This is a genomic window from Acinetobacter baylyi DSM 14961 = CIP 107474, assembly GCF_000368685.1.
GTDB classification, from domain to species: domain Bacteria; phylum Pseudomonadota; class Gammaproteobacteria; order Pseudomonadales; family Moraxellaceae; genus Acinetobacter; species Acinetobacter baylyi.
The window spans coordinates 317784-433126 of the sequence record NZ_KB849628.1 but is presented as its reverse complement, the minus strand read 5'-3'; the positions used below and the strand labels follow the sequence as shown (position 1 = coordinate 433126).

The window sequence follows — 115343 nt, the reverse complement described above, 5'->3', positions numbered from 1 at the left end:
CGTTTCTGCTGCTCGACTGCAAAAGCTTTGGCAAGGTTTAGGCATACATTAATTTACCCGCATTCTCATGAAGGAGTTTTACATGGGCATTCGTATCACAGGTACAGGTTTGTACCATCCTGCAGAATCGATCAGTAATGAAGAGCTGGTTGAAAGCCTTAATGCTTATGTAGAATATTATAATGCTGAAAATGCAGAAAAAATTGCAGCGGGCGAATTACCTGAGCGCCTGGGTTCAAGTGCAGAATTTATCGAAAAAGCATCGGGTATAAAAAGTCGATATGTAATTGAAAAATCAGGTGTTCTTGATCCTCAAAGATTACGTCCTCGTTTACAGGAGCGAACAGACGATGAGCTTTCTATTCAAGCCGAATGGGGAGTATTGGCTGCGAAGCAGGCGATGGAAAATGCTAAAGTCACTGCTGAAGATATCGATGTCGTCATTTTAGCTTGCTCGAATATGCAGCGTCCTTATCCAGCGGTTGCGGTTGAAATTCAGTCTGCGCTTGGTATTCAGGGCTACGCCTACGATATGAATGTTGCATGCTCAGCCGCTACTTTTGGTTTAAAGCAAGCTTACGATGCCATTCAATCTGGTGCGCGCCGTGTTCTTTTGGTGAATGTCGAGATTACTTCGGGACATACCGATTATCGTTCCAGAGACTGCCATTTTATTTTTGGTGATGTGGCTACAGCTTCCATTATTGAGCAAACAGATACAAAAACTGGTTTTGAAATTTTGAATATACATTTGTTTACTCAGTTTTCCAACAACATCCGCAATAACTTTGGTTTCTTAAACCGTAGTGAGGATGCAACACGTGATGATAAACAGTTCAGGCAGGACGGACGAAAAGTATTTAAAGATGTGTGTCCACTGGTTGCAAAAATCATTACCGCCCAACTTGAAAAAAATCAGGTAAATCCACAAGACATAAAACGTTTCTGGTTACATCAGGCCAATTTAAATATGAATCAGCTCATTGCTAAATTAGTATTGGGTAAAGAAGCAGAAGCTGAACGTACTCCAATTATTCTGGATGAATTTGCCAATACCTCATCAGCAGGAGTCATTATTGCTTTACACAGAACAGGTGAAGAGGTGAGTGAAGGCGAATTTGGTGTGATTTGTTCGTTTGGTGCGGGTTATTCGGTCGGTTCTTTGTTAGTACAAAAAAGAGTCGCTTAGATTTTAAATATCGCTTGAACTAAAAAATACCTCCTTATTACAGGAGGTATTTTTTAATCTAATTTATTGGATAAAAGCTTTTACACTGATGAGTGTACGATAGATTCCCCAGAGTAAAGGAATTCCGATGGCAATCCATGCTAGAACCACCCAGAACGTTTGGCTGGGCGTTGTTTGCAAAGCAGGCGCGCTTGCCAGATTAGATTCTTTTACTTCTTGTTGAGGAGTGGCTGCTAAATTCTTTTGTTCAAATTCAAGCTCTTGTTGGGTCATAAAGTATTTGGGATTGATTGGTCGAATACACAAGTTACAAATTAAGCCAATAATGAGTAAACCTGCAAGAATAAACATGGTTTGATTATAGACCTGACTTGCGGGAAGACCGAGCCCAAGCTGGTAATCGCGCATGTTATTAACAATGACTGGCCCTAATATACCCGCAGTTGCCCATGCAGTGAGTAGTCTGCCATGAATTGCTCCGACCATTTGAGTACCAAAAAGATCAGCTAAATAAGCGGGTACGGTTGCAAAGCCACCACCATACATACTGATAATGACACACACTGCACCTACAAATAAAAGTTTACTGTCAATTTGAGCTGCGAAAGGTACGAGTGCGTAGAGCGCTGCACCTAAAATAAAGAAGACACTATAGGTTGCTTTACGTCCAATACGATCCGATAAACTCGCCCAAACAATACGCCCACCAATGTTAAATAAACTGAGTAAAGCTGTAAATCCAGCAGCAATCGCAGCAATTTGCTTGAGTTGATCTGTATTCAAATCTGAAAATTGAATGGGTAAACCAATGAGTTGACCTGCAAAGACCTCCTGTAGCATTGGCGATGCCATACCTATCACACCAATACCTGCAGAAACATTCATGCATAACACCATCCAAACCAGCCAAAACTGAGGAATACCCCAGATTTTTTTTACATGGACATGATTTTGTGTAATAAAGATATTGTTCTGCATTTTGACGGGTGGTTGCCAACCCTCAGGCTTCCAGTCTTTCGCTGGAATACGGTAGGTAAGTGCACCTGCAACCATAAAGACAAAGTACATCAATGCCATACATACAAAAGTTGAGGCTACTCCAACGTTATCTGGCGTTGAAAAATGAGCCATCAATTCGACGGCCAGTGGTGAACCAATCATAGCACCCCCACCAAAACCCATAATCGCGAGTCCTGTGGCTAAGCCGCGACGGTCAGGGAACCACTTGATCAGGGTACTCACGGGTGAAATATATCCCAAACCCAAACCAATTCCCCCAATAACACCAGACCCTAACAACATCAGCCAAAATTGATGTAAATGAATTCCTAAAGCGGATATGAGCATTCCGCCACACCAGCAGATTGCACTGATCAACCCAGCTTTACGAGGACCTACACGTTCTAACCATCCGCCCCAAATGGCTGCTGAGCTACCAAGTAATACAAAAAATAAGGTATACATCCAGCCAAGTGTAGAAATTTTCCAATCACAGGATGTGGTAAATAATTGTTGAAAAAAACCAATATCTGCCGCGCATTCAATAGGATGATCAATACCGATGGCTTTGGAAAGTGGCAACCAAAATACTGAAAACCCATAGGCCATACCAATACAAAGGTGAATGGCAAGTGCGGCAGGTGGAACAAGCCAGCGATTGAAATTTGGACGAGCAACAATCCGTTGTTTAGATAAAAATGGAGGTTTATTGAGAGCGTTAGACGTTGGAGTAGGCATATATAAGTACTCTTTTTATTTCCTTCGATATACTGGATTATTCAACAAAAGTCGATATTTATTTTGACGAATTATATATTCTACGCAACGAATGATTGAGCAATCGAATTCACTACTCATTTTTAGATGGCTATAAAATCTGTTGAGAGCAGTTTTTTATTTGATGATGAAATGTAGTTGCTGCTTGAATCATTCTATCTCGTCGCGCTAATCTATTGATAGAGCAATAAATAGATGGAAAACTTGATGATATTACATAGTCACATTGTTGAATCGGATCACGCAACAACTAACAAGCCAGTGGTCTTATTGCACGGTTTATTGGGTAGTTTATCTAATTTGGGCGTTATTGCACGGGCTCTAAATACAAATCATAAAATTATACAGCTCGATTTACGTAATCACGGTTTATCGTCACATAGTGATGAAATGAACTATGAAATTATGGCACAAGATGTAATTGATACCCTAGATGAACTCGGTATTGAGCAATTTTCTTTGATTGGACACTCGATGGGCGGAAAGGTTTGCATGAAAATTGCAGGTCTTTATCCGAATCGTGTGGATAAATTAATTGTATTGGATATTAGTCCAGTGGTTTATCAGGGACATCGACATCAGGACATTTTAAAAGCCATCAATGCTGTGCGCGCTGAACCTCATGAACTGAGTCGCAAGCAAGCCACTGAAATTATGAAGCAGTTTATTCCACAAGATGGCATCATTCTCTTCTTGCTTAAATCTTTTAATCAAGGGCATTGGCTATTTAATGTCGACGCAATTGAAAAACAGTATCCAAGTATTACAGGATGGAAGGATATTCAACCGTGGTTGAAACCATGTCTATTTATTAAAGGAGCAAATTCTGATTATATCGAAATGGAATATGAAAATAATATTCGTCAGCAGTTTCCATCAGCCGAAATTAAATCAATCGAAGGTGTAGGGCATTGGTTACATGCTGAAAAACCTCAGGAAGTGATCAAGTTGATTCAGCAATTTTTGCAAGAACAGGGCGAATCACGTGATTATTAATTACTCAATATGAGCAAGGACAGCACATTTTCTATGTGAGTATTGTCCAAAGCAGCAACCAGTGTTTTGGACAGATAGATTTATTTGATTTAATCAGGATCACTGGCAGAATAAAACTTTACACCTAGTTGAATTCGATCCCGTCCTTGACTCATACGCCAGCGATTTGTATCACGCAATGAGTAAACACAACCACAATATTCCTGTTGGTAAAATTCTTCACGTTTACTAATTTCGAGCATACGAGTTGCACCACCATTTTTGCGCCAGTTGTAATCCCAATAATGGATATCGGGATAATGTGATGCCGCACGAATGCCACAATCGTTAATTTGCTCCATATTTTTCCAGCGAGAAATGCCTAACGAACTACTAAATACTTTAAAGCCGTTTTCATATGCATAAAGAGCGGCACGTTCAAAGCGCATATCGAAACACATGGTGCAACGAATCCCTTTTTCTGGTTCATTTTCCATACCTTTCGCACGCTCAAACCAGTTATCAGTATCATAATCACAGTCGATAAAAGGAATATTGTGTTTTTCTGCAAAACGAATATTTTCTTCTTTACGAATCAGATATTCTTTAACAGGATGGATATTTGGATTATAAAAAAATATGGAATAATCGATTCCAGAATATAACAGCGTTTCCATCACCTCACCAGAGCATGGCGCACAGCAAGAATGAAGTAATAATTTATCAGCATTATCTGGAAGTTTAAGCTTGATTCTAGGTTTACTCATAAACAATAAAAACGAATGGAGAAACAATTAAATGTAACGCATTTAATCAGAATAATCCTGAAAAATATTCAGTTTATGGTTGAAATAGATTCAATTATTTGGAATTAAGCTCTTGATTGTAGAATTTTATCTACAAATGAAGATATTATCTTTCGTGAATTGAATATTATATTTGAAGGTTAGTTATGACAAAAAGCAGGTAAATCTTAACCTGCTTTTTTATAAAAAATAATTAAATTATTTTATTGAAAGCGAAATAATTGTATAAAACTGATCTTTAGGTTTCTGAGTTGGGTCTATGTGTTCAGTAACCTCAAGCAAATATTCGCCTGAATGATTAAATATAAGAGTGGCATTTCCATCTTGATCCGATTTGATGTGCCGAGCATCTTTATCACTTTCTCCTTTATACCTCACATGAATGTCAGCATTCTTAAGTGGTTGCTTATTTTTAAAGATGTTTACATGAACAGGATCATTTATTTTCAAGGTGGTGGGATTTGCTTGAAAATTGACTTGAATGGGTGCTGTACCATCTACAGCAAGAGAAGAGACTTGCTTTTTGGTGATATAACTTTGTAATGTCCATTCACGTGTAATTTTTTCAATTGAGTATCTCTTATTTTTAAAATCATCTGGAATGAGATAATCACGATCTGATTTTAGTCCAGCTTTATTGCTAGGCACCTCAAACAACATTTTCCACACTTTTTGATCTTTGACGTAATTTAAAGGAAAGCTGGCTTTAGTTTCCAGTAAATAAGTTCCAGAGTTTGGTAACGTCAGATCAATGAAACTCACAGATTTTAAGTCGGTGGAGGATTTAATTTTTGAGCTGTGCTGCTGGGGATCAGTCACTATGATTTCAAAGTTTTTTAAAGCATGTTCGCTATTTAATGCCTCTTCTGCATAACCCGCTAAAACTGCAACTTGAGAGTTATCTGTAAAGTGACTCAGGGGAGTCATGTAGGGTTCATGAGCATGTATAACAGTAGACATGAAAGCAGCAAGTAAACAGAATTTTTTCATAATGAGCAAAAATGTTATTAATAGATCGAGTATAATAGTTTAAATGAAAATAATTATCATTATTTTTTAAACTTGACTCATTCTTAAGGTCACATTTAGATTTGCAATTTGGTATTGATTTCGACCATTACTCTTTGCCATGTATAAAGCATGATCTGCGCGAGTAATAAATGCAGAAATCGTATCTGCTAAAGTTGGAATAATAGTGGCAACACCTACACTTAAGGTTACTTCGGAAGAGATATCACTTGAAGGATGTAAAATACCGACATTTTTGACCACATTCATCAGTCGTTTAACTTGAATGAGTGCATCAGATTCATTGGTCATTGGAAATAATAATAAAAATTCTTCACCCCCATATCGGGCAGCAAGATCGCCACTTCTTGAAGTGAGCGTACTTAAGGCAAGCGCGATTTCGCGTAAACACTCATCGCCTTTGATATGTCCTAATGAATCATTATAAGATTTAAAGTAATCGATATCGATCATCATGATGGTAATGGGGGTACTATGCCTGACCGCACGGCGCCATTCTTTTTCTAAAACTTCATCAAGATAACGTCGATTTGCTAAACCAGTCAGAGAGTCCTGTTGAGAGAGTGTTTCCAGAAGTTCTGCCTGTTTCACAAGTTCAAGGCGATTAAGTTCGATAATACAATCTCTTAAAAAATTTTCTCTGTGCTGACGGTCTGTAAAATAGGCAAGAGCCATACCCAAAAAACTACTGAAAGTGTAGGTTCGATTTAGGTAAGTCCAGTCAATCGAATTGTTGAAATTAAGACTAAAAATAATGCCTACCAGTCCACCGATCCATCCCGCGAATAGAGCATTATAGAATCGTAATCCAACAAAACCATAGATAATAATAACGGCATACATCATTGATGCATGCAAAAGAGCATTATTTTGGCCTCCTTCTATGACGTTGATGAGTGTAAATGTAATTGCAACCGCAGCAGTCGAGCCTAAACCGACGTAAACATCAAACCATTTATTAAATATCTTGATAAAAGATAATAACCAAGCAAAGGTAATGATAATCCCGACCCAAGCATAATAAATCAACCAAGTTTCTACTTGATTATGAGGAAGGATCTGATAAATACCAAAGCTTAATAAACCATATAATATAAGAATAATAGGCGCCCGAAATCGGAATTCATATGCAGCTGCTTGTTTATATTGTTCGCGATAAAGAGTCTCAAGTTGTTGGGGAAACCATACAAAATTAAGCCCACGAGATATCAATAAGTCGATTTGCTCTTGATTTAATATATTTGAGCCTTGTAACTTCATCGTTAGATCTCGCTATCCTTGGACATTCCGAAAATATTTATGAGATATAAATGTGCTTTAAAACAATATACGGCGATTTTCTATGGAATTAAAGTAATATCTTTCATTTATATAAATTTTATGAAAACAATGACTTATATTTTTGTCATTTTAAAATTAAATATGTTAATTGAATTGTTGTTTTATTAAAAAAAGATAACTAATAAGCGTTTTTTTATTTTTATGAATATTTTGATCGCTTTATTTGTGTCTTATCTCATATATTATTTTTAATAAACAAAGTAATTCGATTTTTTAATCAATAATTTTATAAAAATAAATTCATAAAATGTGATTTTCATCACATAAAAACATTGGTCATATCTAGAAAATTATTAAAAAATGAAGTATTTTTCAAGGAAATATGTATTGTATTATTAAGAATATTACATTGATCAATTGTTTGAATCAAACAGTTATAGGATTATTGCCATGAGTGCGTTATTAGAAGGAACAGACTTAAAGATTACGCCACACAGTCCCTGGGCACAACAATTTTGGGATGAGCTCATTCCTGCAAAAGATCGTGTAGGGCAGCATCCTTTATTTCAGGATATGGCGAATGGTCGCCTGAATCTCAAATGCTTCCGTAGTGCTTTACTCAATTTTTATCCATTGGTCGCACATTTTCCTTCATATATGGCCTTGGCTTTGTCAAAAGCAACTGACTTTACCGAAGCAGGTGTAACTGAAACACGAAACTGGTTAATACAAAATATAAAAGTTGAAGAAAGACATCTCAATTGGTACCGAGACTGGGCTGGTGGCTTTGGCTTAACAGTCGAGGAACTAGATCGTGTGAGGCCACCTGTAGCGATGGATGCAGTTAATCATTTTCTTTGGAATATCAATACCAAAGGCTCACTTGCCGAGTGTCTGGCTGCAACAAATCTGGCAATTGAATGGGCAACAGGCGACTGGTCTATTCAAGTTTATAAAGGTATCAATGCCTATATTGATCACCCTGAAGTCAGTATAAATAAACGCTCCCTTGCTTGGTTGCGTGCACATGCGCATTATGATGATATTCATCCTTATGAGGCAATGGAGTTGATCAAAAGGCTGGGAGAGGGCAAACCTGAAATTCAAGAAAAAGCATTTCAGGCTGCACAGGATGGTCTAGCTTATTATGAGTTAGCACTTGATGAGTGTTATAAACATCAATAACTTAATTTTTTACATGCGAATGTTAAAACGTTTACATTTATTGGATTTGATGTTCTTTTAAATGTAAACGTAGGATTCGGCGTAACTCTAAAACTGCCTGAGGTGTTTCCTGTATAGAGTGGCCTCCTTGAATGATCTTTTCAGAGGCAGAGCCTTCTAGGTGAGCACTTTTGTATGGCACGATGCCATCGGTAATCTTCTCTGGATCATCACTTTTGGTATTATTTCCGATAATTGAGTGAAAAACAAAGCCAGAAGGTGGATTAATATTTTTGGTTAATTCAATAAATTTTGATTTATAACTTAAATCACTCGGTCCATTTTGAATGAGACCCTGATCTATTCTAAGTAATAGATCTTTTGCATCGATGTTTTCATTAGTAACGGTATCGGTAATTGCACCTAAAAATGCACCAGGCAGCTTAATGATTTTGCGGGCTGCTCGTGTAAACCATAAATCAGCAAAATCTGTACCGTGATGAGGCGCAGACATAAATATTGCACGATCAAAATTAGGAATGGGTTGAATTTTCAGACGTTGATATACCATGGGCTGTTTCTTTAATTGAGCTTGCTGGTATGGACTTACAAGTGAAAAGGCTTTTTGTGAGATATCTGCCTGACTAACCAGTAAACGACTGATAATGCCTCCCATACTGTGACCAATGAGAACGGCATTATGATCTGCGGGATCATTTGGATTAAGTGAATCAAACGCTTGTTTTAGCAGTGCATAAATCTGAAAGCGACTCTCTAAAATTGGCATATTGGTCGAGTAAAATACCTGCCAGACCTGATAATGTTCACGTAATATATTGTCGCCCATAATATCATTGGTTAGCGCGATCCATGCTTCTGGACTGCTGGCTAAACCATGAACCAGAACGATGACTTTTTTCTGCGGATTATACGGTTCAAGCATATAAAGATGTGGCATCATGAGCCTCTGATCTCGATCAATGAGACTCAAATAAGCTGAAACCCCCAAATTATTTTCGGCAAGCCATAATCCATAAGGTGCAGAGTAGTTGGCTGCTAATGGATAGTTTTTTCCATCAACATCGATATTCTCGGTGCGATAGGGGTCGTATATTTTTATTTCAAATGGGGCACGACCCAATATATCTGCGAGTGAGGATGCTTGTTTGGGTTGTGCCACAATCGTTGCGGCTAAATATCTTGCTTTATGTATATTCGGATTTTGTCCATTTTTATAACTATAATTAAGCGGATCAAGAATATATTTTGTATTTTGTGGATATTTTGAAGCTGGAAAGACGGCAACAAACTCGGATCCGAAACCATCGCGGCGGTTAATGGTGCGTAATCCTGAAAAATTCAGATTATAACTTGAAATAAATTTCTCAAGTTTTTGATGAGCAAGCTGTTTGTAGTTATCTAAATTAACCTGATAGGTATTATCGCCCACCTGAATGGTTTCCTGAACCTGAGTATCTGGATTTCGTGCGGCATAGGTGGTGACAAGCTTTGCAATTGCTTGATTGTAAAAGTCACGAATTTGAACCTGTCGGTTATCAAAGATACGATCTTTAGGTTGACGTTTGGTTTCAAACAAATAGGCATAACTATAACGTATACTTTTATCGAGCATGTTCATCTGTTGATCTAAGCAGTCATTATATATTTGTTGAGATGCTTGTTGATGTTGCTCAGATTTATATTTAGCTAAACGGCTGATATTACATTCGGAGGATTTTTCGAGTAACATGGCTTTTGCAAGATACATTTCGCTTGCAGTAGATAAAAACTGTTCATCTCCAATTTGAGGAATGCTTTTAAGTTCTGCAATACACTGATCTGGATCTGACGTACAAACTTTTGCTTCACGTCCCGACATCGACAGAACATTTAAACTTGCTTCACTCAGCTGATCTTGCATCAAAACGCTATTACGTTCATTTGCAATTGTTACATTCAGTGCTTGCTGTTTTACGCTCACGACTTGGCAGCCAGTTAAGGATACAACTAAAACGACTGAACAAGCATAGATAATTTTCTTTGTTTTTCTGTTGTCTATCATAGTCATAGGTAAACGGGGTAATGAGCCATGATAATACGTGATTTGCAGTGATTTTCAATTTAGTTAAAATAAAACTAACAAAAAAATAGGCCGTCTAAACAGCCTATTTATTATTTTATATCGTACTCATTATTTCGGTGCAATTGCTGGATTATTCATCACTTGCCAAACATTCCAACGGCCTTGCTTTTCAACTTCCTGAATTAATCGATCTGCAACTTGTGCTTCATCAGGATACTTGATTTTGTAGTTTTTCAGCGTCTGAATTGCATTCTTTTTCTGTTCCATTGCAATGTAGTTATTTGCAGAAACCAGATACGCTTCTTGCACACCACCTTTCATTGCTTTTTCAAGGTAAGGCATTGCTTCACGCTGACCACCACCTTCAGATAAACCAAAACCGAACCAGAAATTTGCCTCTGCATCATTTGGATTCATTTTAAGCAGGCGTTGAGCATAAGTTAAAGATTTGGTGGTATAAGCAGAACCTAAATCAAGATTGCGGCCAAGTACACTGGCTTTGAATGCACGAATTAAAACATCGAAAGATGCATTTGGATTTGCAGCGAGCGTATCTAATTGTTGTGAAACTTGTTTTAGTTTGCCTTCAAAACCACGTCTTTCCTGACGATCTGTAAAGCGGGGTGGATAATGACGTGCTTTACCTTCAACCATGGTGAGAAAGTCATCTATTTCAGTCACATCAAGCTCATTATCCCCAGCAAGTACTGCATATTTCATTGCACGGGCATTATTGTTGATTGTTGGAATAATCAATTTATTGGTATCAAGTACCATGGTTTCATTTGGATTATCCTGACGCTTCACCACCATTTTGGTGACTGGCTGAGCCGCAGCTTCTTTTAAAGCCACTTCAAAAGCTGGAGGTGCATCGTAGTTAAATGGATTCAGTGCATAAAATGGTGGAGAAATATCAGGTTCTGTAAAAACAAAGGGTTGAACGGTCTGCTGCTTAGGGTGTTTGACAGGAAGTGGACTACATGCGGTCAAAATTGAAGCTGCTAACATGGTATATGCCAAAGGCTTAAGCATCATAGAGTCATCCGTAAATTGTTGTATGAATAAAAAAAGCATGTTTGTCGTGCCAGTCTAAAAAAACCGTGACAAACATGCAATGAGTAGCGTGTTACAGTATTAAACTAAATGTTCAGGCTTTGTCCGTATGCGTTTGTGCTTCGCATTCTCGGCGGACTTCTTCAATAATTTTGAGTTCTTCTTGACTAAAAGGTTGTTGATCGTAATTTTGCTTGTTAAAGCTAGGATCCAAAGAAGATAGTCTCTGGCATAAAGTGTTCATACGAACTTCATTTTGTTGTAATCGATCAAGTAAAACTTTCATGCCTTCCAGAATAGGATCTGCTTGGTCTCGTGTGGTGGCATAAGGCTGAAAACCAATGCTCTGAGCATAATTTTCTCTACGGATCTCATCTTCATTTTTTTCGATATTTTTATAAATGAATCGTGCTGCACTACCTACAGCCGTTACACCTGCAGGTACAGCTTTCGTCACCACTGCATTTGAACCAATTTTTGCACCTTTACCAATGGTAAAAGGACCTAAAATCTTTGCACCAGCACCGATGACGACACCATCTTCAAGCGTAGGATGGCGTTTACCTGTATTCCAGGTGGTCCCACCAAGCGTGACACCATGATACAGCGTGACGTCGTCCCCAATTTCAGCAGTTTCACCAATAACGACACCCATGCCATGATCAATAAAAAAGCGACGACCAATCTTTGCGCCAGGATGAATTTCAATACCCGTTGCAAAACGACTGAATGATGATAATGCTCGAGCAGTCCCTTTAAAGTCCTTATTCCATAGTTCATGGGCCATTCGGTGCATAATCAGCGCATGAATACCTGGATATGTTGTCAACACCTCCAGCGTATTGCGAGCAGCAGGATCACGAGCAAAAACGGCCTGAATATCTTCTTTTAACTGTTTAAACATCTGACTGTTCCTCCTTGTCCAGAGCTGTTTTTTTCCATTTTCCATGACTGAGTGCTTGAACTCGACTGAAAATGCCTCGCAGCAAATGGTATTCCATTCGATCTAATTGTGCACGACCAAATAGTCGACGAAGTCTTAATGGTAATAATCTTGGATTTTGAGGATCAAGAAACTCTATATCGACTAACATTTTTTCAAGATGTGGATAGAACTCTTCCATTTGCTGATGATTAACCAGAGGTTCATCCCAATCCATCTCGATTTTTTCAGTTACCTGCATTTTTTGAGAATCAGAAGATGCCTGATCATTTTGTACTTGGGCAAGAGTTGCCATTCTCATTTCATAACAAATGACTTGAATCGCTTGGGCGACATTGAGTACACCATAATCTGTATTGACAGGGATGGTCAGGTGATAATTAGCTAAGGCAAGTTCTTCGTTGGTCAGTCCACGATCTTCACGACCAAACACAATTGCAATTTCTTGCTGTCTAGTGATAACAGCATCCATTGAAAGTTCTGCTGCAGGCCGCGCATCGAGTAGTGGCCAGGGAATAGTACGGCTTCGAGCACTTGTACCAAATACAATATGACAATCCTGAATGGCTTGTTCTAGCGTATCTACAATTTTAATCTTTTCAACCAGGTCTTGCGCACCTGCGGCCAGCGCATCAATATCAGGATGAGGGTAAGTTTTAGGTGCAACCAGAACCAGTTGAGATAGTCCCATCGTTTTCATCGCACGTAATGCGCTACCGATATTTGCAGGCAGTGTCGTATTTACCATTACAATTCGTACATGCGTCAAATATTCATTGATTGACGCATTGTCAGCAGTATTCATAAATTATCCAAATCAAAACTTAAGAGTATTGTGAGACTTCGGCCTGATATAAATCCATAGCTTCATCCATCGAGATATCTTGCGGAGGTGGGCTTAACGGTGCGCTACGAACGGGTTCAGCCGCTTTGGCTGCTTTGGATTTGACTTGATATTCGATATAGATTGCATCTTTACCAAAGTAATCACGCAGCTTGATTAATAATTCGTCTAATGGCGCGACTTTCCAGTTTTGTCCAAGATGAACTTCTGCCGTTGCATAGGGCTGTTCGAGTGTCAGCATGACTGGAATATGTTGGCACATATCGACATTACAAAAGGGCAAAATAATATTTTGTAAATCATGAGCCAATGTTTTAGATATTTGTTCTTCGGCAGGTTGAATACGAATATGGTTTGCACGCTTTTGACGAATTTCATTTAAGCTAAAAGCTTTACTTAAACGAGCCATTGGACGATCAAAGCCTTCGCGTTCGTAGATTTCACCCTCAATAACGACGACCTGTTCTACCACCACGATGTCTTTGAATCGCTGAAAACGTTCGTGATTACAGCTTACTTCAATTCGCGCAGTACCATCATCCAGCGTTATTACCATACGATTTGGAAAGTTGGCAACATCTAAAACTAAGCCAGCAAACACAGTCGTGACACCACGGCGTGTTGGGGTCACTTCATTGAGTTTTGCTGGAATAAATGATTTCAGTTCAGGACGATAAACATCAATTGGATGACCTGTAAGGTAAAGTCCTAATGTGTCTTTTTCGCCTTTGAGTCGGACTTCATCTGACCAGGGTTTGACAGGCTTGGCAGGTTTACGTTGAACTTCTTCAACTTCACCAAACAGATCCATAATTCCTGTTTCACGATTTTGCCGCGCTTGTTCGGCCGCTTGTACCGCTTCGGGTAACTGTGCCATTAAGCTAGAGCGTTCGATTTGTAAACAATCAAGTGCTCCAGCGCGAATAAGCGCTTCAAGGGTTCGTTTGTTGATTTTTTTAAGATCGATACGATGACAAAAATCAAATAAGTCTGTGTAAGGGCCATTTTTGATCCGTGAATCGATCACAGATTGCATGGCTTGTTCTCCCACACCTTTAATTGCACCTAAGCCGTAAACAATTGTACGCTCGTCACTGGCATGGAAGTGGTACAACGACATATTGACAGAAGGTGGCAAAACCTCAAGTGCATTATTACGGCAGTCATCAATTAAAAAGACAATACTGTCCGTATTTTGCATTTCTGACGATAATACGGCGGCCATAAATTCGGCAGGATAGTGTGCTTTGAGCCATGCAGTATGATAGGCAACAAGTGCATAAGCAGCAGCATGCGATTTGTTAAAGCCATAGCCTGCAAATTTTTCCATATAGTCGAAGATATGATTGGCTGTTGCTTCGTCGATCTCTTTTTCTGCTGCACCCTTGATGAAGATTTGGCGCTGCTTGACCATTTCTTCAGGTTTCTTTTTACCCATTGCACGGCGAAGTAAGTCTGCACCACCGAGCGTATATCCCGCACAGAACTGCGCTGCCTGCATCACCTGTTCCTGATAAACCATAATCCCGTAGGTTGGTTCGAGCACACTTTCGAGCAATGGATGCAGATATTCAAACTCACCCCCATGCATACGATGAATAAAGTCTGGAATCAGATCCATTGGGCCAGGGCGGTATAAAGATACAAAGGCAATAATTTCTTCGAATTTACTTGGGCGTGCTTCTTTAAGCATCTTTTTCATACCCACGGATTCAAACTGGAATACCGCGGTAGTGTTGGCATCTGCAAAGACTAAATAGGCATCTTTGTCGTCAAGTGGAACATTGGCAATATCTAATGGTATTTCAGACTGAATTCTTTTATTAATATTTTGAACAGCATCTTCAATCACGGTTAAGTTTCGCAGACCCAAAAAGTCAAACTTAACCAGACCAGCAGCTTCTACGTCATCTTTATCATATTGAGCTACGCGGTTGGTACCATCTGCATCACACAGTACTGCCGAATAATCGGTAATTTTACCTGGCGCAATGACGACACCGCCCGCATGTTTACCCGTATTACGAGTAATTCCTTCAAGTTTGAGCGCCATTTCCCAGATTTCGGCCGCATCATCATTATCTGGATTGGATGGATTGGTTACGATATCCTTGAGCTGTGGCTCCATTTCAATCGCTTGCTTTAAATCGACACCCAGAGGTTTGGTTGGCACCATTTTGGAGATACGATCGGCAAGGCCGTAAGATTTACCCAATACCCGTGCTACATCTCGAATGGCACCTTTTGCTGCCATGGTACCAAAAGTCGCGATTTGTGATACTGCTTCGCGACCATATGTGCGCGACACATAGTCAATGACTCGGTCACGACCTGCAATACAGAAATCGACATCAAAATCGGGCATCGAAACACGTTCAGGATTCAGGAAACGTTCAAAAAGTAGATCGTAACGGAGTGGATCAAGGTCTGTAATCTTAAGGCTATAGGCAACCAATGAGCCTGCACCCGAACCACGTCCAGGACCAACAGGGACACCATTACTTTTGGCCCATTGAATAAAGTCCATGACGATTAAGAAATAGCCAGGAAATCCCATTTTAAGAATAATTCCGACTTCATACTCGATACGTTCGTCATAGGGTTTACGGATTTCAGGCCAGTCTTGATCACGTGTTTCAATTGGATATAAATGATTGAGACGTTCTTCTAAACCTTCTTTAGATAAATGTTCAAAATAGGTATCGATGGTGAAACCATCTGGAATTGGATAATCTGGTAAAAAGTAAGTCCCTAATTGCAGACTAACGTTACAACGCTGTGCAATATAATAGGTATTTTCTATGGCGCTCGGAATGTCAGAAAACAATTCTTCCATTTCAGATGCGGTTTTGAAGTATTGTTCAGAGCTATAAATGCGTGGGCGACGGTGATCTGCAAGTACATAACCATCTGCGATACACACGCGGGCTTCGTGAGCATCAAAATCATCACGTTCTATAAAATGTACATCGTTGTGCGCGACGACACCAATATTATATTTTGCTGCGAGTTTGACAGCTTCAACCATGTAATCTTCTTCACCCGCGCGTTGTGTGCGTGTGAGAGCAATATAAACCCGATTTCCAAATTTCTCTTGCCACGCTTGAAGCAATGGTTCTGCTTTTTGGGGGTTAGAAGAGCAGAGCATTTTGCCAACATCACTATGCTGGCCAAGTAATACAATAATGTCTTGATGTTGCTCCAGAATCCATTCTTTTTGCACACAAGGAATGCTCAGTTGTTGTCCTTCAATATGCCCACGTGACACAATTTCAGTCAGGCCTTTCCAACCATCATTGGTCATGGCAAGCAAAGTGATACGATGCTCAGGATCATTTAATCTGACCACACTCCCCAAAATTGGTTTAATCCCTTTTTTGAGACAAGAAGTGTAAAACTTCACGGCCGCATGTAAATTGGATAGATCTGTCAATGCCAAAGCTGGCATATCATCTTGAACAGCAGCTTTAATAAGATCAGGTATACGCACAATCGATTCTGTAATCGAAAACTCTGTATGAATACCAAGATGAACAAACTGCATAAATCAATCCTTAACACGACCGCCGATTATTCTAACATGCTCTGTCTAAGACCGTTGTCTAATATTTTTGCAACAAAACCTGATTCAGAGCAATAAAAACAAAAAGCCGATGTAAATACATCGGCTTTTTGTTTGGAACTTAAGAATTAATATTGCCAGAACATACGCTGGATTTCTTTGGCATCATTGGTTTTTGTCAGTGCTAAAGCAGCAAGCAGACGTGCTTTTTGTGGATTTAAATCATGTGCAACCACCCAGCCATATTGATCATCAGGCTGTTCGGCATTACGCAATACGAAACCTTGCGGTACACGTGATGAGCGGATGATTTGAATCCCTTGTTCATCATGTAATTTCTTTAATGTAGGCACAATATAGTTACCTACAGAGCCATTACCTGTACCAGCATTGATAATCGCTTTAGCGCCTGCCTTGGCATAGGCAAGATACGCATCAGGAATCATGGAGTCTGAACCATATACGATTTGAACGAGAGGAAGTTGGTCGCCTTTGATATTTTCAATATTAAACTCAGACGCATTGGTATGGCGTTTGACTGAGCTTCTAAACCAGTAAGGTTTACCTTCAACCAGCGTACCGAGTTCTCCCCATTGACTTACAAATGCATTGGTATGGATGTTGATTCCTTTGGTGACATCACGTGCTGCAAAGATTGAATCATTCATCAATACCATCACGCCTTTATTTTTTGCTTCATCTGAAGCAGCAAGCGCAACCGCACTATAAAGGTTAAGTGGGCCATCTGCTGAAAGTGCTGTTGATGGGCGCATAGAACCAACCAGAACAATTGGTTTATCCGTATGAATCACAAGATTTAAAAAGAAAGCTGTTTCTTCAAGCGTATCTGTACCATGTGTAATCACAACACCATTTACAGATGGTTTTTTAACAAGATCATTAACTTGGCGGGCAAGAGATAATAATTCTTTGTCAGTAATACTTTCAGACGCGATTTGTAAAGCTTGAATGCCGCTTACATTGGCCAAATCTTTGATTTGAGGTACTGCATTGATCAGTGCATCGACTGGTACTTTTGCTGCAGTATAGGTTGCACTGTTGGTCGAGCTGGCACCGGCACCGGCAATTGTTCCACCTGTTGCGACTACAACGACGTTATTTTTTGCATAGAGTGAAACTGAGGCAGCAAGTAGTGTTAACCCTAAACCGAATGATTTAACAGCTTTATGAATCATTTATGACAATCCTGTGTTTTAGTCTTCCATCGAAAAGCAATGTCTATGCCAGACATTTGATTTATTATTTGAATTTTGATCAGTTAAATCATTGGCAATTTATTTTTTAATTTTAATTAACGGACTCAGCCATCATTTTACTTATTTCGACCAAATTAAATAGGAGAAATTTTGAAGAGTTTGTTTAGTTAAATAGGTAAATAGAGGAGTTTTATAGGTAAAACGGTCTGAAATGAAACCATTATAAAAGTTTTGCTTTATCTTGGTGCGCTTTTATTTGTGGGGAGGGTATAACGAATAAAATGAAAAAAGCAATGTCTAAGCAGGACATTGCTTTAAATTTTCTTAATTAACGGCGCGTTGCGAGAAAGCGTGATAATCGTGTAATTGCTTCTCGAAGCTCATTCTCTGCTGGTAAGAAGACCAAGCGGAAGTGATCATGCGTTGGCCAGTTAAATCCTGTTCCTTGTACCAGAAGCACTTTCTCTGCACGTAAGAAATCCAGCATCAACTGTTCATCATCCTCGACCTGATAAATATTCGGATCTAGTTTTGGAAAGCAATACATGGCACCCTCAGGTTTTACACAACTGACGCCGTGTATTTCATTAAGCATTTCCCATGCAATATTGCGTTGCTCGTATAAACGTCCGCTTGGACGAATCAAGTCATTAATCGACTGATAACCGCCTAAAGCCGTTTGAATCGCATATTGTGCTTGATGGTTGGCACATAGGCGCATGGATGCCAGCATATCCAGACCTTCGATGTAATCTTTAGCACGTGATTTATCACCTGTAATCGCCATCCAGCCTGAACGATAACCTGCAACACGATAAGATTTTGATAAACCATTAAAGGAAATACAGAGTTGATCGCCTGCAAGAGAGGCAAGTGCTACGTGTTCAATTCCATCGTAAATAATCTTGTCATAGATTTCATCGGCAAATAAAATCAGATCGTGCTTTTTAGCTAAAGCTACAATTTGCTGGAGCACGTGTCTTGGATAAACCGAACCTGTTGGATTATTTGGATTAATCACCACAATACCACGAGTATTAGGCGTTATTTTGCTTTCCATATCGACAATATCTGGATACCAGCTATTTTCTTCATCACATTTATAGTGAATTGCTGTACCACCAGATAAATTTACTGCTGCTGTCCAGAGTGGATAATCTGGCATTGGAACCAGCATTTCATCGCCATCATTTAGCAAACCTTGCATGGCCATGACAATCAGTTCGGATACCCCGTTTCCAACATACACATCATTGACGTGCATATCGCGAATACCTTTTTGCTGATAATACTGGCAAATGGCTTTACGTGCAGGGAAGATACCTTTGGAGTCAGTGTAACCAATCGCGTTAGGTAGATTTAATGCGACATCATTAATAATTTCTTGAGGTGCTTCGAAACCAAATGGCGCAGGGTTGCCAATATTAAGTTTAATAATTTTATGACCTTGTTCTTCCATTTCATTGGCCGCTCGTAACACAGGTCCACGAATGTCGTAGCATACATGCTCGAGCTTAGAAGATTTTTTAATTTCTCGTGGGGTTTGAATTGTGTTCGTCATTTTGAGGCTCTCGGATGGAGTGGGGGTCACTTTTGCATAACGATATAAATAGCTTTTAAATGTTTCAGTTGTTACAAGATCAAGATCATGTTGGTCTTTGAGTAAAGCAACAATTTTTTCATGCGTGAATCCAGCCTGTTGATATTGTTTAATCACAGGGAGTAGGTTTTTAAAAATAACGCTTTTTTTCTGCGACATTTTTTAATCCTGAGCAAGAATAGCCAGAAGCATAACATTTTTTTTGCTTACGTAGAAGCATGCTAATAATAATTAATGCTTACCTGGTTTTGGTTTATTGCTTTCTTTTTGCTTTTTTATAAAGTATAAGTGTTTTTGTAAATTGTGAATGAAACACTAGAAATTTTAGATTGAATGACGTAAATATAGGATTATCCTATTTTAAACAGCAAAATAGACAGGGAAATCATTATGGGAAAGCTCAATAAAACAGAAAGAGAATGGCAAAGAGAGTTATCACCAGAAGAGTACCGAATCACTAGGCAGAAAGGTACTGAACCTGCATTTACAGGACAATACTGGAATACTAAGCAATCAGGAACCTATGTATGTCGCTGTTGTGGCACTGAGTTGTTCTCTTCAATCAGTAAATACGATAGTGGTTGCGGATGGCCAAGCTTTTACAAACCGATTAATACCACAGCAATAGAGGAACACGATGATTTTTCACATGGAATGGTGAGAACAGAAATTGTTTGTCATCACTGTGATGCTCATTTAGGGCATGTTTTTGAAGATGGACCGCAGCCGACGGGATTACGCTATTGTGTCAATTCGGCATCATTACAACTAAAAACCGATGAAAAGAATGATGAGGAAACTTATCCATGACTAACCTTTACCAATTTGAAGCTGAGCTATTAGAAGGTGATACAAAATCACTAGCCGATTATCAGGGGAAAGTACTTTTGATTGTCAATACAGCCAGCAAATGCGGGTTTACTCCCCAATTTGCGGGTCTGGAAAAAATATACGAAAAATATAAAGATCGTGGGTTTGAGGTTCTGGGCTTTCCGTGTAATCAATTTGGAGGACAAGACCCAGGAAGCAATAACGAAATCGGTGCTTTTTGCCAGCGTAATTATGGTGTGAGCTTTCCTATGTTTGCCAAAGTGGACGTAAAAGGTCCTGAAGCGCATGCGATATTTCGTTATTTGACTCGTGAAGCAAAGGGGATTTTGGGAAGTGAAAATATCAAATGGAATTTCACCAAGTTCTTGGTCGGACGCGACGGAAAAGTGTTGAATCGATATGCGCCAACCACCAAACCTGAGAGTCTGGAAGAAGATATCGAGAAAGCATTGGCATAACTGAGTCGCTATTTATACATCTAATTCTATAAGTACAATGACTCATTTATCAAATCAGTTTTGGACCGATCCTCGTATGCCTTATGTGGAAACACGTAGGGCATGTATGAGTCGTATTTGTTATAAAGCACATAGTCATCCAACATTCTCAATTGGTGCTGTAGATTCTGGTAAAAGCTATTTTAGTAGCTATTTGCATACAAATATGGAAATTAGTGCGGGTACAGTGGTAAGCATTCCTGCTTATCTTGAACATTCTTGTAATCCATTGCCTAACCAGACTTGGAGTTACCAGATGATGCATCTTGAATTAAACTGGGTAAAACAGTTTTTTGAGGAAACTGTTGCAGAAAGTTTTGGCAGCCAAATTCCAGAGTTAAAACCAGAAATTATTCATCATCCTAAAATTTATCAGCATTTTAGTCACTTAAATACAATGCTATTTGATAGTGAACGAACCATATTAGAAAAAGAACAGCTTTTGATAGAAACATTAAATCAGATTATTTTTCCATCCTTACAATTGAAGTATTTAAATGACAAAAAAAATTCGACGAATTTGCTCAGTAAACTGCTAGAAATTTTGCTCCAACATGACGATTTTATTTCTTTGGAGCAGCTTTCTCGATATGGTGGAATCAGTCGCTACGCTATTATCAGGCTTTTTAAGAAAAACTTCGGTCTTACGCCTCATGCTTTTCAGCTTAATATGCGAGTCAATCAAGCACGTGAGCTTTTAAAAAAAGGTAAAGCCATTATTCATATTGCCTATGATCTCGGTTTTGTTGATCAAAGTCATTTTTATCGTGTATTTAAAAGTTTGACGGGTATTTCACCGAAAGACTATCAACAGCATTTTTCGCGCAATTTTATACAAGAGTAATCATTCAGGTTTTCTTATGCTCATGCTTTCATTTATAAGGGACGCCGAGCATGGAACTATTTGTTGCGATTGCAGTTACTCATTTTATTGCCTTACTTTCGCCAGGCCCAGATTTTTTTCTGATTTTAACGACCTTGATCAAATCAGATAAGCATGCTGCCGTCAGAGTTTGTTGCGGAATAGCGTTTGGAAATGCAGCCATTATTGCTTTCGTATTTATTGGATTACAACTACTGATCAGCAGCGACAAAAATGTGCTAATAGTCATCAAGTGGATCGGTATTTTATATTTACTCTATCTTTCTTGTTTATGCATCCGTTATGCCAAATCACCATTGAATTTGACACATGCAAATGACTCAAACATCTGCAAAGGAAAATTGCATTTAATCAAAGGTGTTCAATCCAGTATTTTTAATCCAAAAAATATATTATTTTACAGTAGCTTGAGTGTTTTAATTGCTGAAAAATTTAATTGGTATGAAAAACTTTCAATTTCAATCTGGATGGTGATTCTGGGTTGGAATCTGTTTCTGGTTCGTATTCTGACATTCAATAAGTCAATGCAGTTTTTACAACGGAATTCTTGTAGATTATATTATGTCTCAGGTGGGGCATTTTGCATCTTTTCAATACTTTTAATTGGTTATGCATGATTCTATTTTTTCAGGTTGAGGGTTTGTGCTCCAACAATCACAATCATTAGCAGCATGGTTAGAGAATATGAGAATGTATTTTATTTAATAATCATTCTTTTAATTATTATTATTCTCATTTAGTATTTGTGTAATTTCTCTCCCTGAGTCAGCTATGCGAAAAATCAAACCTTTGGTCATGCTCATGGCCTGTGTATCTGGTACGCAAATTATTCATGCTGAAGCACAAGCTTCACTAGATGAATCTCAACAAAACTCCACAACTGTCACAGTACTTGAAACCATCCGCGTGGTCGCAAGTGCAGATGCATCGGCAGATGGTCTCATGGAGGCTTATGCAGGAGGTCAGGTTGCATCGGGAGGGCGAATTGGTATTTTTGGAAATCAAAAAAATTTGGATACATCATTTAATTTGAGTAGCTACACCAATCAATACATCCAAGAGCGTCAAGCAAAGAGTGTTGGTGATGTACTTAAAGCCGATCCAAGTGTACGGGTGGGGCGTGGCTTTGGAAATTTTCAAGAAAATTATTATATTCGTGGTTTTAATCTTGGCTCAGATGATACTGCTTACAATGGTTTGTATTCTATTTTACCTCGTCAGTACATACCGACTGAACTGTTCGAACGTGTGGAATTATTGAAAGGCGCTTCTTCATTTTTAAATGGGGCGATGCCAAGTAGTGGTGGTATTGGGGGTGCAATAAATCTGTTGCCTAAACGTGCTGGAAATGAGCCTTTAAATCGTGTCACGTTAGGAACCGATTTTAATGGAGGGTATGTTGCTAGCGATGTAGCCCGACGTTTTGGAGAGGATCAACAGTTTGGTGTGCGAGTCAATACGGCTTATCATGGTGGTCATACCGCGGTTGATCATGAAAAAAATACGTTAGGTTTGACTGCGATAGGGCTAGACTATCGAGGTGGGCGTTTGCGTCTATCGGGCGATATGGGATATAGCAATAATAGACTAGAGGCGACTAGACCCAATGTAACATTAGGTGCTGCTATAACGAGTGTGCCTTCTGCGGTTAAAGCATCAAGTAATTATGCGCAAAAATGGACTTATTCAAATGAAGAAAATTATTTTGGAAGTTACCGTGCAGAATATGATCTGACTGATGCTGTTACTGCCTATGCAGCCTATGGTTTTCGTCATGGTGAAGAGCGTAATAGCTTAGCTAATCTTACACTGAGTAATGCAAGTACGGGTGATAGCACATTTTATCGGTTTGACAATGCTCGGGTAGATATGGTCAATACAGGAGAAATCGGTCTGCGTACCAAACTGAATACTGGCGACATATCGCATCAATTCGTACTTGCAGCATCGGCATTTCAATTGAATTCCCGTAATGCCTACATTATGGATTTTGCGAATCAATATACCAACAACTTATATATGCCAGTGCAATACGATCAGCCACTTGCAACATCGCCTGTATATTCTGGAAATGAGTTGAATTCACCCAAACTGACGACACGTACACGGTTAAGAAGTATTGCAATTGGAGACAACCTAAAGGCACTTGATGATCGACTTAATCTAATGTTTGGTGGGCGATATCAAACGATTATGCAAGATAATTATGCGTATAATAATGGGGAAAAAACCGCCTATGATGAAAGCAAATTTACACCAGTATTAGGTGTTTCATACAAGTTAACACCAGAAATTTCGGTGTATGGTAATTACATTGAGTCGTTGGCCAAGGGTTTAAGTAATACCAATAATGGCACCACAACTACATTAAAGCCATTTGTTGCAAAACAAAAAGAAATTGGAACAAAGTATGAAAATGGAACTTTCGGTGCAAGTTTGAGTCTATTTGATATCAACAAACAGCGTGCTGTTATTCAAAATCAGGTATTTAGTGATGCAGGTGAATATGTTCATCGAGGTGTTGAACTTAATGCTTATGGCAAACTTACCGATGCAATTACTGTATTAGGCGGTGCAACATGGATGCATGCTAAACAAGAAAATACTGGGTCGATTGCTTATGATTCAAAGGATGAGGTGGGTGTACCTAAGTTTCAGGCTAACATTGGAGCGGACTGGAAACTACCCATTGCAGCAGATATTTCGCTTAATGCCCAACTGGTTTATACCGGATCAAGTTATGCAAGCCTAGACAACACATTTAAGGTGAAAGACTGGACTACGCTCGATTTAGGGGCAATTTACAAAACTCAATTAGGGCAAACGCCAACCACATTTAATTTCAAAATCAATAATGTCTTTGATCAAAACTATTGGGCATCGGTAGGTTTGTACGACAATATCAATAGCAGTTCCAATACCAATAATGGTTATTTGGTTGCCGGATTGCCACGTACATTTATGCTCAGTGCAAGTTTTGATTTTTAAATGAGAATAGGCGGACATTTAAATGTTATTTCTCTAACTTGTAATGTGTAAAAATGTGTGTTTAGACACAAACGATAAACAAAGCAAAAAGATAGTCTTCATTTTCTTTTATGGTCTGAGCAGTAAGATGAATATACAAAATTTGCGAGGTTTAATCATGTTAACTAAAAAAATAGCAATTGCGTTTATTACATCAAGTTTACTTTTAAGTAGTGTGGCAAGTTTTGCTGCTCCGCCTGATGATCGTGATCCTGAAATGCGACATGCTGTACAAGGACCACAAGGCCCGAATGATATGAAACAGCATAGAATGGATGATCGTCGTGATGGACCTCAGGGAGGGCCAGCCCACGATAATGGTCCTCGTCCTCATTTAGATTGGAAAAAAGGTGATCGTGTTCCACGTGATTATCGCAGTAATTCCAAACACTATGTAAGTGACTGGAAGCGTCATGATCTACCTGCGCCGCCGCGTGGACATCGTTGGCTTAAGATTAATGGCGACTATGTTTTAGTGGCTATTGCAACAGGGATTATTGGTTCAATTGTTGTAGCGAATTCTCGATAATCCACTTAAATAGAGGCTCAGTTGAAACTGAGCCTTTATTTTCTACAAAACCAATTTATATGGGCTGTTAAAGAACTTTCTTCAAGCGTTGAACTACCTGTTCACATTGCGCCAGATCTGCGACCAATGCCATGCGCACGTGATTTTCACCTGGATTGCCTTGTTCTGTTTCACGTGATAAGTAGCGACCTGGTAGCACCTTAATATGTGCTTTTTCCATGAGCATTTTTGCAAAGGCTTCGTCATTATCCACGTGTAACCAGTAATAAAATCCAGCATCTGGTTTTTTTAGAGGAATCAACTGACCCAGTTCGGACTGGAACAAATTAAATTTAGCACGGTATTGCTGACGATTTTCTTCAACATGTGCTTCATCATTCCATGCAGCAATCGAAGCAAGTTGATGTTGTACAGGCATTGCAGCACCATGATAAGTACGGAACTTTAAATAAGGTTTTAAAAGTTCAGCATCACCTGCAACAAAGCCAGAACGCATACCTGGTAAGTTAGAGCGCTTGGATAATGAATGAAAAACGATACAGTTTTTATAATTATCGCGTCCGATTTCAGCACACACTTCTAATAAACCAACAGGTGCTTGATCAAACCATAATTCCGAATAGCACTCATCTGATGCGATCACAAAATTATATTGATCAGACAATTGAATTAATTTTTTAAGCTTTTCTTTCGAAAGTACAGCACCCGTTGGGTTGCCTGGAGTACACACAAAAAGTAATGCAGTCTTTTCCCATACTTCCGAAGGCACTGCATCAAAGTCACCTAAATAGTCATTCTCTGCGGTGCAATTGATAAAATAAGGTTTTGCACCCGCAAGTAAAGTTGCACCTTCATAAATCTGGTAAAAGGGATTTGGCATGACGACATAAGGTGCTTCGTCACGATTAATCAGTGCCTGTACAAAAGAGAAAATTCCTTCACGTGTGCCTGTAACTGGCAAGATGTGATCTTCGGAACTAATATGATTAAGCTGAAAACGCTGAGTTAACCATCTTGCAATACTTTCACGGAGTTCAGGTAAGCCCTTACTATTTGGATAAGTCGATAAGTGATTAAAATTATCAATGATGGCCTGTTTTACAAATTCTGGCGCAGGGTGCTTAGGTTCGCCAATAGAAAGGGGAATTAATGGCAAATCTGCTGGCGTGACATCTTTGAAAAGTACATTCAATTTTTCAAAAGGATAGGGATGTAAAAGAGACAAGCTTGAGTTCATTAAACAGTTACCAGTAACGAAAAGTATTAATGTTGACTAACAATTTGATTAGATGCTTCATCTAAAGCTAGCTTTAATTGAGCAGAAAAAATATGTGCTTCATCGGTGGTCATCGGTTGACCATCTTTTTTGGTGACAAAGAAAATATCTTCTGCGCGTTCACCCAGTGTAGCAATTTTAGCTGAATGGATATCCAGACCTTGCATCATAAATAATCCTCCAACTCTGGCCAGAAGCCCTGGTTGATCCAGTGTGGAAATCTCTACCATGTTTTGTTGTAACACAGGGTTTAAGGTAATATCGACGGTATTTTCAATATCAAAATGACGCAATTGACGCGGGATACGTCGTTGCATCAGACCTGGATATTTATCAGATTGACTGAGAGCTTTAATCAGTGCTTCTTTGACGGTGTGTTCACGTTCTGGGTCGGTGAGAAGCGTACCAAAGCGATCTAGAACCACATAGGTATCCAAGCTAAATGCCTTGGTTGCAGTAATAATACGTGCATCCTGAACATCAAGGTTCATCCGGTCCAGTACTGCAACAGTTGTGGCAAATAAATTGGGTTTATCTTGTGTATAGATAAAGATCTGTACGGCATCTTGGGCAGACTGACGATGCGCGCGTAATAACACGATTGGTGCTGGATTATCACCATGCTGTAAAATAGCACGGGTATGCCATGCAATTTCATCGGCAGATTCTTTCAGAAAATATTCATCACCGAGTTCTTGCCAGACCTTTTCTACGGCATCTAATGAGAATTCATTCACTAGAGTTTCACTTGCCGAAAATTTTGTATCTTCAATCAGCATTTGATAGTCGACAGGGCGGCCAAGTCCAGAGCGAATCACATCTCTAGAATAGGTATAAAGCTGACGCATTAAAGAGGCGCGCCATGTATTCCAAAGCTTTGGATTGGTGGCATTAATATCGGCAACAGTAAGTGTATACAGATAATCTAAATGTTCCATGTCGCCTAGTTTTTCGGCAAATTCTTTAATGACATCTGGATCAGAAATATCTTTCTTTTGAGCAGTTAAAGACATCAGTAAGTGATTATGAATTAACCATGCAACCAGCTTACATTCACGTTCAGTAAAACCGTGTGCACGACAAAATTCGATTGCATCTTCGGCGCCAAGTTCGCTGTGATCTCCGCCACGACCTTTGGCAATATCATGAAAAATTGCGGCTAGATAAACGATGTCACGACGTGCAAGACGCTGGAAAACTGAACTAACCACAGGGAAGTGCTGTGCAAATTCGGGCTCTTTGAAGCGATTTAAATTACGAATCAGTAATAAGGTATGAGCATCGACAGTATAGATGTGAAATAAATCATATTGCATGAGGCCCATAATTTGACCAAATGCTGGAATATAATTACCCAGAATACCGTAACGTTTCATATCAACGAGCGTGTCATATAAACGGTATGGTGAACGAATAATGGCCATAAATAAGGCTTGATGCGCTGGGTTGTCGCGAAACTCCTGATCAATCCTTTTTGCTGCCATAATCAGCAAACGTAATGTTCGAGCACGAATCCCTTCAATTTCAGGGTGGTTCGCAAGTAAATAAAATAGCTCTAAAATCGCGCTTGGATTTTCTGAGAAAACTTTATGATGCTGTACTGCTAATTTGCCGTCGACAAGCTTAAAATTTTCATTGATTTCTTCAATTTTACGTTCGTAGTTTGGCAAACGTGGTGTAATAACCGATTCGTTAAAATAAGCCAAAAGCATTTCATTCAGTGTTGAAACTTGCTGAGCAGTGCGATAGTAACGCTTCATAAACTGTTCAACTGCAAAATTTACAGGCTGGCCTTCAGCGCGGGTATAGCCGAATTTTGCTGCAATTTCACGCTGATGATCAAATAAAAGTCTATTTTCATCGCGCTTGCTTAAAAGATGCAAATGATGCCGAATTTCCCATAAAAAGCTTTCAGCTTCTTCGAGTACTTTTAATTCGTATTCTGTAATAAAACCCAGATGCACAAGATCATAAATACGATTGACTCTAAAATGGCGTTTTGCAATCCAGCCAATTTGGTTCATATCACGAATGCCGCCAGGCGCATTTTTGATATCTGGTTCTAAATTACTTTCGGTATTATTATGTTGAGCATGACGTTTTGCCTGCTCTTCCATTTTTGCATCAAAAAAGGTCTTGTCTGTCCAGGTTTGTGAAACAATTCGTCTCGGCCACTTTGCCAAATCAGGATTACCGGTAATCAGCCGCGACTCAATCAGTGTTGTCGCTACTGTTAAATCATTGGTGGCTTGTTCGACACAGTTTTGAATACTGCGTACACTGGTTCCTGGTTTAAAATTACCAACATCCCAAAGTGATGAAATAAACCCAGAGATTTGTTTTTCATGCTCTGGGCTAATGTCATTTTCAGATAAAATCATGATATCTACATCTGAGTAAGGCAGCATCTCGCGACGGCCATACCCACCCACAGCAAATAGTCCAAGATCAGATTGATCCAAGCCTGCATGTTTCCAAAGAAAAGTTAAGGCTTCATCAATCAGATTTGAACGTGCTAGAACAATATCCCGTATGGAGTAACCATTTTCATAAAACTCCTGTAACTGCTGCTCAACATCGGCGCGCCATTGATTAATTGCTTTAATATCTTGATGACTGGTGACGTAGTCGAGCAATGGTGAAGTTATAATCATAAAAATGGTCTCATACTCAGTTTATTGATTACTTGCAACAATAACTTGGACGTGTTCAGCGGCTTGGGTTGCTAATTCTCTAGCTTGATCGGTAGTTTCAGCTCGTGCAGTGGCTACGCCCATACGACGTCTTTTAAAGCCTTCTGGTTTTCCAAATAAACGTAGATCAGTTTCTGGATGCGCTAATGCTTGATTGAGCTGACTGAAACTGAGGTTGTCCGCATCTACACCCGCATAAATAACAGCACTTGCTGCCACGCTATGACGAGTTGTATTGACTGGTAAGCCTAGAATTGCGCGTGCATGAAGTTCAAATTCACTTTGAAATTGAGATGCTAAAGTCACTAAACCTGTGTCATGTGGGCGTGGAGAAACCTCACTAAACCACACGTGATCACCTTTGATGAAGAGTTCGACACCAAAAATACCACAACCACCCAGTGCCACAGTAACCTTATGTGCGATACGCTTTGCTTCTGTAAGTGCTGCATCTGTCATCGCTTGCGGTTGCCAGCTTTCAACATAATCACCAGCGTCTTGACGGTGGCCAATCGGATCACAATACTGAGTTTCAATTGCACCTGTTTCTGGGTTTTTAGCACGTACAGTAAGTAAAGTAATTTCAAAATCAAAATCAATTTGTGATTCAACAATTACCTTGCCTTGCTTCACACGCCCGCCAGTTTGTGCATAATCCCAAGCAGCATCAACTTCTTCAAAACTTTTGACACGTGACTGACCTTTACCAGAAGAAGACATTACAGGTTTTACAAAGTTTGGGTAACCAATGTCATCACACGCAGCTCGGAAGCTTTCTAAAGAGTCGGCAAAACGATATGCCGATGTTGGTAAACCAAGTTCTTCTGCAGCTAAGCGACGAATACCTTCACGATTCATCGTGAGATTTACAGCTTTGGCAGAAGGAATGACTGTGGCAAGTTTATTATTTTCAACTTCAATTAAAACTTCTGTGGCAATTGCTTCAATTTCTGGAACAATTAAATCAGGTTGAATGCTTTCAATCAGTTTTTTCAGCTCAACAGGATCTGCCATATTAAGCGTATATGAATAATGTGCAACTTGCATTGCTGGCGCATGATCGTAGCGATCTGCCGCATGAACTTCGACCCCAAGGCGCTGTAATGAAATGACGACCTCTTTTCCAAGCTCTCCCGAACCTAATAATAAAACTTTAAATGCAGAAGATTGAAGGGGAGTACCAATCGTGACGCTCATGCGAATCATCCATGCAAGAAGTAAGGTTCTTAAGCATAACAGAACTCTTGCATGAATTAAGCTTACATTCACATAAAAAAATGACTTTTGTTGTTTAATAAATAGTCTAATAGATTGAATGATTTAAGCAATAAACCTTATCAAAAGCTTTAAACGTTAATTTGATAATTCAAAGTCAAGTCATCTGCATTTTTGCCTCTAATTCCCCAATTTTCTTTGGGCGTTTCAAAAATAGTGATTTCAATATCTTGCTGAGAAATGTCAGTTTTATCTTCAATATAGTCATATATTTTTTTAATCAGTAACTTTTTGCTCTGGGTACTTCGACCAGTAAACATTGAGATTTCAATAATGGTATAAAAATGACTTCGGTCATTTGGATAAATATAATTGTCTTGTTCCATTACGATAAAGCGCTGAAAACATTTTTCTACAGGGTAGTGTAGTGCTTCGACGAGTGCTTGATGAATCGCATTTGAAAGTTGAGCCCTGTATTTTTGAATGGTGAGCTGATGTGCATAAATTTTAATCTGAGACATATTAGGCCTGGATACGTAACTGTAATTATGAAAAATAAGTGCTTGATAAAGTCAATGAAGTTATCCCCACAAGATAAAGTCTATTCAATGATTTCAACCGTATGCAAAGATCAATTTCAAACAGGCATTGAGTATTGAATCGGAATTTACTAGCATAGTGCCGAAATATTCAGACGGATAACCGTGGATGATCAACTCAACACTAAAATCTTCTGGTTTAACTGCATGCCTTTTTGTAAGTATATTATTGGTAGGTTGCAGTCATGACAACCAGACAAATACTCAAGAAAAGGTTGAAATCAAAGCTGCGCCAAAACTGACCAATGATGCAACGACCTATGCAAATGAAGCCTGGAAATTAATTAACCAGATCGATCATTATGTATACCAGAATCAGAAAGCAGATTTGGATGATAAAGTCCGTAAACCACTGCGTAAATTAAGCACAGACTGGCGGATTAACGTGAAAATGACGGATTCAGTGACAGAAGGAAAATACGCTTTATGTCGTAAAGCATTGACTTCACTGGATAGCTGGGCGCGTGAAACTCTGGATGGTAATAAAACTGCTGTAGAAAGAAAACTGGATTACGAGCGCGATAAAGCACAATGTAAAGATGCGATTGCAAATCCTAATTTAGGAAATACTGATCCAAAACGTTAAAAGAGTGTATTCATCTAAATTAAAAGCGAGATTATAATCTCGCTTTTTTGTTCACTTAGAACTTTAAGAATGTGTTGCTGATTTGGCCTTCGCTGCTTCTTTATCTGTTTTCATGGTCATTTTTTCTTTAGCGGGAGCGGGTTTACCTGCTACAGCAACACATTTTCCACCTTTGTGGTGTGGACCTGTTCCGCCTTGTAACTGAGTGCCTTTTGGACAAGCAAAGGCTGTTGCACTTAATAAAGCAAAAGAACCTGCTACAACTGCCATAGTAAGTTTTTTCATAATCAATCTTCTTGATGAGGCATAAGTACCTAACCTTTAGATTAATCTTAAAATGAAGCTCATAGAGGTAAAAAGTGTTTAAATATTGTTGATATAATTTTAATTATTTTTGTAATAAATCCATTTTTAATTTGTTGTTAAGTTTAATCAAGTCTAATTTTTTAGTTTAAAGAGGGCATTTTCATCCTTTAAAAAACCCTCTACAAAGAAGAATATATATGCTCATTGATTCTAAAAGAAGTGATATATCATCACCATTAATCCTCCCATTAAAATCAATAAACCAAGAAAAAAACGGAATAGATGAAAGAGAGGCATCTCGTAAAAACCCATTGTTGTATTCAAATCAAAGCTCTCTTTATCGAATCGCACCCAGATAACGACGATTAACTTCATGCCAGTCGACAACATTATAAAATGCAGCAATATATTCAGGACGACGGTTTTGATACTTCAAATAGTAGGCATGTTCCCATACATCCAGACCTAAAATAGGTGTGTTACCATGCATTAAAGGGGAGTCCTGATTACCACTACTTTCAACGATCAATTTTTTCTCTGGCGTTACGCTAAGCCATGCCCATCCACTGCCAAATCGACTAATCGCTGCTTTGGTAAAAGCATCTTTAAATGCATCAAACCCACTCAGTTCATTATTAATGGCATGTGCAACTTCATTGACAGGTTCACCACCGCCTTTTGGACTCATCACAGTCCAGAACAATGAATGATTAGCATGACCACCACCGTTATTGATCACAATATTTTTGATGTCGGCGGGAACCTCATCCACTTTGCTCACCAGTTTTTCTATAGTCAATTTTTCCCATTCAGTTCCCTCAATCGCGGCATTAATATTGTTGATATAGGTTTGATGATGCTTCGTGTGATGAATTTCCATGGTCTTAGCATCAATGTTCGGTTCAAGCGCATCATAAGCATAAGGAAGGGCAGGTAAAGAGTATGCCATAATGAATTTATCCTTTTTAAAGTTTGCAATATGTAGATCAATTCGAGTTTAGGAGAAGTTATAGATTATGTAAATATATTGATAATCATTATTATTATCTTTTTTATTTAATTTTTTGTATTTCTAATAAAAAAGCCAGCTTTCGCTGGCCTTTTTATTAAATTTTTTAAACGTTAAAGCGGAAATGCAGCACATCACCATCTTGAACCACGTAAGTTTTGCCTTCTAAGCGCCATTTACCTGCTTCTTTTGCACCTGCCTCGCCGTTGTATTGAACAAAGTCATCATATGCAACACATTCAGCGCGAATAAAGCCTTTCTCAAAATCGGTATGAATCACACCAGCAGCTTGTGGGGCAGTTGCACCTACTTTTACTGTCCAAGCACGAACTTCTTGCACGCCTGCAGTAAAGTATGTTTGTAAGCCAAGTAGCGCATAACCAGCACGGATCACGACGTTTAGGCCTGGTTCTTCCATTCCCATTGCTTCAAGAAACTCTGCACGATCTTCATCTTCCAGCAATGAAATTTCAGCTTCAATTTGGTTACAGAGTGGAACGACAATCGCATTTTCTTCGGCAGCTAATTTTTTTACAGCATCTAAATGTGGATTGTTTTCAAAACCGTCTTCTGCCACATTTGCAATATACATGGTTGGTTTTAACGTCATTAAACCAAAGCCACGAATCAATTTACGTTCATCATCGCTCAGGTCTGCTGCTCGTGCTGGTTTGCCTTCATCCAGTAATGGCTGAATTTTTTCCAATACGGCTTTGGTTGCTAAAGCTTCCTTATCACCACTTTTTGCAACTTTGGTCAAACGGAGAAGAGCTTTTGCGACAGTATCTAAATCGGCCAATGCAAGCTCAGTGTTGATGGTTGCGATATCATCAAGTGGATCGATTTTGCCATTCACGTGAATGACATTTTCATCTTCAAAACAACGTACCACGTGGGCAATCGCATCGGTTTCACGAATATTGGCAAGAAACTGGTTACCAAGACCTTCACCTTTCGATGCACCAGCCACCAGACCCGCAATATCCACAAATTCCATTGTGGTAGGTAAGATTCGCTGAGGTTTTACAATTGCTGCAAGTTTGTCTAAGCGTGCATCAGGTACAGGAACAATCCCAGTATTTGGCTCAATGGTACAAAATGGAAAGTTTTCTGCTGCAATCGCTGCTTTGGTCAATGCATTAAACAGAGTTGATTTACCAACGTTTGGCAGACCGACAATACCGCAATTAAAACCCATGAAATGACTCACAAAAAATGTAAATTAAAAATTGAGGCTGATTTTACATGAAAGCCATGACAAAGTCAGGTCATGGCATGGTGTGAATCATAAAGAAGTTTAGATTTTACGTTTATCGAGCTGATTTGAAAGTGTATCGCCCGTGGCTTGAATCAGCATAACCAGTACAATGAGGACCAAAATGACGGCAAACATCACGGTTAAATCAAAGCGCTGATAACCATATCGGTAGGCAATGTCGCCCAGCCCCCCTGCACCAATGGCACCTGCAATTGCTGAAGAGTTAATCATGGTGACAATGGTGACAGTAAAACCTGCAACAATGCCTGGCAGTGCTTCTGGGAGTAACACATGCCAAATGATTTGTTTACGGTTACAGCCCATGGCTTGTGCTGCTTCAATTAAACCCTGATCGACCTCACGTAAACTCACTTCTGCAATACGAGCAAAAAAAGGCGTAGCAGCGAGCGTGAGGGGAACCACTGCGGCCCAAACACCATAACTTGTTCCCACAATCCAGCGTGTGATGGGAATCAAAGCTACCATTAAAATTAAAAATGGAATGGAGCGTGTGATATTGATGATCCAGCCAATTGGCTGATTAATTTTTAAAGAAGGGTAAATTCCGTGTTCTGAGGTGCAGACTAGAATGACTGCTAAAGGCAGACCCATTAGAAAGGCTAGAAAAGCAGAAACGCCGACCATCAAAAGCGTATCGATGGTTCCTGTAATCAGTAAGTCAATGAGTTGGTCGTGCATAACCGATCACCTCGATATGATGAATAAATGGCAGAAGCTTTTGTTGTAGCGTATTAATATTCAAATCTAGTTTTGGGATTCCAATAATAAGATTTCCAATCAGATGTTGCTGAATCGTATCGATATGGCTTTGATATAAATATACGGGTGTATCAAAGCTGGATAAGATATTGTTTAAATCTGGCGAACGATGTGCTTCGCTTTGATACTTGATTCTAAGAATGCTATGAGTTGAGTTAGCATTAATTTCACGATGAAGATCAAAGGGAAGTTCGAGTTGCTCAAGGCTCAGTAATTCTTGAGTAATGGGCTGTACTGGATTGGAAAATACCGACCAGACTTGTCCAGACTCTACAATTTCACCATGATCAATCACTACGACCTGATCACAAATTTCCCGTATGACCTGCATTTCGTGAGTAATCAGTACAATGGTGATACCCAGTTCCTGATTAATTTGTTTAAGTAGATTTAAAATCACTGAAGTGCTTTCAGGATCCAAAGCGGATGTCGCTTCATCACATAATAATATTTCTGGATGATGCACCAGTGCTCTGGCGATGCCAACACGTTGCTTTTGTCCACCAGAAAGTTGAGCAGGATATTGATCTGCTTTATGAGCAAGACCAACCAAAGAAAGTACTTCATCGACACGATTTTTGATTTCTGCTTTGTCATATCCAGAAACTTTTAGTGGAAGTGCGACATTTTCCCAGACGGTTTTAGCAGACATTAAATTGAAGTGCTGGAAAATCATGCCAATTCGCTGGCGTAATTTAATCAGGTGATCATGATCCAGTGTCGTTAGCTCATTTTGATAAATCTTGATGGATCCTGAACTCGGATGTTCAAGTCCATTCAGTGTGCGAATTAAAGAAGACTTTCCAGCACCGCTTTTTCCGATAATCCCTAAAATTTTACCTTCAGGAATATCTAGATCAATATCTTTAAGAGCATGAACATGCTGCCCTTGACTGGCATAGGTTTTATTTAATGCGCGGATCTGAATGTGCGGAACTGAAAAATCTGTGTGTGAACCAAAACTGACCATATGACTCTCCTTATTTTAGTGCTTACTTCCAGCCCTTAAACCAAAGTGTTGGTCCTAAGTCCTGATCAAGCGCAGCTTTTACCTGTGGTGAGTTCTGATAAATTTCGATAAATCTCTTTAGCTTATCGCCTTTATCTTCATAGTCATCACGCACGACAAATAAAATTGCGTATCGAGTATTGGTAGTATCGTCTAGTACTAAAGCACTTTCAGGATCTGCCGTTTTTGCAAGACGTAAATAATGGGGATATCCAAAAGCCAAATCGACATCGTCAATAGCACGGGCAGTTTGAGGACCTTCAACTTCTACAAATTTCAGGTTCTTTGGATTCGAAGAAATATCACTGAGTTTGGACAAATAGTTGTTTGGATCTTTTAGCTGGATCAATTTAGCCTGTTGTAATAGCAATAGGGCACGTCCTTGATTGACTGGATCATTTGGAACCACCACACGTGCATTTTGAGGTAAGTCATTTAAAGATTTATATTTTTTTGAATAAAGGCCCACGTGTGATGCCGCACCTACACCAAAAGCTTTGAGCTTATAACCACCTTCTTTAATTGCATTATTCAAAAAAGGTTGATGTTGAAAGAAGTTGGCATCAATATCGCCGTTATTTAACGTGATATTCGGTGTATTCCAGTCTGAAAACTCGACCAGTTTAACGTGGATCCCTTGCTTTTCTGCCTCTTTAGCAGCAGCTTGAAGCGGATGTGCGAAAGGTGGACTAATGCCAATCACTAACTCCTGATTCTGACTTTGTCTGTTCTTATTCCAGATAAACAAACCAACGATGAGAATGACAAATAAGGTTCCAAAAATAATCAGTTTTTTAGATGAAGATGACTGTGCCATCGAAGACTCCAAGAATTATGCTGTAATTTTTTTGTGTTTAAATGAATGCATTGAAGATGTAGAAGATGAACATCGATATTGTTCGACTGGATGTGTCAAAGGCAATAAGTCACCATATCCCGAAATTTTTTGACGAAAAGAACCAGTTTTGTAAGCTGTTTTGAAGCGTCCACGTTGTTGTAGCTCTGGAATCACAAAACGAATAAAATCATGATGAGATTCAGGCGCTACCGTACGCGTCAAGTTAAATCCATCAATTCCTGTGCTATCAATGAGCTGAATTAATTGTTCAGCAACGTCATGTCCACTTCCAACAATGAGTGGATAGCGACCACCAAGCACATGCTGGTTTTTTAAGTCATTTTTGCTGATTTGCTGTGCTCTGAATTTCTCATTCACTGAAGCAATACTGTTACTTTTTTGATAAGGGATGATTTCATCATCAGCAAACTTCGATAAATCAATACCGACTGAGCTGGCATAGTGGGCAAGTCCAGCTTCTGGACTGGCATAATGGCGATATTCCTCAAGCTTCTGTTGTGCGCGTTGTGTTGTTTCAGCAGTCACTACTGTAATACCAACAAAGATTTTAATATCTGAAGGATTACGACCTTGTTGAGCAGCTTGTTCACGAATTTTGATCACTTGCTGGCGAAGTTTTTCAGGAGTATCGCCGCCAATAAAGATACATTCAGCATGTGAGGTTGCGAACTTTATACCCCGCGTAGAGGCGCCTGCCTGAAAAAGGACAGGGGTGCGCTGTCGCGAAGGCGATACCTGAAAAACACCATGGCTCTGATAAAAACGTCCTTCATGATGTATTTCATGTACTTTGGATGGATTGGTAAAAATACGATGATGTTTGTCTTTCTCTACCGCATCATGTTCCCAGGAACCTTCCCAGTACTTATAGCAAAGCTGTAAAAATTCTTCTGCCTGTTCATAGCGTAAATCATGATCTTTAAGTCCAGATTGACCAATAAGACGCTCGGCACTATCAAGATAACCAGTCACGATATTCCAGCCAATACGTCCTTGAGTCAGATGATCCAAAGATGCAAAACGGCGTGCAAACTGATAGGGCGTTTCGTAACTTAAATTGACAGTAATGCCAAAACCTAAATGTTGTGTGACCGCCGCCATGGCAGAAACAAGAGTACTCGGATCATGACTAGGTAACTGAATAGATTCGCGTAAAGTCAGGTCGATATTGTTTTGATAGACATCATAAACACCTGTGATATCGGCAATAAATAAACCATCAAATAAACCTGCTTCGAGTGTCTTTGCGAGATCGGTCCAATAACTTAACTCACTAAAACGATGTGATTCATCACGTGGATGTGTCCAAAGGCCATGATTGATATGTCCCACACTATTCATATCAAAAGCATTGAGTAAAATGTGCTTTTGTGTGGTTTCTGTCATTACAATGTCCCTCTTCGTGGCGGAAATATATCGTTTAATACGTAGTTTCCAATAAAGTAATATTTCCAGCGTGCTGCATCATGCAGCGTATGTACTCGTGCGTTACGCCAGAATCTGTCTAGGCCATCTACACTTTGACTGCCACGACTTCCTGCCAGTTCAATCAGTTTTGATGATGCTTTAAGTGCGGTTTCTGTACTATGAGCACGTATTTTGGCGACTGCTATAGATGCCTTGGCAATCGTTTCTACATTTGTATTTAGGCGAACTTCATCGATAGTTAAAGCAGCATGTTTAAGTAAGGCTTCGCTGGCATGGACGTCTGCTGCTACACGGCCAATTTCATAGATTGTCAGTGGATCTTGAGCTGCTGCATCAACATTTGAGTCAATCCATGGCCGTGCTGCATGTACACGTTTTAAGGCTTCTTCAAATGCAGCACGAGCAATTCCAACTTCTATTGCAGCATGCATAAGTTGAGCAAATGGTCCGACCAAAGTTGGGTGTTGAAATGCACTGTCAAAAGGAATGACATCTTCGGCAGCAACGAATACCTGAGTGAACTTAACGCCTCCACTGCCTGTTACTCGTTGGCCAAAACCTGTCCAGTTATCGATCAAGCTAAGTCCTTCGCTATCACTTCTCACAAAGGCTAAATATTCACGACCTTCTTCATCGATGACTAAAGTCGGGATGCGATGCGCAAATAAACTGCCTGTACAGTAAAATTTCTCGCCATTAATAACATATCCTGTTTCGATAGCCTTGATCTGGGTTTGCTTCAAACTTGCATTTTTAGGTTTGAATTCTGCAAGTGCATTGCCTAAACGCAAACCTGATAATACCTCCTGATACAGACGTTGCTTTTGTTGTTCTGTACCCGTATTGCGTAGCACTTCTAAGGCATAAAAATGGTTTTGCGGAATCTGACCTATAGATCCGTCTACACCACTAAACAAGGCAATAATTTTTGCTAAAGTTAAACTTGAAACTTCTGCACCACCGTAGCGTTTAGGTACAGTAATTGCCCAAAGTCCAGACTGGCTAAACGCTTCAATTTCATCAAAGGGTAAAACTCGTTCAGCATCACGCTGAATACTTTTTTCTTTAAAGCTTTGACTCAGTTCTGTTGCAATTTGAAGTGCTTCAGCATCATTTTTTATGATGCGTTTTGCCGTATAGCGGGCAGGAGCGAGAGGCTGATGATTTTGTATAATGGTTTGATAAGATGTCATCATTTTCTCCTTAGATCCATGCATGGCGAGCAGGTAAGGTACCGTTCAGGTAATAGTTACCAATGGCATGTATTTTCCAGCGCACAGGGTCGTGCAAAGTATGTACGCGTGCATTACGCCAATGCTGATCAAGATTGAACTGGCTAAGGCTTGCGCGACTACCACCAAGTTCAAGCAATTTTTCAGAAATTTGTAACGCAGCATCATTGGCATAGACTTTGGCATGAGCGACTAAAATCGAAGCTTGGGCTGCCTGCTGTTCAGTGATCTGTTGAAGTTGGTCTAACTCATCTAAATAATCGGCGGCTTCATCAAGTAATAAAATTGCAGCGTCTAACAAAACATTAAGTTTGCCTGTTTCTTGTAAGGTAAATGGTTCTAAAGAAGCTTTCTCGACATGTGCATCTATAATTGGCCGTGCTTTTTTTACAGTTGAAATGAGATCTGAAAATGCTGCTTCAGCAATACCGACATCAATAGCAACTTGTAAAAGTTGTGAATAGGCACCTCGATAAGTAGGTACCTGTGACAGAATTCGCTCATCAAAAATCAGATTTGGATCGACTTTGACTTGATTGAGCTTCACGGTCCCGCTTGCCGTAGTACGTTGCCCAAAACCATTCCAGTCATTGATGATTTCGATCCCCGAGCTATCATGCTCAACCACCACCAACACCACATGACCTTTAGGATGAATTGCTTTAATTGCAAGCCAATGCGCAAAAATACTTCCTGTTGAGTAGAACTTTTCACCGTCCAGATAATATTCGCCATTTCTAAGCGTTAGTGTGGTCTGTAGTGTTTTAGAATCTTTGGTATTTTTTTCTGGTCCGCCGTTGGCAAGACGTTTCCCTGATAAGATTTCACTATAAATAAATTGCTTTTGAGATTCTGTCCCCATGAGATCAATCAGGTGAAGCAAACTAATTTGATTTTGAGGAATTTGTCCCAAACTCGAATCGGCTTTATTTAAAATCCGGAATACTTGAGCCAATGTTTTATTGGAAATAAAAGCACCACCGTAACGTTTCGGAATACGGATACCACCTAAACCTTTTAGGCTAAACTGTTCAATTTCCTCAAATGGTAAAATTCTTTGTTGATCTCGGACATTACGACCTTCTAATGCAAAATCTGCCACCTGATAGGCCGCATTAATTGCTTGCTGATCATTTTTGATAAGATGAGCGGTTTTAGATCTAGAAAAAATTAATTCAGACATAGTGATACCTACATTAGATATCAATACCTTAGAATATTTATATTCTTAGCTTAAATTATCGATTAAGCGAACGTTATGAAGAAAAATACTTAATTCTTTTTAATCTAAATTAATCATTTTTATATATAAAATAATTCTATCTAAATCAGTAACCTACTGTTTTTGTTAAATCATAAGCATTTTGAAAAATATGATTTATGCGCTGGTCTTCATAAGGTTGTTAGAAAAATCAATAAAACAATAGGCGATTTAGACATATGGTTGGCACAAAAAGTACATTGTTTTCAGTATCAGTTACTTCTAAAGTAATAAAATGATGTCTTACTTTTTGTTGAATAGAAAAATAATCTGGAGTGCATATGCGGGTTTTATACCAGTTTCCTTTATCCCATTACTGTGAAAAAGCTCGCTGGTTGCTGGATCATAAAGAGTTAGATTATATTGCACACAATCTTATTCCTGGATTTCATCGTGCTTTTGCCCAGTTAAAAACAGGACAAAACAAGCTTCCCATACTTAAAGATGACTCTCGTTGGGTCGCTCAATCTACACCCATTGCACTATATTTAGATGACACTTATCCTGAGCATTCTTTATTACGTAGAGATCAGTTGTTAAGAGACAATGCGCTCAAAATAGATGAAATTGCTGATGAACTAGGCATTCATGTACGTCGCTGGACATTGGCACAGGCATTGTCCTATAGCGATGAACCTATTGAAATCATGATGGGTGAGCAGGGTTATTTACGTCAATTTGAAAAGTTTTCCAAACCAATTTTAAAAACATTGGTGAAAAAAAGTTATGAGTTGGAGCAGGATAAGATTGCATTATCAAAGCAACGCATGGATGAATTGATCATCGAATTAAATGATAGACTGATTGAAAATTATGGGCGTTATTTTGTTGGAGACAGACTAGGTTTGGCAGATATCGCTGTATGTTCAATCGTTGCACCTCTTTTACATATCAAGGGAACACCTTGGGAAATTGAAAGTAGTGAGGTCATTTCTACCGAATTGGAAGAATACAAACAATATATTTTAAGTCTCCCGCTGGGTCAGTATGTACAAAGAATCTATGAGACCGAGCGTAATGCGCGTGTAGATTGGCGTGGTATGTAGTAATTCATAGATCTGATGTCTGAGTTGGCGTATGGTCAGAAATCAGATCTATTTTAAAATTAGATTATATGCAAGTAGATATTGAGCATTAGGTTTAATTGCTGTGATGCATTACGAAAATATATTTTTTACATCGAATGCCGAAAAAGCAATCATAATTTATAAAAATAACTTAATAATTTTTTAATATTATTTTCATCATTTATTTGCATGATAATTTGTTTTATTTATTAAGTATAAAAATAAGTATCTCGTTAACTAATGATCCAAAATAGAACTTGGATAAATTTTATGGCACTAAAAAGATGCAATAAAATAAAAAATATGAGACTTGGTTCATGTTTTTACGAAAAAAAAGCTTTTAAAAAAAGATTTTGGCGTTAAAATAAATTAAAGCAGTCAAGGATAAGACTAAAGTCTAGCCGAAAATGAATTTTAAGGCTTTTAATTTGTATGTAAAAGCATGTAAAAATACTCACATCGGTCAATGATAAGTAACAATTAAAAGTTGGCTTGATAATTGCTTTAAAGGAAATGAGAGCTATTTTTTAGTAAGTTTGAATAATCCTCAAATGTATAAATAATAGCTAAGTATAATCAAGGAGTTTTTATGAAACATTCTGCAACCTCACTACTTGTATCAGCATTCATGATTTGTACAGTTGGAGGAGCGACTCAGGTTCAAGCTGCGGATACTTTGGCTAAAATCAAAAGCAGTGGAAAAATCATTATTGGACATCGTGAATCATCTGATCCGATTTCTTATGTTGTCGCAGGTAAGCCAGTTGGTTATGCTGTAGATATTTGTAATAATTTTGCCAATGACATTAAGAAAGAGCTGAAAATGCCTAATCTTAAAGTCGAATACAAGGCGGTAACTTCATCTACACGTATTCCAGAATTGCTTTCTGGCAATATTGATATGGAATGTGGAACAACAACAAATTCTAAACAACGTCAGCAACAAGTAGGTTTCTCTACCAATTATTACGCAACAGAAGTTCGTATGGCGGTTAAGGCAAACTCAGGTATTAAGAGTCTTGCTGATTTGAATGGTAAAGCAGTTGTAACAACTCAAGGTACGACTTCAGATAAATACATTAAAATGAACGAAAAAGGTCAATCCATTAATGTACAAAACATTTATGGTAAGGATCACGCTGACTCATTTGCAATGATGGCTTCAGGACGTGCTGCTGCATTTGTAATGGATGATAATATTCTTGCTGGTTTGATTGCAAAATCATCTAACCCTAAAGAGTTTGCTATTGTTGGGCCAGTACTTTCATCTGAGCCATATGGCATCATGATTGCAAAAGATGATCCAAAGTTCAAAGCATTGGCTGATCGTACCGTAACTGGTATGTGGAAAACTGGTCAGATGGACAAACTTTATAAGAAATGGTTCCAGTCAGCAATTCCACCTAAAAACACCAACCTCAACATGGCTCAAAGCGCATCATTCAAAAAACTAAAAGCTCATCCGACAGATGAAGGTATCTAAGCTCTAAAAAAACTCTTTTGATTTGCAGCTCATAAAAAAATGTACAGTGAGGTTACTCACTGTACATAAGCTGTATTTTTAATCTTTTATAAGGGGCATCTATGTCAGTCGGCTCATTAAACTGGACTGTATTCTGTGCTGAATCGAATGAATTTAGTGTCGATAAAGCAGCTTGAGCGGAATCGGTCTGTAAAGCGATAGGCAGCTCAAGTTATTCTCAATATGCCGATGCACCAACTTGGTTGCAAATGCTAGGTTCTGGTGTGGTCACCATGATCTGGACGGCAGTAGCCGCATTTTTAATCGCTTTTTTCTTAGGCTCGTTATTAGGGATTATCCGCACTTTGCCAAATAAACCTTTGGCATTGATTGGCGATACCTATGTTGAAATTTTTCGTAATATTCCTTTAATTGTTCAATTATTCTTTTGGGCTTTTGTATTTCCTGAGTTATTACCCGCTTCACTGAGCTCTGGTAGTGGAGAGGTTGTCGCAGGAGGTTGGTGGAAAAATATCCTGAATAATCATCCTGCTGTGATTGGTGTGTTTGCATTGGGGCTATATACGGCTGCACGTGTCTCGGAACATATTCGCGCAGGTATTAATACCGTTTCAAGTGGTCAAAAATTTGCTGCTTCTGCAATGGGTTTCACCACAGGTCAAAGCTATCGTTATGTCATTCTCCCAGTCGCATACCGTACTGTGTGGCCGACAATTACGTCTGAAGCGATGAATGTGTTTAAAAACTCGGCTGTGTTATATGCATTAAGTGTATTAAACTTTTTTGCATATACCAAAACCATGCGTGAAGAAACCTCGCAAGACATCATCATCCTTATTCTCTCTACACCTGTCTATTTGGTGATCACCTATACCATTAAATTTATCATGGCATGGATTGAAAAGCGTATGGCTGTTCCTGGCCTCGGTTCAGGAGGGAAGTAATCATGGATTTTAGTCTATTACAGCATCCTGATGTAACACATGCGTTAAGTGAAGGATTTATCTTCACGCTGACCGTAACCGTACTTGCAATGATTGGTGGTATTGTCATTGGTACGCCTCTGGCGATGATGCGTTTATCAAATAACGTTGTTGCGAGTAATTTTGCAAAATTTTATGTGGATGTATTTCGCGGTATTCCTTTAATTCAGGTTATTTTTATTTTTTATTTCCTGTTGCCTAAAGTGTTTGAATTCCAATCTGACACTTATTGGGGGCCTTTATTTTCAAGTGTGATTACATTTGCAATTTTTGAAGCCGCATTCTTCTCAGAAATTGTACGTTCAGGTATCCAGTCGGTATCTCGTGGTCAAGTCAATGCAGGTTATGCGCTAGGTTTTACCTATGGCCAATCGATGAAATATGTTGTTTTGCCTCAGGCATTTAGAAACATGTTACCTGTATTACTCACTCAAACGATTATCCTGTTTCAAGACGTTTCTTTGGTTTATGTCATCAGTGCACCAGATTTCCTTGGTCGGGCAGATACGTTGGCCAATACATACGGTCCAGAAACTAAAGCAACCTTTTATTTAATTGTAGCTGTGGTTTATTTCTGTAGTTCGTTCCTGCTTTCACGCTTGGTTAAACGATTACAGCAAAAAATTGCCATTATTCGCTGATTGGAGATTTTTAAATGCCAATGATAGACATCCAACATATCTCTAAATGGTATGGTGATTTCCAAGTACTCACTGACTGTACAACAAGTATTGAAAAAGGCGATGTGGTTGTTGTCTGTGGACCATCTGGTTCGGGTAAGTCAACATTGATCAAAACTGTAAATGCATTAGAGCCTATACAGCAAGGCGATATTATGGTGGATGGGGTGTCTTTACGTGATCCCAAGACCAATCTTGCAAAATTTCGTTCTCGTGTGGGTATGGTATTCCAGCATTTTGAGTTATTTCCACATATGACAGTATTGGAAAATCTCACCATTGCTCAAATGAAAGTGTTGAACCGTTCCAAAGATGAAGCACGCAAAAAAGGTTTAGGGTATCTTGACCGTGTAGGCCTTTCGGCACACAAAGATAAATTTCCTGGTCAGCTTTCTGGTGGCCAGCAACAGCGTGTAGCAATCGCTCGTGGATTATCTATGGATCCGATCTGTATGCTGTTTGACGAACCAACATCTGCACTTGATCCAGAAATGGTAGGTGAGGTACTAGATGTCATGGTTCAGCTTGCAAACGAAGGCATGACCATGATGTGTGTAACTCACGAAATGGGCTTTGCAAAGAAAGTCTCTAATCGATTGATTTTCATGGATCAAGGCATGATTTTGGAAGATTGCCCAACGTCTGAGTTTTTTGGAAACCTTGATGCTCGTCATGAACGTGCCAAATTATTCTTAGATAAAATTCAAGCTATGCATTAATCTGCTTCAATAAATTATCTTAAAAAGCCCAGTCAAATGATTGGGCTTTTTATTTAGAGGATAATCTTGCCAGTTTATAGAAGGATCTAATTCGTAACTTTGACTTGATTTCAGTTTTAGATAGGCTATAGCCAAAACGCAAGTGCAATTAACCGATTTAACTTAATATTAAAGTATTTAGATCCCATACATTTGATCAATCAAAAGAGTAAATCAAGTTTGATAAATTGTCTTTAATAACAAGATATCATTTTATGAATTCGCTTTAAAACGTATTAAAAAACCCCGCATATGCGAGGTTTTTTTGATGTTAATTCAACTTAAATTAGAAGCTATATTTAGCCATTAAGTTTAAGCGTGAGTAGTCACCCTTGTTATCAGTTGTCGCTGTTTTATCAGCGAAAATTTCACGTTGACCATAAGTATATTCAACACCTAGATCTACATTTTTAGTCGGGGTATAGAAACTGTTTACAATAACGTTATAAAGTTGTTTGTTCAAATTAGGAGCTTTTTCTGCAAAATTATCGTTATCTTTATACCAGATTGCACCAGCAGCTAAAGTTGAACGCAATTTTGGTGACCATTTGTGTGAGTAGCCGACTAGACCTGAGTTAAATTCACTTTCATAAATACTAACATCTGTTGAATTAGCTACACTTGTACCGTTGATTGTTGCTACGTATGCAGAGTTGCCATATAGCAGGTAACGGTTGTCACCTTTCACATGGTAGTAGTTCGCAAATACAGTATCGGCTGGTGTTAAGCTATATTTACCGCCAACCCCTACGCCCCAACCGAGTTTAGTCTCATCAATGTTTGTACCTGTATTATTTGTTGCCGTAGCAATAGATACACGATTTTCATGTACTAAACCATGTACCTGTAACAGGCCTTTTTTGTCTGCTGTAGAAATATCATAACGAGCAGTCAAAGCTGGAAGACGGTTACCGCCAGAGGTTGTGGTATTTGTTGCAGTATTTGCCGTTGAGTTTGAACTGTTGAAATTATCAACATCACCGCCTTCTAATGCTAGCAACACTTTTTGGTTAGCATCAATTGGTTGCGTATATCGAACTTGTACTGTACGGGTTGAGCCATAACCCATAGGGCCGTTAAAGTCGACTGTTTCTGGTGCTGTATCAGTGTTAACAAAAGGAGAAGTTGTTTGACCAACTAACCATTTGCCAAGAGAGAAATACGCATGACGAACACGTAAAGAGCCATTACCGTTAGTTGTTCTAGAGCTACTATCTGCCGCAATGCCACCAGCAAAGTCTGCTTCGATTTTACCAGTAAGTTCACCTAAATCTGTTGGACGAGAAAAATCAAAACCAAAACGTGTAGTTGCCGCAGAAACGTTTAGATTGTTTTTGGTGGCATTCGCAGAGTTGAGTGGAACTGAGCTGGTATTGTTATTAATATTTGGTGAAGGGTTGCCTTTAAAATCATAAGTGGCATCAGTACGGATGCTACCATAAAATTTAACTTGTGTTTGACCATCTGGAAGTGTGAACCAACCTGGTTTTGCATTACTCGGTGCTGCTGGAGCAGGTGCCTGAGCCATTACAGGTGCTGGTGGAGGCGGAGCCATTACAACTGGAGCTGCTTTTTGCTGAGTTGATAATTGTTGGACAAGTTGTTTAAGCTCATTGACTTCTTTACGTAGAGCATCTACTTCTGTATTGCTTGCTGCATATGCAGGAAGAGCAAGTGTTGATAGCCCGATAGTACCCATGCTAAGTGCTAAAGTTTATTCACGACGACTCCGTTAATTATAAAAAAAGTAAAACTTACTTTTGGGATTTACATAACAAAAAGAATGCCAATTTCTTAAAAATTGTTAATAAACGTTCCCTTTTTGTCTAAAAAAACCACTTCAATGTAGTTTCGCTTCATAATCCTGTATTTTATTGTTACAAGTCAATATTACTAAGGTCTAAAATGAAGCAATAATTTGAAAGAATTTTTCTAAAGCACAAAAAAGATACGTAATTTATTGTTTCTGAGTCAAGTTGGTGCTTAGAAGAATTTTTTACATTGTAGTTCTTGATAAAGATAAGCGTACATATGATCGATAACTTTATGTTTTGTGAATGTGCCTCAACTACAATACAATGAGTTTTTAATTGGTAGAGAAGTAGGGATGTGATGGAGCTTGATCGTTACGATAAACAGATTCTCGAAATTTTGACTCACGAAGATCTCAATCTGAATGAGCTATCGGAAAGAATTAATCTATCGGTAAGCTCGGTACATCGTCGGATCAAGCACTTGATTGAATCTAATATCATGAGTCATTTAAAACGTGATATTAATTTCACTAAGCTTGGGTTTAGTTTGCATATTTTGCTTCAAGTGTCATTAAGCAAGCATGACACAGAGACCTTCGACAAATTTTTAGCTGAATTGGAAGACATTCCAGAAGTCACTAATGCTTTTTTGGTAACTGGGCAGAGTGCCGATTTTATTCTAGAGTTGGTAGCGCGAGACATGGATAATTACAGTGATATTTTGTTACGCAGAATAGGTAAGATTGATAATGTCGTCGCATTACATTCAAGCTTTGTTATTAAAGAATATAATGTGTTTAATTGCTATAAACTTTTAAATAAAGTATAAAAAACGCGCATCAAGCGCGTTTCTTATGTAACTTTTAGCAAATATTAGGCATCAAGCTGTGCCAATACTTCTTCTGAAAATTCGACGTTGGTATAAACGTTTTGCACATCATCAAGATCTTCAAGCATATCAATCATTTTCATGATTTGTTTGGCTTGTTCGATATCGGTAATTTCAGCTTTTGTCGATGGACTCATCACGACTTCTGCGTTATCAGATTTCAAACCTGCTGCAGTAAGTGCATCTTGTACATCACCAAAGCTTTCAGGCGAGGTAATTACTAAAATACCATCTTCTTCAATTTCAATATCATCTGCACCAGCCTCGAGTGCAACATCCATGATCTTATCTTCTAAAGAGACATCCTCAAAAGAAATCTCACCACGTTTGGTAAATAGATAAGACACAGAACCGTTTGTTCCCAAATTACCGTTTGTTTTACTAAAGCAATGACGAACATCCGGTACGGTACGGTTGAGATTGTCGGTCATGGTTTCGACCAGTACAGCGACACCACCAACACCATAACCTTCATAAGTGACTTCGTTTAAATCGTCGTTGTCTTCACCACCAGCACCACGCTGGATTGCACGGTTAATTGCATCACGGGTCATATTGACAGATAGGGCTTTTTCAACGACTGCACGTAGACGAGGATTGCTTGCTGCATCCGCACCACCTAATTTTGCAGCTGTTACAATTTCACGAATATATTTGGTGAAAACTTTAGCACGGCTAGCATCTTGTTTTGCTTTACGATGCTTTGTGTTTGCCCACTTAGAGTGACCTGCCATGTTGAAATATGCTCCTTACAGATTGGTACCATTACCAGATCAAATAATGTAATTCTATCACAAGCTCTTTTTTTGTAGAAAGTAGCAAGTGGTTAAGAAAATAATCGAATAGCGCCGCTCGGGATAATAAAATTAAATTTTAAATATCGTTCAGCAATTAGCGATTTATCCGATACAAATATCTAAGCCTACTTTTTCTTTATATAGTTTCTGAATAGTTTTCAGATCTTCATCAAGATTGTTCGGTTGAATTTTTCCAAGGATTCCACCTTGTTTGGTCTTTGCATTTGCATACATAAGCACAATAGGTACGTTAGCCGCAGCTGCGATATGCCAAAATCCAGTACGTATTGGTTTTCTTTGAGTGCCATCTTTTGCACGTGTTGCTTCAGGTGCAATGACTAAATTGAAGCTCTCATTTTGATCGAATAATCGAACCATCTGAGAAACGATGTCAGATTTAGACGCACGATCTACAGGAATTCCACCAAGCTTTTGAAGTAAAGGTTTTAAAGGGCCTTTGAAAAGTTCTTTTTTAATGAGTGTATGAATTTTTAAATCTAGAATTTCAAACAATGCAATTGAAAGGACCGCATCGAGATTGGAGGTATGCTCAAATCCGATGATGACTTGCTTATTTTCAACAATATTGGGTTCAATATGGTAGGTCCATCCAGAAAGTTTAAAAATGGATTTTGCAATTTGTTTTTTCATAAACGTGAGATCTAAAAAGATCGCAATATTCTAAATAGCTTGATTGAAAAGACAAGGCTTTTAACGTTGCATGCATTTAAAAGGTATAAGGTGAATTGAATGTATGGCACTATGGATAACAAGAAGAGGAAATATATAATAAATGAAATCTGGACTTATAGATGCGTACTAGTGAATTGATTTACACAAACTTAGGTTGGGTTATATATACGCGATATAAAAAGTTATGAATAAGCAAAATCAATAAAAGAATCAGTAGTCTGATCAACAGCGTTAGCAATATCAGGATCAGCAACAGAAAAATCCGAATCAACAGCAACGTTAGAATATTATTTTTAATACTCTTAAGATAAAGGAAAACTGGCGCAAATGATTGCGCCAGTTTTAAATTATTAGATTAATATTTAAACTTTACGGTGAAATTAATTTGACGTGGATCACCGAGAGTTACCATATTGGCATTGAGTAAACCTGCGTAGTAATCTTTATCAAACAGGTTTTTAATCGACAATTGTGCGCCCCAACGTGTCGCATCATACCCAGCTTCGGCATCGTAAAGTAAGTAAGATGGCGTGTGTACATCAAGCCCTTTATACGATTTCGAACTCTCACCACGAATGCCAGCACCGACAAACCATCCCGATGTTAAATCAGTCAAATAATAGCGCGATGACAGGCTGTAGCTATTTTGAGGCACATTATCCAGTGCTACACCCACATTGCTTGCAACCGAATCTTTGGTAATTTTAGAATCAAACATATGACTAAAACTTGCCGTTACGCGCATATGTTCAATGAGGGTGGCACTCAACTCTGCTTCTATGCCTCGAGTTAATTGCTCGCCATTAAGTACATATGCAGAAGTATTATTTGGATCACTGACCGCAACGTTTTGACGACGTAAATCGTATAAGGCCAGGCTACCCTGAATCAACTGATTCGGACTTTGCAGTTTAACTCCGATTTCTGTTTGTTGGCCTGTTTCAGGTGCGAGAATGTTACCATTGACATCACTACGGGTATTTGGAAGAAATGAGGTTGCATAACTGGCATAAGGGGCGATTACATCATTAATGCTATAAAGTAGGCCAACATTTCCAGTAAATTTGTTGTATGAGTTTTGGTCAGTCAATCCTTTAGCTGCAATGCCTGATTTTGAAACATTTTGCGTTGAAACCTCGGCCCAGTCCTGACGTCCTGCAAGGCTAAGCACCAGTTGATCGGTCAGGTTAATACGATCACGGACATACAAACCGCTATAGCGTAAACGGTTAATATCTTCGGTACTGTTGGCCGCTACATATTTGACTGCTTGCCCATAGACGGGATTGTAAATATTGAGACTGCCAGTAGTATAACGATCATTAACATAATCATCTTTTGATTGCATGGCATCGACACCAATGCTCAGATCATGCTGCATACCCAAAAAATTAAATGCACGCTGGAAGCTATTGTCTAATGAGTAGGTCAGTGTGTCGTGACTCTGGTAGCGACCATTATTAGTACGACTGAGTGTAGTGTAGGCTGGTGTTGTGCCTACCCAGAAATTGGTTCCAGTTTGCGTAAAGACGACTCGACCAGTCGATTTTAGTTGCTGAACTGCGGCATTTTGGTTGAATGTCCAGCCATTATCAAACTTGTATTTATAATTCCAGCCAGTACGGTAAACATCAGCCTCGTAGCCACCAAAAGTTGGTTCACCCAAATATAAGCTTCGATCTATTGCGCCATTTGGATTGGATTTTAAGGTACCAATGACAGGTAAGCCTTGCTGACGTAAATATTCTCGATGTTGATAGCTGGCGATGACCGAGAGTTCAGCTTTATCGCCTAAATCGAAATTGTAAGAAGGCGAGATATAAAAATTTTTAAAATATACGTAGTCGGTTGGATCGTCTTGATCGGAAATACGGCCTGTCAGTCTAAATGCGCCTTTTTCAGTTTGCTTTGGAGCATAATTCAGATCAAACGTCGCTTGCTTGAAGTTATAGCTTCCGTAGGTGAGAGCGGCATTTGCAAAATTCTCGGCTTGCGGGCGTTTGGTGACTAAATTGACCATGCCACCTGGCTGTACCAATCCAAAATTGACAGAGGCTGGTCCCTTAATGACCTGAACTTGATCCATACCAGACAAATCAACCGCAACACCATCTGCAGGTGATTGGCTTTGTCTGAGACCATCGATATAGACTTGATCAGACGAGTTTTGGCCACGGATAATAAAATCGTCCCATCCTCTGCGCCCTAAATAGCCAGCACTTACCCCAGCAACACCATTGATGGCTTGTGAAAGCGTGGTCGCTTGCTTTTGATCGAGTTGCTCTTTTGTAATTACACTGACAGATTGTGGTGTTTTAAATAATGGTGCATCCGACTTGAGTGCTGAACGTGCTTGCGTTGCAGCATATTTTTGTTGATTTGATTCTGCCTTTAGAGAAATTACAGGTAAAACATTGGAGGTTTGATTCTCTATATTTTTTTCTTCTTCCGCAGCCCAAACCGAAGTAGAAATTCCAAAAAATAAGATTAATGAAATAGAAGTGGAGAGTGGGTGCTTACGCATGGTTTACCCGAAAAAGAAAGAAATTAAAAGTGATTCTTATTATCTTTATTTACAATTTATATTCAAGATAAAACTAAAATATAATTCTAAGTTAAATGTAAGTCGAAAATTTCTTTCTCATTCGACTTTTTATTTTGTAAGACAGTAATATGTTTTTGTTCGTCAGATAATATTACCAAACAAGACTGAAAAATTGTATTGAATTCAATAGTTTCAGTCTGAATGGTATGTGTATTATTAATTGGATCAAGTCATTAAGCTGTTAAAAGATAATTTTATAGATCACTTAAAATATCTGCCATATCATCTGCATGTTCTTCCTCTTGAGCAAGGATATCTTCGAGTATTCTGCGGGTTGTAGGGTCTTTGTCACCAATGTATTGAATAATTTCTCGATAAGAGTCGATTGCAATACGCTCAGCAACCAAATCTTCGGTAACCATTTCTTTAAGTGTGTGACCTTCTACATATTCTGCATGTGATCGTTCTTCTAAACCTCTAGGATTAAAGTTCGGTTCACCTCCTAATTGAACGATTCGTTCGGCAATGTTGTCTGCATGCGTTGCTTCCTGATTTGCATGTTCAAGAAATTCAGCTGCAGCCACAGAGGCTTTAATACCTTGAGCCATAAAGTAGTGGCGTTTATAACGCAAAACACAAATGAGCTCGGTTGCAAGTGCTTCATTTAAAAGGTTAAGAATTTTTTCTCGATCTGCTTGATAACCTTCTGTTACAGCACCTTCTTCAACGTGCTGACGTGCTCTCTTTCTTAATGTTGCAATATCTGTAAATTCTACATTTGACATGGGTAGGTTCCTCAACTTATTTAATTAGGGTTACGTTATAAATCTGGCACATTAATTTTTTTAAACTAAAACTGATTAAATCTACCGCTCATTCCTTATTTGATATTTTTATAAAAATTAATTACAGATGAATAGGATAAATGATTTAAGATTTGTAAAAATTAGAAACACAAGTACATGATAATTATTATTATTCTCTTTATCAGTTGGTGTGCTGTTCTACTATACTTATATTCAATTATATTAATTATTAATCTAGAAAAATATAGATTTTAAGATTAGTCGGAGTTGAGAGAGAAGATTTGAATAAGGAATTTTTTGTGCATATATGTATACAATTTCCAAAAAATTATATAGTTTAAATTTATATTTATTTGGTTTTAAATTAATGATTATTTTTCTGGAAATAGTAGTAAAAGGGTATCTTGATTGGTGGGTGTATATTGATTTTATATTATTAGCTAATCTTCTGGATTGATAGATCAGTATTAAACCAATTTTTCATTTGCTAGTTTTGAATGTATTCTTAATAAATAAAATGTTAAAAATAAGCAAGAAATGTAGGATTGAATTTTTACATGATTTAGATTGTTTTGATAATTATATATATTCTATTAAACTATTTTTCTCATCATATTTCAGTTCGATTTTTCCCAATTAATAATATAATTATAAATTTATACATAATAACTATCTACTATGTTTGTTGAGTCTAGATATAGCTATGTAGGTAGTTATAGGTATTAGATAGGATAGATGGGTAATGTGTTTTAGTGGATTTAATAGATTTGTTACTTTTCTTTATTTGAATGGAAGTCCTAATAAATCACACTAAACAAATTCTCTTTTTATTTGTACTATGTGGGATAAATGTATTTCATCATGCAAGCTATCTTAATATAAAAATTAAAGTTACTAGATATTGATTACAAAAATTTCAAACATAAAAAAACCACTTAGGATTAGTACACCTAAGTGGATGTTTTGTATGGTGGGCCCACCGTGACTTGAACACGGGACCAACGGATTATGAGTCCGCTGCTCTAACCAACTGAGCTATAGGCCCTTTAAAGTTAAGTATAATTAATACAATACTTTAACTTGATGCCGATTCTACATAATATTTTTTTACATTGCAATATCTATTAAAGCTCATAAAAACAATTGATGATTATTCACGCTAAAGGCAAAATAAACATATGATTTTAAATGATTTAAAATTAATTAACTTTGCTTTAAATCTAAAAAATCTAACTATCTCTCTTATTGAGAGTAGATATAGGCAGATCATTTGTATAGGTCAGTAGCTTGATAGATTAAAAATAAATAATTGTCTGCTTATTTCCTAATAAATTCATCATTCTCAATAAGATTTTATTAATTGATTAAATTTTATAAAATAAGAATTTTATAATTAAAAAAAATTAATGGATATTTATTATTATAATAAATATCCAAATTATTTTATTTTGGAGTTGTTTGATTGGTAAATATTTATCTAATTTATTAAAGTGTAAAAGAATATGAATTTTTATTTATCTTTATCTTTTTTAAATATTAAAAAAGTCCGGTAAAATTCTTTTTTAAATAAAAAAAGACAAAATACAAGTAAGAAAAATATAATAAAAAAGAAAAGCTTACTTGTACAAAATATGGCAAGAATAAGAAAAATTATAGCTAAAATACACATTGAGAAAAATATAGCTAATACTATAATATCTAATGCATTCATTTTTTAGTCCCCTTAAGTATAAAAAGTAAAATAAATCACATTTTCTAAAGAGTATGTGACTTTTTGATAAAAAATAATTAAGTTTATGATATGTAATAACTATAATCTTAAAATTAAATTAATATCAATAAAATTGGATAATTTTTTAATGGGATATAAATACTTAAAAATTATTAAATGTAATAATTTTAAAATATAAAGAAGGTATAATAATAAAATTTAATTTTTATAAAACTTATTACTTAAAGTTATATAATTATTAGTTGAAATTTGTAGGAGTGTTGAGAAATGAAGGCGTTATCTGATCTAAACCACCATATTGTCCAAGAAGACTTTGCTCAAACTATTTTGTCGCTTCTAAAACATCAGGATATTTTTGATTCATTTCATTACGATACATCAACAGGCCAACTACGGGTATGTCACGCATTAGGTGAAGATCTGATTCGAGAAGGGATGTATTTAACTGCAAAATATGGAAATTTAGTGACATCGATATAAAACAGCCCTCAAATTATTTGAGGGCTATTTTATCGTCTGAACTTAAGCTGACATTGCATCGACAGCCATAGCGCGCACAGATACTTTTGGTTTTTCTGCAACAAGGCCTAATTTTGCAAACAAGACCTGATCTTTACCTTCACCTGCATTTGGTGTCGTCAGTAACTTATCGCCAGAGAATAATGAGTTAGCACCAGCCATAAAAGCAAGCGCTTGATCTGAATCGCTCAAAGATTCACGGCCAGCAGAAAGGCGAATATAGCTATACGGCATGATAATACGTGCAACTGCAATTGTGCGAATCCACTCAGTTACATCTAGTTTTTCTACGTCAGCCAATGGGGTGCCTTCAATTGGAACCAACATATTGATTGGTACAGACTCAGGATGAATTGGAAGCGTAGCAAGCTCATGTAACAAACCAATTCGGTCTTGTTTCTGTTCACCCAAGCCCACAATACCACCACTACATACTTTCATGCCTGCGCTGCGGACATGATCTAGCGTATTTAAACGATCATCAAAAGTACGAGTACTAATAATGTTATTGTAATATTCACGTGAAGTATCTAAATTATGATTGTAATAATCCAATCCAGCATCACTTAAACGCTCGGCTTGTGATTGATTCAGCATACCCAGTGTCATACATGTTTCCAAGCCTAACGCTTTTACTTCTCGTACCATTTCCAACACATAAGGCATATCGCGTTCATGAGGGTTACGCCACGCTGCACCCATACAGAAGCGAGATGAACCTGAATCTTTTGCAGCTTTTGCTTCAGAAATTACTTTATCTACAGCAATACGCTTTTCTGCTTCTAATTTGGAATCATAATGTGCAGATTGAGAACAATATTTACAATCTTCAGGGCATTTTCCTGTCTTGATTGATAATAACGTACTTACTTGAATCGTGTTGGCAGAAAAATGCTCACGATGCACTTGTTGTGCCTGAAATACCAAATCTAAAAAAGGTTGATCGTAGAGTGCTTGGATTTCGTCACGAGTCCAATCATTACGTAATGTCATTGTCATAGTCCATGATGATTGCATTTACTAATGCACAATCATACAGAAAACGTGCCAAAGCCGAAGGGCAAAAAACATCATTTTTTAATATCATAGCAATTGTTTATTTAATTGTTGTTGAATTGCCCAATCGATATGAACTTGCACGATTTCATCATGTTGATCGCGTGCTTTTTCAAGTGCTTCGATAATATCGATGGAATAAGGTGCATTTCCTAAACCAATTGCGATATTGCGTTTAAATGATTGAAAACCTGTGCGTCGAATCGGGCTACCTTCTGTGTTTGCCAAGAATGTAGCCTCATCCCATCTCCAGATCTCCAAAAGAGAAATGTTATCAAGTCCATGGCGTGGATTAAAATCTGGAATAGTCGCTATTTTAGCAAAACTATTCCAGGGACAAATGAGCTGACAGTCATCGCAGCCAAAAATGCGATTTCCAATTCCCTCGCGCAACTCTTCTGGGATAATCCCTTTATATTCAATTGTTAGGTAAGCAATGCACTTGCGTGCATCAAGCATATACGGCTCAACAATTGCTTGGGTTGGACAGATATCAATACAAGCACTACATGAGCCACAATGCGCGGTTGCGGGTTGATCAAAAGGGAGCTCTAGAGAAGTAAATAATTCACCCAATACAAAAAAAGAGCCTGACTTTTTATGAATGAGCAGGGTGTGTTTACCTGTCCAACCCATACCTGCACTTTCTGCTAAAGATTTTTCAAAAATAGGCGCAGAATCGGCAAAAGGTCGCGATTCAAACTCTCCAACTTTTTCACGAATTTTACTCGCCAACGTTTTTAATCGCCCACGCATCACCTTATGATAATCTCGTCCTCTTGCGTAACGAGCAATAATGGCGCTATTAGGTTGTTCGGGTATGTATCTGGGCTTTGGAGATTCAACCAGATAGTTCATCCTCACACAAATAATACTTTGTGTGCCAGGAACAAGCAGCTTGGGGTTAGCGCGTTTATCTAAATTTTCTTCCAGATAATGCATATCCGCATGATACCCGCGCTTTAAATATTCTTGAAAACGCGGCATTTGATCTTGAGCATCTGGCTTGGCAATGACACAATCAGAAAAGCCGAGCGACAGTGCCTGTTCTTTAATCCATTGTTTCAGTTCTAAAGAATCGTATTGTTGAACAGGAATGTTGTCATGTGGCTTGGACTGATAAAAAGACATAAACGAATAAATTATTGAGGGAATCAAATGCAGTTGCCAGTTTATCACAGCACACAAATTCAAGCATGGGAGCAGCGTTGGTTCGAGCAACAAAATTCTTCACTTGGTTTAATGCAGCAGGCAGCATGGGCGATTTCTCAAAAATTACATCATCATATTTTAAAAAATAGTCTAAGCATTAAAAAAATTGCAGTCTGGTGTGGCTCAGGAAAGAATGCTGGGGATGGTTATTATATTGCGATTTATCTTAAAAGCTTAGGATACAATATTTCGATATTTACAATGCCTGCTGGACAGTCGACAGATTTAAAACAGGCTGTGGCAGATGCCCATGCCAATCAGCTGCCTATTTCAAACCATTTCGATGTAAATAATGACTATGATTGTCATATTGATGCTTTGTTTGGAATCGGTTTAAATCGTGAGTTGGATCAAAACTGGCAATCTATTGTTCATCATTTTAATCGTTTATCAGGTTTTAAAGTTGCTGTTGATCTTCCGAGTGGCTTAAATGCCAATACGGGTGCCAGTTTACCTGTCGCTATCAAGGTAGATGTAACTTATACCATTCTCGCAGAAAAAATAGGGTTATTTACGGGTCAGGCGACAGAGTACGTAGGCCAATTAGAGCTTATTTCACTCATTCCTAAAGATAATATGTTGCAAGCATTTGCTTATTTAAGTACTCAGCAAGTGAAGCTTCCCATCAGACAATCTTTTGGACACAAAGGCACTTACGGACATGTATTGGTTGTGGGTGGTCATAAAAATATGGGAGGAGCTGTGATTATGGCTGCAGAGGCGGCTTTTCATGCAGGTGCAGGGAAGGTCACCGTGATTTGCGATGCTTTACATCATAGTGCGATTCTGGCACGTGCTCCTAATATCATGATCAAAGATATTAATCAGATTGATGCACAAGAGATTGAACAGATACTTAAAGAAATTGATGCAGTCTGTTTTGGAATGGGCTTAGGACGAGATCAATGGGCGAAGCAAACATTCGATGTCTGGTTTCAACAATTACATCAACAGCAAAAATTACATGTGGTATTAGATGCAGATGCACTTTGGTTTTTAAGTGATCAGTCCATTAAGCTGGGCCAAAATTTTTATATGACTCCGCATGCTGGGGAAGCAGCACGACTATTGGATATCAGTGTGGCGCAGATTGAACAAGATCGTTTTACTGCAATTAGGCAGCTACAGCAACGTTACAATGGTGCGTGGGTACTCAAAGGCGCAGGAAGTTTAAGTTTATTTCACGATAAAATCATGATTTGTACTGCTGGAAATGCGGGAATGGGGACGGGTGGAATGGGAGACGTGCTTGCAGGCATGATTGCTAGCCTGAAAGCACAGTTTGATGATCAAATTTGTTTGTCTGATGTTGTAACCTTACATGCGCAAGCGGGTGATTTACTTGCTCAGAATGGGCAACGAGGGATTCAGGCCTATGATATGGCCAAAGCGATTTATCATGTGGTGAATCACCCATAAAATGATTAGCGACGACGGGTACTGGATCGGCTTCGTCCACGTGCCATACCACCTAAAGCATTTAAAACAGCCATTTTACTCATACTGCCAGAAGCGTGTGCATGACAAATGGCGGCTGCAAGTGCATCTGCGGCATCGGATTGTGGTTTAATCGTTAAATTTAATATACGCATTACCATCATCTGCACCTGTTCTTTGTCGGCTGCACCATAACCCACAACCGATTGTTTAATTTGTCTTGCTGTATATTCGGCTACTTCCAGATCCAGATTGACCAAAGCTGCAATTGCAGCACCTCTGGCTTGGCCTAGCTTAAGTGCAGAGTCGGGGTTTTGTGCCATAAAGACTTGTTCCACCGCGGCTTGTGTTGGGCCATGAAATTTAACAATTCGTTCCACACCAGCAAAAATTCGTTTTAATCGTTCTGGCATGTCCTGACTTTCAGTACGAATTGTGCCTGCATCGATAAAACGCAGCTCATTACCATTTTTTTCAATGATTCCATAACCTGTTAAACGTGAACCTGGATCAATTCCAATAATTAATGGCATAAAAGACTTTAAAAATAAAATATTGCCCATATTTTTACATAAGCGTATGAAAAAAGCTTGATTCTATTTGAGTCGGTCTTGATACTGCGTAAAACCTTTAATTTTTGAGATAGACAAAGTTTCAAATGAATTTACTTCTTATTGTTGTTTTTGGTGCGATTCTGGAGATTGCTGTTTGGATTGGGATTGCTCAGTTCATTAGTGGCTGGTATGTATTTTTCTGGTTCATTATTGCTTTTTTCATCGGCTTGAGTATGCTTCGTTCAAGTACATCCAGTATCATGCCTCAATTACAACAGATGCAAATGTCTGGGCAAATGGGGAATGATCCTGCTGTCACTAAAAAACTTGCTGTCGCAATGGCCGGTTTTTTATTGATGTTACCTGGGGTTGTTTCAGACATTTTGGCATTATTAATTTTGATTCCAGGTGTTCAGACACTATTTCGCAACGCACTTATGAAAACGCTGGCTAAACGTCAACAAGCCATGATGAATAAAATGATGGGTGGCATGATGGGCGGTGACGTTGGTGGAAATGCTGGTCAAAATCCATTTGAAGACTTGATGCGTCAAATGCAGAACATGCAAAATCAACAAGGTGCTTCACCATACAACGACTCTAATGTGATTGATGGTGAAGCTCGCGAAGTTAAACCCGATCAAAAACAGATTGAGCACAAAGATAAATAGTAATCAATCTTTGCTTGTTATGAGCTGAATGATTTGTATCATTCAGCTTTTTTTAATTATTTGAAAGTCAAAAAATTAATGGAATAAAGATACATCAACTATTTTGTATTTACTGTTAATGCTTGATATTGCTGAATATCTATATTTGTAGATGGTTTTTCAGATGGTTGATATTTATTTGGTGTTAATTGAGTTTGTTGGTTTTCTGATTGTTTATAACCACGACTACGATTTGCACGTTCGCGAAATCCACCTTTACTGATGATTTTTGTCATGTGCGTGCCATCCACTTTATTTCAGAAACAATAATTTTAGCAATTTAGCTAAGATTTCTCTACATTTTGATCAAAACATGATACCAGAACAGAAATGTTACAGAGGCACAAATGTAGACTTTTACCGTTGAATTGTTGAACCGCTTAACATAATATAAAACTAGATGGATCGAGATGATCCAGATGCAGACGAAATTAAAAAAACAAATCAGCAAATAAGTAGGGAGAATACCTATGCTGTATCAATATCGTTGTGCTTGCTGTGAAAAGGTGGTTGAATCAACGGACAAAGAATGTCCTTATTGCGGCTCTCAGCATATACGTAGTCCATATGGATGGTGGATTTTTTGTTTGGTCGGTTGTTTAGCCGTAGTCATGGTTGTCAAAACTTTACACTTTTACGTTGAGGCTCAAGATGATACGCCTAGTCAGCATGTAATATTAGATATATTCAATCATGATAAAACCACAAAATCGAATAATTAAAACTAGAGGCTGTGCTAACTAAATTATATGTAAATAAAAAAGTCCGATAAATCGGACTTTTTTGAATTTAATCTTACAGACCTGCAGCGTCTTTAAGAACTTCGACCTTATCGGTCTTTTCCCAAGTAAAGGCAGTATCTGAACCTTCACGACCAAAATGGCCGTAAGCAGCGGTCTGCTTATACATCGGTTGAAGCAAATCAAGCATACGGGTAATACCATATGGACGTAAATCGAAATGCTCACGAACCAAGGCGATGATTAATTCTTCATCTACTTTTGCTGTGTTAAAGGTATTAATCGAGATGGATGTCGGTTCAGCAACACCAATGGCATAACTGACCTGAATTTCACATTTATCGGCCAAGCCAGCAGCAACAATATTTTTCGCAACATAACGGCCAGCATAAGCAGCAGAGCGATCAACTTTAGAAGGATCTTTACCTGAAAAAGCCCCACCACCGTGACGCGCCATACCACCATAAGTATCTACAATGATTTTACGACCAGTGAGACCGCAGTCACCTACAGGGCCGCCAATCACAAACATACCAGTTGGGTTGATATGAAACTTAGTACCCGCATGAAACATTTCGCTTGGAATAACAGGTTTCACAATTTCTTCAATCACAGCTTCTTTTAACTGTGCCTGAGAAATTTCTGGATCGTGTTGAGTGGAGAGTACAACTGCATCCAAACGTACAGGCATACCATTTTCATAAGCAAAGGTAACCTGGCTTTTAGCATCTGGACGTAACCAAGGTAAAGCACCTGAGCGACGAAGTTCAGCTTGACGTTCCATAAGGCGGTGAGCGTATGAAATTGGTGCAGGCATAAGCACATCAGTTTCACGACTTGCATAACCAAACATTAAGCCTTGGTCACCAGCGCCTTGATCTTCAGGTTTCTGACGATCTACACCTTGAGCAATTTCTGGAGATTGCTTACCAATCATGTTGATAATGGCACAGGTTGAACCATCAAATCCAAGATCTGAATGATGGTAGCCAATACCATTGACGGTTTGGCGTACAATTGCTTCAAAATCGACATTGGCCGTTGTAGTAATTTCACCCGCTAGAACCACAGCACCTGTTTTTACGAGTGTTTCACAAGCAACCCGTGCATATGGGTCTTCTTTTAAGATTGCATCCAAAATAGCGTCACTAATTTGATCTGCCATTTTATCGGGATGACCTTCGCTTACAGATTCCGAAGTAAAAACAGCGTACTCGCGCATGAAAGTCCTATTACAGTTAATTCAAAAGACGGAATATGTTACATCGACTTAGACGCTAGGACTAGCTTAAGCTGACTAAAATCCATGAATTTATTTCAATTCATATAAATTTTAATTGATATCAATAGAACTCATAACGCTTAATCTTGCACTTAAGTCTTGTAAAGCAAGATATTCTATTCAACATGAAATTTATGTGAAAATGATTGTGTTTGAATGATTCATCACTAAAAATAAATATTGAGTTGAGGTGATTTAAACTCACGCCTTTGATCTTAAAAGTGAATTATTTTCATCTATTGAGTATGAGTAAGTCTAAGACTAGCAAATTAGAAGTAGAGATAAACCGTTGGACGACCAAATTTAACGTCGCTGATCAGTTAATTTTTAATCATCTTGTTACCGAATTCAAAAAAACAAACACTAATCGTAACTCTAGGCTTTACCCATCACACTTTTTTTAAGACAATAGACGCTGTTTGAATTCTGATTCATTTTCTTCTTCCTAATCAGCTTTAATTTGGATACTGATCTATGACGACCCCTTTAAACGAACGTCGTATTGCAAACGCAATTCGTGTATTGGCTATGGATGCTGTGCAACAAGCAAACTCAGGGCATCCTGGTGCTCCAATGGGGATGGCAGATATTGCTGATGTGGTTTGGCGTGAATTTCTAAATCACAATCCAACAAATCCACAATGGGCGAATCGTGACCGTTTTGTGCTTTCTAATGGTCATGGTTCAATGCTGCATTATGCATTACTTCATTTAAGTGGTTATGATCTTTCCATTGAAGACCTTAAGCAGTTCCGTCAGCTGCATTCAAAAACACCAGGTCATCCAGAGCTAGGTTATGCGCCAGGTATTGAAACAACAACAGGTCCATTGGGTCAAGGGATCGCAAATGCTATAGGTTTTGCTTTGGCAGAAAGAACCTTGGCAGCTCAATTTAATAAAGATGATTTGAAAGTCGTTGATCATTATACTTACTGTTTCCTGGGCGATGGTTGCTTGATGGAAGGTATTTCTCACGAAGTATGTTCACTGGCAGGTACGTTAGGTCTAGGTAAGTTGATTGCTTATTATGATGATAATGGCATTTCAATTGATGGCGAAGTTGAAGGCTGGTTCAGTGATGACACTGAACAACGTTTTAAAGCATATGGCTGGCAAGTTCTGCGTGTAGATGGTCATGACACAGATGCGATTCGTCAGGCGACTGTTGAAGCAAAAGCACAAACTGCTCAGCCAACGATCATTATTTGTAAGACGATTATCGGTTTAGGTTCGCCAAACAAACAGGGTAAAGAAGATTGTCATGGTGCTCCATTGGGTACAGATGAAATCAAACTTACTCGTGAAGCACTAGGCTGGGAAGAAGAAGCATTTGTTATTCCAAAAGATGTTTATTCTGCTTGGAATGCAAAAGATAAGGGGCAAGCTGCAGAGTCTGCATGGAATGATGTATTTGCTCAGTATCAAGCGAAGTATCCGTCAGAAGCAGCAGAATTACTCCGCCGTGTTCAAGGCGACTTGCCTGCAGAATTTCTTGCGCAAGCAGATGCCTTTATTGCTGAAACCAATGCAAAAGCTGAAACAATTGCAACGCGTAAAGCAAGCCAAAATACTTTACAGGCATTTGGTCCTTTATTACCAGAATTGCTTGGTGGTTCGGCAGATCTTGCTGGTTCCAACCTAACACTTTGGAAAGGGTGTGAAGGCGTACAGGATAATCCAGCGGGTAACTATGTGTACTACGGTGTACGTGAGTTTGGTATGACTGCCATCGCCAATGGTGTTGCATTGCATGGCGGTTTTATTCCTTACGTTGCGACTTTCTTAATGTTTATGGAATATGCGCGTAATGCAGTACGTATGTCTGCCTTAATGAAACAGCGTGTAATTCACGTATATACGCATGATTCAATTGGTTTAGGCGAAGATGGCCCAACGCATCAACCCATTGAACAGATTGCTTCATTGCGTGGTACGCCAAACCTCAACACATGGCGTCCAGCCGATACGGTAGAAACAGCGATTGCATGGAAATCTGCGCTTGAGCGTAAAGATGGTCCAACAGCGCTGATCTTGTCTCGTCAGAATTTGCCATTCCAATCACGTTCTGAAGCTCAAATTCAGGATGCTGCAAAAGGTGGTTATGTTTTGGCTCAAGAAAAGGGTGAGTTAAAAGCAATTATTATCGCGACTGGATCTGAAATTTCAGTGGCAATGGATGCTTATGTACAGCTTGAAGGTGTACGTGTGGTATCGATGCCGTGTGCTGAAGAGTTTATGAAACAAGATGCAGCATATCGTGAGTCAGTATTGCCTTCACAGATTCGTGCTCGTGTTGCTGTAGAAGCTGCTCACGTCGATTACTGGTGGAAGTTTGTTGGTTTAGACGGTAAAGTCATTGGTATGACAACGTATGGCGAATCTGCCCCAGCGAAAGACTTGTTTAAGCATTTTGGTATTACCAGTGATGCAGTTGTAGAAGCAGTGAAGAGTCTAACAGCTTAATTGTTTTTATATAAAAAAGCCCTTTAAAGGGCTTTTTTATATTTTACCCTTTAGATTCGATGTTGAATAAATGTTGTTTTTTGTGGATTTCCTGTCTAAATCAAAAATAGACTATTAATTTAATATGTACTAATCCTGATGCTTACGATGAGAATTATTTGATAAATGCAGTGATTGTTAAGTTTTAATAAATATTTGTTGGTTGTTTCATCCATGCAACATATCGTTTTATAAATATGAATGTATTAAATTATTGATTGTATAGACTTATCAATATTATTTCACAGGATAACAAGCTCATGAATCTTAAAACATTATCTCTCGGTTTAGCAGTTGCAGTCTCAAGCTCTTTTGCATTGGCTGCGCCAGTAGATTATAAAATTGATCCAACTCACACAGCGACTGTATTTTCTTGGAACCACTTCGGTTTTTCTACCCCAAGTGCAAACTTTAGTGATATTCAGGGTGTAATTAAGGTAGACAACGCGAAACCTTCAAACTCATCTGTTGAAGTTACCATTCCTGTAAGCAGTGTAAATACTAACGTGACTGCTTTGGACAAAGAATTCCAGCAAGAAGCATGGTTCAATGCGGCTAAATATCCAAACATTACATTCAAAAGTACGAAAGTTGAAACCAAAGATAAAAAGCATTTCAAAATTACAGGTAACTTGACTGTAAAAGGTATTACTAAACCAGTGGTACTGAATGCTGTTTTGAACAAACAAGGCGAGCATCCAATGGCTAAAGTACCAGCGATTGGCTTCAATGCGACCACTTCATTTAATCGTTCAGAATTTGGTATCGGAAACTATGTACCAAACGTTGGCGACAAGATCACAGTCAACATTACAACAGAAGCTGAAGCTGCCAAAAAGTAAGCATCTAAAAGTGAGTTAAAAAAATGGCTTGGTGTATCGTTACCCAAGCCATTTTTTGTTGCATAAATATTGTGTATTACTTTAAGTGAGTATTTATGTTTCAAGCTTTGCATTAGATAATTGTTTGAGTGTAATAGTCAGGACATCCAACGCAGATTGAATATGATTGCTCCAGTCAAATGAGCAGTTGATCCGAATAAACTGTTGATGCTGCTGAGAGTAGTTAAATAATATGCTTGGTGCTACAGCAATATTTTGGTTTAGCAATGTTTTGTAGATTTCTTCACTACTGGCTTGTTCTGGAAGCATAATACATAAAAAATAACCACCTAATTCATAGTGAATACGGCATTGTGTTGGCAGATTCTGCTTAAGATAGTGATAAAAGCGTTTTTTATTTTTTTTAAGCTTCAATCTCAGACTTCTCAAATGTTTTTCATAATGATGGCTAGATAAAAATTCAACCAGTGCATTTTGAACAAGGGTATTCGCTGAAATGGTACTCATAAGTTGCAAGTGTTGAATATGTTCAGAGTATTTACCTGCATACACCCAGCCAACACGAAAGCCTGCACCCAGTGTTTTAGAGAATGAGGAACAATGCATAACCAGATTATTCTGATCATAATATTTCATGGGAAGTGGTTTATTTAAGCCATCAAAAAGTTCTTCGTATACATCGTCTTCAATAAGATGAATATGATGTTGATGCAGTAATTTTGCGATCTTAAATTTGATTTCTTCAGATACTGTAAATCCTAAAGGATTGTGTGCATTAAACATCATCCAGCATACTTTTACAGGGTAGTGCAAAATCAACTGTTCAAAAGCATCTACGTCTATACCGCAATGTGCATGTTCAGGCACCGTAATCACTTTTAATCCTAATCGCTCCGCTGCTTGCCAAGCGCCGTAAAAAGTTGTCTGCTGCAACACAATATAATCGCCAGGTTGAGTGAGTGCCTGTAATGAGAGGTTTAATGCATCTAAGCCCCCTGAAGTAATGACAATATCATCGGCTTGTGTCGGAATTCCTTGCATACAATAGCGCTGGGCAATAATTTTTCTTAAAGCCAAATTACCAGGTGGAAGATTGGTGGTCTGATCATAACTTTTTGGATACCGCGCAAGCTGGCTTACAATCTGACGTAATTTGATCGGCAATAATAATTCACTATCAGGAAAGGCAGAACCGAGTGAAACTAGATTAGGCGTCTGAATCGATTTGAGATATTTAAAAACAGACGAGTTAATTTCAATTTTTGGAGCGAGTGTGCTAGCAGAATCTAGAGCAGGTTTCGTTTGTTCTGCAACAAAATAACCTGATTTTTCTTTAGAATAGATGAGGCCCTGAGCTTCCAGCTTTTGATAAGCATTCATGACAGTCATTAAACTAAACCCAGAACTTTCAACCTGCTCACGAAGTGAAGGAAGTTTGGTATGTGCTTTCCAGATATTTTTTTCAATTAAAGATTTGAGTTGATGCGCTAATTGGTCTGACTTATACATGGGCAAAGCACAAAAATAAAATGATTGTATCGAGTTAATCTAATTGAAAAGTAAGGCCTCAACTAGCTATATCTATTAATAATTTATCAATTGAGATTAAGAAATACGCCTTATTTAATCTTAGTGCCTGATAATTAAAAAATTTTTTTGAGATGAAAATATAACAAATATCTGTGATTTATCTGAACTGTTATAGTTTTTAAAATTATGACTGTTTCTATTTTTTAGTCAATCTTTCCAGCATGATCATCATCATTAACGAGATAGTTGCTATGAAGATTGAAGGATTGAGATGTTTATTACTGAAGAGTTAAATGCAGTCATACAGATCTTTTTAGATCGAGAACCCTCAAAATTAATGCAAAATCAAGCCTTACAGACTTATGTAAATCTTGAAGCCACGCTATTACGTGCTAAAGTTTTAAGAAATCTTGCACAAAACAAACTTATTTATATTGCCCAATCATTGATCAAGGAAAATGAAATAGATCTAGGTTATCTCTTTGCACCATTTATCTTGGCAAATTTGAATCAACCTGTTATTTACAGTACCCCTAAAAGCAAACCCATCATCAATATATTAGGTCGATACTATGATGTCAATCAGCAGGTCAATATTAAAATACAAAGCATTTTAGAGAGTTTAAAACTCTATCTGGATTTGACCGAAAGCAATGATGATATTGATTTCTTATTTAAAGCATTGATTCAAGCATTATGCCAGACAGATTTGGATACCTTATTTTTGATTACAGATATTCGATTTGATGAAAAAAAGCTTCAATTATTACAAGATTTTTTGGATATCAAAATTTATGTGATTTCAACATCAAAACACACAGCGTTATTAAAAGACCATCCGCTTAGCCTGAAAAAATTATTATTTAAATCAAAAGATGATTTTCATAGGAATGTTTGTAAAAGTTTTTCAGAGATGAATGCTAATCTCGTGGTCTCAACAGATTTATTTACTCACCAGCAAGCGACGCATCTGGTTGAAGATATGTTTTATTCGGAGCATATTTTTGAAAAGCTATCTATATACGCTGAATATATTCAGACCCATATTCAAAATGATCAGGCTTTAGGTCTCTCCTTAATACAAAAGTCTCATTTAAGAAGGTTACAGGAGTCATAATCATGTCAAATCATAAAACTAAATTTCCATACTTGATTGTTGGAGTCAGTATTTTATTAGGTTGTTTATTTATTAGTTTCTTTTACTTGGCAGTAAGTAATGAACCCGATTATATGCCTTCTCAGGCAGCTAAAGAGGTTTCAATCTCTAAAAAAACTTCATGAGATGCTGTTTTGCAATGAGAAGATCATCTTATAAAGCAGCTCAAAACAAGGTATGATAATGGGTTTTGCATAACTACCTTTTGGAGACCCCTGAGTGGAGCGACCGACTATCAGCCCTGAACACTTACAGGAAGCATCAGAGAATTTAAGCACAATTCGTGATTTTATTCGTTTTGGTGTCACTGCATTACGTCAATATGATGCTCATTTGGGACAAGGCACAGAAGATTATTTCGCTGAAAGCTCAGCTTTGGTATTGCAAACTCTTTCACTGGAATGGGCAGCGGATGCGGAGATTCTGGATGCCAAACTATTACCAAGTGAAAAAGCAGAATTTTTAAGCTTATTGGAGCGTCGTATCAACGCGCGTATTCCAACGTCTTACTTACTCAATCTTGCCTATTTTGCAAATAAACCTTTTTACGTCGATGAACGGGTTTTAATTCCACGCTCTCCTGTAGCAGAACTCATTGAACAGCGTTTCGCACCCTATGCTTTAGATGAAAATGGTGAAATGCGGGAAGCTTTAAATAGCCTTCCAGAAAATGCCACACCAAAAACACCACAGCGTATTTTAGATATGTGTACAGGGTCTGGTTGTATTGCAGTTGCTTTGGCATATGCGTATCCAGATGCAGAAGTCGATGCAACGGATATTTCAAAAGATGCGCTTGAAGTTGCAGCGTTGAATGTTGAGCATCACAATAAACAGTATCAAATTGCCTTACTTGAATCTGACTTGTTTACAAAAATTCCAGCAGAAAATCAGTATGATCTTATCGTCAGTAATCCTCCTTATGTGGATGCCGAAGATATGGCAGATCTACCCGAAGAATTTTTACATGAGCCAGAGCTTGCATTGGCAGCAGGTCAAGATGGTCTAGATTTAGTACGTAAAATGCTCGCGCAAGCTGCTGACTACTTAAGCGAAAATGGTTTAATTGTGATTGAAGTTGGAAACTCTGAGTGGGCAATGCGCCAAAACTTTAATACAGTTGATTTCCACTGGTTAACTTTCCAGAAAGGTGGTTCAGGTATTTTTGCGTTAACGGCTGAGCAATGTCGTCGTTATCAACGTTTGTTTCAAGAATCTTTAGACGTATAAGGAGTTGTATACATGGCAGGGAATAGTATAGGACAACTCTTTCGTGTCACAACGTGTGGCGAATCACATGGTGTGGGCTTGATGGCGATTGTCGATGGCGTTCCACCTGGGCTTGAATTGTGTGAAGAAGATTTACAAAAAGATTTGGATCGACGTAAGCCTGGTACATCTAAGTTTGCAACGCAGCGTAAAGAACCTGATCAAGTAAAAATAATTTCGGGCGTGTTTGAAGGTAAGACGACAGGCACATCGATTGGTTTGTATATTGAAAATACAGATCAGAAGTCTAAAGATTACGGCAATATCGCGCAAACTTTCCGTCCTGGTCATGCCGATTATACTTATACGCAAAAGTATGGTTTCCGTGATTATCGAGGTGGTGGTCGTTCGAGTGCACGTGAAACGGCAATGCGTGTTGCAGCAGGGGCTATTGCTAAAAAATATTTGGCAGAAAAGTTTGGCCTTGTGGTTCGTGGCCATGTCATACAGATTGGCAATGAAGTCGCAGAAAAATTAGACTGGAATGAAGTTTCCCAGAATCCATTTTTCTGTGGCGATGTCGATGCTGTGCCTCGCTTTGAGGCTTTGGTGACCTCTTTACGCGAGCAGGGAACAAGCTGTGGTGCCAAACTCGAAATTTTGGCCGAGCAAGTTCCTGTGGGTTGGGGGGAGCCTGTTTTTGATCGTCTGGATGCAGATATTGCACATGCAATGATGAGCATTAATGCAGTTAAAGGTGTTGAAATAGGGGATGGTTTTGCCGTAGCAGGACAATTTGGACATGAAACACGTGACGAATTAAGCACACAAGGTTTTTTGGCGAATCATGCTGGTGGAATTTTAGGTGGAATTTCGAGTGGTCAAACCATTCGTGTTGCGATTGCACTTAAACCTACTGCAAGTATTACCACATCAGGAAAGACCATTAATTTGGATCGGGAAGATACAGATGTACTGACCAAAGGTCGCCATGATCCTTGTGTTGGCGTGCGCGCGACACCAATTGCAGAAGCAATGCTCGCCATTGTACTGATGGATCATTTTTTACGACATCGTGCTCAAAATGCGGATGTTGTTATGCCATTTGAACCCATAGCACCTTAAGCATTTTGCTTTACAATTAACTGCCTCACGCCATGAATGACGTGAGGCATTTTTTATGACTTGTTATACACGTCGATAAAGTTTTTATATGCGCTTGATTGTTGTCCATCTTTATACATGGCACGTTTGATTGGTCCATGATCAGTATTGATTTGTATATCAATCGATTTTGCATTTTTAAACTGTGTTAGAAAGCTGCTTGGTACCAAAATGTAATTGCTTGAACGTCTTGGTTCTAAGCGACTCACAGATCTTAACACGGTCGGCTGCGCTGGCTTATAGGCCAGATGCTTTCCATCTACGATAAATATTACTTTTTTAATGTCATAGTATAAATATGAACTATTTAAACGAACATTAATCCGAAGCTGGTCCTTGTTTTCAGGGTTCCAGCGTGCACTTAGAATCGGACACTGTTCATTTGGCTGACACAAGGGAATTCCTGCTGTCGCAATATCATCTGTTGGAGTGTTCGATTCTTGAGGAACAGTAGCACATCCATGTAAAAACAATATTGTAGTAAACAGACCAAATATTTTTCTCATTTCTTGTCCTCATGATTCTGATCGTTTGAGAGATGTGACTCGTTTAATCGTCTATACCTAAAAAATGAAAAGGTGTCGATGGTTTAAATTTTGCGGTAGCATCACCCGAATAAATATTTTCCTGATTTTTTCCTAAATCAAGCTTGCGAGTTATACCATCTTTAAAGTTAATCTGCTTTAAATCTACCCAAAAAATATTAGGAGAAAGTGCAGATTCAAAAAAATAAAGTTTTCGTTTGTGATCGACCACCGCTCTCCATCGGGTGGAGGAGATATTCGGCTCTTCTTCTGTATTTAATCCATAAGGAACAGAGACGTTGCGGATCACGCTAAATACAGATGCTAAAGTTGCCTTTGAGTCTGCATCTTTAGGAATGGCATTGATATAAAATGATGCACGTGCAAAGCGGTCGGCTGCTCGATTGGTTCCTGGTAAGAACGTTGTTCCTCCAATTTTTTTCCAATACTCATTTAATGCAAGTTGCTCTTCAAATATGGGAGAATTGGTCATCACCTGATAGTCAGGGTTATGATGAATGACTTGTTTACCGTTAATATATTCGATAATCGCACTGTCACCGGTTGCATCCGAGATTGATAGGTGCAGTGTGGTCAGACGTTGTTCACCAGGAACAGCATCACTCACAATGATAAATGGTTCTTTCTGTAAAGCTTTTACAGCCTCATCTACCGTAGCAAAATTATCTAGAACATATTGTGCCCATGCTGCAATAGTCAGTTTGGGTTTTTTAGATTGAGAGACATCAGGGTATTGTGATTCTACTAACCACAATAAATTTGCGTTGAGTCCTACTTCGTTGACACCATCGGTTGTGGAAATATCATACCCAGTTGCAACTACACTGCCGTATTTAGATGTCCAGTGAATTGAGTCTTTGCCTGCATTACCACTACGTTTGACTCCACTTGGCAAGATCCACAAATTGGTTCCAACATCAGATTTCCAATCCATCGATCTTGCAGTCATGATATTTTGATTGCTTCCTTTGTATACAACGCGTGTACAGGCTTGCACAGCAAAAGAAGCTGCAAGTGTTGATGAAAAAATCAAAGAACTGAGTAATAATTGTTTGAACATGATACCGTCCTGCAAAATATCGCATAATTGTTAGAATGATTTATAATTCAAGTTAATTGAACACAATGATCAGCTTTTCTGGTGCCCTGATACATATTTCAATGTAATAGATCTGACGTTTAAAAACGAGATTTATTACAAAAAAGTAAGAAAAACAAGGTGTCTGCAAGTAATCTTCAAATTTATTATTGACCAATTAGTAATGTGGCCGAGCGTTCGTCAAATTGTTGAATTATATTTAATATAGAAGGATTTGATGGGTAGCGTTGGCCATCGTATTTGAATCTTACGAATCCGCGTTTACGACTATAAACCGCTAAATCGCGCCATCCCTGATGATAGGTATTTAAGGCATAAATTGGTGCATCCGTTACAGTGCTTTGGCTGATTAATTTATATTTACGATGTTGTTTTTCAAAAATTAATAAAGTACAGCCACCTGAACCACACCAGTTTCGATCTCTTAGGAGCACAATGGCATCATTTTTATGATTTTCATTAAGATCAACAAAAGCCTTGCTGAAGTTGATATTGGGCTGTTTTGTAAACTGAATAATCGCTGTTTGTAAAGCTAGGTCTCGTTGTTCTTGTTGCGATACCGTTGTTGAGAGAGGGGCAGTTGTACAAGCGCTTAAAACAGAAATAGTTACTAAAGGAAGAAACAACTTTATTGTTTTTAACATACTAACCCTAATCATACTTGAGCCAAAATATTATCTTAAAGCAAATTTTGAATATACCCTACTTTATAATTTTTACTTTTGTAGGGTTTGATTCGTCATTCTGAATACAGATACTCAAAAGATATATCTAACTACAATCCATGACTGGATTAGATATATCTTACTCACACTCACTGCATGAGATATACCAGAATGTAAAAACTGCTCAAACTAATGAAAATGGTAAGTAATGTATGTCGAAATAGATATGCAGAAGCAATAGTGATTAGGGTCGCGATGAAGTATGGATTAAACATACTATGCCGATAAGATTCACCATCCATTAAAATGATAGGAATACAAATTGAAGAAAGAATACACGGCGCCGAATAATGTAATGCACGCTCAAACCAGTCTGGAATCTTAATCGGGAAACGAGGTTCTAGAAATATATAACGATTAAAAAATACGATACAGGCAAGTAGTAGTAGAAAGGGCCATGACATTAGGTGTTCTCCTGATACTCTGACCATGAGGCAAACGTCATTCCAATCAATGCTGCTAATAATCCGCCCATTAAAATGTCCAGATAAAGAAATAATGTGGTTAACAGAATGGTAATGCTCACGCCGAGCAAAACATGCCGATTTTTAACTAATGGAATAATGATGGCAATAAAGGTGGCAACGATCGAAAAATCAAGATGCAACTGATGCAGATTATCGAACGATGAAGTAAGCATAACGCCAAGATAGCTAAATAGCAGCCAGCAAATATAAAACCATAATCCTGCACCAAGCAATACACGGTATTGATAATGTGACTGAGTGCTACTAATCGCAAAAAGTTCATCGGTCAATACAAAGCCAAATATTAGACGCTTTCTTAAAGATTCAGCTTTGATCGAGTGACGTAAGCTAAGTGCATACAAATAGTGCTGTGATGTGATTAAAAAAACGGAAATGACAATACTCACCAAAGGCGCACCAGCCATAATCATACCTAATGAAACCAGTTGGGCTGCTCCAGCAAAAACAAAAGCAGACATGCCAATTGCTTGTAAAGGTGAAAGTCCTGCCTGAATTGCCATTGATCCCGCAAGTAAACCCCACGGTAAAACAGCTAGGCATAATGGCGTAATTTTTATTGCGCCGGTGAGAAAATCACGTAGGTAACTCAAAGTAAGATGGTTGGAAAATGAATGATTCATAATGACCGCATTAATTAATCACATTCTGGTATGTTGGCCATAATTGATAAAAAAATATTGAACAAAATTGCTTATTTAAGGCTTTAGACTACGAATATAACCTCCTGGTGTAATTCCAAAAGTATTTTTGAAGTGTCTCGTAAAATGACTCTGATCGGAAAAGCTGCATCGTTGGGACACCTCGGATATGCTAATACCTTGACGTAATAATTTCTGTGCTTTGAGAATGCGACATTGAATGAGCCAAGCATGAGGAGAGAAACCGACATGCTTCTTAAACTGTCTTAAAAAATGCCATTGGCTTAAATGTGCAGCAGCAAGCTCACTCAATGAAAAATCATGTTCTGGCAGGCTTGCGATCATGTCTTGGATATTTAAAATGCTGGATTTACTATCATTCAGGACTAAAGGAGAAGGTTTACTTTGACTGTAACGAGAAATAAGCCACGCAGTTGTTGAAAGAAACATCGTCTCTTTGAGCAGTAAGTTATTGGGTTGTTCAAGAAGATCAAACAACAGCCGTAATTGTTGTGCAAGACCTTGATCGTGAACTACAGCTTGAGTAAACCATGGAACAAAACCTTTATTTGAGAGGATATCACGGGTTAAAGCATCCAGAATCTCTGGTGTGGGATAAATAGCCCGATAACGCCAACCTGTTTCAACCGCAGATGAACCCGTATGTATTTCATCTGCATTGACCAAAATAATATCGCCTTTGGGAGCAATATGATCGCCACCAGTGCGATAAAAGCGCTGAGCTCCTTCCTCAATGACACCAATACAGAATCCCTCATGAACATGACGTGAAAACTCTTGCTGGTAGTACTGGGCGCTAAGCATTTCTAGCCCGCCAAGTTCTTTTAGATGAAGATAGTTGACCTGTTCACGCGGTCGTCGAGACATTGTTACCTTACCTGTAATACAATCTATTCAACATGACTTAAACCGTTCAATGCATATAGAATAAAATTGCTGTTTTTATCTTTAAATTTTTTGCATCAAAATATTTACTATTTTTATAAAATTTTCAAAGGTTAATCAAATTGTAAAAAATTTCACGTACTTTAACTTTATCGAGTTGCTTGATGAATAAAGCTCATGAAAAAAGCAAATGTTGCATATTTGGACGAAATGATTGATGAATTTAAAAAAAATGGTCAAAAGCCAAACAAGCTGCTGATTGGTTATAAAGTTTACTCTGAGCTGATGAATGATACCAAATTTTCAAATGAGGTCTTACATTCCGCTTTAGATGCCAATAAAAGAAAATATAAAAAATTGAAAATTAAAATTACTCAAGAAGAATATCAATTAAATATCGAATAAAAATGATAAATAGTAGTGGGATGATTATTGATGTAAGTGGTTATGAGAATTTAAGAGAATAAGTGTGATTGTATCGTTTGAGCATGATGCTATGAGTTGGGCATCGTGATTGTCATTCTTATGCTTTAAATATCTCAAAGTTAAGTTGCCAGACCACCTCTTAAATACTGAATTATTTAAGCTGCCTGATAATGCTCAGATCCATGTAGAGATATATGTAGATCATAAATCTCATGATGATCGATGTTTATCGCAATTTTGCCAAATCAATGAACAAGATATGATTGATCTTTTTGCCATACAGAATACGTAATTTATTTAAACAAAGTAAAACCGAATCTTAAATAAGATTCAGTTTTGTTAAATATTTCATCAAAATAATATGTGCTGCTTCTTCAAGCTGAGGCGTATAACGTTTATTGTCAGATCTAAGTTGAGGTATTGAAAAATGACCTTGTCGAAGTTCGCTTGTATGTCCAATCAACCAGCGTTCAAAATGCGCCTCTGAAACTTCTAAATGAAACTGTAATGCCAAAACTGCATCACCTACTGAAAATGCTTGATGGGGATATAGATCTGAACTTGCCAGCAATTTTGCATTTGTAGGTAAATCGAAGGTATCACCATGCCAATGTAACACAGGAATATTGTTTAAAGCTTCAAGAAGATTGTCCTGTAAAGATTGAAGCTGTAGAGTGCTCCAACCAATTTCTTTTTGATGTCCTGCATACACTTTTGCGCCAAGTGCTTTTGCAATCAGTTGCGCGCCAAGACATATTCCAATTGTGGGTTTATTATCGATTAATCGTTGTTTGAGAAGTTCAGTTTCTTGTTTTAAAAATGGATAATCTTCTTCTTCATAGACACCTATTGGGCCACCCAAAATAATGGTCAAACCATCGTGTTGCATTGCTGGAGTAAGATCATCTATACCAGCTTCAAAATAACGAATTCTAAAGTTAAGTTGATAGAATACATCTTCTAAAGAACCAAGATCTTCGAAAGCAAGATGCTGAATGACATAGATTGTTTTCATGGAAGTCGACGTAATATTTAATGGAGTCTAATACAGCATAATCTTTAATTGAAAACAGTCAAAATAAAAATAGAGGGTGGATAGTGATTCGACCTATAAAATAAAAGAGACCCCGAAGAGTCTCTTTTTAAACGTTATAAGCTTAGAAGAAGCCCATTGGTTTTGTTGAATAACTCACCAACAAGTTTTTGGTTTGTTGATAATGATCTAGCATCATTCTGTGGTTTTCACGACCAATACCTGACTGTTTGTAACCACCAAATGCAGCATGCGCTGGATAAAGGTGATAACAGTTTGTCCACACACGACCGGCTTCAATCGCACGACCAGCACGGTATGAGGTATGTGCAGAACGTGACCATACACCAGCACCCAAGCCATAAATCGTGTCGTTGGCAATACGCATTGCATCGTCAAAATCTTTAAATGTCGTTACTGAAAGTACTGGTCCAAAAATTTCTTCTTGGAAGATTTTCATACTGTTATTGCCTTTGAAAATCGTTGGTTCAATATAAAAACCACCATCTACATCGTGACGTGCATCACCACCAGTTAAAAGTTGTGCACCTTCATTACGACCTGTATCAATACAGCCTAAAATTTTATCAAACTGTTGCTTAGAGGCTTGTGCGCCAATCATGGTTTCTGTATCAAGTGGATGACCCGTCTTGATGCGTTTGACACGCTCTACAGCCATTTCAAGGAATTTGTCAGCAATACTTTCCTGAACAAGTGCACGTGAAGGGCAGGTACATACTTCACCCTGGTTCAAGGCAAACATGGCAAAACCTTCAAGTGTTTTTTCCAAATAATCATCTTCTTTATCTAAGATGTCTTCAAAAAAGATATTTGGAGATTTACCACCAAGTTCTAGCGTTACAGGAATGATATTTTCAGTGGCATATTGCATGATCATTTGTCCAACTTTGGTTGAACCAGTGAATGCAATTTTTGAAATTCTTGGATTTGTCGCTAAAGGACGACCAACCTCAGCACCGTATCCATTGACGATATTAAGTACGCCAGGTGGAAGGAGGTCCTGAATCAATTCAGCCAGAACTAGAATACTTGACGGTGTTTGCTCTGCTGGTTTAAGAACAATACAGTTACCTGCTGCCAGTGCTGGTGCCAATTTCCATGCAGCCATCAAAATTGGAAAGTTCCATGGAATGATCTGGCCTACAACACCAAGCGGTTCATGGAAATGATAAGCAATGGTATCCTCATCAATTTCTGAAATACCACCTTCTTGTGCACGTATACAGCCTGCGAAATAGCGGAAATGGTCAATTGCAAGTGGGATATCTGCTGCGAGTGTTTCGCGGATAGGTTTACCATTTTCCCATGTTTCTGCTACAGCAAGTAGCTCTAGGTTTTCTTCCAGACGATCTGCAATTTTAAGTAAAACATTTGAACGAACTGTAGGTGATGCTTTATTCCAATCAGCTTTCGCTTTGTGCGCTGCATCAAGTGCTAGTTCAATATCTTCGACGCTTGAGCGAGGAATTTGAGTAAATACTTTGCCATCGACAGGAGAGCTATTTCCGAAGTATTCTCCTTTTACAGGAGGAACCCACTGACCGCCAATAAAGTTTTCATATTGTGCTTTAAATTGAACCTTAGAGCCAGGTTGATTAGGATCGATATAACGCATATAAGTATTCCTTTGCTTATAATTGATCTAAGATTAAAGATCTAGATTGAAGCATATACAGCTTTGGTATAAGGTACTTTTGTACTCTATATAGTTAGGATATAAGAAATAAGGTTGGAGAAAGGTTGGAGATCATGAGAATTTGCAAGGGAACTACAAATGTTTACAAAACAAGATCTACTGCAACAACGGAACTCGATTGATCAACTTCGTCGACAAAATAGTCTTTCTCCGCAAAATGCGGAAAAACTAGGACAAAGTATTGCGAGCTCTTGGCAACGTTCAGCCACAGCAGAAATTCCGAAGGAACGGCTGGCTGCGCCTTTAACGACGCAGCAATCACGTAAAAATACGACAGCGCTTGATTTTGCGCTAGAACGGTGTGAAGAAGATTTACGCCACGTTGCCGAGCAATCTTCAATGGTGATTGCAGTAGGTGATGTGGGTAGTACCATTATCTGGACAGCACCAAGCCTGCAAATGCGAAGTGCTGCTGAAAGGGTTCATTTTATTGCTGGAGGGCAATGGAGAGAGGAGCTGGTGGGTACCAATGCCTTGGCACTTTCATTGAAAACACAAAAGTCGAGTTGTGTATTTTCGAATGAACATTATATGGAGTCTGTACATGATTGGGTATGTTATGCAGCCCCAATCATTGATCCATATTCGAAACAACCGATTGGTGTAGTCGATCTTTCGACTACATGGAAAAACCACAATTCTTTGGGTGTTCTCGCTGCGGAGCGCTGTGCTTCAATCATTCAAAGTGCGCTTTTAGAGCAGCAGCGTCAGCATTTGTATATTCGTGCATTTTCTGTGCCTCAAGTGGTTTTTAATGGAAAAAACTTGGTTTTGACGCCAAGACAAATTGAAATTTTGAGTATTCTGGCCTTATGTCCGCAAGGTCTTAATCTTGAAAAATTGCACCATGCATTGTATGGAGAGCGAAAAGTTAGTATTGGTACACTTAAAGCTGAAATGTCTCAGTTGCGAGATATCTTAGGTGGGCTTTTAGGGTCTCGGCCATATCGCCTTTTGGCGCATGTAGAAGCAGACTTTTTACAGGCAGAGCAAGCACTTGATGCAGGTTATGTATCATCTGCACTGCAATTGTATACAGGTGTATTCTTGTCAAAAACGGACAGCCCATTTTTATGTGCATGGCGTGATTGTCTGGAATCAAGATTGAGTGATGCTATTTTTAAAGCAAAAGAAACAGATATGTTATTAAAACATCTTGCAAGATTTCCAGAAGCAATTGACGCTGTAGAGCGTCTTATGGAGCTGTTACCTCTGGATCATCCTGCACATCAGTCTTTGATTAAATACCAAGAAAGCTAGACTGTACCTAGCTGATTTTAGTGTCAAGCCAGTCAAAGAGTTGTCGATAAACCTGATCTCGTACATCTGTTGCGGATAGTACGAGATCATGTAGTCCATTAGAGATGGTCTGAATGGTCACATCTCCCTGGATCTTTTTTGCATACTTTTTGATGTCTTTCACATCCAGAATGACATCACTTTGTGTGGCATCTTTATTCCACTTTTTCGGGTTTTTGGTTTGATGCGAGTGCATGACCAATAAAGGAATATTGAGCTTTATCCCTTTATGAATTTCTTTTTGAGCTTCATGAATAGCATGAATAAAACTTAATTGAACCGTAGAGGCTGTTTTAGGTTTCCAGTCAAGATTAAATGCCCATTCGCCTTTTAAGCTATGATGCAGACTGGTGACATACCAGCGATTAAGTTTACTCGGGAATTTGAATTTAGGTAAAACTCGACCAAACTGACTAAGCACAGGAATCCCCAGCTTTTTTTCAATAAAGTTGAGATTAAACTCATAAAATGGGCTATTCACCCATACCGCCCGAATGGAATGCTGCTCTGGATAATGTGCCGCATAAAGGGTTGCAATTAGACCGCCAGTAGAATGTCCAGCGAGCAAAATTTCCTGATGCTGCTCCTGTTGAATGATGTCAAGCGCTGCGCTAATCTCGGCATCGTATTCTTTTAAGTCTAAGACATTATAAAAAATCTGATGCGGTAGCTTTGAGCGTCCATATTTTCTTAAATCAAGCGCATAAAAATCATAGCCATGTTGGTTAAATTGCTCTGCCATTTGTGTTTGAAAGAAATAATCTAAAAAACCATGAATGTAGAGAACGGCACGAGAAGTGTTGATATTGGACTTTTTTCTGACCAGTGTTGCGACCACTTTGCCTTCATAATCATCTGGAAAGTTAAGCGTTATTTGTTGATAGCCATCACCTAAGATATCGGCAGTATATTGATTCATTGTTGTAGTTCTTTGATGAATAAAACTATACCATCGTTGTTCGAAATAAGATTTTTGTCAATATGATCATGAGAAAGAAAAAAAGGGAATATCACCGGACTGATATTCCCAAAACTGAGTAAGTCTGTTGGAGAGAAGACTTACTTAGAGAGGAAATTTGGAGCAGATAAGGGCTGGTTTACAATGCTGCTGTGAAAATATCTACAACTTGAGCGTGATTTGCTTTGCGTGGATTAGTCAACATACACGCGTCTTTTTGTGCATTTTCGGCCATTACTGCAAGATCTTCAGTTTTTACACCAAGCTCGGTCAAGCCAGATGGGATACCAATTGATTTTGATAATGTACGAATTGCATCGATTGCAGCATATGCAGCTTCAGTCACCGTAAGGCCGTGTGTATTTACGCCCATTAATTCTGCGATACGTGCATAACGCTCTGGGCAAGCAATCAGGTTGAACTCACAAACGTGTGGCAACAATACCGCATTACATACGCCGTGTGGCAGATTGTAGAAACCGCCAAGTTGGTGCGCCATGGCATGAACATAACCTAATGACGCATTGTTAAATGCCATACCTGCAAGATATTGGGCATAGCTCATTGCATCACGTGCTTCAAGGTTTTCACCATTGGCAACAGCTGGGCTGAGCCATTCACTGATCATGCTGATTGCTTTTTCGGCACAGGCGTCTGTGATTGGGTTCGCAGCAGTAGATACATAAGCTTCGACAGCATGTGTCAGCGCATCCATACCAGTCGCAGCAGTCAGGCTTGCAGGCTTAGCAATCATGAGCTTAGGGTCATCAATGGCAATCAGTGGGGTACAACGCCAATCTACAATCGCCATTTTTACATGTGTATCTGTATTGGTAATAATACAGAAACGTGTCATTTCAGATGCTGTGCCTGCAGTGGTATTGACTGCAATTAACGGCGTCATTGGAACAGTACTTTTATCAATTCCTTCGTAATCACGAATGTGACCACCGCCTGCGGTAACTAATCCAATACCTTTTGCACAGTCGTGAGATGATCCACCACCGAGCGATACAATAAAGTCACATCCATTGGTATTATATGCATCAACGCCATTATGTACGTTTTTATCTGTCGGATTGGGTTCAGCGCCTGGGAAAATATGACTGTCTACGCCAGCTTCTTTAAGGTATGCTGCGATAGTGTCAGCTACACCAAATTTAAATAAACCAGCATCAGTCACGATGAGTGCTTTTTTTGCACCTAAATTTTGTGCTTTGGTACCAATTTCTTTGGCACAACCAGGGCCAAAAAGGGAGACACAAGGGATATAAAAACCGTTTGTTTGGTCAGCAATATTTTTAAAAGCCATGGAGTGATTCCTTCTTCCATTAATCCATTGTTTGTTATCTAGGTGATCTTCACCATGAGCCTAGTATTCTCAGAACGCTTTTCTTTTCCTACCTACCAAAAACCTACCAATAATTAGATTGACTTTAAAGTATTGAATTTAAATAATAAAAAACCAATTTTTATGTATTGGGATTTAACTTTCTCATTAAAATCGTTAAGCTATGCGCACATTTATTAAAGTCATTAGGTTATGAAGCAAGAAACTGCACTGAAGTTGCTAAAAGCGGGTGAAAATGTTTTTTTAACTGGTTCGGCTGGTGCAGGAAAAACCTATACACTGAATCAGTACATCAACTATTTGAAAGTACGAAAAGTACCTGTGGCAGTTACAGCATCAACAGGAATTGCAGCGACACATATGAATGGGATGACCATTCATACTTGGGCAGGCATTGGTATTAAAGATCGCTTGTCGGATGATGATCTTAAACGCATGAAAGAGCGAAAATATTTAAAAGAACATCTTGAAAATGCTCAGGTTTTAATTATTGATGAAATTTCGATGCTGCACGCCAAACAGCTTAATCTAGTGAACCAAGTACTCAAATATTTTAAAGAAAGTGATGAGGCTTTTGGTGGTATTCAGGTGATTGTTGCAGGCGATTTTTTTCAGTTGCCGCCTGTAGGAAAAAATGACGAACGCAATCGCGACAAGTTTTGTTTTATGTCCGATGCCTGGGTCGAAGCTAAATTTCGGGTCTGCTATCTGACTGAACAGCATCGTCAGGACGATGAAATACTTAATCAAATTTTGAATGCGATTCGTGCACAGAATATTCAAAATGAGCATAAGCATGCTTTGCTTACATCACGGCAGCATAATATTGGCGAAACTTTTACGCGTTTATACACGCACAATATGGATGTTGATAACATTAATTTTCAGCATTTGAATGAAATTGAAAATGAAAGTCATCAATTTAATGCGGTTTTGGATGGTAACGACAAGCTTCTAGAAACTTTAAAGTCATCGGTACGTGCGCCTGAAGAGCTGACTTTAAAAAAACATGCCAAAGTAATGTTTGTAAAAAACAATTTTGATATGGGCTATATCAACGGTAGTTTAGGTGAAGTGATTGGGTTTGAAGAAGATGATGAACATGGCATTTTACCTAAAGTAAAAATGACTGACGGCACAACACTGTTGGTTGAGCCTGAAACTTGGTCGATTGAAAATGAAGCAGGAAAGAGTATTGCCAGCTTTCAGCAAATTCCCCTGCGTTTAGCATGGGCAATTACCATTCATAAAAGTCAGGGCATGACTTTAGAAGCTGCGGAAATTAATCTGACACATACTTTTGAAAAAGGTCAGGGTTACGTGGCTTTATCCCGACTTAAATCTTTAACTGGCCTACGCTTACTTGGTTTTAATGAACAAGCTTTGGAGCTTGATGCGCTGGCGCTTAAAGCGGACAAACGTTTTCAGGAATTATCACAAGAGGCAGAGGATCATTTTGCAGAAATTGATTTGGCAGATCAGCACAAAGCCTTTATTCGCCACTGCGGTGGTACGCTCAATGAAACTGAAATTTCACGTAATGAGAAAAAGTTGTTAAAAGGTGCGAAACAAAATTACGGATCAGCAACTTTAGATGAAACCCGTGCTTTGTTTGAAGAAGGTTATGAAATTCAGGATATTGCTGTTGAGCGTGGTTTGACTCCAGCTACAATTATCAATCATTTGGCACGTTTGCAAAAAGAGCAAGGTCTGGATATTTCTGTTGCTCACCCTGGCGAAGAGGTCGTCGAACAAATTCGTAAACTCTATAAGCGCGTACAAAAAAGCAAACGACCAGAAAACTTTAATGATGATGGTTCGATCAAACTCAAACCGATTGTTGAATTAACCAGTCCACGCATGGGCTATGATCAGGTGCGTCTAGCGCTGTTGTTTATTGAATAGTAGGGTCACCCGTATGCCACACGTTGTCATTGATTATTCTGCAAATTTAGAAAATTTTGAGCCTAAGCAACTTTTATTAAAAATTAACCATGCATTGGTAGAAACAGGTTACTGTCAAGCAATTGATATTAAATCCAGAGCGCATAAAGACGATGTTTTTGTGATTGGATTGGATACAGAGCAGCAGGCTTATGTGCATGTTAAAGTGTATCTATTGTCTGGACGTAACCAACAACAAAAAACAGAAATAGGTCAAAAAGTATTTGAGACTCTGGTTGCAGATCAGGTATTAAATCAGCAAAAAATTTCTGTACAAAGCTGCGTAGAGTTGATTGAAATGCCCAAACAGGATTATTTCAAACAAGTGATTAAATCGCAATTTTGATCAGGATCGGCATGTTTAATCATTTCATAATATGCCGATCAAATGAACATGTATTAAAGCTATGACGGCTTATGATCTGAAATTAAAGTGCGTGTGTGATTACATTCAACAACATTTGGATGAAACTTTAAGTTTACAACAACTGAGTGAAGTTGCTGGATTATCCAGATTTCATTTTCATCGTATTTTTTATGCACATCTGGGCATGAATATAATGAAATATACACAAATGTTGCGATTAAAACGCGCATCATTTCAGCTTGTATTTAAACCAGAAGTAAAAGTGATCGAGATTGCTTTAGATGCTGGTTTTGATAGTCCAGAAGCATTTGCAAGAGCGTTTAAACGTTCATTTGATCAAACACCCAGTGCCTTTAGAGTTGAGCCAAACTGGCAAAATTGGCACAGGAAGTTTGTCTATTTCACCCCTGAAAGTGAGCTGAAAATGAACGTGACCATTATTGAACGACCTGTTGAGAAGATTGCTTATATTTCTCATCAGGGTTCACCTGAAAAAGTATTTGAAACTGCAGCCAAGTTTATCGAATGGCGTAAAAGAACAGGGTTGTCTCCTGTTAAAACCTCGGCAACCTATGGCATTCCTTTTTCGGATCCTGAACAGACACCTGAAAAAGAATTTCGCTTCGATATTGCAGGATCAATCACTAAGTCGATTGATCAGAATAATGAAGGTATCGAAATGAGTGAAATTCCCGCGGGACGCTATGCTATGGTTCGGCATTGGGGAAGTCATGATTATATACGGGATAGCGTGTATTTTTTATTCAGAAACTGGTTACCAGCGCAACAAGAAGAAGCGGGCGATTATCCAGTATTCTTTCATTATCATAATTTTGTACATGAAGTAAAAGAAGCTGATTTGGTCACCGATATTTATTTGCTGCTAAAATAAACCGATTTAGAGACGATTAAAATCGTCTCTAAATATTTTAAAAATATAGAATTGAGATTTTCAATCATCTGAAATTAGCTCGATACAAGCATATTGTTCAATTAAATTGGCATCCATCATGTGGATATAATCCATAAACATGGTATTGAAACTACCAATGGTCTGTGCCTGATCATAAGCGAGCTTACCTGCAATGGCAAAGTGAATATGAGCTGCTATTGTAGCCAAATGCACAGGCGCGACTGCACAGTACGCTGCGATGAGTGTACCTAAAGCACAGCCAGTGGCGGTAATTTTAGGCTGTAAGTGACTACCACCGCGAACTTTTACAATGCAGGTCATTGCATTTGACAAGATGTAGTCAGTTTCACCCGAGATGGCGACACAGCTTGTCTTGGTGAGTAAGTTGTGTGCAAGCTGGAACATCTCATCACTTTTTAAAGTGCTATCAACGCCTTTACTTTGTACTAAACTGCCTGCCAGTGCACCAATTTCAGAAGCATTACCCCGAATCACAGAAGGATGATACTGTAATAGTTCATCCACCATATCACTACGCCACTTCAAAATAGGGCCGTAACCAACGGGGTCAAGCACCCAAGGAATATCATGCTCGTGTGCTGTTTTTGCAGAAATTTGCATTGCCTGGATTTGTTCAGTCGTCGGTGTGCCTACATTAATACTGAGCGCACCACTAATTTCAGTGAAACTTCGTGCTTCAAATGGGTTATCAATCATAGCAGGTGATGCGCCAGCGGCCAGCAATACATTAGCTGCATAATTGGCTGCAACACTATTGGTAATACATTGCACAAGGGGCGCTTGCTCCTGTAATTTTTCCCAAGCATCAATCACGTAATCAATAATATTAGATGAGTTATACATATCTTCCCTGCAAAGAATGAAAAATTATTGTGTAAAATAATGATCTTGATGTTTGCAATTGCGGCAAATTAAAGACACATAATCTGTTGCGTCATAATCAACCTCAAGGTCATTGGAGCCGCAGTACATACAGCGCTTAATAGAATAAAAATTTAAACGTGGCTCGATTTTTCGCCATGCCCGCCAGATCGGTTGCATGAAAATATTTTCATCATAAGATAAAAAATGAAACAAAAAAATCTGACTCATTTTACTCAAAGGCAAGTTCATGGGACGAGGTAATGTAGATGTTTCCCATTTTTCATTAACAGAACGTTCACGATATTGCTCAAGCGTCTTTTTAAGTAAATTGGTATTAATGAAATTTTCATTACGAGTTTGCAAGGCTTTTTGAGTGTATAAGTAGTCAAGTGCGGTCTGAATGAGATAGTAAATTTGTCCAATTGCTAAGCTATCCATCAAACGATAACAAAATTGCTGAAAATGGCGATTACCTGCAATCTGGATACCCCATGTACGACAATACATCTGCATAAACTGCACAACTTCCTGATAAAGAACCAGAAAAAGAGCATTCTTTACTTCTTCTGTGGTTTTATAAGGAATACCTAAACTGAGGTTTTCATAAAACCAATGACGAAGCTGTTGTGTAATACTAAATAAACTTGGGTCGGAATATCCGTCAAGACGAGTTCGAATCATATAGCTCTGGGGATTATCCTGATCATCTTGTGGCACTAAAATTCCGTATTTTATAAGTTCCTTGAATACTGCACTCTGAAAAAAATAATTGGGAGTAATTGCATGATACTTAATTCGATCCCAGTGAATATATTCATCATGTGGAACGTTATCCTGAACCTGATCATCAAGCAGAGAGAGCAAAAAAAGTTTATGAAGAAAGCTTAACTCATTCAGATTAAAAATTCTTTCATCTTTAATTTTGTATTTAAGTTGTTCTTGCTGGCGAGTTTGTTGGATCAGTTTTTTGCGCTGTTGAGTGCATGTCGCACAGTGACAGGTGCGATTTTCTTCATTAAATAAACGATGTTGGCAATGGCTACACTCGTAAAACTGAATCTCCTGATCAAATTCTTCTGCATCGACCAAAAACATGGCTGCTTGGCAAAGTGGACAGGTGATACTTTCATCAAGCTGTTTTCGCAGAATATTCAAAGTAGAACTCAAAATCCAAATACAATATTTGATTATATCGTGCTTAGAATGGTTATGGCAGTTTAGATTCGATATGAAAGATTTAAAAACCTGAAGGTGTTCTCAGAACTGCCAACCTTCAGGTTTTGTTGAAGTTGAAAATAAAATTTGATTCTTAAATACTATCGACTAGACAGGGCATGGAAGTGATTCATCATGCTGTCCCAGTTTTTTAGCAGCGATCAGGGCTTTAACTTTTCGGGTTGGTGCTTTCTCTTTACCCAGTGCATCGTAGGTATTTACAATAGTGCTAACATCTTGCTCGGTTAAGTGAATACCTTCTGCACTCATAAAGACAGCGATCACATTGTGGCATAGGCCAGCCTGATGTAGATCATGAATAGCTTTGATATTTTCTGCACGATGTATATGTTGTGTTAGTTCCATTTTATTCACCTCTTAGATGTGAAGTTTTTATAATGACCAAGATCGTCATAAATGACTAAGCAAAAAACGTGCACAAAATGTAATCAATACTTAAAAATGTAAATTGAAGTAACTATTGAAAATAAGAAAAAAAGCTTTCTCAAAGGAATTGTTGAAGATGATATTTGCAGAAACGCAACGTTTTTTGAGCATTTAAAACATTTAAGAATTGAAAAATCATGAAATCAGTCGCATCTTAATTCTAAATCGAAACGACGAAGACACATTGATGAAGTTGGCGTATGATCAAGAACATACACAATAAATACCAATGTCACGCATGATAAGGTAAAACAGGAAAATATATGAATATTGCGGCAAATCCACACGTGCAAGCTGATCAAACTGTTTATTTGAAAGACTATCAGAAACCTTCTTTTTTAGTTGAATCGATTAATCTTGATATTCAAGTTTATGATGATCATACAGTCGTAGAATCTACTTTGGTGATGAATCGTCAAACGGCAGGTGATTTAGTGCTTTTAGGCCGTGATCTTGAACTAAAATCTATTGTACTTAATGGCAAAAATCTTGAGGTAGGACAATATCAGCTTGATCATGAGCAATTGGTGATCACGCATGCACCAGATCAAGTCATTTTAAATACACAGGTTGTGATTCATCCTGAAAGTAATACACAGCTAGAAGGATTGTACAAAGCTGGTGGTGATCTGTTTGTCACTCAAAATGAGCCAGAAGGCTTTCGTAAAATTACTTTTTATCCAGATCGTCCAGATGTCTTGGCAGAATTCACCACACGTGTTGAAGCTGATAAAAAGTTTCCTGTATTACTGGCAAACGGTAATTTACTTGAAACCGGTACTGTGGGTGAAAACCGTCACTTTGCCATCTGGCAAGACCCAACTAAAAAACCAAGCTATCTATTTGCCTGCGTTATTGGTGATTTAGCGGTGTTGAAAGACCATTACACTACCTCTGAAGGTCGTGAGGTTGCACTTGAAATTTATGCCATCGAAAAGGATATTCCAAAATGCCATATTGCTATGGAAGCTCTAAAACATTCGATGCGCTGGGATGAAGAACATTATGGCCGTCCATACGACCTAGACAATTATATGATTGTTGCGGTCAGTCAGTTCAACATGGGAGCCATGGAAAATAAAGGTCTAAACATCTTCAATACTTCTTGCGTACTTGCTGATGAAGAATATACGACAGATGCTGCGATTATGCGTGTGCAATCGGTAATTGCACACGAATACTTTCATAACTGGACAGGCAACCGAATTACTTGCCGCGACTGGTTTCAACTCTGTTTAAAAGAGGGTTTAACGGTTTTTCGTGATCAATCTTTTTCAGAAGATTTACAATCGGCTGCGGTACAGCGTATCGATGATGTTGCGGTACTTAAAGCACATCAATTTCCAGAAGATGCTGGTCCGCTTTCGCATCCACCGCGTCCTGATCATTTTGTCGAGATTAATAATTTCTATACCGCCACTGTCTATGAAAAAGGTGCAGAAATTAATCGTATGATGTCGACTTTACTGGGTAAAGAAAAATTCCGTCAGGGAACAGATGAATACTTCCATCGTTATGATGGACAAGCGGTTACAGTTGAAGACTGGGTAAATGCATTATCAGCAGGTTCGGGTGTAGATTTATCTAACTTTCTAACTTGGTACAACCAACCTGGGACGCCTAAACTTGAAGCAAAGGGTGAGTATGATGAGCAAAATCATGTTTATCGCTTAAGCTTTAAACAGAGTTTGAAAGTACACCCTAAATATCCAAATCTAAAAGCTGTGCCCGTTCCTGTTGCACTGGCACTATTTAATGCCGAAACAGGCGAGCAATATACATTGCATTGTCAGGACTTATTTGTAAATGAAGTTCAGGATGGGGTGTATTTGTTTGATCAAGATACTGCGACCATAGAATTTAGTAATGTTACTCAGAAGCCCGTTGTTTCATTACTGAGAAACTTTTCTGCACCAGTCAATCTTGATTTTGACTATAGTGATGATGAACTTGCATTTTTAATTGAATATGAAACCAATGGTTTTAATCAATGGCAGGCTTCGCAAACCTTACTTGAGCGAATTTTGCTAAAAGATCATGCGGTCGAGCCTTATATTAAAGCGATCAAAAATACATTGCCAGACCTTGTAAAAAAAGATCCTTTACTTGCTTCGCGGTTATTTGACGTGCCAACTGAAGGTTATTTGGGCAGTCGTATCGATCATGACTACAAGCCTGAAGCGATTCAGGAAAAGCGTAATTCTGTCTTGGAAACTTTAGCAAGAGAACTGGGTGCTTTCTGGAAAGAAACCTATTTATCTCTTGATCCATCACTGCAGAACGATTTTTCTCAGGCAATGGGAGAGCGTGCACTCAAAAACATTATGCTGAGTATGATGGCACGTCAAGGTGATGACAGTGTTTTTGATTTGGCTTACACGCAATATTCTCAAACTAAAAATATGTCTGAGCGTTTGGGTGCATTACGTGTTTTAGTCTGGAATGATGCGCCACAGGCTCAAAATGCTTTGGATGATTTTTATCGTCGTTATAAAGACGAAGCACTGTCTCTGGATCAGTGGTTTATGGTTCAGGCAGCCAATCCAAATGCGACTGCAGAAACAATTAAAGCACTGACCGAACATCCAGACTATGATTTGGGTACACCAAACCGAGTACGTTCAGTCAGTGGCGGTTTAAGTAATAATCCTGTGAATGCATGGAGCTTTGGTGTAGAGCATTACATTGGTTTAGCCGAATACTTTGATGAAAAAAATCCAATTTTAGGATCTCGGTTATTGCAAGTATTGTCACGCTGGTACACGCTGGCCGAACCTCAGCGAGGCAACGTCCAAAATGCCTTAAAAGACTTACAACCTCATGTTAAGTCGAAAAATGTAAAAGAAACGCTGAATAGCATTTTAAGTGTTTAAAAAATTAGAAAATTTTTATTAAACTAATTTATGCTAGGACTCTCTTTAAACGGAGAGTCCTAGAAATAAATAGAAATTAGTAGTTAATAGAATCTATATCATTTAATAGGATATTAAAATATGAAAAAAATCACATTACTTTCGATATTGCTATTACCTCTAGCAGCGTGTTCATCCATTCAGCACCAAGATGATTCAAAACTTAAAGTTGGTATGGCAAATCCTGCCAGCGAGTTTTGTATTCAACAGAAAGGAAAATTAAATATCAAAAATGAAGCAAATGGACAAGTTGGATACTGTACTTTGCCAAATGGGCAAGTTGTGGAAGAGTGGGAGTTTTTTCATTCACAACAAAAGATATGTGCACCTGATGAAGCTCAAAAGCTGATTGGTCAATCAGGTTTAACAAATGATCAAATTAAAAAATTAACCAAAGCAGAACTCATTCGTAATATTGCGCCAGGACAACCAGTGACTATGGATTATCGTGAAAATCGTATTACCATTACGACTGATCCATTATCTAAAAAAATTATAGATGCATCTTGTGGGTAAGAAGATTGACTTTAGAAAGTCTCTTAATGAAACTGTATTTTAAAAAAATCGTTTGATTAAGAGCTTTTTTATATGGGTGTTTGAGAGGCTCAATCATTTTTAATCAGTAAAAATAAATAAAAATTTGTTTATAGAAAAAATATGCTTCACATGAATAATGTAATTAAATTCGCATTTTTGATAAGAAATAAAGTTTGTTAATTAAAAATTTTCTTAAGTACAGGTTAAGCGTCTTTAAATTTCACCACGCTAAGTATTTTATTTTGTATTTTTTTAATAGAGCAATCAAACAATAGCATTTTCAAATTCCACATTTTTTTCAATTAATAATTAATAAATGTTTCATAATATTTAATAATTTGACAACCATACCGTTAAAAATATTATATTTGTGATGGGGTCGTTATATTTCTTAAAAAATGAATATTTTAAGGTGTTTTAAGCTTTCTAAGAATATATTAGGTCATTACGACTATGCGACATGATTTAATGCTTTGTGGATGTATCTATGATTTAAACATAAATATTGATTAATAAAGTATTAAATTCTTAAAACCAAAAATCAAGGAAGGGATGCGTCTGAGAAAGGATGAACTCAACGAGATAGACATTTATTATTTGGAGGTATGATGAATCATTTACAATTCTTGTTGTTAAAGCTCTCAGAAGAGTGTAATGAAATTGGTAAGATTGCCTCAACATCCATCCAACTTGGTTTATTGAATTATAACCCTGAAATTGATGCAAGTAATAAAAAGTGCTTGCATTTAAAACTGGATATGTTAAATGCGATTGTACACATGCTGAATCAGCAGTATCAATTTGAGTATATTCCAGATTGTGGTGAGATGAATAAGGTTGAAGTAAAGATTAGGAAGGATCTAAATCATTCAATCGGATTAGGATTGGTGAGTATGAATGTTCCTGATAAACATTGGCATAAGAGGTTGTAAGCTAATAGCTTAAAATTTCTAATAGAATGATTACTGTGACTATTGATCAAGTCTGTACACCTGCACGACAAATAGATTAATCAAAAACCTATTTATCGTGCATTTTCCATGTATTTCTAAAAGATGCATTGCTGCAAATGAGCTTATAAAGCCTAAATGTATATCTTTTAGAAAATAAAAATTTATCTCTTAATGATCAATACAGGAATCGAACTCTCACTTGCTACTTTTTGAGCAACACTACCTAAAACGAACTTTTTAAGACCAGAGCGTCCATGTGATCCCATAATAATTAAATCAGCATTCACTTCATCTGCAATGTTTAAAATACCCGTTGGGGTGGGTTCTTCACGAATGATTTTAATATCAGCATCAATGCCTTGATCGATGAAAAGCTGTTTTAACTTTTCCAGATGTGCCTGTGCATGGGTTTCAGCTTCCATAATATGATGGGTGACTGCTGGCGCAACTTTATAAAAATCAACTCCAACAAATGGATCTATCGCAACTACACTCATAACTGTTACACGACTACCAAATACTTTTGCAAAATTAAGTGCATGTTGAGTAGCGACTGAGGAAATATCAGAATCGTCTACAGGCACCAAAATATGATTATAAGTCATGTTATTTATCCTCTTTTGTCATCTGTTATTGTAAAAAATAATATAATTGACTGAGCTTAGCATAAGATCAGTTTTGAGAGGATTTTAACTGTGTGATTTAGGAGTTATATTTCATATAATCAACAAATTAAAACGAATTAAAAACAAATGGATGGTTGTGATTTTTAAGATAGAAAAGCCCATATTTAAATACAGGCTGATTCAGTGCATAAATACAATTAGTTTTTAAGTGCAGGTGTAGCTGCTGCAATTGCATCTGCCACAGCATCATCTTCGCTACGCGATTGATTTGAATTTTGGCGGCTAGATTGGCTTGGGGTGTTTGCTGATTCTGCAGAAGCAGCAGAATCTACTTTAGGTTCCTCTTTTTTTGGTGTTGTAGGCTCAGTTTCACGAGGTGTATGGTGCTGCTCACGACGAATCTCTGTGGTGGTATTTGGTGTTTCCATACGTTCAATTACAACAGTCTGTTCTGCGGTAGAGCTAGGCTGATTGTTTTCGGTACTTTGTAACGGTTTAAACTCTGTTGGCTGTTGCTCTTGAGTCGTTGCATCTACCTGTTCTTGGTTTTCATCTTTAGGTGGTTCTTTTTTGACACATGCAGTAAGTATCAAACCAGTCGCAAGCAGACCACAGATTAAAAATTTCTTATTCATACTTGTACAAATTAAAGCTTTAAAAAGGTGAGGTCATTATAACAATAAAACTCATGATGAAAATCCTCCTTGTAGGTTCTAAATTTTCTTTAAAATTGCTGATAGAATAACCAATTGTTTATTGTTCTAAGATTTGATGCTGAATGACTTTGCTTTATAGGTGCAGAGTAAAGTAAAATTGCCCAGCATTGCATGCCGATTTAGGCTCGATTGTACGAGAAACCCAATGACCCATTTTATTTTCGTAACTGGTGGTGTTGTTTCATCACTAGGTAAAGGTATTTCAGCTGCTTCAGTTGCTGCACTTTTAGAAGCCCGTGGTTTAAAAGTAACCATGGTAAAAATGGATCCATATATTAATGTTGATCCGGGGACAATGAGTCCATTCCAACACGGTGAAGTTTTTGTTACTGAAGATGGTGCCGAAACAGATTTAGATTTGGGCTATTACGAACGTTTCTTACGTCGTGCGAAAATGACCAAATTGAATAACTTTACCAGTGGTCGTGTTTATCAAGACGTTTTAAATAAAGAACGTCGTGGCGATTACTTAGGCGGTACGGTTCAAGTTATTCCACATATTACCGATAACATCAAAGAGCGTGTTCTTGCAGCTGGTGAAGGCTACGATGTTGCGATTGTCGAAATCGGTGGTACGGTTGGTGATATCGAATCTTTACCATTTATGGAATCTGTACGTCAGTTAATGGTCGAACTTGGCCATAAGCGTACGATGTTGATGCATTTGACACTCCTCCCATATATTCGTTCAGCAGCAGAGTTGAAAACCAAACCAACTCAACATTCTGTGAAAGAATTATTGTCAATTGGTATTCAACCAGATATTTTGATCTGCCGTACAGAGCATGATGTTGACGCCGACACCAAACGTAAAATTGCATTGTTTACCAATGTTGAAGCACGTGCGGTTGTAGTGTGTAAAGATGCGAAAACCATCTATCAAATTCCGCGTAACTTCTACGAGCAAAAAGTAGACGACCTCATCTGTGAGCGTTTCGGCTACAACGATTTGCCACAAGCTGATCTTTCAGATTGGGATCAGGTATGCGAAGCGTTATTTAACCCTGAATACATTGTTCGTGTCGCAATGGTGGGTAAATACGTTGAACTTCCAGATGCGTATAAGTCTGTCAATGAAGCTTTGCTTCATGCGGGTATTCAAAATCGCGTAAAAGTTCAGATCGACTATGTCGATGCAGAAACACTTGAAACCCAAGATATCTCTATTTTGTCTACGGCTGATGCCATCCTTGTACCGGGTGGTTTTGGTGAGCGTGGAACAGAAGGCAAGATGTTGGCCATCAAGTATGCGCGTGAGCAAGGTATTCCATTTTTAGGAATCTGCTTGGGCATGCAGCTTGCGGTAATTGAATATGCGCGTAATGTTGCAGGTTTGGCAGAAGCAACATCGACTGAATTTAATCGTTCGACCAAGTTCCCAATCATTGGTCTGATCACAGAGTGGTTAGACGAGCGTGGTGAACTTCAACAGCGCAGCGTTGAGTCAGATCTTGGTGGAACCATGCGTTTAGGTGCACAAAAATCTGAACTGGTCGAAGGCACAAAAACACGTCAAGTTTATGGTAAAGCTGAGATTGTAGAGCGTCATCGTCACCGCTATGAAATGAACGACCGCTTTATTGAGCCAATTGAAAAAGCGGGTATGAAAATTTCGGGCTATTCAACTGCGCAACATTTGGTTGAAACAGTCGAAATTCCTGAACATCCTTGGTTTATTGCTGTACAATTCCATCCTGAATTTACAAGTTCGCCACGTGATGGACATCCATTATTTGCTAGCTTTATCGATGCTGCGAAAAAACAGCACCTTAAAACGAAATAATACGACGCATAAACTAGGACTGTTTAAATGTCACAATTAAAACCCCAAGAGATTGTACGTTTAGGCGATATACAAATGGCAAATCATTTGCCATTTGTATTATTTGGCGGAATGAATGTACTTGAGTCGAAAGATCTTGCATTTGAAATTGCAGAAACCTATGTAGATATCTGCAAACGCCTTGAAATCCCTTACGTTTTCAAAGCAAGTTTTGATAAAGCAAACCGTTCAAGCCTACATTCGTTTCGTGGTCCTGGCCTCGAAAAAGGCATTGAATGGCTCGGTGAAATTAAAAAACATTTTAATGTTCCAATTATTACCGATGTGCATGAACCGTATCAGGCTGCTCCTGTTGCAGAGGTTGCCGATATTATTCAATTGCCTGCATTTTTGAGCCGTCAAACGGATCTGGTTGAGGCAATGGCAAAAACTCAAGCCATTATTAATATTAAAAAAGCACAATTCTTGTCGCCGCGTGAAATGAATCATATCTTGAACAAGTGTCTTGAAGCGGGCAATGACAAGCTGATTTTATGTGAGCGTGGAACCTCTTTTGGCTACAACAATCTTGTGGTCGATATGCTTGGTTTTGACACCATGAAAGAGATGAATGTGCCGGTATTCTTTGATGTCACGCATGCACTTCAAACACCTGGTGGTCGAGCTGACTCGGCAGGTGGACGCCGTGCACAAATTACGACATTAGCTCGCGCAGGGATGGCGACTGGATTGGCTGGATTGTTCTTGGAAGCACATCCTGATCCTGAAAAAGCCAAATGTGATGGTCCTTGTGCGTTACGCCTATCACAGCTTGAGCCGTTCTTGGCACAATTAAAAGAATTGGATGCTTTAGTTAAAGGATTCAAAAAGTTAGATACTCATTGATGCAAATGATTGCATCTTATTTTTCATTCAATTGAGGAATTGTTCATGAGCCAAATCGTTGACATTCGTGCACGTGAAATTTTGGACTCTCGTGGTAACCCGACCATCGAAGCAGACGTAATCTTAGCATCTGGCGTAGTTGGCCGTGCATGTGCACCATCTGGTGCTTCAACTGGTTCTCGTGAAGCGTTAGAACTTCGTGATGGCGACAAAGCACGCTATTTGGGTAAAGGTGTTAAAACTGCGGTTAACAATGTCAACACCATTATCCGCGATGCTTTAGTGGGCAAATCAGTATTTGAACAAAAAGACATCGATAATACGATGATTGAGCTTGATGGTACTGAAAATAAAGAAAAATTAGGCGCAAATGCAACTTTAGCGGTATCGCTAGCTGCTGCACGCGCTGCTGCCGATGAAAAGAAAATTCCTCTTTTCCAATACATCGCAGACTTACGTGGTCAAACCATTTTGACGATGCCTGTACCTATGATGAACATCATCAATGGTGGTTCGCATGCAGATAATAACGTTGATATTCAAGAATTTATGATTGAGCCTGTTGGCTTCACTTCATTCTCTGAAGCATTGCGTGCAGGTGCTGAAATCTTCCATTCTCTAAAATCAGTTTTAAACAAAAAAGGTTTAAACACTGCTGTAGGTGATGAAGGTGGTTTTGCGCCAAACTTGCGTTCTAACGAAGAGGCAATCACTGTTATTCTTGAAGCGATTGGTCAAACTGGCTATAAGGCGGGTTCTGACATCATGCTTGCACTTGACTGTGCATCTTCAGAATTCTACAAAAATGGTCAGTACATCTTGGCAGGTGAAGGCAATAAAGCATTCACAAGCAATCAGTTCTCTGACTATTTAGCGGGTCTTGTAAACCAGTATCCAATTATCTCAATTGAAGATGGTTTAGATGAGTCTGATTGGGAAGGTTGGTCTTACTTGACATCTATTTTAGGTGACAAAATCCAGTTGGTGGGTGATGACTTGTTCGTTACCAACCCGAAAATCCTTCAACGTGGTATCAATGAGAAAGTAGGTAACTCTATCTTAATCAAGTACAATCAAATTGGTACCTTGACTGAAACGCTTGATGCAATCTATCTTGCTAAAGACAATGGTTACTCTACAGTGATTTCACACCGTTCAGGTGAAACTGAAGATTCAACCATCGCCGATCTTGCTGTGGGTACTGCTGCAGGTCAAATCAAAACAGGTTCACTTTGCCGTTCTGATCGTGTAGCAAAATATAACCAATTACTTCGTATTGAAGAATTGACTAAAGCAGCTTATCGCGGTAAAGCTGAATTCAAAGGCTTAAATTAATCTTTGGATACTATGTTAGAAGTCTTTAAATCAACTTCGAGCAAACTGATATTGGGGCTTGTGATTGTATTGGTCGCAGGTCTTCAATATAGCTTTTGGTGGGGTGAGGGTGGCTATTTCCCTCATCAAGCCTTAGCTCAACAAATTGCTCAACAAGCTGAAATCAATGAAGAGCTAAAAGAACGTAATCGAATTTTAGCTGCCGAAGTATTTGATCTCAAAAATGGAACAGAAGCCATTGAGGAACATGCACGTTTGGATTTAGGTTTAATTAAACCTCATGAAACCTTTGTGCAAATGAGTACCATCAGTACTCATTATAAGCCAATTTATATCGATCCAAATGCAAAAGTAGACACTCAAACTAATGAAACCCCACCTTCACCAGATATCCCAGATTAAATTATGGGCAATTATTCCTGCTGCTGGCTCTGGGAGTCGTTTCTCTAAAACAGCGTTAAAACAATATCAAACTATTGAAAACAAGACTGTGCTCGAACATACAGTTGAGCGATTAAATGGTCTAACACTTGAAGGGTATGTTCTCGCAATTAACGAGCATGATCATGTTGCCCAGAATTTGCCTCTTACCCAGAAGCATAAAGCACATTTTTGCAAGGGTGGATTAGAGAGGGTTGATTCTGTACTTAACGCTTTACAATATTTGTCGTCCATCGCATCAGATGAAGATTATGTGCTGGTACATGATGCTGCTCGACCATGTGTGAGTCTTTCTTGCCTGCAAGCTTTGGCTGAATATGCGATCAAATATACAACGAATGCAATTCTGGCCATTCCTGTAAGAGATACTCTTAAACAGGTCGTTGATCGTTCGCATATCTCTAAAACCATTGATAGAAATCATTTGTGGCAAGCTCAAACTCCACAAATCGCAAAAATTGGTGTGCTTAAACATGCTATTCAATTGGCTTTAGAAAATAATATTAAGATCACAGATGAAGCAAGTGCGCTGGAATATGCTGGTGCAGTGGTTGATGTGGTTCAAGGCCGTTCCGATAATATTAAAATTACCTATCAAGATGACCTCGAATTAGCTCGCCTGATTTTATTATCTCAAAAATCTTAGATGAAAACTTAATATGGCAATGTTTAAAAATTTTATAAGTTAATTAGAGTTATAAGATTTTATCCTACACATAAAACTACAAACCAATCACGATAAAAAATTGTTTATTAGAGAATTGGCATATACATTGCTTTTATAACAACAATGATTATTGCAGGAGAGATATTCTTGCAAAGGATACGCCGAAGGAGCAACGACCCCGGAAACTCTCAGGCAGAAGGACTGTAATAATCGATCTATAATCTGGAGAGAAGTATTTCAAAAATACTCACCGAAGGGGATGGTACGTAGATTTATGGAAATCTATAGCTACCGAAGCTCTCAGGTACCCTGACAGATGGGGCAACTTCTGAAATGTTTATACATTTCAAGCGAGTAGATATGTCTCATATTATTGTTATTGGCGCAGGAATTACGGGTGTAACCTCTGCGTATGAACTGATAAAACTCGGGTTTCAGGTGACTGTTATTGATCGCCATTTATTTCCAGCGATGGAAACATCTTTTGCGAATGGTGGACAGCTTTCAGCTTGTAATGCAGAAGTATGGAATCAGAGGTCGACAATATCCAAAGGAATTAAATGGATGTCGAAGAAAGATGCACCTCTATTGCTCAATCCTTCATTTAATCTACACAAATATAGCTGGCTATTTGAATTTTTATCGCATATTAAACATTACGAACAAAATACAATAGAGACTGTGCGTCTTGCATTACTTGCAAGAAAACGGCTATTTGAAATTGCAGAAATTGAAAATATCGATTTTAATCTGGAAAGAAGGGGAATTTTACATATTTATCACACCCCAAGTGATTATGAAATTGCAAAAAATGTGAATGACCTTTTAAACAAAGCCACATTGCATCGTTATCAGGTTAATCCTGACGAAATAAAAACAATAGAACCAGCATTATCTGGTGAATACTGTGGGGGGTATTACACACCTGATGATGCGACTGGTGATATTCATAAATTTTGTGTGGGGCTGGCAGATTCTTCCAAGCGGGATGGTGTAGATTATAAATTCGGCTGGGATGTAAATCAGATAGAGCTTTTGGAAAAAGGCGTGATTGTATCGTGTATTCCGAGTACAGAAAATATGACTGAGCCATCGAGTCAACACCTCAGGCTAGAAGCAGATGGGATAGTGGTTTGTGGTGGTGTCGGAAGTTATCAACTTGCACATATGTTGGGTGATCGCGTGAATGTGTATCCTGTAAAAGGCTACTCCATTACAGTTCATCTTAATGATGAACACAGCATCGAAAATGCGCCATGGGTAAGTTTATTAGATGAAAGCGCGAAAATTGTAACCTCTCGTTTAGGTAAAGACCGATTACGTGTAGCAGGAACTGCTGAATTTAATGGTTATAATCGCGATATACGTGCCGATAGGATTCAACCACTAATAAACTGGGTAAATGCAAATTTTGAGATCTCTACAGAGCACGTGGTACCGTGGTCTGGGTTAAGACCGATGATGCCCAATATGATGCCTGTTGTTAGACAAGGTAAGCATCCACGTGTTTTTTATAATACAGGGCATGGTCATCTGGGGTGGACTCTTTCGGCTGCTACAGCTGCAATTATTGGTCAGGAAATCCAGTCAAAAATACCAGTCTAAAACTTTAAGAAACGGCATATTTGTCAGAATATGCCGTTTAATCATATAAGCGATATATTCCCGAAAAGCGTTCACATCCTTTTTGCTGTGTTTTTACAACGAGCAAACTTTTCTGAAAATCAAATTGGTAATGACAGTCATGTTCATTGTCTGTAATCTCATTTTTTTTATCTGGTGATGTATATGCCAGAAATGAAAAGGTTTGGCGATCTGCTTTATTGTTAGGATTGCGATAAGCGATACCCTCAATTTTTATTTTGTCCTTACCTAACTGATGAATTTGCAGATGAACTGGCTGTGTCGCGATGATACCATTTTCAAATTTCAAAAAATGTTGCGTAAGACTCTGGTTGAGTGAAGTATAAAAATTAAGATCATCAAAACGCACTGAAAATTGTTGTTTAATACATTGATTGGTTTTGCATTGTTTGATCTGGCTAAGCCATAAAGCTTGAGTATCATTTAAAAGCTGTAATGGTGCATCTGTTACAAGATAAGCGGTTAAAGATTTTGAATTAAGCTCTTTTCGTAGCTCTTTAACATGATTGGCGCAAATTCTATGTATGGAAGATGGCTGTTGAATATCACAGTTTAAGGTGGGTGCTGCATAGGTTGCTGTGCTAAGCCCTCCCAATATGAGAACATAAGCTACGTTTTTTAAAGGAAATCTATGTGTATTAAACGGCATGATCGCTTATACTTTCACTTGTCTTTGCTTCACGTACTATAGCGAAACCTAAAGCCAGAATACAAGATTTGTTAATTATTTTATAGAGGAATGAATAGTGGTTGTACAAATTAGAATTGGTCAGGGAATGGATGTTCATGCTTTTGAAGAGGGTGATCATGTTACTTTGGCTGGCATAAAAATTCCTCATACTCATGGTTTAAAAGCGCATTCAGATGGAGATGTAGTGTTACACGCATTGTCGGATGCATTGCTTGGTGCCTTGGCACTGGGTGATATTGGTCAGCACTTTCCAGATACAGATGTACAGTTTAAAGGTGCTGATAGCCGTGTACTGCTTAAACACGTCTATCAACTCATTTTAGATCGTGGTTATGCTTTAAATAATGCTGATATTACAGTGGCATGTGAACGACCAAAATTGGCAAAATATAATCTGGAGATGCGTCAAAGCATAGCAGATGTGCTGGATGTTGATGTCACTCAAATTAGTGTCAAAGCCACAACCACTGAAAAACTAGGTTTTACAGGCAGACAAGAAGGTATTCTGGCAACCGCTACCGTATTGGTTTCCTATCAGGCAAAATGATCTGGATGAATCAGTGACTGTTCAATTTCTTGTGTTGCTTTACGGCCCTGAAGCTGTAAAGCAACACTATGAATGATGCCTGTCCATGTTTCGTTTGGTTCCCAAATTTGATGCAGCAATTCTTGCGCAGTTCCTATATCCATTCCCATGTAATACTGATGATAAAGATACATCAGACTACTTACTCTAAAATTTTTTGCGCAGTGTACCCAAACCATATCTGTTTGTACCAAATGATCAATGAGATCAAGCACTAAAATACATTGTTCGGCTGTTGGCATTTCCCACAAAATAGGAAGATGAATATAATTTAAGCCCAGCTCTAAACAAATTCGGTCTTCGTGCTCAAGATGAGGATCAGCATCACTTAAAGCAAGGTTTATTACGGTACTAAAACCATATGCTTTAATGTTTTGCAAGTCTTCTGCGCTAGGCTGTCCTGAAGTAAATAAATGATCATGAATAGTGGAGAAGGCGGGTATTTGAGATAAGGCATGTTCTAAAGAAGTCATAGAGTCATTGAATAAATGGATCATTCTTATGTTTACTTATAAACAATTACTTATCACAAATCCAGTACATTACACAAAGATGATTTCGAATCATTTCATTAATAACAATGTTAAAGCATGATATAGATCGAACATCTTGACATAAAAAAGAGAGCCTGAGCTCTCTTTTCTTGCTTGAACTTTTAAAGTTTTATACAGTTTGACTTTGTAATGCTGTCGTCTCACGACGTTTTAAAACAGCATAACTAATACCTGTAACCAAACTGCCTGCTGCAATTGCAATCAGATATAACCAAGCATGGTTAATCGCATTTGGAATGAGTAGTACAAATACCCCGCCATGTGGTGTTACCAGCTCACAATGGAATAGCGCAACCAAAGCACCAGTAACGGCGCCACCCGCAATACAAGTGGGGATAACACGCATTGGATCTTTTGCAGCAAAAGGAATTGCACCCTCGGAAATAAAGCAAAGACCTAATACAAATGCGGCTTTACCTGCATCGCGCTCACCTATATTAAATTTGTTTTTGGCAAAAAAGGTTGCTAAAGCCATACCAATTGCAGGAACCATACCGCCTGCCATTGTTGCTGCCATCGGCATATACGTGTTGGTGGTCAGTAGACCTACGGTAAACGCGTAGGCTGCTTTATTGATTGGACCACCAAGGTCGATACACATCATTGAGGCAAGTACAATGCCCATTAATACAGCATTGGTGGTACCCATGTTATTTAGGAAGTCTTTCATCATCTCAAAGATCTGAGCCACTGGATGACCAACGACATAATACATGATCAGACCGACAGAAAGTGTTCCGAGCAAAGGTACAATCAGAATTGGCTTTAATGATTCAAGGCTCGTTGGGAGCTTGATTTTTTTGGCAAGGAATAATGCAATGTATCCTGCCAGAAATCCAGAAACAATCCCACCAAGAAAGCCTGCTTGTAATTGAGTTGCGAGGAGTCCACCAATCAGGCCTGGGGTCAAACCTGGACGATCTGCAATTGAATACGCAATATATCCAGAAAGCATGGGAACCATTAGGGTAAATGCTGTAACCCCAATTTGTTTTAATACATAGGCCAAGCTACCGCTTTGTTCGGCAGCATTTAAACCAAAACAGAGTGAAAGTGCAATGAGCAAGCCACCTGCCACCACCATTGGAAGCATAAAAGAAACACCAGTCAATAAGTGTTTATAAATGCCTGTTTTTTCTTTGTTGGTAGAGCCTGTGGCATTGCTAGATGCTTGCTTGGATGATTCAAGTAGTTTTGCTTCGGCAATTGCCTGATCAAAAGCTTTATCTGTTTGTTTTAAAGCAAAACCTGTGCTGCAACGGTAAACCCGTTTACCTACAAAACGATCTGTATTGACTTCGATATCTGTTGCCAAAATGACAATATCTGCGGCTTCAATGGCTTCGGCAGATAGAATATTTTTTGCTCCAACAGAGCCTTGTGTTTCTACATCAATGATGTAACCGAGTCTATCCGCGCCTTGCTGTAAGGCTTCTGCGGCCATAAACGTGTGTGCTACACCTGTTGGACAGGCCGTAATCGCTACAAAACGTTGGGCTTTCTGAGCCGAATTGGACGTGGTAGCGTTGAGTTCATCTGGGCTTTTTGAATGCTGAAATGCCTGTTGAAGTACTTCATCCGCATTTTGATTGGCATTTCCAAGATCAATCTGAGAAAATTTTACAGCATTGAATGTTGAAAGATTCTTGGGTAGCTGACCAATAAAGATAACCAAATCAAATTCTTGATTTGGAACTGAATCTTTAATTGTTATTGTTTTACTTTCCAGCCCCGATTTAGCAGCAGCTTGCGTTAATTTCTTTGCCAAAATCGAAGCATTGACATACTGTTGCGTGCTATTGATCACAAATAAAAGAGATTTAAGTGTTTGCATCAGATTAACTCAATGATTTGATAGTGGTTTGTTGTTTGAGATGAGCAAGTTTATCTTGAGTCGGAATTCTAAATCCGACCTGACTTACTGCATGGCTTGCAATTGCGGTCGCAGTTGTGAGGGTTTCTTCGGGTGTAAAGTTACTCACTAGACCATGAAGCATGCCTGCTAATAAAGAATCACCAGCGCCTACGGTGCTTTTCACAGTCATTTTGGGTGGTTGAGCATGTAAAGCTTTGCCTGAATTTAACCAGTTCACGCCATTTTCTCCCATAGAGATAACAACATGTTCAATTTGGCTATCAAGCTGCTTGAATAATTCAGTTTGAGCGCTGAACTGTTCAACATTTTTACCAAAACTTTCTTCGAGTTCATCTGTATTGGGTTTGATTAACCAAGGGTTCATTGCTATGGCAGTAGCCAAAGCCTTGCCACTGGTGTCAATTGCGATTTTTTTATTTAGTTTTTTCAATAATGAAATTAAGCTTTTAAAATCATCAATTGAAAAGCCCTGAGGCAGGCTACCTGCAATTACCACATGATCAATATCAACAGAACATGCCTCAATCTGAGCAAAAAATGCTGTTTTATTCTGTTCGGAAATTATAAAGCCTTTGCCATTGATATCTGTCATGCGTCCAGAACTTTCTGCGACTTTGATGTTCTGACGTGTCTCTCCATCAATATAAATAAATTGATTATCAAACTGCATATGATGAAAATGTTTATCAAAAATCTCACGATTTTCCCGACCTAGGAAACCTGAAACGATAACCGTATGTCCTAGATCATGCAACACTTGAGCGACATTGAGACCTTTACCCGCCGCGTGTAACTGAACGTGTTCTTGGCGATTTACTTCTCCAAGACGAAGTTCATTCAGCTCAATAGTCACATCAATAGCTGGATTTAATGTAATGGTTAAAATCTTTGCCATGTTATTTATTCCACCAATGTCCGAACTGCTGTTGCACTATCGCAAAGAAGAGCTTTCTGTGCGAGTTCTTGGCACGCTGCATAATTTAGGGTGCGAATTTGAGCTTTAACCAGTGGAATGCTGGTAATCGACATACTAAGTTCATCTACGCCAAGCCCCATCAAAACAGGCACAGCTTTAGGATCGGCTGCTAGCTCGCCACAAATACCTACCCATTTATTGTTGGCATGTGCAGCACGTACAGTCTGATCAATTAAAAGCAAAATACTTGGATGCAAACCATCTGCCTCGGCAGATAGGATCGGATGACCACGGTCAATTGCCATTGTATACTGTGTAAGATCATTGGTTCCAATACTAAAGAAATCGACTTCTTTAGCAAGAATTGGAGCAAGAAGCGCAGCAGAAGGCACTTCAATCATAATGCCGACTTCAAGGTTTGAGCATGGATATTGTTGTAATACTTCATCCAAAATAGCGCGTGCTGCACGCCATTCTTCAACGCGCCCAACCATTGGAAACATAATACGTAATGGACGATTATCAGCTGCCTTAAGTAATGCAATTAGTTGTTGTCTTAAGAGGTTAGGTCTGCGTAATGTTAAGCGAATACCACGTAAGCCAAGAAAAGGATTTTCTTCTGTCGCTATGGGTAAATATGGCAAAGGTTTATCACCGCCGACATCCAGTGTTCGAACCACTAGCGGTCGACCTGCCAGTGCATCTAATACATGACGATAGTCCTTTTCCTGTACCTTCTCATCTGGTGCGCTATTATGTGACATAAACACAAGTTCTGTGCGCAATAAGCCAATCGCTTCAGCGCCATGGCTCACAGCTTTGGCAGTATCCAGAATTTTACCAACGTTGGCTGCAATCTCAATTTGATGTTGATCAACCGTGATAGCTGGTTCATGGGCATGACGTTCTGCTTCTTCACGACGCAGACGTTGATATTCGCGTTCACGAATGGCGTTTTCAATGAGTTCTGCTGAAGGGTTAACTTCAAACTCGCCATTATCCCCATTGATCAGCACTACAGCATGTGGATCAATGTTTAGAACACCATCACCTGCACCCACTACAGCAGGAATACCAAGTGCACGAGCGACAATTGCACTATGTGCGCTTGAACCGCCCACAGCAGTTAAAATACCTGCCACACGATCTTTATTGAGGCGCGCTACATCTCCAGGGCCAACATCATGCATGATTAAAATATAAGACTGTTCTGGCTCTTCAACTTCTGGTTCATTACATAAAACAGCCAGAACTTTATCACCAATATCACGTAAATCGGCCGCACGTTCTGCAAGAAGTTTATCTTTCAGACCTTCCTGCGCTTTTGCTGCTTTTTCAATATGTTCATGCCATGCAGCAGCCGCGCTCAGATTATGATTTAAGCCTTGATGAACTTGTTTAATCAGATCGGGGTCATCGAGCATTTCAAGATGCGCTAGAAAAATCTGTTTAATATCTTTAGAGGTAGATTTGGCAATAAATTGATGGATGGTATTCTTAACAGTATGAATCGCGATTTCGAGTTTTTCTTTTTCTGTTTTAAGACTCTGACCAAAACGATCATAATTAAATTTCTTTGGCTTGATGATATGAGCTGGACCAAATGCAAGTCCTGCAGATGCTGCAATACCACAATGGCTGATTTCAACTGAATCAGTTTCTTCAATCAATTGGGATCCATTTAATGAAGAGTTTGAAGTAAGTTGATCTTCAATCGCTTCAACTTCCTCACCAAGACCCTGTCTAACAGCTAAAATGATCTGTTCAAGAGCATCCGTTGCATCTGTATTTGGTTCAGCAATAAACGTAAGCATTTGTCCACGTTGACAACCTAGTGAAAGAAGCTTGGTTAAACTTTTTGCGGAAACAAAACTACCACCATCGACTGAAACCTGAATATCCCCATTAAATGTCTTGGTAAGATTGACCATTTGTGTAGCAGGACGGGCATGTAAACCATGCGCATTGGCAAGGACAATAGAACGGGAAGGCCAATCCGGAATGGTTTCTGCGCCTACAAGTTTCGCAATTTCATTACTTGATTGTTCAGTTTCAAGTTGCTGCTGTACTTGGGGTTGAAATAAAACGTCCATTAGACGATTAAACTGATCTGTGTCTAACTGCTCATTGGCAGCAATACAGATAAGAGTTTTAATTGTACTGCCTTGAAACGTTAACGGTTGCTGAGCTTTTACAATACTTACAGCAGGTTGTTTAACATAGCCTGTACCAGAAATAGACCAGAGATCATCTTGGATTTGAATTGTATTTTGAGGGTCAAGTTGACTGATGAAACCAGGATCTACGAGTTTTTGTTGTTTAAGAAGTTTACTTGCATTCCAGAAAAAATCTTCGATATCTTCTACAAAAGTATCTGTTTGAATTAGATTTTCATGTAGTACCAGAGAATGAGGTTGAGCTTGTAGAATTTCAATAATCTGTTCAGAAGACTGCGCAGACTTCACTTGTTCATTGACATCTTTACTCAGCGCGCGTGTCAAAATTTGTAGAACCTGAAGGTGTTCATCTGACTTTGCTGCAATTACAACTGCTAGATAAATCGTATTTTCACCATCCCAAACTACCCCTTCTGGAAAATGAGCAAGGCGTACCCCAGTTTTTAAAATATATTCACGAGATTGAGGGGTGCCGTGTGGGATCGCAATACCTTGACCTAAATATGTTGCACTTTGTTGTTCACGTGCTTCTAAACCAGACAAGTATTCAGGAGTCACTAATTGGTCTTCAACCAAGATATTAATTAAACATTGTAGTGCTTCTGCTTTATCACCAGCATGTTGATGCATGTGAACATGTTGGGGCTCAAGTACTAACATAAAGCTTCCTTTGATAATTTTAATGAAGACCTTGAAATGCTCAGGATATAAAAAAAGAAGCTAATAATTGCCATTGTCTTTAAGAATTAACTTAAAAGCATGACTTAGCTTCTTTTAAAACTTTAACAGAACTTCACAAAATTATCGATATGATAAAGTTACAACCTAACTATTTTTTAGTCAAAAAGCAGGTTTGAAAGTGAAAAAATTCAATTCAATACTCTTTAAATATCAAGCATTATAAAAAGTGATCGATTCGCTATTATGCTGGAAAACTTGTACTTATTTTGAATAATTTGAAAAGACTCTTTAGAAATATAAGTAAAAAATAGCCAATGTGTTAATTGTATTTTAATCAGTCAGTATCTTAAAATTATTGCAATTCATTTATTGTATTTTGAAGTAAATTGATAAGTTGGCTAAATAAATCATAAAAATACACAAGGAAAGAGCTACTACTAAAAGCAAGGTATAAAAAATGGATGATTACTCATCCATTCTCTCCAAATTGGCTTTAGCTCGTTCGGCTCCCATTTGTCTAAACTTATGGTCGACGTAAGCCCATACACAAAAGGCGACAGAAACAATCAAGGCATATCCAAAGTATTCGGGCTTTAAATTACCCTTAATCATACCTTGGAAGATAAGCGTAAGCATAAGAGCAACAGGTGTTACTGCATATACGATTAAATTAGAGGTCTTCAGAGTGCTAATGAAGACTTGCTTATTGAAATGTATTGATGACATCTCCATCCCTCCCATTATGTTTAACAACAAAACTAAGTATTTTAGTCTAGATTACATCTTCGTTTTACTGTGATTTTACTCACATTTCAATAGCTGATAACATTATTTTTTCAGATGATATACAAAATAAATCATAGTTTCTTTATTTACTATTGAAATATTTGTATTTATCTGATGAATCATTAAGCTTTTAAAAAGATAAGGTATCACCATAAAACAAAGAAATGCATGTTTCTATGCGACTAAAGCATACTTAATTTTGTTTTGTGTATTTTTATAAAAGCAAGAAGTGAGCCAAAGTCACATGATATAGAGATATAAGACAAAAAAAGAAAAATGCCAGTTTTGGGTAAAAACAACGGCATTTTTATTGTATAAAATCAGGCTTGGATAAAGCGCTCAACTTTATAAAAACGATAAGTTTTAAACGTTTGGTTTTCTAACTTTATCGATCACAATAGAAATGACTAAAACGACAAGTGATGGAATCAGCCAAGCTAAATTTTGTTCATTAAGCGGCAAATGCTGCACAAAATTTGGCAGAATCTGTGTAAAACCAGCGACTTTCAAGCCTTCAATCACACCAAACAACAATGCTATAGCGGTAACCGGGCCAACAACGCGAGATGGTACATTCCAAAATTTCCAGAAGAAACTGAGCATGATGACAACGATTGCAGGCGGATAGATTGCAGTCAATACAGGCACGGATACTGTAATGAGCTTGGTTAAACCTAGATTCGATATCAGTAATGAAAAAGCAACTAAAACAAATACAAATAATTTGTAAGGCAAGTTAGTTAACTGAGCAAAATATTCTGCACATGCGCAGGTCAAGCCAATAGCCGTGACCATACAAGCAAGGAAAATAAGGCCAGATAAAAATAAGGAACCTAAATTACCAAATGCATGTTGCACATAAGCGTGCAAAATTACGGCACCATTGCTCGCATTTGGTGCAACTTCATGACTGCCTAAACCTAACTTAAATAGGCTTAAATAAACCAAAGTAAGGCCAATACCCGAGATGATACTGGCAATGATTGCATATTTGGTTACCAGTTTTGGATCACGTACACCACGTGAGTAAATTGCCTGAATAATCACAATACCAAAAACCAATGCACCTAATGTATCCATCGTGAGGTAACCATTTACAAAACCTTCTGATACAGGGTTTTCTACATAGTTGTTAATTGCTGGTGGAATATAATTAGATGGGATGAGGACTGCTGCAATACCTAAGATTGCCAATGCAATAATCTTAAGGGGTGCAAGTACATGGCCAACAGTATCGAGTAATTTATTCGGATAAAGTGATACCAGTGTCACAATGGAAAAATAAATCAAGCTATAAACAAAGAGACTGCCACTTGATGTTCCAAAGTAAGAAGAAAAACCAATTTCATATGAAACGGTTGCAGTCCTTGGTGTTGCAAATAATGGCCCAACAGATAAGTAACAAACGATGGTGAGTAGCAGGCTAAAAAAACGACCTAAAGGAGAGCTGATCATTGCGATGGAACCTTCCATACGCGATAAAGCCATAATCGTAATTACAGGTAGTCCAACGGCTGTAATCAAGAAACCAGCAGCAGCTAACCATACGTGCTCGCCAGCTTGCTGAGCAACAATGGGTGGGAAAATAATGTTACCAGCCCCAATAAATAGAGCAAAGGTCATAAAACCCAATGCAATAATATCTGAAGTACGAAGACTAGTCATAAAAAGGGACAGACGCAATAAAGAAGCGCGAATTTTAGTTGAAATGATGACATTTTTGTGAAGTCTAGAGAGGTAAAAAAGTATTTTGCTTGGGATAAGATGTCTAACTGATGAGCAAAAAAACTTTAAGGTTAAATTATCTTTTTGAATATCAATATAAGATTTGAAAAAAAGCGAATATAAATCGTTGGAATTTTTATTTCAAATTTTGTTAAAATTTGCACTAAATGTGTATTATTTGTTCAGGTTTTAGGATTATTGCGCATTTTTTCGAATTCATCAAACCTATGAAAAAGGCTTGATTGATTGTACGTATGATTTTTAAAAATAGTATAATGTGATTTGGTCAATGAGGATAATTTCATGCGAGCATCAACCGTCACAATTAAAAATGAACAAGATATAGAACATTTACGTGTATCTGGACGTTTGGCGGCTCAGGTTTTGGAAATGATTATTCCATATGTAAAACCTGGTGTATCTACGGAATATTTAGATGATATTTGCCATGAATTTATTGTTGATACATTAAAAGTAATTCCTGCAAATGTTGGATATCATGGTTTTACAAAAACGACCTGTACTTCGGTGAATGAAGTGGTGTGTCATGGTATACCATCACCCAATAAAATTTTACAGGATGGCGATATACTCAATATTGATGTTGCGATTATCAAGGACGGTTATTTTGGTGATACTAGTCGAATGTATCTGGTTGGAGAGGTTGCTCCAGAAGCCAAAAAACTAGTTAAAACCACTTATGAGGCGATGCTTGCAGGCATTCAGGTGGTTAAACCAGGTGCAACATTGGGTGATATTGGTCATGCCATTCAAACCACAGCTCAGCGTGAAGGTTATAGCATTGTCAAGGAGTACTGTGGTCATGGTATTGGTAAAGTTTATCATGAGCAGCCAAACATTCTTCACTATGGTCAACCTGGGCATGGCATGGTGCTTGAAAAGGGAATGGTTTTTACCATTGAACCAATGGTGAATGCTGGAAAATCACAAGTAAAAGAGTTAAATGATGGCTGGACAGTGGTCACTACCGACAAATCTTTATCTGCGCAGTGGGAGCATATGGTCGCAGTAACAGAAACGGGTTTTGAATTACTCACGCCTTGGCCTACTGGTACAGGTGAATACCCAGAAATTATTTAATGTGTATGTGCTGCAACTATGTTTTGTTTAACTTAAATTGAGATATCATGAGTTGAATTTTTAATCATTTGTGTAGCCAGAATCATTAAGCTTCATAACAATAGAATATCTTATAAACTGAAATAATATAATGAGATAACTTTATGTCTTATAAATATGAATATGCAGGTTTTTGGGTACGAGTTGGTGCATCGGTAATTGATACGTTAATTATGACCCTGGCTATTATTCCATCGGCATGGATTTTTTATCAAGGAAATTACGATCTGATTTTTTCTACGGGGATGACTGATCAGGAACCAGCATTATGGTTTGATATTTTGGTCAATTATATTTTTCCGTTCTTCTATACGATTCTTTTTTGGTTGTATTTGGGTGGAACACCAGGTAAACGATTGATGCGTTTAAAAGTGCTAGATGAAAAAACAGGTAATAAACTCACGCTAGGACAATCGATTATTCGTTATATTGGATATATTCCGTCCACACTGGTTCTTCTATTGGGCTTTATCTGGATTGCCTTTGATGCCAAAAAACAGGGCTGGCATGACAAAATGGCTAAATCGGTCGTGGTACGTGAACTTTAAAAAAATAATTAATTAAATTTTTTAAATCGCTTGTAAATTAATATTGGCTACATATAATACTGGCAAATTTTATATGAGGAGACCCTAAGTGGGCAGTTGTTCGAGGTTATGCTGTAAAGCTGTTAAGCAACCTATTCATTGAGCAAGAAAGTCACGACTTAGGGGCGGCTATCTTGCAATGAGATAGTTTGTCATAACATTTACCATTATATCGATATTCTTATCACATCTTGAATACAGTTGTGAATGATTCATGCTGCTTGCTTGGACTCCCCTAAACTTGGGAGAAGCCAATGTGGTTACACGCTTCAATTTTAAAATTCTATAGCATTCAATGTATGTGCATCTGGATCTGCATTTTGTGTTCTCAATTTGCTAAAGCCAGCCCATTGCTCAATACTGATGATACAGAAATTACATCTTACGGACATTGTCAGCTTGAAAGCGCAATTGTACCTAGCAAGAATGCGGGGACAAGCTATCAGCTCAATCCTGCGTGTCAACTCGTTAAGGGGGTTGAGTCTGGAGTCGGTTATACCCAAAATAATTTAGATTCTAATAGCTATGGGGTGTCCGCACAGTTAAAAACAGTCATTAAAGCACTGGACACTTGGGGTGTTGCAGGTAGTCTTTCGGTGTCACAGAATAAAACTGCGATAGGAGATTCTGTTGACTGGTTTTTGAATATGCCATTTGCTTGGGTCTTGGCCGATACACCGATTCACTTATATACCAATGTGGGGTATCAATACTCAAAACAGCATGCAGACTTAGTAAAATGGAGTGCTGCGGCCAGTTATCAATTGAATAGTAAAGCGAGCATTACATTAGAGGCATTTAATCAGGATCAAAAATCTCCATTTTTTCAAAGCGTATTTCAGTATTCTATTATTCCAGATCTTCTCACATTTGAAGCTTCTTTTGGTCAGCGTATGGAAGCTTTCCGACAGCGATGGTTTGGCTTCGGTTTAAGTTTCACACCTTAGGTTTATTCCTGCCTTAAATTTCAAAACATCTATTTTTTAGTCAACTTTATTTTACCCAATAAGGTATGGACTTCGTATGCCTGAAAAAGGAGATCTCCCATGAAATATGATCTATGGCAACGTCTATTTACTCGATTCTTAGAAACATTTCATCTCAAACGTTTTTTTGAGCGTCATCGTTCTTTTAAAGAAATGCATCAATCTAGCTATGCCAAAGAGATTGGTCAGACTTTATCTCAACAGCTTAAAGTCCATGCTCAAATGGAAACTGGTGAGCTTTTAGAAAAATTACACACTGAACAAGATGGTTTAACAGAAGCGCAAGCCTACCTGCAACAACAAACATGTGGTTTAAATGAGGTTGCTCAGGAAAAACCGCTCACGTGGTGGCAGCATTTATGGTATTGCTATCGTAACCCGTTTAATGTGCTGCTGAGCCTTCTAGCACTTGTTGCATTTCTGACAGATGATTTGACAGGTGGAATGATCATCACGGTCATGGTTTTACTGTCAACTTTGCTTCGTTATTGGCAGGAGTCTAAATCGAATAAGGCTGCTGAGGCACTCAAAGCCATGGTCACCAATACGGCCATGGTGTTACGCCAAAAGGTCAGCACTCAAGATCAGATTTTATTCAAGCAACGCTATGGCGTCGAAGTTAAGCAGTTAAAGAGTACACAATTTGAAATGCCAATTCAGTATCTTGTGCCTGGCGATATCATCTTGCTTTCAGCTGGCGACATGATTCCAGCAGATTGTCGTATTTTAACTGCAAAAGATTTATTCGTTTCGCAGGCAGCAATGACAGGAGAGTCCATGCCTGTTGAGAAATTTGCGATTCCAAACACATCAGATATCGATTCGCCTTTAGAACTTGATAATTTACTGTTTATGGGAACTAACATTGTTTCTGGAACAGCACGTGCAGTTGTGATTAGTACCGGCATTCAAACCTATTTTGGTGCGCTGGCTCATCGCGTGACTGCAACAGATCATGCAGTCACTTCTTTCCAGTTGGGTGTCAATAAAGTCAGTTGGTTATTGATTCGCTTTATGTTGGTCATGGCACCAGTCGTCTTGTTGATCAATGGTTTTACCAAAGGTGATTGGGGTGAGGCGGTATTATTTGCTTTATCTGTTGCTGTAGGTTTAACGCCCGAAATGCTGCCAATGATTGTGACTTCAACACTGGCAAAAGGAGCAGTTTTTTTATCGCGTAAAAAAGTCATTGTGAAACGACTGGATGCAATCCAAAACTTTGGTGCGATGGATGTACTTTGTACAGATAAAACTGGAACATTGACGCAGGATAAAATTTTTCTATCACATCATGTCGATGTGTTAGGAAAAAAATCGCATGCAGTCTTGATGCAAGCCTTCTTAAACAGTTATTACCAGACAGGGCTTAAAAACTTGCTGGATGTTGCTGTGCTTGAAGCGGTTGATCAGGACATGAAGTTTGAAAAGCTACGCTTTAAAAAGCTGGATGAAGTGCCTTTTGATTTTGAACGCCGCAGGATGTCTGTCGTGGTACGCACTCCACAGTGCCAAGTACGCATGGTGACCAAAGGAGCAGTCGAAGAAATTTTAAAAGTATGTACTCGTGTCGAGTTGCAAGGCGAGATCAAAGCACTCACTGCTGATTTGCGCCGTGATATAGAAGCGATTACGCAGAATTATAACCGTGAAGGGTTGCGCGTTGTTGCGGTCGCATATGGTGACTTTAATACTGTACAAGAAAATTTTTCTGTGGCAGATGAAAATGATCTGATTCTCATTGGTTATCTTACTTTCTTAGATCCACCAAAAGAATCAGCTCGACCTGCCATCCAGCAACTGCATGCACATGGTGTATCTGTCAAAGTATTGACTGGCGATAATGAGTTCGTTACACAAAAAATATGTTATGAAATTGGTATTGCGCATGACAAGGTGTTGCTTGGTGGAGAAATCGAAAATTTGTCTGATGAACAACTTAAAGATGCGGTTGAACAGCACACTATTTTTGCAAAGCTGAGCCCTATTCATAAAGAACGTATTGTCGATCAGCTCAAAGCCAATGGTCATGTTGTCGGCTTTTTGGGTGATGGAATTAACGATGCTGCCGCAATACGTTCTGCAGATATTGGTATCTCTGTCGATTCGGCAGTTGATATTGCCAAAGAGTCTGCCGATCTGATTTTACTTGAAAAGAGTTTGATGGTACTTGAAAACGGTGTGCTTGAAGGACGTCGGACATTTGCCAATATGCTCAAATATATCAAAATGACCGCCAGTTCAAATTTTGGTAATGTTTTTTCAGTATTGGTAGCCAGTGCATTT

General features: G+C 38.4%; 100 protein-coding genes, 1 tRNA gene, 4 pseudogenes and 2 riboswitches (2 of these 107 cut by a window edge). Of the genes and pseudogenes, 46 read left to right on the top strand and 59 right to left on the bottom strand.

The genetic code is table 11. The features are described from left to right. Positions 1-52: the final stretch of an ATP-dependent RNA helicase HrpA gene (gene hrpA / locus F952_RS11400; RefSeq protein WP_370458634.1), read on the top strand. 3770 nt of this gene lie to the left of the window's left edge; only the last 52 of its 3822 coding nucleotides appear in the window; its start codon lies beyond the left edge, outside the window; its stop codon occupies positions 50-52. A 30-nt stretch (positions 53-82) separates the two neighbouring features. Further along, positions 83-1189, top strand: coding sequence for a beta-ketoacyl-ACP synthase III (locus F952_RS11395; RefSeq protein ID WP_004927566.1), 1107 nt, complete (start codon positions 83-85; stop codon positions 1187-1189). Positions 1190-1252: 63 nt separating this feature from the next. Here F952_RS11395 and F952_RS11390 read toward each other — a convergent pair whose 3' ends face one another. Further along, positions 1253-2926, bottom strand: coding sequence for an OFA family MFS transporter (locus F952_RS11390; protein ID WP_004927564.1), 1674 nt, complete (start codon positions 2924-2926; stop codon positions 1253-1255). A 246-nt stretch (positions 2927-3172) separates the two neighbouring features. On the opposite strand from F952_RS11390, the gene F952_RS11385 reads away from it, so the two are divergent. Further along, positions 3173-3961: an alpha/beta fold hydrolase gene (locus F952_RS11385; RefSeq protein WP_026056846.1), complete on the top strand. Its 789-nt coding sequence runs from the start codon at positions 3173-3175 to the stop codon at positions 3959-3961. Between the two features lie 89 nt (positions 3962-4050). Here F952_RS11385 and F952_RS11380 read toward each other — a convergent pair whose 3' ends face one another. The 3 genes from F952_RS11380 to F952_RS11370 all read right to left on the bottom strand — a co-directional run bounded on the left by F952_RS11380 (position 4051) and on the right by F952_RS11370 (position 7035). After that, a complete protein-coding gene (locus F952_RS11380) occupies positions 4051-4707 on the bottom strand; it encodes an epoxyqueuosine reductase QueH (protein WP_004927559.1) in 657 nt (218 codons plus the stop codon). A 237-nt stretch (positions 4708-4944) separates the two neighbouring features. Next, a complete protein-coding gene (locus F952_RS11375) occupies positions 4945-5706 on the bottom strand; it encodes a DUF4198 domain-containing protein (protein ID WP_228132645.1) in 762 nt (253 codons plus the stop codon). A gap of 96 nt (positions 5707-5802) precedes the next feature. Beyond that, positions 5803-7035 (bottom strand): GGDEF domain-containing protein, encoded by a 1233-nt coding sequence (locus F952_RS11370; RefSeq protein WP_004927553.1) that lies wholly within the window; start codon positions 7033-7035, stop codon positions 5803-5805. 471 nt (positions 7036-7506) lie between these two features. Here F952_RS11370 and F952_RS11365 point away from each other — a divergent pair, with 471 nt between their 5' ends. Further along, a complete protein-coding gene (locus F952_RS11365; protein ID WP_004927551.1) occupies positions 7507-8241 on the top strand; it encodes an iron-containing redox enzyme family protein in 735 nt (244 codons plus the stop codon). Between the two features lie 37 nt (positions 8242-8278). Here F952_RS11365 and F952_RS11360 read toward each other — a convergent pair whose 3' ends face one another. The 7 genes from F952_RS11360 to F952_RS11330 form a co-directional block, all read right to left on the bottom strand. Beyond that, positions 8279-10282: an esterase/lipase family protein gene (locus F952_RS11360; RefSeq protein WP_034709364.1), complete on the bottom strand. Its 2004-nt coding sequence runs from the start codon at positions 10280-10282 to the stop codon at positions 8279-8281. Positions 10283-10411: 129 nt separating this feature from the next. Beyond that, positions 10412-11338 carry an ABUW_2363 family tetratricopeptide repeat lipoprotein gene (locus F952_RS11355; RefSeq protein ID WP_004927548.1) on the bottom strand — a complete coding sequence of 309 codons (927 nt, stop codon included), beginning with the start codon at positions 11336-11338 and terminating at the stop codon, positions 10412-10414. Between the two features lie 112 nt (positions 11339-11450). After that, a complete protein-coding gene (gene cysE / locus F952_RS11350; protein WP_004927545.1) occupies positions 11451-12260 on the bottom strand; it encodes a serine O-acetyltransferase in 810 nt (269 codons plus the stop codon). Further along, positions 12253-13104, bottom strand: coding sequence for an RNA methyltransferase (locus F952_RS11345; RefSeq protein WP_004927543.1), 852 nt, complete (start codon positions 13102-13104; stop codon positions 12253-12255). Before F952_RS11345 ends, cysE begins: the two co-directional genes overlap by 8 nt. A 19-nt stretch (positions 13105-13123) precedes the next feature. Next, a complete protein-coding gene (gene dnaE, locus F952_RS11340; protein WP_004927539.1) occupies positions 13124-16687 on the bottom strand; it encodes a DNA polymerase III subunit alpha in 3564 nt (1187 codons plus the stop codon). A 146-nt stretch (positions 16688-16833) separates the two neighbouring features. Further along, entirely contained in the window at positions 16834-17901 is a 1068-nt protein-coding gene (locus F952_RS11335; protein WP_004927536.1) for a type II asparaginase, read from the bottom strand. A gap of 349 nt (positions 17902-18250) precedes the next feature. Next, positions 18251-19681 carry a pyridoxal phosphate-dependent aminotransferase gene (locus F952_RS11330; RefSeq protein ID WP_004927535.1) on the bottom strand — a complete coding sequence of 477 codons (1431 nt, stop codon included), beginning with the start codon at positions 19679-19681 and terminating at the stop codon, positions 18251-18253. A 231-nt stretch (positions 19682-19912) separates the two neighbouring features. Here F952_RS11330 and msrB point away from each other — a divergent pair, with 231 nt between their 5' ends. From msrB to F952_RS11300, 6 genes are all read left to right on the top strand, one after another. Next, positions 19913-20332, top strand: coding sequence for a peptide-methionine (R)-S-oxide reductase MsrB (msrB, locus tag F952_RS11325; protein ID WP_004927532.1), 420 nt, complete (start codon positions 19913-19915; stop codon positions 20330-20332). Beyond that, positions 20329-20811, top strand: a complete 483-nt coding sequence (locus F952_RS11320; protein ID WP_004927531.1) for a glutathione peroxidase — start codon at positions 20329-20331, stop codon at positions 20809-20811. Before msrB ends, F952_RS11320 begins: the two co-directional genes overlap by 4 nt. 37 nt (positions 20812-20848) lie before the next feature. After that, positions 20849-21694: an AraC family transcriptional regulator gene (locus F952_RS11315; RefSeq protein WP_004927529.1), complete on the top strand. Its 846-nt coding sequence runs from the start codon at positions 20849-20851 to the stop codon at positions 21692-21694. A 50-nt stretch (positions 21695-21744) separates the two neighbouring features. Further along, entirely contained in the window at positions 21745-22350 is a 606-nt protein-coding gene (locus F952_RS11310) for a LysE family translocator (protein ID WP_004927526.1), read from the top strand. Positions 22351-22504: 154 nt separating this feature from the next. Beyond that, the gene (locus F952_RS11305) at positions 22505-24721 is read left to right on the top strand and encodes a TonB-dependent receptor (protein WP_004927524.1); all 2217 of its coding nucleotides are present in this window, start codon (positions 22505-22507) and stop codon (positions 24719-24721) included. 157 nt (positions 24722-24878) lie between these two features. Then, entirely contained in the window at positions 24879-25289 is a 411-nt protein-coding gene (locus F952_RS11300; protein ID WP_004927521.1) for an RcnB family protein, read from the top strand. Between the two features lie 67 nt (positions 25290-25356). On the opposite strand, the gene dapC is transcribed toward F952_RS11300, so the two are convergent. The 4 genes from dapC to F952_RS11280 all read right to left on the bottom strand — a co-directional run bounded on the left by dapC (position 25357) and on the right by F952_RS11280 (position 30994). Then, a complete protein-coding gene (gene dapC / locus F952_RS11295) occupies positions 25357-26526 on the bottom strand; it encodes a succinyldiaminopimelate transaminase (protein WP_004927518.1) in 1170 nt (389 codons plus the stop codon). Positions 26527-26552: 26 nt separating this feature from the next. Beyond that, complete coding sequence (gene glnD, locus F952_RS11290; protein WP_004927516.1) at positions 26553-29219, bottom strand: [protein-PII] uridylyltransferase; 2667 nt, start codon at positions 29217-29219, stop codon at positions 26553-26555. Positions 29220-29240: 21 nt separating this feature from the next. Beyond that, positions 29241-30464, bottom strand: a complete 1224-nt coding sequence (purT, locus tag F952_RS11285; RefSeq protein ID WP_162937228.1) for a formate-dependent phosphoribosylglycinamide formyltransferase — start codon at positions 30462-30464, stop codon at positions 29241-29243. 140 nt (positions 30465-30604) lie between these two features. Continuing rightward, on the bottom strand, positions 30605-30994 hold the full coding sequence (locus F952_RS11280) for a tautomerase family protein (RefSeq protein ID WP_004927512.1): 390 nt from the start codon (positions 30992-30994) through the stop codon (positions 30605-30607). A 187-nt stretch (positions 30995-31181) separates the two neighbouring features. On the opposite strand from F952_RS11280, the gene F952_RS11275 reads away from it, so the two are divergent. Continuing rightward, on the top strand, positions 31182-31658 hold the full coding sequence (locus F952_RS11275) for a hypothetical protein (RefSeq protein ID WP_004927510.1): 477 nt from the start codon (positions 31182-31184) through the stop codon (positions 31656-31658). Between the two features lie 87 nt (positions 31659-31745). Here F952_RS11275 and F952_RS17050 read toward each other — a convergent pair. The 9 genes and pseudogenes from F952_RS17050 to F952_RS11230 form a co-directional block, all read right to left on the bottom strand. Further along, positions 31746-31943: pseudogene (locus F952_RS17050) on the bottom strand (hypothetical protein); the annotation flags it as partial. A gap of 358 nt (positions 31944-32301) precedes the next feature. Continuing rightward, the gene (locus F952_RS11265) at positions 32302-32913 is read right to left on the bottom strand and encodes a superoxide dismutase (RefSeq protein ID WP_004927507.1); all 612 of its coding nucleotides are present in this window, start codon (positions 32911-32913) and stop codon (positions 32302-32304) included. A gap of 166 nt (positions 32914-33079) precedes the next feature. Then, positions 33080-34171: a redox-regulated ATPase YchF gene (ychF, locus tag F952_RS11260; RefSeq protein ID WP_004927506.1), complete on the bottom strand. Its 1092-nt coding sequence runs from the start codon at positions 34169-34171 to the stop codon at positions 33080-33082. A gap of 99 nt (positions 34172-34270) precedes the next feature. Continuing rightward, positions 34271-34930, bottom strand: coding sequence for a methionine ABC transporter permease (locus F952_RS11255; RefSeq protein ID WP_004927502.1), 660 nt, complete (start codon positions 34928-34930; stop codon positions 34271-34273). Continuing rightward, positions 34911-35981 (bottom strand): methionine ABC transporter ATP-binding protein, encoded by a 1071-nt coding sequence (locus tag F952_RS11250; RefSeq protein WP_004927501.1) that lies wholly within the window; start codon positions 35979-35981, stop codon positions 34911-34913. Before F952_RS11250 ends, F952_RS11255 begins: the two co-directional genes overlap by 20 nt. Before the next feature lie 22 nt (positions 35982-36003). Continuing rightward, positions 36004-36837: a MetQ/NlpA family ABC transporter substrate-binding protein gene (locus F952_RS11245; protein ID WP_004927498.1), complete on the bottom strand. Its 834-nt coding sequence runs from the start codon at positions 36835-36837 to the stop codon at positions 36004-36006. A 15-nt stretch (positions 36838-36852) separates the two neighbouring features. Beyond that, positions 36853-38265 carry an LLM class flavin-dependent oxidoreductase gene (locus F952_RS11240; protein ID WP_004927496.1) on the bottom strand — a complete coding sequence of 471 codons (1413 nt, stop codon included), beginning with the start codon at positions 38263-38265 and terminating at the stop codon, positions 36853-36855. Continuing rightward, a complete protein-coding gene (locus F952_RS11235) occupies positions 38265-39500 on the bottom strand; it encodes an SfnB family sulfur acquisition oxidoreductase (protein WP_004927494.1) in 1236 nt (411 codons plus the stop codon). Before F952_RS11235 ends, F952_RS11240 begins: the two co-directional genes overlap by 1 nt. 10 nt (positions 39501-39510) lie before the next feature. Beyond that, a complete protein-coding gene (locus F952_RS11230) occupies positions 39511-40722 on the bottom strand; it encodes an SfnB family sulfur acquisition oxidoreductase (protein ID WP_004927492.1) in 1212 nt (403 codons plus the stop codon). Positions 40723-41081: 359 nt separating this feature from the next. On the opposite strand from F952_RS11230, the gene F952_RS11225 reads away from it, so the two are divergent. The 5 genes and pseudogenes from F952_RS11225 to F952_RS11205 all read left to right on the top strand — a co-directional run bounded on the left by F952_RS11225 (position 41082) and on the right by F952_RS11205 (position 45732). Beyond that, complete coding sequence (locus tag F952_RS11225) at positions 41082-41846, top strand: glutathione S-transferase family protein (protein WP_004927491.1); 765 nt, start codon at positions 41082-41084, stop codon at positions 41844-41846. Positions 41847-42456: 610 nt separating this feature from the next. Next, positions 42457-43350 (top strand): amino acid ABC transporter substrate-binding protein, encoded by an 894-nt coding sequence (locus tag F952_RS11220; protein ID WP_004927489.1) that lies wholly within the window; start codon positions 42457-42459, stop codon positions 43348-43350. Between the two features lie 101 nt (positions 43351-43451). Beyond that, positions 43452-44294 (top strand): annotated as a pseudogene (locus F952_RS11215) (amino acid ABC transporter permease). 2 nt (positions 44295-44296) lie between these two features. Beyond that, positions 44297-44974 (top strand): amino acid ABC transporter permease, encoded by a 678-nt coding sequence (locus tag F952_RS11210; protein WP_004927485.1) that lies wholly within the window; start codon positions 44297-44299, stop codon positions 44972-44974. 14 nt (positions 44975-44988) lie between these two features. Then, positions 44989-45732 carry an amino acid ABC transporter ATP-binding protein gene (locus tag F952_RS11205; RefSeq protein ID WP_004927482.1) on the top strand — a complete coding sequence of 248 codons (744 nt, stop codon included), beginning with the start codon at positions 44989-44991 and terminating at the stop codon, positions 45730-45732. 325 nt (positions 45733-46057) lie between these two features. On the opposite strand, the gene F952_RS11200 is transcribed toward F952_RS11205, so the two are convergent. Then, positions 46058-47470, bottom strand: a complete 1413-nt coding sequence (locus F952_RS11200) for a DcaP family trimeric outer membrane transporter (RefSeq protein WP_004927481.1) — start codon at positions 47468-47470, stop codon at positions 46058-46060. 413 nt (positions 47471-47883) lie between these two features. Between F952_RS11200 and F952_RS11195 the strand changes: the two genes are divergently transcribed. Further along, a complete protein-coding gene (locus F952_RS11195) occupies positions 47884-48354 on the top strand; it encodes an Lrp/AsnC family transcriptional regulator (RefSeq protein WP_004927479.1) in 471 nt (156 codons plus the stop codon). Positions 48355-48398: 44 nt separating this feature from the next. Here the strand turns inward: F952_RS11195 and F952_RS11190 are convergent, their stop codons facing one another. From F952_RS11190 to F952_RS11170, 5 genes are all read right to left on the bottom strand, one after another. After that, positions 48399-49148 (bottom strand): YebC/PmpR family DNA-binding transcriptional regulator, encoded by a 750-nt coding sequence (locus F952_RS11190; protein WP_004927476.1) that lies wholly within the window; start codon positions 49146-49148, stop codon positions 48399-48401. Positions 49149-49313: 165 nt separating this feature from the next. After that, positions 49314-49862, bottom strand: coding sequence for a 1-acyl-sn-glycerol-3-phosphate acyltransferase (locus F952_RS11185; RefSeq protein WP_004927474.1), 549 nt, complete (start codon positions 49860-49862; stop codon positions 49314-49316). A 397-nt stretch (positions 49863-50259) separates the two neighbouring features. After that, complete coding sequence (locus F952_RS11180) at positions 50260-52428, bottom strand: TonB-dependent siderophore receptor (protein ID WP_004927472.1); 2169 nt, start codon at positions 52426-52428, stop codon at positions 50260-50262. A gap of 275 nt (positions 52429-52703) precedes the next feature. Beyond that, complete coding sequence (locus tag F952_RS11175; RefSeq protein WP_004927470.1) at positions 52704-53234, bottom strand: ferritin-like domain-containing protein; 531 nt, start codon at positions 53232-53234, stop codon at positions 52704-52706. Positions 53235-54223: 989 nt separating this feature from the next. Then, a tRNA-Ile gene (locus F952_RS11170) sits at positions 54224-54300 on the bottom strand. Positions 54301-55254: 954 nt separating this feature from the next. On the opposite strand from F952_RS11170, the gene F952_RS11160 reads away from it, so the two are divergent. After that, complete coding sequence (locus tag F952_RS11160) at positions 55255-55467, top strand: hypothetical protein (RefSeq protein ID WP_004927467.1); 213 nt, start codon at positions 55255-55257, stop codon at positions 55465-55467. 42 nt (positions 55468-55509) lie between these two features. Here F952_RS11160 and bioB read toward each other — a convergent pair whose 3' ends face one another. Continuing rightward, on the bottom strand, positions 55510-56499 hold the full coding sequence (gene bioB, locus F952_RS11155; protein WP_004927463.1) for a biotin synthase BioB: 990 nt from the start codon (positions 56497-56499) through the stop codon (positions 55510-55512). 90 nt (positions 56500-56589) lie between these two features. Further along, complete coding sequence (gene queG / locus F952_RS11150; protein WP_004927460.1) at positions 56590-57693, bottom strand: tRNA epoxyqueuosine(34) reductase QueG; 1104 nt, start codon at positions 57691-57693, stop codon at positions 56590-56592. A gap of 27 nt (positions 57694-57720) precedes the next feature. On the opposite strand from queG, the gene F952_RS11145 reads away from it, so the two are divergent. Continuing rightward, positions 57721-59193: a bifunctional ADP-dependent NAD(P)H-hydrate dehydratase/NAD(P)H-hydrate epimerase gene (locus F952_RS11145; RefSeq protein ID WP_004927457.1), complete on the top strand. Its 1473-nt coding sequence runs from the start codon at positions 57721-57723 to the stop codon at positions 59191-59193. 5 nt (positions 59194-59198) lie between these two features. Here the strand turns inward: F952_RS11145 and ruvC are convergent, their stop codons facing one another. Further along, positions 59199-59744 carry a crossover junction endodeoxyribonuclease RuvC gene (ruvC, locus tag F952_RS11140; RefSeq protein ID WP_026056842.1) on the bottom strand — a complete coding sequence of 182 codons (546 nt, stop codon included), beginning with the start codon at positions 59742-59744 and terminating at the stop codon, positions 59199-59201. A gap of 125 nt (positions 59745-59869) precedes the next feature. On the opposite strand from ruvC, the gene F952_RS11135 reads away from it, so the two are divergent. After that, on the top strand, positions 59870-60436 hold the full coding sequence (locus F952_RS11135) for an FxsA family protein (protein WP_004927452.1): 567 nt from the start codon (positions 59870-59872) through the stop codon (positions 60434-60436). A gap of 98 nt (positions 60437-60534) precedes the next feature. Here the strand turns inward: F952_RS11135 and F952_RS16950 are convergent, their stop codons facing one another. Beyond that, the gene (locus F952_RS16950) at positions 60535-60711 is read right to left on the bottom strand and encodes a hypothetical protein (RefSeq protein WP_004927447.1); all 177 of its coding nucleotides are present in this window, start codon (positions 60709-60711) and stop codon (positions 60535-60537) included. Positions 60712-60945: 234 nt separating this feature from the next. Here F952_RS16950 and F952_RS16730 point away from each other — a divergent pair, with 234 nt between their 5' ends. Next, the gene (locus F952_RS16730) at positions 60946-61197 is read left to right on the top strand and encodes a hypothetical protein (protein WP_004927444.1); all 252 of its coding nucleotides are present in this window, start codon (positions 60946-60948) and stop codon (positions 61195-61197) included. Between the two features lie 73 nt (positions 61198-61270). On the opposite strand, the gene metK is transcribed toward F952_RS16730, so the two are convergent. Then, positions 61271-62437, bottom strand: a complete 1167-nt coding sequence (gene metK / locus F952_RS11130) for a methionine adenosyltransferase (protein ID WP_004927441.1) — start codon at positions 62435-62437, stop codon at positions 61271-61273. A gap of 534 nt (positions 62438-62971) precedes the next feature. Here metK and tkt point away from each other — a divergent pair. After that, complete coding sequence (gene tkt / locus F952_RS11125) at positions 62972-64960, top strand: transketolase (RefSeq protein ID WP_004927438.1); 1989 nt, start codon at positions 62972-62974, stop codon at positions 64958-64960. Positions 64961-65259: 299 nt separating this feature from the next. Next, a complete protein-coding gene (locus F952_RS11120) occupies positions 65260-65841 on the top strand; it encodes a YceI family protein (RefSeq protein WP_004927435.1) in 582 nt (193 codons plus the stop codon). Between the two features lie 93 nt (positions 65842-65934). Here the strand turns inward: F952_RS11120 and F952_RS11115 are convergent, their stop codons facing one another. Then, positions 65935-67350 (bottom strand): aminotransferase-like domain-containing protein, encoded by a 1416-nt coding sequence (locus F952_RS11115; protein ID WP_004927432.1) that lies wholly within the window; start codon positions 67348-67350, stop codon positions 65935-65937. A 292-nt stretch (positions 67351-67642) separates the two neighbouring features. On the opposite strand from F952_RS11115, the gene F952_RS11110 reads away from it, so the two are divergent. From F952_RS11110 to aroC, 4 genes are all read left to right on the top strand, one after another. After that, positions 67643-68488 (top strand): hypothetical protein, encoded by an 846-nt coding sequence (locus F952_RS11110; protein WP_004927429.1) that lies wholly within the window; start codon positions 67643-67645, stop codon positions 68486-68488. Positions 68489-68490: 2 nt separating this feature from the next. Continuing rightward, complete coding sequence (locus tag F952_RS16945) at positions 68491-68652, top strand: hypothetical protein (protein WP_004927428.1); 162 nt, start codon at positions 68491-68493, stop codon at positions 68650-68652. A 94-nt stretch (positions 68653-68746) separates the two neighbouring features. Further along, positions 68747-69757 carry a 50S ribosomal protein L3 N(5)-glutamine methyltransferase gene (gene prmB, locus F952_RS11105; protein ID WP_004927425.1) on the top strand — a complete coding sequence of 337 codons (1011 nt, stop codon included), beginning with the start codon at positions 68747-68749 and terminating at the stop codon, positions 69755-69757. 12 nt (positions 69758-69769) lie between these two features. Continuing rightward, complete coding sequence (aroC, locus tag F952_RS11100; protein WP_004927424.1) at positions 69770-70861, top strand: chorismate synthase; 1092 nt, start codon at positions 69770-69772, stop codon at positions 70859-70861. A 53-nt stretch (positions 70862-70914) separates the two neighbouring features. Here aroC and F952_RS11095 read toward each other — a convergent pair whose 3' ends face one another. From F952_RS11095 to F952_RS11070, 6 genes are all read right to left on the bottom strand, one after another. After that, positions 70915-71406, bottom strand: coding sequence for a hypothetical protein (locus tag F952_RS11095; RefSeq protein ID WP_004927422.1), 492 nt, complete (start codon positions 71404-71406; stop codon positions 70915-70917). Between the two features lie 43 nt (positions 71407-71449). Beyond that, positions 71450-72505: a linear amide C-N hydrolase gene (locus F952_RS11090; RefSeq protein WP_004927419.1), complete on the bottom strand. Its 1056-nt coding sequence runs from the start codon at positions 72503-72505 to the stop codon at positions 71450-71452. 185 nt (positions 72506-72690) lie between these two features. Next, complete coding sequence (locus tag F952_RS11085; RefSeq protein ID WP_004927417.1) at positions 72691-73188, bottom strand: hypothetical protein; 498 nt, start codon at positions 73186-73188, stop codon at positions 72691-72693. A gap of 170 nt (positions 73189-73358) precedes the next feature. Next, positions 73359-73673 (bottom strand): AzlD domain-containing protein, encoded by a 315-nt coding sequence (locus tag F952_RS11080; protein ID WP_004927412.1) that lies wholly within the window; start codon positions 73671-73673, stop codon positions 73359-73361. Beyond that, positions 73673-74377: an AzlC family ABC transporter permease gene (locus F952_RS11075; protein WP_004927408.1), complete on the bottom strand. Its 705-nt coding sequence runs from the start codon at positions 74375-74377 to the stop codon at positions 73673-73675. Before F952_RS11075 ends, F952_RS11080 begins: the two co-directional genes overlap by 1 nt. Positions 74378-74452: 75 nt before the next feature. Next, on the bottom strand, positions 74453-75283 hold the full coding sequence (locus F952_RS11070; protein WP_004927406.1) for an AraC family transcriptional regulator: 831 nt from the start codon (positions 75281-75283) through the stop codon (positions 74453-74455). Between the two features lie 195 nt (positions 75284-75478). On the opposite strand from F952_RS11070, the gene F952_RS11065 reads away from it, so the two are divergent. Then, positions 75479-75706, top strand: a complete 228-nt coding sequence (locus F952_RS11065) for a hypothetical protein (RefSeq protein ID WP_004927403.1) — start codon at positions 75479-75481, stop codon at positions 75704-75706. A 340-nt stretch (positions 75707-76046) separates the two neighbouring features. Here the strand turns inward: F952_RS11065 and F952_RS11060 are convergent, their stop codons facing one another. Beyond that, the gene (locus tag F952_RS11060) at positions 76047-76742 is read right to left on the bottom strand and encodes a glutamine amidotransferase (RefSeq protein ID WP_004927401.1); all 696 of its coding nucleotides are present in this window, start codon (positions 76740-76742) and stop codon (positions 76047-76049) included. A 142-nt stretch (positions 76743-76884) separates the two neighbouring features. Further along, the gene (gene exaC / locus F952_RS11055) at positions 76885-78396 is read right to left on the bottom strand and encodes an acetaldehyde dehydrogenase ExaC (protein ID WP_004927398.1); all 1512 of its coding nucleotides are present in this window, start codon (positions 78394-78396) and stop codon (positions 76885-76887) included. Between the two features lie 159 nt (positions 78397-78555). Here exaC and F952_RS11050 point away from each other — a divergent pair, with 159 nt between their 5' ends. Next, a complete protein-coding gene (locus tag F952_RS11050) occupies positions 78556-79737 on the top strand; it encodes a hypothetical protein (protein WP_004927395.1) in 1182 nt (393 codons plus the stop codon). A 7-nt stretch (positions 79738-79744) separates the two neighbouring features. On the opposite strand, the gene F952_RS11045 is transcribed toward F952_RS11050, so the two are convergent. Together F952_RS11045 and mdh are read right to left on the bottom strand one after the other, a co-directional pair. Continuing rightward, positions 79745-80695, bottom strand: a complete 951-nt coding sequence (locus F952_RS11045; protein WP_004927392.1) for an alpha/beta hydrolase — start codon at positions 80693-80695, stop codon at positions 79745-79747. A 178-nt stretch (positions 80696-80873) separates the two neighbouring features. Continuing rightward, the gene (mdh, locus tag F952_RS11040; RefSeq protein ID WP_004927390.1) at positions 80874-82046 is read right to left on the bottom strand and encodes an iron-dependent methanol dehydrogenase; all 1173 of its coding nucleotides are present in this window, start codon (positions 82044-82046) and stop codon (positions 80874-80876) included. A 231-nt stretch (positions 82047-82277) separates the two neighbouring features. Here mdh and F952_RS11035 point away from each other — a divergent pair, with 231 nt between their 5' ends. From F952_RS11035 to F952_RS11025, 3 genes are all read left to right on the top strand, one after another. Then, the gene (locus F952_RS11035) at positions 82278-83990 is read left to right on the top strand and encodes an AAA family ATPase (protein ID WP_004927388.1); all 1713 of its coding nucleotides are present in this window, start codon (positions 82278-82280) and stop codon (positions 83988-83990) included. A gap of 13 nt (positions 83991-84003) precedes the next feature. Continuing rightward, positions 84004-84375 (top strand): 5-carboxymethyl-2-hydroxymuconate Delta-isomerase, encoded by a 372-nt coding sequence (locus F952_RS11030; RefSeq protein WP_004927387.1) that lies wholly within the window; start codon positions 84004-84006, stop codon positions 84373-84375. A gap of 61 nt (positions 84376-84436) precedes the next feature. Further along, the gene (locus F952_RS11025; RefSeq protein WP_004927384.1) at positions 84437-85288 is read left to right on the top strand and encodes an AraC family transcriptional regulator; all 852 of its coding nucleotides are present in this window, start codon (positions 84437-84439) and stop codon (positions 85286-85288) included. Between the two features lie 60 nt (positions 85289-85348). Here F952_RS11025 and thiM read toward each other — a convergent pair whose 3' ends face one another. From thiM to F952_RS11010, 3 genes are all read right to left on the bottom strand, one after another. After that, positions 85349-86173, bottom strand: coding sequence for a hydroxyethylthiazole kinase (gene thiM, locus F952_RS11020; protein ID WP_004927382.1), 825 nt, complete (start codon positions 86171-86173; stop codon positions 85349-85351). Between the two features lie 24 nt (positions 86174-86197). Continuing rightward, positions 86198-87289 (bottom strand): hypothetical protein, encoded by a 1092-nt coding sequence (locus F952_RS11015; RefSeq protein WP_370458610.1) that lies wholly within the window; start codon positions 87287-87289, stop codon positions 86198-86200. A 228-nt stretch (positions 87290-87517) separates the two neighbouring features. Further along, positions 87518-87775 (bottom strand): hypothetical protein, encoded by a 258-nt coding sequence (locus F952_RS11010; protein WP_004927379.1) that lies wholly within the window; start codon positions 87773-87775, stop codon positions 87518-87520. 344 nt (positions 87776-88119) lie between these two features. Here F952_RS11010 and pepN point away from each other — a divergent pair, with 344 nt between their 5' ends. The 3 genes from pepN to F952_RS10995 all read left to right on the top strand — a co-directional run bounded on the left by pepN (position 88120) and on the right by F952_RS10995 (position 92237). Continuing rightward, positions 88120-90729 (top strand): aminopeptidase N, encoded by a 2610-nt coding sequence (gene pepN / locus F952_RS11005; protein WP_004927376.1) that lies wholly within the window; start codon positions 88120-88122, stop codon positions 90727-90729. Between the two features lie 120 nt (positions 90730-90849). Continuing rightward, positions 90850-91284 carry an I78 family peptidase inhibitor gene (locus F952_RS11000; RefSeq protein WP_004927373.1) on the top strand — a complete coding sequence of 145 codons (435 nt, stop codon included), beginning with the start codon at positions 90850-90852 and terminating at the stop codon, positions 91282-91284. Between the two features lie 629 nt (positions 91285-91913). Further along, positions 91914-92237 carry a hypothetical protein gene (locus F952_RS10995; RefSeq protein ID WP_004927369.1) on the top strand — a complete coding sequence of 108 codons (324 nt, stop codon included), beginning with the start codon at positions 91914-91916 and terminating at the stop codon, positions 92235-92237. A 182-nt stretch (positions 92238-92419) separates the two neighbouring features. Here the strand turns inward: F952_RS10995 and F952_RS10990 are convergent, their stop codons facing one another. Both F952_RS10990 and F952_RS10985 read right to left on the bottom strand, forming a co-directional pair. Further along, the gene (locus F952_RS10990) at positions 92420-92863 is read right to left on the bottom strand and encodes a universal stress protein (protein ID WP_004927366.1); all 444 of its coding nucleotides are present in this window, start codon (positions 92861-92863) and stop codon (positions 92420-92422) included. A gap of 218 nt (positions 92864-93081) precedes the next feature. Further along, on the bottom strand, positions 93082-93519 hold the full coding sequence (locus tag F952_RS10985) for a hypothetical protein (RefSeq protein WP_004927361.1): 438 nt from the start codon (positions 93517-93519) through the stop codon (positions 93082-93084). 226 nt (positions 93520-93745) lie between these two features. Here F952_RS10985 and F952_RS10980 point away from each other — a divergent pair, with 226 nt between their 5' ends. From F952_RS10980 to F952_RS10955, 6 genes are all read left to right on the top strand, one after another. Continuing rightward, positions 93746-95383 carry a CTP synthase gene (locus F952_RS10980; RefSeq protein WP_004927357.1) on the top strand — a complete coding sequence of 546 codons (1638 nt, stop codon included), beginning with the start codon at positions 93746-93748 and terminating at the stop codon, positions 95381-95383. A gap of 27 nt (positions 95384-95410) precedes the next feature. Then, entirely contained in the window at positions 95411-96268 is an 858-nt protein-coding gene (kdsA, locus tag F952_RS10975) for a 3-deoxy-8-phosphooctulonate synthase (RefSeq protein WP_004927353.1), read from the top strand. Between the two features lie 45 nt (positions 96269-96313). Further along, positions 96314-97603: a phosphopyruvate hydratase gene (eno, locus tag F952_RS10970; protein ID WP_004927349.1), complete on the top strand. Its 1290-nt coding sequence runs from the start codon at positions 96314-96316 to the stop codon at positions 97601-97603. Between the two features lie 12 nt (positions 97604-97615). Beyond that, a complete protein-coding gene (gene ftsB / locus F952_RS10965; protein WP_017385035.1) occupies positions 97616-98005 on the top strand; it encodes a cell division protein FtsB in 390 nt (129 codons plus the stop codon). Continuing rightward, positions 97971-98690 carry a 2-C-methyl-D-erythritol 4-phosphate cytidylyltransferase gene (gene ispD / locus F952_RS10960; protein WP_004927344.1) on the top strand — a complete coding sequence of 240 codons (720 nt, stop codon included), beginning with the start codon at positions 97971-97973 and terminating at the stop codon, positions 98688-98690. The genes ftsB and ispD overlap by 35 nt, the downstream gene beginning before the upstream one ends. 144 nt (positions 98691-98834) lie before the next feature. Further along, positions 98835-98925, top strand: a riboswitch (glycine riboswitch). 1 nt (position 98926) lies between these two features. Beyond that, a riboswitch (glycine riboswitch) is annotated at positions 98927-99037 on the top strand. A 34-nt stretch (positions 99038-99071) separates the two neighbouring features. Further along, on the top strand, positions 99072-100316 hold the full coding sequence (locus F952_RS10955; RefSeq protein ID WP_004927341.1) for a D-amino acid dehydrogenase: 1245 nt from the start codon (positions 99072-99074) through the stop codon (positions 100314-100316). Positions 100317-100353: 37 nt separating this feature from the next. Here the strand turns inward: F952_RS10955 and F952_RS10950 are convergent, their stop codons facing one another. Next, positions 100354-101004 (bottom strand): A1S_1983 family putative colistin resistance protein, encoded by a 651-nt coding sequence (locus tag F952_RS10950; RefSeq protein WP_004927340.1) that lies wholly within the window; start codon positions 101002-101004, stop codon positions 100354-100356. A gap of 97 nt (positions 101005-101101) precedes the next feature. On the opposite strand from F952_RS10950, the gene ispF reads away from it, so the two are divergent. After that, a complete protein-coding gene (gene ispF / locus F952_RS10945; RefSeq protein ID WP_004927337.1) occupies positions 101102-101593 on the top strand; it encodes a 2-C-methyl-D-erythritol 2,4-cyclodiphosphate synthase in 492 nt (163 codons plus the stop codon). Here the strand turns inward: ispF and F952_RS10940 are convergent. The 7 genes and pseudogenes from F952_RS10940 to brnQ all read right to left on the bottom strand — a co-directional run bounded on the left by F952_RS10940 (position 101581) and on the right by brnQ (position 110287). Beyond that, on the bottom strand, positions 101581-102105 hold the full coding sequence (locus F952_RS10940) for a protein tyrosine phosphatase family protein (protein WP_004927335.1): 525 nt from the start codon (positions 102103-102105) through the stop codon (positions 101581-101583). The two genes, ispF and F952_RS10940, sit on opposite strands and share 13 nt — an antisense overlap. A 190-nt stretch (positions 102106-102295) precedes the next feature. Beyond that, positions 102296-104020, bottom strand: a complete 1725-nt coding sequence (locus F952_RS10935) for a fructose-specific PTS transporter subunit EIIC (protein WP_004927333.1) — start codon at positions 104018-104020, stop codon at positions 102296-102298. 4 nt (positions 104021-104024) lie between these two features. Next, positions 104025-104957, bottom strand: a complete 933-nt coding sequence (gene pfkB / locus F952_RS10930; protein WP_004927330.1) for a 1-phosphofructokinase — start codon at positions 104955-104957, stop codon at positions 104025-104027. A gap of 5 nt (positions 104958-104962) precedes the next feature. Further along, positions 104963-106612, bottom strand: a pseudogene (gene ptsP, locus F952_RS17185) (phosphoenolpyruvate--protein phosphotransferase); the annotation flags it as partial. A 78-nt stretch (positions 106613-106690) separates the two neighbouring features. Continuing rightward, positions 106691-107815 (bottom strand): annotated as a pseudogene (locus F952_RS17180) (HPr family phosphocarrier protein); the annotation flags it as partial. 486 nt (positions 107816-108301) lie between these two features. After that, positions 108302-108562 carry a hypothetical protein gene (locus F952_RS17045; RefSeq protein WP_004927321.1) on the bottom strand — a complete coding sequence of 87 codons (261 nt, stop codon included), beginning with the start codon at positions 108560-108562 and terminating at the stop codon, positions 108302-108304. Between the two features lie 423 nt (positions 108563-108985). After that, positions 108986-110287, bottom strand: a complete 1302-nt coding sequence (gene brnQ, locus F952_RS10915; RefSeq protein WP_004927319.1) for a branched-chain amino acid transport system II carrier protein — start codon at positions 110285-110287, stop codon at positions 108986-108988. A gap of 363 nt (positions 110288-110650) precedes the next feature. Between brnQ and map the strand changes: the two genes are divergently transcribed. From map to mgtA, 4 genes are all read left to right on the top strand, one after another. Next, positions 110651-111448: a type I methionyl aminopeptidase gene (map, locus tag F952_RS10910; protein WP_004927316.1), complete on the top strand. Its 798-nt coding sequence runs from the start codon at positions 110651-110653 to the stop codon at positions 111446-111448. A 143-nt stretch (positions 111449-111591) separates the two neighbouring features. Further along, positions 111592-112035 (top strand): RDD family protein, encoded by a 444-nt coding sequence (locus tag F952_RS10905; protein WP_004927314.1) that lies wholly within the window; start codon positions 111592-111594, stop codon positions 112033-112035. Positions 112036-112328: 293 nt separating this feature from the next. Then, the gene (locus F952_RS10900) at positions 112329-113021 is read left to right on the top strand and encodes a hypothetical protein (protein WP_004927313.1); all 693 of its coding nucleotides are present in this window, start codon (positions 112329-112331) and stop codon (positions 113019-113021) included. A 99-nt stretch (positions 113022-113120) separates the two neighbouring features. Continuing rightward, positions 113121-115343, top strand: the 5' portion of a protein-coding gene (mgtA, locus tag F952_RS10895; protein WP_004927310.1) for a magnesium-translocating P-type ATPase. Its footprint extends 540 nt past the window's final position; the window shows 2223 of its 2763 coding nt (coding positions 1-2223); the start codon lies at positions 113121-113123; the stop codon falls past the right edge of the window.

What these genes read in the sequence shown, in the direction of transcription:
- F952_RS11395 (WP_004927566.1), top strand. Translation starts at nt 83, where the DNA reads ATGGGCATTCGTATCACAGGTACAGGTTTGTACCATCCTGCAGAATCG.
- F952_RS11390 (WP_004927564.1), bottom strand. Translation starts at nt 2,926, where the DNA reads ATGCCTACTCCAACGTCTAACGCTCTCAATAAACCTCCATTTTTATCT.
- F952_RS11385 (WP_026056846.1), top strand. Translation starts at nt 3,173, where the DNA reads ATGATATTACATAGTCACATTGTTGAATCGGATCACGCAACAACTAAC.
- F952_RS11380 (WP_004927559.1), bottom strand. Translation starts at nt 4,707, where the DNA reads ATGAGTAAACCTAGAATCAAGCTTAAACTTCCAGATAATGCTGATAAA.
- F952_RS11375 (WP_228132645.1), bottom strand. Translation starts at nt 5,706, where the DNA reads ATGTCTACTGTTATACATGCTCATGAACCCTACATGACTCCCCTGAGT.
- F952_RS11370 (WP_004927553.1), bottom strand. Translation starts at nt 7,035, where the DNA reads ATGAAGTTACAAGGCTCAAATATATTAAATCAAGAGCAAATCGACTTA.
- F952_RS11365 (WP_004927551.1), top strand. Translation starts at nt 7,507, where the DNA reads ATGAGTGCGTTATTAGAAGGAACAGACTTAAAGATTACGCCACACAGT.
- F952_RS11360 (WP_034709364.1), bottom strand. Translation starts at nt 10,282, where the DNA reads ATGATAGACAACAGAAAAACAAAGAAAATTATCTATGCTTGTTCAGTC.
- F952_RS11355 (WP_004927548.1), bottom strand. Translation starts at nt 11,338, where the DNA reads ATGATGCTTAAGCCTTTGGCATATACCATGTTAGCAGCTTCAATTTTG.
- cysE (WP_004927545.1), bottom strand. Translation starts at nt 12,260, where the DNA reads ATGTTTAAACAGTTAAAAGAAGATATTCAGGCCGTTTTTGCTCGTGAT.
- F952_RS11345 (WP_004927543.1), bottom strand. Translation starts at nt 13,104, where the DNA reads ATGAATACTGCTGACAATGCGTCAATCAATGAATATTTGACGCATGTA.
- dnaE (WP_004927539.1), bottom strand. Translation starts at nt 16,687, where the DNA reads ATGCAGTTTGTTCATCTTGGTATTCATACAGAGTTTTCGATTACAGAA.
- F952_RS11335 (WP_004927536.1), bottom strand. Translation starts at nt 17,901, where the DNA reads ATGATTCATAAAGCTGTTAAATCATTCGGTTTAGGGTTAACACTACTT.
- F952_RS11330 (WP_004927535.1), bottom strand. Translation starts at nt 19,681, where the DNA reads ATGTCGCAGAAAAAAAGCGTTATTTTTAAAAACCTACTCCCTGTGATT.
- msrB (WP_004927532.1), top strand. Translation starts at nt 19,913, where the DNA reads ATGGGAAAGCTCAATAAAACAGAAAGAGAATGGCAAAGAGAGTTATCA.
- F952_RS11320 (WP_004927531.1), top strand. Translation starts at nt 20,329, where the DNA reads ATGACTAACCTTTACCAATTTGAAGCTGAGCTATTAGAAGGTGATACA.
- F952_RS11315 (WP_004927529.1), top strand. Translation starts at nt 20,849, where the DNA reads ATGACTCATTTATCAAATCAGTTTTGGACCGATCCTCGTATGCCTTAT.
- F952_RS11310 (WP_004927526.1), top strand. Translation starts at nt 21,745, where the DNA reads ATGGAACTATTTGTTGCGATTGCAGTTACTCATTTTATTGCCTTACTT.
- F952_RS11305 (WP_004927524.1), top strand. Translation starts at nt 22,505, where the DNA reads ATGCGAAAAATCAAACCTTTGGTCATGCTCATGGCCTGTGTATCTGGT.
- F952_RS11300 (WP_004927521.1), top strand. Translation starts at nt 24,879, where the DNA reads ATGTTAACTAAAAAAATAGCAATTGCGTTTATTACATCAAGTTTACTT.
- dapC (WP_004927518.1), bottom strand. Translation starts at nt 26,526, where the DNA reads ATGAACTCAAGCTTGTCTCTTTTACATCCCTATCCTTTTGAAAAATTG.
- glnD (WP_004927516.1), bottom strand. Translation starts at nt 29,219, where the DNA reads ATGATTATAACTTCACCATTGCTCGACTACGTCACCAGTCATCAAGAT.
- purT (WP_162937228.1), bottom strand. Translation starts at nt 30,464, where the DNA reads ATGATTCGCATGAGCGTCACGATTGGTACTCCCCTTCAATCTTCTGCA.
- F952_RS11280 (WP_004927512.1), bottom strand. Translation starts at nt 30,994, where the DNA reads ATGTCTCAGATTAAAATTTATGCACATCAGCTCACCATTCAAAAATAC.
- F952_RS11275 (WP_004927510.1), top strand. Translation starts at nt 31,182, where the DNA reads ATGATCAACTCAACACTAAAATCTTCTGGTTTAACTGCATGCCTTTTT.
- F952_RS11265 (WP_004927507.1), bottom strand. Translation starts at nt 32,913, where the DNA reads ATGGCATACTCTTTACCTGCCCTTCCTTATGCTTATGATGCGCTTGAA.
- ychF (WP_004927506.1), bottom strand. Translation starts at nt 34,171, where the DNA reads ATGGGTTTTAATTGCGGTATTGTCGGTCTGCCAAACGTTGGTAAATCA.
- F952_RS11255 (WP_004927502.1), bottom strand. Translation starts at nt 34,930, where the DNA reads ATGCACGACCAACTCATTGACTTACTGATTACAGGAACCATCGATACG.
- F952_RS11250 (WP_004927501.1), bottom strand. Translation starts at nt 35,981, where the DNA reads ATGGTCAGTTTTGGTTCACACACAGATTTTTCAGTTCCGCACATTCAG.
- F952_RS11245 (WP_004927498.1), bottom strand. Translation starts at nt 36,837, where the DNA reads ATGGCACAGTCATCTTCATCTAAAAAACTGATTATTTTTGGAACCTTA.
- F952_RS11240 (WP_004927496.1), bottom strand. Translation starts at nt 38,265, where the DNA reads ATGACAGAAACCACACAAAAGCACATTTTACTCAATGCTTTTGATATG.
- F952_RS11235 (WP_004927494.1), bottom strand. Translation starts at nt 39,500, where the DNA reads ATGACATCTTATCAAACCATTATACAAAATCATCAGCCTCTCGCTCCT.
- F952_RS11230 (WP_004927492.1), bottom strand. Translation starts at nt 40,722, where the DNA reads ATGTCTGAATTAATTTTTTCTAGATCTAAAACCGCTCATCTTATCAAA.
- F952_RS11225 (WP_004927491.1), top strand. Translation starts at nt 41,082, where the DNA reads ATGCGGGTTTTATACCAGTTTCCTTTATCCCATTACTGTGAAAAAGCT.
- F952_RS11220 (WP_004927489.1), top strand. Translation starts at nt 42,457, where the DNA reads ATGAAACATTCTGCAACCTCACTACTTGTATCAGCATTCATGATTTGT.
- F952_RS11210 (WP_004927485.1), top strand. Translation starts at nt 44,297, where the DNA reads ATGGATTTTAGTCTATTACAGCATCCTGATGTAACACATGCGTTAAGT.
- F952_RS11205 (WP_004927482.1), top strand. Translation starts at nt 44,989, where the DNA reads ATGCCAATGATAGACATCCAACATATCTCTAAATGGTATGGTGATTTC.
- F952_RS11200 (WP_004927481.1), bottom strand. Translation starts at nt 47,470, where the DNA reads ATGGGTACTATCGGGCTATCAACACTTGCTCTTCCTGCATATGCAGCA.
- F952_RS11195 (WP_004927479.1), top strand. Translation starts at nt 47,884, where the DNA reads ATGGAGCTTGATCGTTACGATAAACAGATTCTCGAAATTTTGACTCAC.
- F952_RS11190 (WP_004927476.1), bottom strand. Translation starts at nt 49,148, where the DNA reads ATGGCAGGTCACTCTAAGTGGGCAAACACAAAGCATCGTAAAGCAAAA.
- F952_RS11185 (WP_004927474.1), bottom strand. Translation starts at nt 49,862, where the DNA reads ATGAAAAAACAAATTGCAAAATCCATTTTTAAACTTTCTGGATGGACC.
- F952_RS11180 (WP_004927472.1), bottom strand. Translation starts at nt 52,428, where the DNA reads ATGCGTAAGCACCCACTCTCCACTTCTATTTCATTAATCTTATTTTTT.
- F952_RS11175 (WP_004927470.1), bottom strand. Translation starts at nt 53,234, where the DNA reads ATGTCAAATGTAGAATTTACAGATATTGCAACATTAAGAAAGAGAGCA.
- F952_RS11160 (WP_004927467.1), top strand. Translation starts at nt 55,255, where the DNA reads ATGAAGGCGTTATCTGATCTAAACCACCATATTGTCCAAGAAGACTTT.
- bioB (WP_004927463.1), bottom strand. Translation starts at nt 56,499, where the DNA reads ATGACATTACGTAATGATTGGACTCGTGACGAAATCCAAGCACTCTAC.
- queG (WP_004927460.1), bottom strand. Translation starts at nt 57,693, where the DNA reads ATGTCTTTTTATCAGTCCAAGCCACATGACAACATTCCTGTTCAACAA.
- F952_RS11145 (WP_004927457.1), top strand. Translation starts at nt 57,721, where the DNA reads ATGCAGTTGCCAGTTTATCACAGCACACAAATTCAAGCATGGGAGCAG.
- ruvC (WP_026056842.1), bottom strand. Translation starts at nt 59,744, where the DNA reads ATGCCATTAATTATTGGAATTGATCCAGGTTCACGTTTAACAGGTTAT.
- F952_RS11135 (WP_004927452.1), top strand. Translation starts at nt 59,870, where the DNA reads ATGAATTTACTTCTTATTGTTGTTTTTGGTGCGATTCTGGAGATTGCT.
- F952_RS16950 (WP_004927447.1), bottom strand. Translation starts at nt 60,711, where the DNA reads ATGACAAAAATCATCAGTAAAGGTGGATTTCGCGAACGTGCAAATCGT.
- F952_RS16730 (WP_004927444.1), top strand. Translation starts at nt 60,946, where the DNA reads ATGCTGTATCAATATCGTTGTGCTTGCTGTGAAAAGGTGGTTGAATCA.
- metK (WP_004927441.1), bottom strand. Translation starts at nt 62,437, where the DNA reads ATGCGCGAGTACGCTGTTTTTACTTCGGAATCTGTAAGCGAAGGTCAT.
- tkt (WP_004927438.1), top strand. Translation starts at nt 62,972, where the DNA reads ATGACGACCCCTTTAAACGAACGTCGTATTGCAAACGCAATTCGTGTA.
- F952_RS11120 (WP_004927435.1), top strand. Translation starts at nt 65,260, where the DNA reads ATGAATCTTAAAACATTATCTCTCGGTTTAGCAGTTGCAGTCTCAAGC.
- F952_RS11115 (WP_004927432.1), bottom strand. Translation starts at nt 67,350, where the DNA reads ATGTATAAGTCAGACCAATTAGCGCATCAACTCAAATCTTTAATTGAA.
- F952_RS11110 (WP_004927429.1), top strand. Translation starts at nt 67,643, where the DNA reads ATGTTTATTACTGAAGAGTTAAATGCAGTCATACAGATCTTTTTAGAT.
- F952_RS16945 (WP_004927428.1), top strand. Translation starts at nt 68,491, where the DNA reads ATGTCAAATCATAAAACTAAATTTCCATACTTGATTGTTGGAGTCAGT.
- aroC (WP_004927424.1), top strand. Translation starts at nt 69,770, where the DNA reads ATGGCAGGGAATAGTATAGGACAACTCTTTCGTGTCACAACGTGTGGC.
- F952_RS11095 (WP_004927422.1), bottom strand. Translation starts at nt 71,406, where the DNA reads ATGAGAAAAATATTTGGTCTGTTTACTACAATATTGTTTTTACATGGA.
- F952_RS11090 (WP_004927419.1), bottom strand. Translation starts at nt 72,505, where the DNA reads ATGTTCAAACAATTATTACTCAGTTCTTTGATTTTTTCATCAACACTT.
- F952_RS11085 (WP_004927417.1), bottom strand. Translation starts at nt 73,188, where the DNA reads ATGTTAAAAACAATAAAGTTGTTTCTTCCTTTAGTAACTATTTCTGTT.
- F952_RS11080 (WP_004927412.1), bottom strand. Translation starts at nt 73,673, where the DNA reads ATGTCATGGCCCTTTCTACTACTACTTGCCTGTATCGTATTTTTTAAT.
- F952_RS11075 (WP_004927408.1), bottom strand. Translation starts at nt 74,377, where the DNA reads ATGAATCATTCATTTTCCAACCATCTTACTTTGAGTTACCTACGTGAT.
- F952_RS11070 (WP_004927406.1), bottom strand. Translation starts at nt 75,283, where the DNA reads ATGTCTCGACGACCGCGTGAACAGGTCAACTATCTTCATCTAAAAGAA.
- F952_RS11065 (WP_004927403.1), top strand. Translation starts at nt 75,479, where the DNA reads ATGAAAAAAGCAAATGTTGCATATTTGGACGAAATGATTGATGAATTT.
- F952_RS11060 (WP_004927401.1), bottom strand. Translation starts at nt 76,742, where the DNA reads ATGAAAACAATCTATGTCATTCAGCATCTTGCTTTCGAAGATCTTGGT.
- exaC (WP_004927398.1), bottom strand. Translation starts at nt 78,396, where the DNA reads ATGCGTTATATCGATCCTAATCAACCTGGCTCTAAGGTTCAATTTAAA.
- F952_RS11050 (WP_004927395.1), top strand. Translation starts at nt 78,556, where the DNA reads ATGTTTACAAAACAAGATCTACTGCAACAACGGAACTCGATTGATCAA.
- F952_RS11045 (WP_004927392.1), bottom strand. Translation starts at nt 80,695, where the DNA reads ATGAATCAATATACTGCCGATATCTTAGGTGATGGCTATCAACAAATA.
- mdh (WP_004927390.1), bottom strand. Translation starts at nt 82,046, where the DNA reads ATGGCTTTTAAAAATATTGCTGACCAAACAAACGGTTTTTATATCCCT.
- F952_RS11035 (WP_004927388.1), top strand. Translation starts at nt 82,278, where the DNA reads ATGAAGCAAGAAACTGCACTGAAGTTGCTAAAAGCGGGTGAAAATGTT.
- F952_RS11030 (WP_004927387.1), top strand. Translation starts at nt 84,004, where the DNA reads ATGCCACACGTTGTCATTGATTATTCTGCAAATTTAGAAAATTTTGAG.
- F952_RS11025 (WP_004927384.1), top strand. Translation starts at nt 84,437, where the DNA reads ATGACGGCTTATGATCTGAAATTAAAGTGCGTGTGTGATTACATTCAA.
- thiM (WP_004927382.1), bottom strand. Translation starts at nt 86,173, where the DNA reads ATGTATAACTCATCTAATATTATTGATTACGTGATTGATGCTTGGGAA.
- F952_RS11015 (WP_370458610.1), bottom strand. Translation starts at nt 87,289, where the DNA reads ATGTTTTTGGTCGATGCAGAAGAATTTGATCAGGAGATTCAGTTTTAC.
- F952_RS11010 (WP_004927379.1), bottom strand. Translation starts at nt 87,775, where the DNA reads ATGGAACTAACACAACATATACATCGTGCAGAAAATATCAAAGCTATT.
- pepN (WP_004927376.1), top strand. Translation starts at nt 88,120, where the DNA reads ATGAATATTGCGGCAAATCCACACGTGCAAGCTGATCAAACTGTTTAT.
- F952_RS11000 (WP_004927373.1), top strand. Translation starts at nt 90,850, where the DNA reads ATGAAAAAAATCACATTACTTTCGATATTGCTATTACCTCTAGCAGCG.
- F952_RS10995 (WP_004927369.1), top strand. Translation starts at nt 91,914, where the DNA reads ATGAATCATTTACAATTCTTGTTGTTAAAGCTCTCAGAAGAGTGTAAT.
- F952_RS10990 (WP_004927366.1), bottom strand. Translation starts at nt 92,863, where the DNA reads ATGACTTATAATCATATTTTGGTGCCTGTAGACGATTCTGATATTTCC.
- F952_RS10985 (WP_004927361.1), bottom strand. Translation starts at nt 93,519, where the DNA reads ATGAATAAGAAATTTTTAATCTGTGGTCTGCTTGCGACTGGTTTGATA.
- F952_RS10980 (WP_004927357.1), top strand. Translation starts at nt 93,746, where the DNA reads ATGACCCATTTTATTTTCGTAACTGGTGGTGTTGTTTCATCACTAGGT.
- kdsA (WP_004927353.1), top strand. Translation starts at nt 95,411, where the DNA reads ATGTCACAATTAAAACCCCAAGAGATTGTACGTTTAGGCGATATACAA.
- eno (WP_004927349.1), top strand. Translation starts at nt 96,314, where the DNA reads ATGAGCCAAATCGTTGACATTCGTGCACGTGAAATTTTGGACTCTCGT.
- ftsB (WP_017385035.1), top strand. Translation starts at nt 97,616, where the DNA reads ATGTTAGAAGTCTTTAAATCAACTTCGAGCAAACTGATATTGGGGCTT.
- ispD (WP_004927344.1), top strand. Translation starts at nt 97,971, where the DNA reads ATGAAACCCCACCTTCACCAGATATCCCAGATTAAATTATGGGCAATT.
- F952_RS10955 (WP_004927341.1), top strand. Translation starts at nt 99,072, where the DNA reads ATGTCTCATATTATTGTTATTGGCGCAGGAATTACGGGTGTAACCTCT.
- F952_RS10950 (WP_004927340.1), bottom strand. Translation starts at nt 101,004, where the DNA reads ATGCCGTTTAATACACATAGATTTCCTTTAAAAAACGTAGCTTATGTT.
- F952_RS10940 (WP_004927335.1), bottom strand. Translation starts at nt 102,105, where the DNA reads ATGACTTCTTTAGAACATGCCTTATCTCAAATACCCGCCTTCTCCACT.
- F952_RS10935 (WP_004927333.1), bottom strand. Translation starts at nt 104,020, where the DNA reads ATGCAAACACTTAAATCTCTTTTATTTGTGATCAATAGCACGCAACAG.
- pfkB (WP_004927330.1), bottom strand. Translation starts at nt 104,957, where the DNA reads ATGGCAAAGATTTTAACCATTACATTAAATCCAGCTATTGATGTGACT.
- F952_RS17045 (WP_004927321.1), bottom strand. Translation starts at nt 108,562, where the DNA reads ATGTCATCAATACATTTCAATAAGCAAGTCTTCATTAGCACTCTGAAG.
- brnQ (WP_004927319.1), bottom strand. Translation starts at nt 110,287, where the DNA reads ATGACTAGTCTTCGTACTTCAGATATTATTGCATTGGGTTTTATGACC.
- map (WP_004927316.1), top strand. Translation starts at nt 110,651, where the DNA reads ATGCGAGCATCAACCGTCACAATTAAAAATGAACAAGATATAGAACAT.
- F952_RS10905 (WP_004927314.1), top strand. Translation starts at nt 111,592, where the DNA reads ATGTCTTATAAATATGAATATGCAGGTTTTTGGGTACGAGTTGGTGCA.
- F952_RS10900 (WP_004927313.1), top strand. Translation starts at nt 112,329, where the DNA reads ATGTGGTTACACGCTTCAATTTTAAAATTCTATAGCATTCAATGTATG.